Consider the following 113,853-nt stretch of genomic DNA (forward strand, 5'->3'; position numbering starts at 1 on the left):
CTGAATAGAGGCCGTGCGCAACACTTCCCGCTGCCAATCGGTGCCGCGTCCGAAGGCGGCAATCTGGGCGGGCGTATAGCGCGGCGGCTGCCCGTATGAAGCCATTTCCTCGTTGGCCAGGCTCGCGTATTCCTCAGCATTAAGCAAGTCGTACCGAAACCGAGCCTGCTGCACGCCGGCATATCCGGTGTACGAAACGCGGGGTTTACCGGCCTGCCCGGTGCGAGTCGTAATCCGAATCACCCCGTTCTGGCCCTGAGCGCCGTACTCGGCCGTTTCGTAGGCGCCTTTTACTACCTCTACCGTGGCAATATCCTGCCCCAGCAGGCTGAGACTAGGGTTCAGCTCATAGGAACTAATCAGAATATTCTGGCTGCCATTATGTAGCACTGTATGATGTTGCCACACCGGTACGCCATCCACCACGTACAGCGGCTGCACATTGCGCCCCATACTAGCCACACCCCGGATACGAACCGCCACCTGCGTCCCCGGCGCCCCCGAATACAGTGTGGCCTGCACACCTGCTACTTGGCGGAGTTGCTCTTGCAGAGAAGGGTAGGAAAGCAGCTCTGTACGCTGTACGGGTACCCCGACCGTACTACATAATAAGCGCCCACTTAGCAGAGAAACAATATCAGAGTTAATGGGCTGTAAACTGTCTACAGAAGGCATCTCAACTCCCACTCGGCGCACGGCCAATGTATCGGGCTGCTGTGCTAGGGCAGGGATAGAAAGCGGTAGAAATAAAGCGAGGGGTAGGAGTTGGGGCATAAAGGATAGATAGGGAGGAAATCAGTCCCGAAGATAGAGGCAGGTGGGCGGGTTATTCCATAATGTGAGGCTAGTAATTTTCCTTTCCGCCAAACCCGTACTTTTGGCCCCACCCACTACCCATCTCGCTTTCCACTATGCACTTCGACCGCAAGGACTACTCCAACGAAACGCTTCTACACTTGTACCACGGCTTGCTGAAGCCGCGCATGATTGAAGAAAAAATGCTGATTCTGCTGCGCCAAGGCAAAGTAAGCAAGTGGTTTTCGGGTATTGGGCAAGAAGCCATTTCGGTGGGCAGCACCTTGGCCCTGGAGCCCGACGAGTACATTTTGCCCCTGCACCGCAACCTGGGCGTTTTCACGGGCCGCAATATCCCCCTGGACCGCCTCTTTGCGCAGTGGCAAGGCAAAACCACTGGGTTCACGAAGGGCCGCGACCGGTCGTTCCACTTTGGCACCAACGAGCACCACATTGTGGGCATGATCTCGCACCTCGGGCCCCAGTTGGCCGTTGCTGGTGGCATTGCCCTCGCGGATAAGCTCGACGACAAGCCGAAAGTAACCATCACGTACAGCGGCGACGGCGGCGCATCTGAAGGTGACTTCCACGAGGCCCTGAATGTGGCTGCCGTGTGGGAGCTGCCCGTCATCTTCATCATCGAAAACAACGGCTACGGCCTGAGCACGCCCAGCAACGAGCAGTTCCGGTTTCGCTACTTTGTAGATAAGGGCCCGGCCTATGGCATGGAAGCTGTGCAGGTAGATGGCAACAACGTGCTGGAAGTGTATGATACTGTGCGCCGCCTAGCCGAAGATTTGCGCCAGAACCCGCGCCCCGTACTGCTGGAGGCTCTCACGTTCCGGATGCGCGGCCACGAGGAAGCAAGCGGCACCAAGTACGTGCCCCAGGAGCTGTTTGAAGAGTGGGCGAAGAAGGACCCAGTTGAAAACTACGAGAAGTGGCTGCTGCAGGAAGGAATTCTGGATGAAGAGGCCCGCATGCGCTACCGCGAAACCATCAAGCGGGAAATTGAGGAAGGCCTGCGTATTGCCGATGCTACCCCCATGCCCACGGCCGATGCCCGGCAGGAACTGGCCGACATGTACCAGCCCTTTGAAGCTCCCAACCAAGCCCCGCCCGCCGATGCTGCCACCACCGACCGGCGCTACGTCGATGCCATTTCCGATGGTCTGCGCCAGAGCATGGAGCGCTACCCCGAGCTAGTGCTCATGGGCCAGGATATTGCCGATTACGGTGGGGTGTTCAAGATTACGGATGGCTTCGTAAAGCAGTTTGGCAAGGGCCGGGTGCGCAACACGCCGCTCTGCGAGTCGGCTATTGTGGGCGCTAGCCTGGGCCTGAGCATCAAAGGCAAAAAAGCCATGGTGGAGATGCAGTTCGCTGATTTCGTGACCTGTGGCTTCAACCAGATTGTGAATAACCTAGCCAAAAGCCATTACCGCTGGGGCCAGAACGCCGATGTAGTAGTGCGCATGCCCACCGGCGCCGGTACTGCCGCCGGGCCGTTCCACTCCCAAAGCAACGAAGCCTGGTTTACTCACACACCCGGCCTGAAAGTAGTGTTCCCGAGCAACCCCATTGATGCCAAAGGCCTGCTGTGCGCTGCCATTGAGGATCCTAACCCGGTGATGTTCTTTGAGCACAAATTGCTCTACCGCAGCATCTCAGCTCCGGTGCCCGATGCCTACTATACCACGCCCATCGGCAAAGCAGCCTTGGTGCGCCAAGGCAATGAGATGAGCATTATTACTTACGGCGCCGGCGTGCATTGGGCCACGGCTCTGGCCGACGAAATCGGGCTTTCCGCGGATATCCTTGACCTGCGCACCTTGCTGCCCTGGGATGAGGAAGCCGTACGCCGCACGGTGGAGAAAAACGGCCGCGTGATCATTCTGCACGAAGACACGCTGCTAGGTGGCTTGGGCGGTGAACTTGCCGCCTGGATTGCGGAGCATTGCTTCCAGCACCTCGATGCGCCCGTGCACCGCGTGGCTTCTCTGGATACGGCCGTGCCCTTTGCGCCTCCGCTGGAAAAGGTCTTCCTGCCCCAGCAGCGCCTGCGCGAAACCGTAGCAAAACTGCGCAATTACTAGCCTCGCCTGAGCAAGTGAGGTAGGAGCTGCCGAATTCCGTATTTTGCAGCTTCTGTCTCTTTGGCAAAAGCTGATTACTCTGAAAATGAAGGTTTTTACTGCAGCCAGCCGGCGCTTTTCTTTACTTGTACTGGCGGCTCTGCTCTTGCTTACGGCTCCGGCCTGCCACAGCTACCGTATTCCTAACCCGAAAGGCCCCCCGCAGCCTAAGGTAAAGAAGGCCCGGAACCCCGATAACCAAGCCGCTGACGGCCGGGCTCTGGAGGTGGAAAAGGAGGCCGTAAAAACCGAGAAAAATAGCTACGACAAGCAAGGGCTTCTGAAAAAGCCCAAATACGAGCGCCGCAAGCTGAAGCGGAAGGTAGGACAACGCAAATTCCTGGGAATTGTCCTGCCTTTTTAGCGGTAATTTAAGCTGCGAACACCCGGTAACACGTACACTGTCTGGTTAGTACGTTGCTTCTACAACTCTCATTCCCTACGCATACTTCTCCCCTCCGATGCGCTACTTACTACTTGGTACGTTCGTGCTGGCTGCCTTCGTAAGCACCGAAGCCCATGCTCAGCTAGAGTCTACTAGTCCGGCTCAACAACGCGCCGCCAAGCGCCGGGCTCTGCGCGAATCAGCGCAGTACAAGGCCGAGTACAAAGAGTCGCATCTGAATGTGACGAAGCAGGAGCTTACCCCGCTGGCCGGTGGCCGGCAGGCCGCCGTGAAACCTACGGCTGAGCGAGCTAGTTATAAGTTTGACCGCACCGGTCTTCCGCGTGTGAGCGAACCATCGCGCATTAGTTTTCGTCTTCGGAAGAAGAAAGACGTTAGTCTCGAAAAGTAATTCACTTGACCTTCCCCTATGACTCCTTGGCAACCATTAACCCAATCAGAGCAGCTTACTGACATCGTACGCGAATCGTTCGAGCAGCCAGTGCTTATTTTCAAGCACAGCACTACCTGCTCCATCAGTGCCGCTGCGAAAAGCAAAATCGAGCGCCAGTGGGACGATGCCAGCCTGAGCGGCACCAAGGTCTACTACCTCGATTTGCTGCGCTTCCGGCCGATTTCTAATGAAATTGCTGAGAAGTTTGGCATCCGGCATGAGTCGCCTCAGCTGTTGCTTATCCAGAACGGAGAGTGCAACTACGACGCCTCGCACATGAGCATCCGGCTGAATGAAATTAAAGAAGTAATTGGCTAAAACAGGTTCAGGCGCCAAGCGGGGATAGTAAATGCTACTACCCCCGCTTGGCGCCTGAACCTGTTTTAGGTGTCTTTCTACTCGTATAGGAACTGAACCTGCTGTTTTATTTCAGGGTTCAGGCTTAAGGCTACTGGGCAGGTGCGGGCCGCGTTTTCCAGAATGCTCCGCTCTTTTTCTGTTAAGGTAGCCGGCAGCCGGAACGTAACGTCAATCTGGCCGATGCGCCGGGGCTCAGCCACCATATGCTTGGTGGTGTCCCAGCTTACGCCGGTCAGGTCAAGGCCTTGGCGCTCTGCCACGATGCCCATAATGGTCATCATGCAGGACCCAAGCGATGCACTTACCAGGTCAGTGGGGGAAAACGCTTCGCCCCGACCATGGTTATCTACGGGAGCATCGGTGAGGATAGTATTGCCGGACGCTACATGGGTAGCTTCGGTGCGCAGATGGCCGGCGTAGCGGGCGGTGGCTGTGCTCATTGAAAAGTTAAATTAGGCAGTTGTATGCGGGTAAATTTACGTACTTTCGATAGGGTTAGCCGTGATTCGCGACCTAGTCCTGACTTTTCTTTTCGCCCTTTCCATTCCCGTCCTGTGCGTACCTCACGTGTCATTGGCAACGGCCTGCTGCTGGCTTTTCTGGGCGCTGCTCCGGCGGCGTGGGCCCAGCAAACCCAGGCTACTTCATCCAGCAACGAGGAGCCCTCTTACCGGAAGGAGCTAACCTACGGGGTGAACTTTAATACCAGAGGTGGTCTGATTGGGGGCGCTTCGGTGCGCTCCACTAGGGTTCTGAACCAGGACTGGGCCCGATTTTGGGGCATTGAGGTCGTAGAAATCAAACACCCGAAAGAACAGAAGTTCGGCACCCGCTTTGGTGGGTCTTTCGTGTATGGCAAAAGCAATTATTTGTTTGCCGTTCGCCCTTCGGTGGGCTTGCAGCGCGTAATTTTCCGCAAAGCGCCGGAGTCAGGGGTGCAGGTAAATGCCATACTGGGCGCGGGCCCTACCATTGGCCTGCTAATGCCCTACTATATCAGCTACGAGTATGGCAGCGGCCAACCCGGACCAGGCGGCTCTCCTAGTGATGTGCGCAATGAGCAGTACGACCCCGCGGTGCATCGGGCCCAAGACTTAATTCTGGATCGGGCTCCGCTTTTTTCGGGGGCTAGCGAGACCAAACCCATCCTGGGAGCACATTTGCGCGGGGCCCTTGGCTTTGAGTACGGCCGCTACCGCGACGCCGTAGCGGGAGTGGAAGTGGGCTTCGTGCTCGAGGCATATGCCAAAGACCCGGTCATCATCAGGGTGGACCAGATACCCGACAAAGATTTGAACGACCAGTTTATGCCCTCAGTGTACCTGACGCTGTACCTGGGTAGTCGTAATTAAATAATACAAAAAACGGCCCCTGCAGCGTTGCTGCTGGGGCCGTGCGCTTTTGGTGCGTGTGCTACGAAACCACTAGGGGGGCGGAATTGTCTTAGAAGCTGACTACCCGCAACCTATTCCCCCTTACCTTTGCAACATGGACGAACTGTTGCTGACCCTGCCCATCATTCAGCCCGTGGCGGCTGCCCCAGCGGCACCTGCCAAAGCGCGTAAGCCCGACTGGCTGCGCGTGAAGCTGCCCGTGGGCCCTGCCTACGCCAACGTCCGCCGCTTGGTGGATGAACATAAACTGCATACCATCTGTGAAAGCGGAAATTGCCCGAATATGGGTGAGTGCTGGGGTGCCGGCACCGCTACCTTCATGATTCTGGGGAACGTGTGCACCCGTTCCTGCTCGTTTTGTGCCGTGGCTACCGGCCGCCCCACCGAGTATGACCTCGACGAGCCCCGCCGGGTGGCTGAAGCCATCCAGCTGATGGGCGTCAAGCACGCCGTGCTTACCTCTGTAAACCGCGACGAGTTGAAAGACCGGGGCGCCAGTGTGTGGTACGAAACCGTGGTGCAAACCAAGCAGCTCAGCCCTACTACCACCATCGAAACCCTAATTCCGGATGTGAAAGCAAACTGGGACGCCTTGGCAACCATGATTGCTGGCGGCCAAGAGGTGGTTTCGCACAACATGGAAACGGTGGGCAGCCTCTACCGCCTCGTGCGCCCGCAAGCCAAGTACGACCGAAGCCTGGAGCAAATCCGCCGCACCAAGGAAGCCGGCAAACGCACGAAGTCGGGCATTATGCTGGGCCTTGGCGAAAAGCAGGACGAGATGTACAAGGCCATGGACGACTTGGTCGAGAATGGCCTCGATATCCTGACGCTAGGTCAGTATTTGCAGCCAACTAAGCGCCACGTAGAGGTTGCGGAATTCATTCACCCCGATCTGTTTGCGCATTACAAGGAAGAAGGACTAAAGCGCGGCCTAAAGTACGTGGAAAGTGGCCCCTTGGTCCGCTCCAGCTACCACGCAGAGCGCCACGTGAACGTGCCCATTTAGCAGACTCTACATACGATAGTAAAGTCACTAACAACAAGGCCTAGCCCTCATACCGGGGCTAGGCCTTGTTGTTGGGTAAAGCCAAAAAAGCCTGCTCCAGGGAGCAGGCTTTTGGGTTTGGCTATCAGAGAGGACCTAGCGACGCGCCTGCTGATCCTGAGGCGGGAAGGTGCCTAAGATGCTTGTCACGATGCGCTGCACTTCCTGTTCGGAAATCGTCTGCTGATCTACTTGAGCCTGGCCTTGGCCGCGCCAGGCCAGCTCTTTGCGGTTAGCATCCACGAAATCGAGGATAACGGTACCGGCTTTGTAATCAGTGATGGGCTGCTGGCCAAAGCCTCCCCGGCCATACCAGCCGCCATAGTACCCATAAGGGTAGCCGTACGGGCCATAGTAGCCGGTGTTGCTGCGCTGCTTGTCTTCCACGCGGGCGCTGTAAGCCACGTACACATCGGGATTTTTTTCTACCCGCGACAGGCCTTTCTGGGCAAGCTGCTGCTCTACGGCCGTGCGGATGCGCTTATCCAGAAACGACTCGTAGCCTTTGGCCGGGCCGCCTTCGGTATCAGTGGGCTGCTGCGGATACCAGGCCCAGGTTTTGTAAGCGCGGAAGTTTACGGAATGATCGAAGTCGGAGGTAACCCCCACGCGCGACGTGCTGGCACAGCCACTAGCACCCAGCAAAAGCGTAAGCCCGAGCACCGACAGCGTCAGGGGGCGGGCCAGAAATTTGGGAATGCGGTTCATATATGAGAAAGTAGCAGTAAAAATGAAAGCCGAGATGGAGCAGGCATGGCCCGTTTCCACTTCTGGTCTGCACTCTAAACAGTTGCAGCAGGGTGGGCGTTCCCGGTAAAATGCTCTGCTAGCATAATATTTCCCTAAAGAATATATCTGGGAAAATTCCTTTTCGTCTTAAAATGTCTCTATCTTTTGCAGCGCTAATTCCTTCTCGCATTGCTACATGAAAAAACTTTTACTTTGCCTCAGCAGCCTCACGTTACTAGCTTCCTGCAGTGCGTCCAAAGATGAAGCCCGCAGTAACCGGACTAACACTACTCCGGTGGCCCATAACACCGTGGTGGAGTGTGTGCTCTACGATGGGATGACCAAACAATCACAACAGCTTACCACCGTTACCTCAGGCAATGAGGTGCAGGTATTAGATACGGTAGATGCGTATTTCGTGAAAGTGCGGGTAACCGCCGATGGCAAGACCCATAACGGCTACATGTATCGTAACTGCTTCGGTAAGTAAGCTGAAGCTTGCTTATCATCGAGTGGTTTACTAGCTCTCATTCTTGCTTAAACACAAAAAAGCCCTGGCTGCGAGCAGCCAGGGCTTTTTTATGGTTGGTCCCTTCTGATACCCTAGTACGAAGGACCTTTGTCGGTTTCTACCAACTTCTCTTCGGCGTCCGCATATTGCTCGAGCGGGGTGCAGGAGCAAATCAGGTTACGGTCGCCGTACGCAGAGTCGATACGGGATACGGCCGGCCAGAACTTGTACGCGCGGGCCCACTCGGTTGGGTACACGGCTTCCTCGCGGGTGTAGGGGCGGGTCCATTCGTGCGTGAGCACGGTAGCAGCCGTGTGGGGCGCGTGCTTCAGCACGTTCTCCTTGGCATCGGCCCGGCCCTCTTCCACTGCCGCAATTTCCTTCCGGATGCTGATCATGGCCTCAATGAAGCGGTCCAACTCTTCCTTGCTCTCCGACTCCGTAGGCTCTACCATCAGCGTGCCCGCCACTGGGAACGATACGGTAGGTGCGTGGAAGCCGTAGTCCATCAGGCGCTTGGCAATGTCTTCTACCTCAATGCCCGCCTTTTTAAACTGCCGGCAGTCTAAAATCATTTCGTGGGCACAGCGGCCATTAGCGCCCGTGTATAGCACCGGGTAGTGCTCCTCCAAACGGGCCTTGATGTAGTTGGCGTTTAGGATAGCTATGCGGGTCGCCTCTGTCAGTCCTTCACCGCCCATCATGTTGATGTAGGCATAAGAAATGGGCAGAATGCTGGCGGAGCCCCACGGAGCCGAGGTAACAGCACCGGCGGTGCGGCCATTGGCATCTACCAGCACGTGGCCGGAGAGGTAAGGAGCCAGGTCAGCTACTACCCCAATGGGGCCTACGCCGGGTCCGCCACCGCCATGCGGAATGCAGAACGTTTTGTGCAGGTTCAGGTGGCATACATCGGCGCCAATGGTAGCCGGCGAGGTGAGGCCTACCTGCGCGTTCATGTTCGCGCCATCCATGTACACCCGACCACCGTGCTCGTGAATTGTCTGGCAGATATCAATGATAGTTTCCTCGTACACGCCGTGCGTGCTCGGGTAGGTCACCATCAGGCAGCTCAGCTTATCGGCATACTGCGCGGCTTTGGCTTTCAGATCGGCTACGTCGATGTTGCCTTCCTCGGTGCTCTTTACCACGACTACCTGCATACCGGCCATAACAGCGGAAGCGGGGTTGGTGCCGTGGGCCGAGGCCGGAATAAGGGCCACGTTGCGGTGCTGGTCGCCGCGGGCATCATGGTAGCCTTTGATGGCCAGCAGGCCCGCATACTCGCCCTGAGCACCAGAGTTGGGCTGTAGGCTTACGGCATCAAAGCCGGTTACCTCACACAACCACTTCTCCAGGTCCTGGAAGATTTGGGTGTAGCCAGCGGCCTGCTCGCGCGGAGCGAAGGGGTGCAGGCCTCCAATTTCAGGCCACGTCACCGGAATCATCTCGGCGGTAGCGTTCAGCTTCATGGTGCACGAGCCCAACGAAATCATGGAGTGAGCCAAGCTCAGGTCCTTATTTTCGAGCTGCTTCATGTAGCGCAGCATCTCGTGCTCTGAGTGGTGCGAATTGAAGATGGGGTGCGTGAGGTACTCGCTGGTCCGGATCAGGCTTGCGGGCCAGTTTACGGATACTTCAGCGGGCAGCGCTACTACCTTGGCTTCTTTGCCCAGCACTTTGCTGAACACCGACACGATGTCCTGTACATCCTCGATTTCGGTGTTCTGGTTTAGCGAGATGCCTACCTGATTTTCGCCAAAATAGCGGAAGTTAATACCCGCAGCCTCCGCTTCCTGCCGGATGGCATTTTGCAACTCAGCGCTTTCCAGCTGAATAGCCAGCGTATCGAAATAGAACTCGTTGGTTTGCTCTAGGCCCAAGCTCGTGAGAGTTCCGGCCAATGTTTGGGCTAGGGCGTGCACGTTGGATGCAAACTGGCGGATGCGCTGCGGTCCGTGGTACACGGCATACATGCCCGCCAACACCGACAGCAACACCTGCGCCGTGCAGATATTGGAAGTGGCTTTTTCGCGGCGGATGTGCTGCTCGCGGGTTTGCAGGGCCATGCGGTAGGCTTTGTTGCCAGCCGCGTCAATGCTCTGGCCAATGATACGGCCCGGAATTACGCGCTTGAACGCATCTTTGGTAGCTAGGAAGCCCGCGTGCGGTCCGCCGTAGCCCATTGGTACCCCAAAGCGCTGGGAGTTACCTACCACGGCATCGGCACCCATTTCGCCGGGAGGCGTGAGCAGCGTCAGGGACAGCAAATCAGCCGCCACGGTCACGAACAGGTTGTTGTCGTGGGCTTTCGAAATGAAGTCGGTGTAGTCGTACACGGCGCCGTCGGCGGCAGGATATTGCAGAATAGCGCCGAATAGGGTCTCATCTGCTAGATCTACCGTGCGGTGGTCGCCTACTACCAGTTCAATGCCGAGAGGTGTGGCGCGGGTGCGAAGTACGTCAATGGTTTGGGGCAGCACCTGCTCCGAAACGAAGTAGCGGGTAGCATTCTTCTTCTTGGAGAGCGAGTGGAACATGTGCAGCGTTTCGGCGGCGGCAGTTCCTTCATCAAGTAGGCTGGCGTTGGCAATTTCTAGGCCCGTGAGGTCAATTATCATGGTCTGATAATTAATCAACGCTTCGAGGCGGCCCTGGGCAATTTCGGCCTGGTAGGGCGTATAGGCAGTGTACCAGCCTGGGTTTTCCAGAATGTTGCGCTGGATTACGGCGGGCAGCTGGGTATCATGATAGCCCAGGCCGATGTAGTTTTTAAATAGCTTATTCTGGCCGGCAATCTTCTTGAATTTCGCCAAAAAAGCCCGCTCCGTGAGGGCTGCGGGCAGGTTCAGCGGCTTCTTCAGGCGAATAGCGGCCGGCACAGTTTCGTCGATGAGCTGGTCAATCGACTCCACACCAATGGTGCGCAGCATCTCGGCCACAGCAGCATCGTCGGGCCCATTGTGGCGGTCCACGAACACATCGGCGGGCTTGGTTTTCAGCAACATAAAAGAAGGGGTGAGGGTGGCAACGGATTAGGCCCTAGGCGGAGCCCTTACAAAGGTAGCGTGAAATGGCTTCACGCTTAAGCCCCAAAACCGGCAAAAGTTTTGGCTTGTTCCAACTTGCGCTACCGATATGGGTAGCAGGGCTTTCCAGCTTAAATATTTTGCCCAGATTTGGGGCAGATTCCCACCCACCACTACCGCATATGCCACTCATCACAATTGGCCTGATCCGCGAAGGAAAAACCCCGCCTGACAAGCGCGTACCGCTCACACCCAAAAAGTGCACCGAAGCCGAAGCGCGTTTCCCGGGCTTGAAGATTGTGGTGCAGGAAAGCCCGATCCGCTGCTTTTCTGACCAGGAATACCGCGGCCTGGCTATTGAGGTGCGGCCTGAGGTAGCCGATTGCGACATCCTGATGGGCGTGAAGGAAGTGCCCGTTGCCCAGCTCATACCGAATAAAACCTACTTGTTTTTCTCGCACACCGTGAAAAAGCAGCCGGCTAACCGGGAGCTGCTGCGCCAGGTGCTGGCCAAGAATATCACCCTCATCGACTACGAACTGCTCACGGACCGCGACGGCGGGGAGCGGATTGTAGCCTTTGGGCGCTGGGCCGGCATAGTAGGCGCCTACAATGGCCTGCTGACCTACGGGCGCAAACACGGCCTGTATGAGCTGAAGCCGGCCTACCAATGCCTGGATATGGAAGACATGCAGGAAGAGTTTTTCAAGGTAAAGAAGTTGCCGCCCATTAAGATGGTAGTAACAGGATCCGGAAGGGTAGCACAGGGCGCCGTGGAAGTGCTCGACCGTATGGGCATCCGGCGGGTGAGCGTGTACGATTATCTCTACCACGACTTTAACGAGCCAGTGTACACCCAGCTGCGCAGCTCCGACTACAACCGTCGCCGCGACGGGCGCGTGTGGGATACCACCGACTTTCACCGCAACCCACAGGAGTACGAATCAACGTTCCAGAACTTTCTGCCAGTTACGAACTTGCTGATTGCCTGCGCGTACTGGCATCCGGCCGCGCCTAAGCTGTTCACGGAAGAAGACACCTGCCGGGCGCACTTCCGCATTGATACTATTGCCGATGTGACCTGTGACGTAGATGGCTCCATCCCGACGACCAAGCGCAGTAGCAGCATCCAGGAGCCCGCTTTTGACTATAACTGCCAGACCGGACAGCTGGAACCGGCCTATTCGCGGCCAGGCAACATCACGGTGATGGCCGTGGATAACCTGCCCTGCGAGCTGCCCCGCAACGCCAGCCGCGACTTTGGCCGCCAGCTCATCGATAACGTATTACCCCACCTCATGCACGAAGGCGGCCCCGATGATATAATTGAGCGCGCTACCATAGCCCGCAACGGCCAACTCACGCCTCGCTACCAGTATCTGGCTGATTACGTTGCGTAACGGCTAGCTACTTTACTAGGTGCCGTTTTCTCCAAAACCGACAAGGCCGTTCCTGAAAGCAGGAACGGCCTTGTCGGTTTTGGAGAGGCTAGTGATTTTACTAGGTGGTTTCTAGTCGTAAACCTTCTGGAAACAAAGCTACTCAGATGCGCAGCACGGGATAGCGCGCCTGTACCAGCATATATACCCCGTAGGCCATCAGGCCCAGGGCTACAATGCCCAGCACAGCGGGACCCATGGTAGCTAGCAAATCGAAGGCGTCGTCAGTGGTGCCAACCTGGCGGGCACTCGATTGGCGACCGGCTTGCACAAAGAAGTAGCCAATAATGGCCATCACAATCCCGCGGGCCGTGTAGCCTACCTGGCCGGTGCGATACACAATGTTTTGCTGGTTGGCGGGCAGGTCGCTGGCGTTTACGTGTTTCTGAAATTTGCCCGAGTACGCCCGGTAAATCTGGTAGATGCCGCTGCCAATAATAATCAGGCCCACGAGGATGATAATCCACTCGCCGCCGGGCCAGCCCAGCACTTTAGCCGTGAGGGTTTGCTGACCGTTTGAGCTGCTGTTGGCCGAGCCGTTCATGGCCAGCTGCGCCGCGTACCAAGCCAGGCTGGCATACAGCAAGCCGCTGCCAATGTAGCCCAGGCGGCGCCCAATGCCTTTAGCGCCCGAGCCTTTGCTTTCGGTGTCCATGAAGGCTTGCGTGAAGCGCCAGATGATGTAGCCAAGTAAACCGAACGCAATCAGGCCTAGCAAAACCGAGCCGCCGGGCAGCTCCTGCAGCGTTTGTACGGCCTGCTTTTTGTCGGCTGTTTGGCCACCTTGCTGGCCCGTAGCCGCTAGTAGTGCCAAAATACCAACCAGCAAATACACAACGCCCTTTGCCGCAAAGCCAAAGCGGGCCAGCGCCCTGATACCCGACGAGGGGGAGGAAGGAACGGCCGATAAAACGGTGTTAGAAACAGACATGATGCACAGGGTTAAGTAAGGAACTACTCCCCATACGATGAATGCCTTATGCAGGGTTGAGTTGGCGGGAAGGAGAGCGCGCCAACAGGCCGGGCGGCTGGTACACGCAGGCACCCGCCCGCAGCAGCGCAGCATTCTGCGGCAAATTGAGCGTTACCAACGGCTTACCCAGTGCCGGCTCACTTTGCAGCAGCCGCTCTAAGTTGCCGCCCGGGCTCACATAAGGAATAAAAAACCGGTCGGCCAGGTCCGCAATCAGCAGGTTGCGGATTTCGGCGGTTTCTGGCGTGATGCTGTGCACCTCCGGCTCAAAAGGTGACAGAAACAACAGTCGCCCCAGCCGGATGTCGCGCTCATATTCCATCAGCAACGATGGCTGCATACCCCGGGCCAGAGCATACACAATGGGCTGCTGAAAATCGCGGCGCAGAAACCGGAAAACAGACTGCTCTAGCCGCGAATGAAACCCAGAAAGCACACAATAGCCCAACTGCCGTTGTTCCATAGCCCACAAGTACGTGATGCGCTCAATGCTGGGCGGGTACTCACGGGAACAGAAAAAAGCAGTTTTAGGCAGCCGTAGTAAGGCTGTATTCCCCACCGCACGCAATTCCTCAACCGGGGTTTTCATACATGTTGCTGATGACTAAAGTTATAAAAAATATTGAATGGTGTATATGTTGTTAGCTACTAGCTTGTTATAAACGCAACAAAGCCCGACACTAATTAGTGTCGGGCTTTGCTTATTTGTACAGCTACTTAAAACGTGCGCTGAAACCAGTGCTTAATGTCATCAATTGTTTCGCCAGTTTTATGCTGCAAACGGCCAAACCATTCATCCTGCGTGCCTTCCTGATAGTCCAGGTCGTCGTCGGTGAGGTTGCCCCACTTCTGTTTAGCCTTTCCTTTTACTTCATTCCAGTTGCCGCGGGCCCGCAGTTCGGTAGCATCATCGATGCCGTTATTATTAGCGTCCATAAGGGTGTCAGATTAGAGTGGAAATGGTAGGCTGTGTACGGCTGTGCTTACAGAGGAGTTGCGTGGCCCACTTGCCCACCGTTTGCCATACCAGGTTTGCGCCTATACTATACCTAGTAAATAAGGTCAAGATGCTGTAGTATAAGGTGTTAATAAGTAAAATGTATTGTTGAACAATAGGAAAAACTATGGCCCACATTCAGTATCATTGACACATATTTTCAGCTACTTATGAGAATGGATGATTTAAGAACTACGCTAGCTACTTTTTCACCCGATGACCGGAAAGAATTCCGGCAGTTTATTCAGCGCCAGCGCCGTAAGCAGAAAGGGCGGATGGACTTGAATCTCTGCGACTTGCTGCTACAGCCGAAGGAATACAACACCGAGGAATTATTACGAAAGCTTTATCCGGAAGAGGCCAATGCCGTGGCGTATTATGCCCTGCGCAAGCGCCTTATGCGCCACCTCACCGATTACTTGTTGCTGCGCCAACGCCAGCAAGACCCCACGGCCGCTTCCTCAGTGCGGGGGCTGCTCACGCTGGCGCAGTATCTGTTTGATGCTGGTGTGCCGCGGCTGGCCTGGAGCACGTTGCGCAAAGCTGAAAAGCTGGCGTGCCAGAACGAACAGTATGAACTACTTAATACGGTTTACAACCTCCAGATTGCACAGGCCAACAGCAAGTACGGCGATGACTTGGCCGACATCATTCGGCGCCGGAACCTGAATAAGAAGTATGCCGATGAGGAAGAGCGGGCCAACATTGCCGACAGCCTAATTCGGCAGCGCCTGCGCGAAGCCCGCGTAAAAGGCCGGGCCGGCGAGTCGTTTGATGTGATTCTGCAGGATGTGCTGCGCGAGTATGACTTGCAGGAAGCCTTTGCCCGGCGCCCGGCTCTGCTCCACCGCCTCATGTCCATTGCCCGGGCCGCCATGCTCGTGCGCCGCGACTACCTCTCGTTCACGCCCTTTGTGATGCGCTGCTACCACCTCATGGAGAAGCGCCACGGCTTCCTGCCGGCCCACCGTGAGGCCCAAACGGGGCTGCTGTACATGATTGCGCATGCCCTATACCGCACTCGGCGCTTCCGCGAGTCGGTGGAGTACTTGGAGCGGCTCCGGGCAGTGTTGGATGCCGGCCCACGGTTGCACGCCGCCACGCTGCTACCGCGCTATACGTTTCTGCTAGCCGCCAACTACGCCTTTTTGCGCCGTAACCCGGAAAGCATTCGGCTGCTGGAAGACATTCTGCGCACGTCCCTGTCTCCGCGCGACCAACTCACGGCCCGGTTGGGCCTAGGCTTCCACTACTTCGCCGAAGGGCAGTTCCAAAAAACCAACCAAACCCTCATGGCCATTGGCCGCTCCGACCACTGGTGCGAGCAGGAAATGGGGGTAGAGTGGGTGCTGAACCGGAATATGGGCGAGATGCTCACGCAGCTGGAACTCGGCAACCCCGACTTGGCCTTCAATCGCCTGCGGGCCATTGAGCGGCTGATTAAGGAACGCTTCGGGGCTGATGGGGGTGGGTACTCGGCGGTACTGTACTACCTGCAACTCGTCCGCGACATCACCGAGAACCCAGCCATTGTAGGTACCACCGCTTTTGCTGCTAGGGCTGCCCGCATCCCGGCCTTTGTGCCTTTAGAGAAGGAAGATTTGCAGGCACTGAGCTTCTACAGTTGGCTTCAGGCGCGCATTAAGGGCCGGCCCTACTACGAGGTGCTGCTGGAACTGGCCGGTGCTACGGAACCCATTTTAGTTGCTTAAACACTAGCCCCTGCTTGGCCCTAAAGTGCCCGAGAAGACCACAAAAAAGCCCGCGCTAGCAGTAGCGCGGGCTTTTTTATATGCAGGCAGTATATCCTTAGTTATTCTGAGCAGCGTTGATTTCTGCTCTGGCGTCGCCGGCTGCTTCCTTGGTTTCGGCTTTCACCTCGTTGGCTGCCTCTTTGGTTTCGGCGGCCGTTTTATCAGCAGCATTTTCTACGGCCTGGCCCGCGTTATCAACGGCATTTTCGGTGGTATTAGCGGCGTTGGTAGCCTCGGCAGCGGCAGCATCACCTGCATTTTCGGCAGCAGCCTCCGTGTTATCGGCGGCAGCCTCTGCATTCTGCTGGCCTTCTTGAGTGCAGGAGGTAGCAGCAAATGAAATAGCAACGGCAGCAAGCAGGGTTTTGAACAGCGTTTTCATGGAGCAGATATATGGTTGAAGGATTGAGAGAAGCACAACAGCTGGCGTTGTACCTAGCTTAATATCAACTGCCTCGGAAAGTAACCCACTAGCCCGTAGCAAGAGCCGAAGCCTGCCTGCCAGGCCTTGGCTAACTCTCAGCTGCTACCTTCGTAGTAGGGCCAAACCGTAGCGTTAGTGGCCGGTTTTTACTGCTTTCAGATGATGGTTCGGGTTTGCCTTTTTGGGGTTTTGCTGCTGAGTGCGGCGGTTAAGGTGCAAGCGCAGGCCAACGATGGGTTTCAGCGCCGTGACGGTAGCATGTATACGGTGCGCAACGGAGAGGCGCGCCCCCTTACCCGCGACGTACGCCTGCCTAATGGGCGCCTCATCACCCGCGACGGATTTGTGGTAAGCCGTGACGGCCAGCGCACCGAGCTTAAGGATGGACAAGGCTGCTCGTTGCTCGGCGAACCCGTGGCCATCAGCAAACAGGCCGATGGCCGCTTGCTACTAGGTGCCCATTCTTCTGTAACCCCCGCCGGTGCTGCTCAGAATGCGTGGGGGCAGCGGTGGAAAGGCCGCGGCAAAGGCAAGGGGCACGGAAAAAACAAGTGGAAACGCAAGCACGACGATTAAGCGGCAATGGCTCCGCCTAGTGTGTTCACGCGGCTAGGCTGCTTTGTAAGCCCAACCCCTTACTCAGTAATTTCCTGCCCATCACGGCCGATGTAAAAGCGGCGGCCTTGCTGCACTACCTGAGCACGGCCTTGCGCATCAAAGTCGGTGGCGCTAGTATAGCGGCTGAAAGGAGCAATTCCTTCGGTGGTATCGGCTAGGTACTCGGGGCGGATAAAGGTGAAATACCCATCGGTTTTCACCCGGGCCAGTTCCTGATCGAAGGAGTAGGCTTCCTGAAATACAACGGGTGCAGCGGCGGACTCCTCGGGGCCCGTGATGTAGTGCCAGCCCCGGTAGTCGAGTACTGCCGCGTAGCCCTCGGCAAAGTCGCGGGCAGCATAATAGAAGGCCCCAAATTCTTCGCCTTTTTCATCCAGAAAGGTATACAGCCGACCTACGCGGGCCCTGGCATAGGGGCCACTGAACGGAAATAGGGCATCGTAGGCAGGCGCGATAACTTCTTCGCCTTCATCATCCAGAAACCCGAAAACTCCATCCCGCTCCGCCACGGCGCGGTGCTCCCGAAACTCCCCGATACTGGTGTAACGGGCCTCGGCTAGGGTATCGCCATCAGAGGCGAGCAGGCCGTACTGGCCGTTTTGCTGAAAAGCAAGGGGCACGTCATGGCTACCGCATCTGCTAACCCCAACCACGGCTAAAACGGCTACTACCCCGGCCCCAGCTAAGTAAGTAGCATTGCGCGGCTGGCTCCGGATTCGGCTCGCGAATGACCCTAGGCGGGCACCCGCATGCCGCAAGGCTGGGCGCAACCGTTCTAGGCCCGCCAGCAACTGTTGGCGGGCCTCTGCCGGCCGGCCAAACTGCACCTGTTTTGCAGATGCCGGTGCGGATGTTTTTTCAGTGGCTGGTGTGCTGGCTGGCGAAGTACCGCTGGTAGCCGACGGGGTAGTAACGGCCGGCGGAATGGCGGTGCTACCCAGCGCAGGTATGGGTGGGGCGGAGGAAAGGCGCTGAATCAGGTTTTCCAGCTGCTGAATTTTGCTGCCTAGCTCCTGGTTCCGGTTGGCCAGCTCCGCGCGGTACGCCTGAATGGAGTTTTCCAGCGCCATCTTCTCCTGTTTTTCGGCCGCGAGCTGGGCTTGCAGATGGGGCGCATCGGGCGCTACCGGAGCCGCGGCGAGTTGCTGCTGCAGGTTGGCTATGCGCTGCTCTCGCTCCGTTTCGCGCGCCTGCATGGCCCGGAGTTGCTGGCTGATATCGGCCTGCAAGCTGGTGCGCAAGTGCTCTAACTCCTGCTTTTCCTGACTGCGGGCTTCCAGATCTACTTCGTAACCGCTGGTGCGCCTGTCAACCTCATCTATATCTTCGGCACCCAACCACCGCCATAGCTTGCCGGCCTTTTGCCGCAAGGCTGCCCCGGCATCCGGGTTCGTTCGGGTAGTTTCCTCTGAGGCAGAGGGTAGGGGCGGCAAGTCGGCTAACGGCAGGTTTAGGCTGTGAGCCAAGTGGTGGTAGTCGGCCGCCGTAAGGTCGATTTCAGGGGTAGCAAGTTGGGTAAGGCGACGGGTGAAGCGGGTTGGGTCGGGGAGTAAATGAAAGGTAGCGGCAGCTGGTACCGCGGCCATCTGGGCCTCCACGGAGGCGCTGAACCGTACCGGCGCGCTGAACAGCGTCAGGCCAGTAATAAACTGAAGGTTAGCGGCTTCGGGTGGTAGATGCGGCGCAAGCCAGGCGGCCAGTGCCGTGCGCTGCTGTTCGAAGCGAGCGTAGGGGTTAAGGGCGTTGTCGGGCAGCTCCAGTGGGGCGCCATCCAGCAGCCACGTGCCGGTACGCAACTCCGGAATGTGCAGCTCGCCACCGCCGGGCAGCAGTTGTAGCAGCGTAATGCTGCGTGGCCGCAATACTACTGCATCCACTGGTTGAATTGCCGGGTCGGTTGAGGGCGATATGTTGCCTAGCAGCAGTGTATCCGGCGCCCCGGTTTCGGCCCGCAGCGCAGCCGTTACGGCTTCAAATTGCTGCTGACGGGTACGTGAGGAAAAAGGAGCAGCTAAGTAGGTATGCAACATAAACACGCGGCAGGGCCGCAACTTTTCGGCCAGAAGTAAGCGCCGGGGTTGTACGAGGGTTATCGGCCGGAGGTAGGCCAACTTTTCCGCGCCGGGGCAAGTATAGCCTGATACCTCTCCTGCTCATTTCTTGTTTTTACACTCATGGATTCCACTGCTTCCACCCCCCAGACCCCGGCTATCCCCACTGTGCAGCTCGACGTAACCGACCAGCAGAACACAGCATTGCTCGAAGATACCCTGAACTTGCTGAACGGCGGTGCCCCCGAGAAAATCGGGGACCAAGGCCTAACGGAAATTGACCGCTGGGTTGAAGTGCTGCGGGCCTCGGAGCGGCCTGGCCTAGCCAAAATTATTCAGGAGCTGGCTACGCTGCGCGAGCAGCTTTCCGCCTCCGATACCCAGCCCCACGACATGGCTGAAACACTAGCTACCCTGGGCGCCGAAACCTCCAAAGTGGCCGACGAAACCTCCGATGGCTATAGCGCTCCGCTGGCACAATTAGGCAAACTGCTCATAAAGCTCGGCTCCACCCTCTCGCGCAAAGAGTAAGCAAGCTGCTAGGTCCGGCTCACGCACAAAGCCCCGGCTGCAAGCAGTCGGGGCTTTCTGATGGGGTAGCAACTCGTCGGATGCCAGGGGTGTGTAATTCAGCTTGCTGTTGAATAGTGAAGTGCCGCTGTAGCACAAGTTCGGACGCTTTCTGCACCTAGTGGCCGCAGATGTAGCCGTTGCCCGTACTTTTGCGCTTTCATTTCTGTCAGCTATGTCCGAGTTTCAGCCCCTAGACAACCTAACGTTGTATGATCCTTTTGAAGGCATGCGCTTTAGTATGCGCCACTGCTTTCTGTGCGGTACGCCCACTACCCCGCCCCAGGATACCATACCGGTATTTGCCGAGTGGCTGATGACGCGCTACCAGCTGCACGAACGGCAGATTAAACTGCTGGACCTGAGTATTGTAGCCTATCAAGACCTCCGGATTGCCTGCTGCCCAACCTGCCGAACGCAACACGTAGAGCCGCTGGAGGCACGCGTGGAAGCAGCAGCTGCGCAAGGCATAGCGGGCTTCCGGGAGCTAGATGAGCAGACCCTGTTTTTGTGGCTGGGTAAGATGTTTTACGGCATCCTGATGACGGAATTGCTGAATGAGCTAGACCCGCTAGCTAAGCCCCAGTATCCGCTGGCCGAAAATGCTCAGTTTCTGCGGCGTTTTCAAGCCTTTTTCCAGCCGTTGCAAGCGTTACGCGTACCCATGGAGTACGATGAGTTTACGCCCGGTTCCGTATTCATTCTGGAAACCGACCCGCAGGAAGACCCGCTGCCTTTCTGGTACGATGACGACCTGAGCACGCTCGCATTCAGCATTAAGCTCGATGAAACCGTGCTGGTAGCCTGCCTGGTAGATAATGGTATCATTCAGCAGGCCATGCGCCGCGTGTATCACGATGCCACCCGGCCATTACACCCAGTGCAAGTAGCTGAGTTTAAGGCCCGCGTGTACTATGCGGCGTATCTGCTGAACGTAATCCCCGACTATTACCCCCGGGCAGTGCAGCCAGGAGATACAGAGGTGGTGATGGATACGCTCATCGACGACGTAACCAACTCCATCTTTAATCCGTGGGAAAACAGCGCGTATGCCCAGTCGTTGCTGGAAATGTGGAAACAATGGCAGATTCCATTGGAAGAAATCATGCGTAATCCTGAGGAGCCACTGTCGTTTTTGTATGATGCTGACGGGCAGCCACAGGTACTAGCTCATTATCCGCCGCAATCCTAGCAGCCAGATAGAGAGAAGGTTACGCTAAGTTTAACTGGCTTGCCAAGTAGGCTCCGGCCCGAGCTTGCTAAGCCGGATATTAGGCCAACGGCCTTCTAAGCCTTTTTTGCATTCACGCTCGTTCACCAGCACATCCACGCAGTGGCGGTGGCGGCGGTTCATGGTGTCGTGAATAATATAGACGCCGTCGAGGTCGTCGGAAATACCGTGTACGCGCACTTTTTCGCCGTACTTGAAGGGTCCGCCCCACTTGTCAAGTAGGTCGCGGGAAACGGCAAGCCAGCGGGTTTTGCTGGAATGGCGCTTTGGAATGATGGAGCCGTCGGCGGTTTCCATCGGGTTGTCATCCGTCTGACCCACTTCGGGCCAGTAAGTAGTTGCCGTCACGCGGTACGACAAAGTCAGGGGCGCCTTTTTTAGGGGCATCACCGGTATGGCTACGCCAACCGGACGGGGGCTTAGGCTCGCCACGGTAGAGGGCAGGGCCAGAGCAGAAGCAGAAAGGGTACGGGGAGGGAAGAGGAACGTCAGTAGGAATAGCGCAATGGACATGGCTTAGGGGTTCGTGAACTCTCGCAATCTGGTCCGGAGAGGATGGACAGCCGGCCCGACTCGGCTATGGGAAGAGCGCCATCTGCGTTAGCACAGAAAAAACGCCCCAGTGAGTATAGTAAGCGGCGTTTAGGCCGAAAACAGACAAGTTTAAGGATAAAAGTGGAGCTAAATATAGATAATTATTATAATTAGTTGTACTTACAAAATGATGTGCTTTTGAAGGGGTCAAAGGTACACACTTTTTTTTAAATGGATTTTCGACCTGTGCTAATGAAATTAGTATTTACGCATAGCTAAAACCTGATATAGTCCGGCCCCTTACGCGGGCTACTAGCAGAAGGTTATACTAGGTATAGGAACCTCCCGGGAGAGAGTTCGTATGGAACTAACGAGCTCAGCCTTCTTACTTGAGCGGCCTCACACTTTCTCTTTCCTACTTCTCTATTCATGCTATATTCTGCTGTTTCAGGCTACCAAGCCACCGGACGTAGGCTGGGGTTGCTAGCCATTTCATTGCTAGCCGCGTGCTCCTCACCTGCTCCTTCCACTGATGGAGCCACCTCCACTGCCACCGACTCCACCGCTACTACCCCAGTGGCACCTGCCAACTCACCCTTACAGGTGGTAGCTCAGTTCCGGGAGCCGCAAATGGTGGGAGTAGCCGTGCTGCCTGATGGTCGCGTGTTTGCGGATTTTCCGCGCTGGGACAATAACCCAGTAGCGCCAGTAGCAGAAGTTGGGGCCGACGGTTCGGTTAAGCCTTACCCTGATGCCAACTGGTGTGCCTGGAACGAAACGGTTAAGAACGAGCCCCAGAAACACTGGATCTGCCCCCAGAGTGTACATGCCGACAAAACCGGCATGCTGTGGGTGCTTGACCCCGCCTCTCCGGGTATTAAAGGCACAGTACCCGGTGGGCCCAAGCTGGTCAAGATTGACCCCAAGACCAACCAGGTTGTGCAGAACATCAGCATCCCCGAAAACGTTGCCTCCCGCAAATCTTACCTCAACGATGTGCGCATCGATACCCAGAATAACTATGCCTACATCACTGAATCGGGGGTAGGAAGCTTAGTGGTGGTCGATTTAAAATCTGGCAAGTCGCGGAAGCTGTTGGCTACGCACCCATCCATGATGGGCGATACGACTCTCAACATCAAGGCAGATGGCAAGGAACTGATTGATGCTAGTGGAAAGCGGGCCCGCTTTAATGCGGATGGCATTGCCCTGAGCCAGGACATGCAGTACCTCTACTGGAAACCCCTAACGAGTTACACGCTATTCCGAATTAAAACGGAAGCCCTGCGTAACCCGGCTTTATCAGATGCCCAGCTGGCTCAACAGATTGAAGACCTAGGCAAAGTACCTGCCTCCGATGGAATGGAAATCGATGCAAAAAACAATCTGTACCTGACGGCATTCGAAGACCACTCCATCAAGCGCCGTACTCCCGATGGCAAGATAGAAACTGTGGTGCAGGATCCTCGCCTCGAATGGCCCGATACGTTTGCGTTTTCCGGCGATGGTAAAACTCTTTATGTTACCACCTCAGCCATTCACAAAACCCCTACTTGGAACAAAGGAGTAGGCAAGCAAGACCAGCCTTACTACATTTTCAAGATGGCTACCCCTCAGTAGAGGGTAACTATTCAGGAAGGCCGCTTCTGGTAGCAGAGGCGGCTTTTCTTTTTATTTGATAGATTGAAAGTTGTTAGATCTAACGCTACACCTAAAGAAATTATATACTTGATTTATAGGTTTATTTGAACATGCGAATATCAGTTTCTGCTTTCTAATTCTGCTATTTACCTTTACCCCCGAACCATCAGCTCCCACCGCATGGATGCTTACTCCTACATCGCCAATGCCCACGGCGAATATATTGATCAACTGTACCAGTCCTATAAAGCCGATGCGCAATCGGTTGACGTAAGCTGGCAGAAATTCTTTGAGGGCTTCGACTTTGCTCAGCAGTACTCCGAAAACGGTGGTGCGCAGGCTGATGGCGAAGGCGTGCTTACTACCTCGGCTAGCACCAACAACGCCGGAAGCATTCGGGCTGTTGACGCAGTTTCGGCCGATAAGGAAACGCAGGTACGTAACCTGATTCATGCCTACCGCAGCCGTGGTCACTTAGTAGCCCGCACTAACCCGGTGCGGGAGCGCAAAGACCGCAAGGCCCGTCTTAGCTTGTCTGATTTCGGCCTGAGTGAGGCTGACCTCGATACTACTTTTAAAAACGGCGAAGTAATTGGGCTGGGCACCAACGCCAAGCTCCGCGACATTGTGGCCGCGCTGGATAAAATATACACCCGCAGCATTGGCTTCGAGTATATGTACATCCGCGACCCACAGGTACTCGACTGGTTCCGCGAGAAAGTTGAAAAGGACTCGCTGAGCTTTAACCCTGGCGTGGAATACAAGAAACGCATCCTGAGCAAGCTCAACGAAGCCGTTGTATTCGAGAACTTCCTGCACACCAAATTTTTGGGTCAGAAGCGCTTCTCGCTGGAAGGCGGCGAAACTACTATTCCTGCCCTCGACGCCATCATTCGGAAAGGTGCTGAGTTGGGCGTGGAGGAAGTGATGATTGGCATGGCCCACCGCGGCCGCCTGAACGTGCTAGCCAACATCATGGGCAAAACCTACGAGCAGATCTTCTCGGAATTCGAGGGCACTGCCGTACCGGACCTGACCATGGGCGACGGCGACGTGAAGTACCACATGGGCTACAGCAGCCAGGTAGATGCCGGCAGCCGCAGCGTAAACCTGAAACTGGCCCCCAACCCTAGCCACCTGGAAGCGGTGAACCCGGTAGTAGAGGGCTTTGTGCGCGCCAAGCTCGACCATGGCTACAACAATGACTACAATAAGGTGTTGCCCATCCTGATTCATGGCGATGCTGCCGTAGCGGGTCAGGGCATTGGCTACGAGGTAACGCAGATGTCGCAGCTGGAAGGCTACAAGACGGGCGGTACCATCCACTTTGTTATCAACAACCAGGTAGGCTTCACGACGGACTTTGAAGACGCCCGCTCGTCTATCTACAGCACTGACCTAGCGAAGATTATCGATGCGCCGGTGCTGCACGTAAACGGCGACGACCCCGAAGCCGTGGTATTTGCGGTGCAGCTGGCCACCGAGTACCGCCAGCAGTTCCAGGCCGATATCTTTATTGATATGGTGTGCTACCGCCGCCACGGTCACAACGAGTCGGATGAACCGAAGTTCACGCAGCCTACGCTTTACAACCTCATCAGCAAGCACCAGAACCCCCGCGAAGTATACAACGCCATGCTGGTGCAGCGCGGCGATGTAGACGCGCAACTGGCAGCTCAGATGGACAAGGAATTCCGCGACACCTTGCAGGCCCGGCTGGACCTAGTAAAGCAGAAGCCGCTTCCTTATAACTACCAAGCCCTCGAAAACGAGTGGCGCAGCCTGCGCCGCAGCAAGCCTGAGGACTTTGAGCAGTCGCCGGAAACGGGTATCAGCGAGGAGCTGGTGCAGAAAGTTGGCAAAGCTCTCACGACGCTACCCGAAGGTTTCCGCCCCCTGAAGCAGATTGAAAAGCTGATGGAGGAACGCAAGAAGATGTTCTTCGAGTCGCGGACTCTGAACTGGGCGGCGGGTGAGCTGCTCGCCTATGGCTCGTTGCTGGCTGAAAACCACATTGTGCGCCTAAGCGGCCAGGATGTGCAGCGCGGCACGTTCTCACACCGCCACGCCGTACTGCACGACGCCGAAACGTCGGCACCGTACAACTCGCTGAATTACATCGGCGAAGGCCAGGAACAGTTGCGCATCTACAACTCGCTGCTAAGTGAGTACGGTGTGCTAGGCTTCGAATTCGGCTATGCCATGGCCAACCCCACGGCGCTGGTTATCTGGGAAGGGCAGTTCGGCGACTTCGCCAACGGCGCTCAGACCATGATTGACCAGTTCATTGTGTCGTCGGAGAGCAAGTGGCAGCGCATGAACGGCCTCGTGATGCTGTTGCCTCACGGTTACGAAGGCCAGGGCCCCGAGCATTCCAATGCGCGCCCCGAGCGGTTCCTGCAGCTAGCCGCTGAGAACAACATCATCGTGGCCAACATGACCACGCCGGCCAACTTTTTCCATGCCCTGCGCCGCCAGCTGACCTGGGAGTTCCGTAAGCCGTTGGTGGTGATGTCGCCCAAATCGATGCTGCGCCACCCGCTGTGCGTATCGCCGGTAGAAGAGTTTACCTCCGGTACCTTCCGCGAAGTACTCGGCGACGTGTACGCCGAAGACAAAAAGGTGAAGCGCGTGCTTTTGTGCTCGGGCAAAGTGTACTTTGATTTGCTGGAAGAGCAGCAGAAGTCGGGCCGCAGGGACGTGGCGATTGTGCGTCTGGAGCAGCTGCACCCCTTCCCCAAGAAGCAACTGGATGTGGAACTGGCCAAGTATCCAAAGGCAAAAGTGTACTGGGTACAAGAGGAGCCCGAGAACATGGGCTACTGGAACTACCTGCTGCGCTTTATGCGCCGCGAGCTAGAAGATGTGATTTCGCGCAAGCCTTCGGCGTCGCCGGCTACCGGCTACAACAAGGTGCACGTGAAAGAGCAGAAAGACCTAGTAGCCCGCGCCTTCGATAAGCCCATGGAGGCTGTGGCCGACAACAACATTGAAGCCACTGCCGAAATTGCTAAGAAGCAGGACTAAGCACAGCGCCCGACTGCTTCCGTACCGTACGGGTACTAGGCACTCGGGTGCTGCAAAGTCCCTCCCAATAAGTCGTTCAGGAGTGTAAGCTGCTTAGCTTGCGCTACAACCCCACCGAAACCCTTCAATTCTCCCACCTATGGGTCTGGAAATTAAAATCCCCGCCGTTGGCGAGTCTATCACCGAAGTTACCATTGCCAAATGGCTGAAAGCCGATGGCGACACCGTAAAGCGCGACGAAATCATTGCCGAGCTAGAGTCGGATAAGGCTACGTTTGAGCTGCCCGCCGAAGCCGATGGTGTGCTGAAAATCCGGGTAGCCGAGGGCGAAACCATTGGCATCGGGACTACCATTGCTGACATCAGCGGTGATGGCGTAGCTAGTGCGCCGGCGGCTTCGGCCCCTGCGGCAGCTCCGGCTGCTAGCACTTCGGCAGCTACCAGCGCCGATCCAGTAACCCAGGGCGAGCAAAACCCACAAGCCAGCAACCAAAGCGGTTATGGTGGGTCGCAGGCCGGCTCGGCTGATACGCCAACGGCTACCGCTCCGGCAGCTGCTCCAGCTAGCAATGGTGGCGGTGGTGCCACAGTGGAGATGAAGATTCCGGCAGTAGGGGAGTCCATTACGGAAGTAACCGTAGCCAAGTGGCTGAAAGAAGACGGCGCCCAAGTACAGCGCGACGAAATTATTGCCGAGCTGGAATCGGATAAGGCTACGTTTGAGCTGCCTGCTGAAGGTAGCGGCACCTTGCGCCACGCCGCCAAGGAAGGTGAAACCATTGGTATCGGGGCAACCATTGCCCGCATTGAGGGGGGTAGCGGCGCTACAGCTCCGACTTCGGCTCCGGCCGCTGCTCCGGCAGCTAGCCAGGCTGCTTCAGCGGCGGCTCCCATATCTTCCAGCGCTACAAGCTACGCTGCCGGCACGCCTTCGCCCGCGGCTGGTAAAATCCTCGGTGAAAAAGGTATCAACCCTGCCGATGTACAAGGCTCGGGCCGAGATGGTCGCATCACCAAGGAAGACGCCCAGAACGCTCAAGCTCGTCCGGCTGCTCCTGCTCCGGCCGCTACCCCTGCTGCTCCTGCTAAGGCTCCGGCGGCAGTTCAGGCCGCTCCGGCAGCTAGTGGTAACCGCAACGTACGCCGCGAGCGGATGAGCAACCTGCGCAAAACCGTAGCCCGTCGTTTGGTATCGGTGAAGAACGAGACGGCCATGCTCACCACCTTCAATGAGGTGAACATGCAGCCCATCATGGACCTGCGCAACAAATTCAAAGACAAGTTCAAGGAGAAGCACAGCGTGGGCCTCGGCTTCATGTCGTTCTTCACCAAGGCCGTGTGCGTGGCCCTGAAAGAGTGGCCGGCCGTGAATGCCCAGATTGATGGCACCGACATCCTGTACAACGACTTCTGCGACATCAGCATTGCGGTATCAGCCCCAAAAGGGCTGGTAGTGCCCGTAATCCGGAACGCCGAAGAGCTGTCGTTTGATGGCATTGAGAAGGAAATCGTGCGCCTCGCTACTCTGGCCCGCGACAATAAACTCACTATTGAGCAAATGACCGGCGGTACGTTCACCATTACCAACGGTGGTGTGTTCGGCTCTATGATGAGCACCCCCATCATCAACGCACCGCAATCGGCCATTTTGGGTATGCACAACATCGTGCAGCGCCCGATTGCCGAGAACGGGCAGGTAGTGATTCGCCCAATGATGTACCTGGCCCTCAGCTACGACCACCGCATTATCGACGGCCGCGAGTCGGTGTCGTTCCTAGTGCGCGTGAAAGAGCTCCTCGAAGACCCAACGCGTCTGCTTCTAGGTGTGTAACCAACTGTGAGTCTAGAATATAAAAAGCCGCGTCTCTGCTCTGAGGCGTGGCTTTTTCTTTAGAACTGGGTACATCAGTTTGTACAGCTTCCTCGGCAGTAAGCACAAAAAAGCCCCATGGAATAAACCATGGGGCTTTTTTCGGGTGGGTGGATGGGGTGAGGAAGGGGCGGGTATTGGGGGTGGGAATTAAAAAACGAGAGGTTAGGCACCCCGCGACACAGAGGCCATACTAGCCACTTTGGTCTTGGCTTCTTCCGCCTTGGTGCCAGCAAATTTTTCGTCAACGGTGCGTTTCAGCAACGAAACCCAGCGCTGAAACAGGGGGCCTTGCGCGGGCATGGCCGAATGCAACGGTACCATCTCGCCCTCTTTGTAGCGGGTGGTGCCTAGCAGGGCCGTGCTCCAGTAATCGTAAAGCGAGGTGAGGTGGCGGGGCCAGTGTACGCGCGCTACGGCGCTGCACAGCGGAGCCAGCAGCTCATCTTCGTTTGCTTTGCTGAACGCGGTATCCACCAGCGTCTTGATGTCACCTTCGGTGCGCAGATCAGGAAGAGTCGGAGTTATAGCCATACTGAAGAGGGGTAGGACGAGTGGATACGTAGCGAATTTACGCAGGTTGCAGAATATTCGCCAGTTATGAAGAAATATTTTCGCATATTCTTATGCGGTCTTCCTAATTGTGGCCCAATAGTATCTAAAATAATTTATAATTATCTCTTTGTGAAAAACTTATAGGATGTGCAGCGGGTCGCGGGCCTGCCTGATTCGGTACTCAAAAACGGTGGCAATATTGCCCGCCTTATGAATGGCTTCATCAGCAACGGGGCCACTGAAATGCGCATCTACATTCTCCACAAACAGAGTCAGCCAGCGCCGGAAATGCTGGCTATCTACTGGCAAAGCCAGATGTTTGGGAAACGGACGGCCCCGGTAGCGGCCTGTGCCAAGCAGCAGTCCACTCCAGAAATCGTACATGGTAGCCAGGTGGCGCGGCCAGTGGCCCTGCACCACTGCTTCGAAAATGGGGCCTAGCAACTCGTCTTGCTGTACCCGGCTGTAAAAGGAATCTACCAAAAGGCGGATGTCGGCCTCCGTGGAAATATCGGGCAGAGAAATAGCAGAATCAGCCATAGCCAAAGAAGAAATACGGTGAAGGAGAAGCGGCAGCAAAAATACTGGGTGAAGAGGTTTAGGCCGTTTGGCTACCTAGTACTAGCAGGCGTACTACCAACCAGTAGTAGGTTTGGCCTCTTAGGTACCCTAGTAGATAACAGAGTTACGATCAGAAACATGCCCCAAGCAAAACGCTCCGACTTACGTGAGCCGGAGCGTTCTGCTTTTCTACTTTATACGCGTCAGGCGGAGTTGGTCGAGCATGGCCTGGTTCACCTCCCCGTTCATATTTTCATTAGCCAGGTCAAAAGTGAGAGAGAGCGTAGCGGTGCCCTTTTGTAGCGTAACCAATATGGGGTTGGAGTAGCCCCAATCCGACCACTCCTCTACACCGCGCTGGGGCAGTACCGCGGTGCCTATGGGCGTGTTGTTGTAGCGCAACGCCCGGAAGGCGCACTTGTTACTGGTATTGATGGGGCCATTGCCGTTGGCGTAGCGGAAATCAACCGCATACAAGCCGGTAGCGGGCACCGGCACGCGCACCGTGAGGGTGCGGTTCTGCGTCGTGCTAATTTCCACAAAGCCCTTACCCAGGTAACCTTTGTACGGCTTAGTTGATTTGGCTGCGGCCGTTTCCAGCTCTACTACCGTGCGCAGCTTATCAGCCCCTACGGCCAGCGGCTCACTAGCAAAACTCTCGAAGCCGGCGGCATCCACGGCTACCACCTGGTACTCGGTATACATGCCAGGGCGAGCGGGAGCGGCAACGCTGGTTTCGGTGGTGCGGGCCGCAAACTGGCCGTTGCGTAGCACCTGGTAGGCTGTGGCTCCTTCCACGGGCGCCCAGGTGAGCTGGCCGTTGGCATAACGTACGGCGGGCGTGGGCAGGGCCACGTGATGGTCTACTTTATTTTGGGTAGAGGCGGCGGGAGCTTCGTTGGCCAGCTCGATTTGGATGGTATGCGAGCCGGTGAGGGTTGCGGGTATGGTCGCATCGGGCAGGGGCTGGCCGTCCATCGTGATGCTGCGAATGGTGCGCCCAAAGCCCGTCATCTCCACATGCAGCACGGCACTGCGGTATTTGAAACCGGTGAGCTTGCGTGTGCCCTGCAAAGCCTGCGGCACGAAGGGACGGAACGTGAGTTGGTCGGCCTGGAAGTCCATGCCAAACAAGCCTTTGTACACTAGCCCCAACGAGCCGGAAAGACTCCAAAGCATCACGCTGCTGTTTACCTGGGTGCCCGCAAAGTCGCCGTTGCTAGCCACAAAGTTCTCCTTGTTGGTCAGAAACAGCGCGGCGGGCCGAGCCACGGCCATCAGGCTTTCTAGGAAGGCGGTTTCGTTGCCCACTTTGGCGGCGGCTAAGCCCCAGTAGCTCTGCACGAAGGGCCACACGGCGTTATTGTGGTACGGCGGGATGCCCGAAATCTGGGGATAAATGCACGGAACACCGAAGGGCATCACGGGGGTACTGGTTACTACCCGGGTGGCCCGCGGCGCATCGGCTACCTCAAACAGCACCGTCAGGGCTTCGCCCAAGGCTTCGGCTTTCGGCGACAGGCTCAGGGCATTGCGCCCGTACAGGAACTGGCCATAATAGCCTTTTTCTTCCTGCCAAAGATGCTCATTGATGCCTGCTTTGATGCGGGCGGCGGCAGTCCGATGCTGAGCTGCTACGGCAGATTCTCCTAGCTTATCGGCCATCAGGGCCAGTACGTGGTTGGCCTGAAAGTGCGCCGCATTAGTGCCCAGGTTCTCGCTCTGGAAGATATCCACGGGCTGCATCCACTTCGGGTAAGTTTGCTCGCGCCAGTCCAGAAACGACGACTCGCCGCGCACTAGGCCTGTTGTGGCATCATAGGCGTTTTGCTGGTCGTCGTCAACGGTCTTTTTGATGATGGGGTACACCTTGCGCAGCCACGCCTCATCGCCGGTAGCTTTGTAAATTTCCCAGGCGGCCGTGGCCCAGATAACACGGTCGGTAGAGACGGGGTAGGCGCCGCCCGTGCCAGTGTCCTGAATGATGCGGCCATCGGGCGTGACTTTGCGCAACAAGCTGGTTTTGGCTACCTCGGGCTGCAGCAGTGCCTGCGAGAGAATAATGCTGTAGCTAATGTCGCGCGTCCAGACGCCGGCCCACTCCTGGCCCGTGCGGAAGGTGCCGTCGGGCTCCACGGCGCGCTTAGCCTCTTCCAGCGCTAGATTGTACAGGGCGTCCAGCAGCGGGTAGTCAGACGTCATCTGCGGGAAGCCCGACACATCGAGGCTCTGCTTCCAGCTGCTGGCAGTGGTTTTGGCATCGGAGTGCGAGTTCAGCACCAGCGTTGCCTCATAGATGCCGTTGCCGTCGGGGTCCTTCAGCTCGAGCTGGGGCTTATTGATCAGATTATCAAAGTCCCAACTCAGCGGCGCAGTGTTGCCGGCCACAAATACGTGTTTAAAGTCATCCTTGTACAGCTTCTGCCCATTATAGAGCTGGTAGAAGCCCTGCTGCTGGAAAGCCGCCAGCACCGGGCGCATATCCAACCGAATTTTAAGCGGCGTGTTGGGTGCCAGGTAGGTGTTGGCCGAAACCGGCCGTTTATCCACGTACTGCTGCCCGAAGACAATAACCGGCGTTTCGAGTGCTCCACCATTGGCTTGGGGTACGGCCATAAACACGTGGTCTTGGCCGGGCTGCATTTCGTTGTCTTTGCCGTTGAGGCTGAACTTGAAGCTTACCTGCGGGCTCTGAAACTCGTTGGCCGGGCTGTGGTAGTTGGAGGTCAGCTCTGTGCGCGTGAGGGCGCGGGCCACATTTCGGCCCTGCACCAACGAGTCGCGGAATACGGTGTAGGCCGCCGACTGCCACACGGGCGTAGCCGCGAGGTTTGGCGCGGCTGCAGGGGTAGTAGAAGTAGAGGCTTTTTGCATCTGGCAGGAACCAAGCAGGCCGAGCGTGAGCAGACTGGCCGAAAGAAAGGGGTTGCGCATAAGGGAAAGGTGCCGAACCCGACTAGGGCTCTCCGGAAAGATAACGATGCTACGGGGTTCTGGCGGCCTTGGTATAGTTCGGGCGGTTTGGGCCGGCGCGGGGGCTAGTAAACCGGCCGGTGCTGTATGGCTACGCGCCGTCGGGAGCTTCGGTGGTAGACTTCTTGCGTCCGCCCAGCACCACCAGCGCCACGGCCGTTACAATAAGGGCCGCACCACCTAGCATGCCTGCGTTCAAACTTTCGCCGGCAAAAGCCCAGCCCAGCAGCACTGCCACCACCGGATTAACGAAGGCATACGTACCCGCCAGCGCCGGCTCCACGGCTCGCAGCAGCCAGATGTACGCCGTGAAGGCCACAATGCTCCCGAACGTAACCAGGTACACATAGGCTATCCACGATTTCGTGGTGACTTGGGCCAGCTCGAACCCATCAGACTCGCCTTTCAACAGGCCCACCACCAGCATCACAAGGCCGCCGCACAGCATCTGCATGCCACCAGAAAGGAACGGCGACGGGGCCGGCTGATGACGCTTGGAGTACAATGAGCCTACCGCCCATACCATAGCCGCCGTCAGAACCATTCCTACGCCTAGCCCCTCGTGGCCGGGCAACGCCACGTGGCTGGCGCCCGGCGTGCGGGCCAGCAGGTACACGCCCACTAGCCCCGAAACCAGGCCCAAGGTTACCCACAGCGTGGGGCGCTGCGCCACCCCGCTCCACCAGCCCAGTATGGCTAGAAACATAGGCACCGTGGCCACCAGCAGCGCCGCTAGCCCCGTCGGGATGTACTGCTCGCCCAGGGTTACGCCGCCGTTGCCGAACCCCAGCAAACAGGTGCCAATAAAGAGTGCCGTGCCCCAGCCCCGCCAGGTGGGGGCCGGCTCGCCGCGCAGCCGCATCACGCCATACAGCAGCGCGCCGGCTAAGGCATAGCGGGTGCCGGCCATCAGCAAGGGCGGAATAGAATCAATAGCGAAGCGGATGCCCAGGTACGTGGAGCCCCAGATAATATACACTGCCGCAAAGGCAAGCAATAAAGAAACGCGGGTAGGGGAGGAAGCCGGAGTTGACATGAATGGAAGCGCAAATGAGGCCACAAACCTACGCCGCTTGGGCAAGTAATCTGGCCTTTCTTCCCGGAATGTGAGTAGGTGCCGCTCAAACAGTGCTCTGTACCTGAGCCGTAAACGCCGCTGCTGAGCAGGGTTGAGCCAGATTACTAGCCTAGTGCGCTCTGCATAGCGGTGGGGCCCGCTCACGCAGTAGCAAAAGCCCTAGCCCTGCGCGCATCGACAAGCAGCGCTTTGATGGTAATTCCGTTCTTTGCTTTGTACTCTATTCTCCTCTCCGTGCGTCCATCTGTTTCATTTCTTCTGGCCGGCCTGCTAAGCTGCTCGCTTGGGGCCTCGGCCCAGTTGCTGCAGCCCAAGCCCGCCTTCACCCGGGCTGACTCACTGCGCGGCGCCCTCACCCCGTTGCGCACCTGCTACGACGTCAACTACTATCACCTCGATGTAAAGCTGGACGTAGCCAAAAAAGCCATCAGCGGCTCCAACGAATTTCGGTTTACGGCTACGCAGGATTTCAGCAAGCTGCAGTTTGATTTATTTGCCAACCTGAAGGTGGACAAGGTAGAGTACTTGGGAAAACCGGTGCCCTTCACGCGGGAAGCCAATGCCGTGTTTGTAGCGTTTCCGGAAGCCATCCGGAAAGGCAGCCAGTCCGCGTTTACGGTGTTTTACTCGGGTCAGCCCACTGAGGCCAAGAACGCACCCTGGGACGGCGGCCTGGTGTTCACGCAAGATGGCAAGGGCAAACCCTGGGTGGCCACGGCTTGCCAGGGCGTGGGGGCTAGTATCTGGTGGCCCACCAAAGACCATCAGTCCGATGAGCCCGACTCTATGCTCATCAGCGTAACGGTGCCCAAAGGCCTCAAGGATGTCTCGAACGGGCGCCTGCGCAACACCACCAAGCTCAAAGGCGGCGCCACCCGCTTCGATTGGTTTGTGAGCAACCCCATCAACAACTACGACGTGGCCCTGAATGTGGGCGACTACACCCATTTCTCCGACGAATATGCCGGCGAAAAAGGCAAGCTAACCTTAGATTACTGGGTGCTGCCCGAAAACCTGGCCAAAGCCAAAACGCAGTTTGCGGCCAACGTGAAGCCTATGCTGAAAAGCATGGAATCGTGGTTTGGACCGTACCCGTTCTATGAAGATGGCTACAAGCTGGTGGAAACGCCGCATCTGGGCATGGAGCACCAAAGCGCCGTGGCCTACGGCAACAAGTACCTGAACGGCTACCTCGGCAAAGACCGCTCGGCCACGGGCTGGGGCCTGAAGTGGGACTTCATCATTATTCACGAAAGCGGACACGAATGGTTCGGCAACAATATCACCAGCAAGGATATTGCCGATATGTGGATCCACGAAAGCTTCACGTGCTACTCCGAGGCCTTGTTCGTGGAAAGCCAGTTCGGCAAACAGGCCGGGCAGCAGTACATCCACGGACAGCGCCGCAACATCCAGAACGACGGCCCTATTATCGGCCCCTACGAGGTAAACCGCGAAGGCTCCTCCGACATGTATGACAAGGGCAGCAACATGCTCAACCTCATCCGGACGGCCTACGTGCCCGACGATGCCAAGTGGCGCGAACTGCTACGCGGCCTCTCGCACACCTTCTACCACCAAACCGTGACCACCGAGCAAATACTAGGGTACTTCAACCAGCAAACCGGCCAGAACCTCGCGCCCATCTTCGACCAATACCTGCGCCATGCTGGCCTGCCTACCCTGGAGGTACGCTTCACGGAAACCGGTGCTCAGGCCCGCTGGATTGCCGAGGTGCACGAGTTTAACCTGCCCATTCGGGTGCGCACCAAAGGCGGCGAATACCGCACCCTGCCGCTTACTACCTCTCTTCAGCCCCTCAACCTGCCTGGCCTTACCAAAGAGAACCTGGAAATCGATACGGAGAACTACTACATCGGGGTGTTGGTGGAATAGGGGCACCCTCCGTACGTTTACACCAAGTCTCACCCTCTCCCCTCCCATGATTCGCTTACTAGTCCTGCTTATGCTGGGTCTTTCGGCCCAGGTTGTCCACGCCGGCTCCGGCTTCGCCGACCTCAAAGCCGGCCCGCACACCGTTGGCTTCCGTGTGGTGCAGCAATACGATTACGCGCGGGCCTATAAGGGCCGTACCGATGCTGTAACCGGAAAACCAACCACCGGCGAGCTGGCGCGCCCCATGCAAACGCTGGTGTGGTATCCGGCCCAGAAAGGAGGCGCACCCATCCGGTACGCCGATTACCTGCGCACGGAGGCCACTGACGATAACTTTAACCGAACCGATGCGGAAGCTGCAGCCTTCCTGGCTGACAAGCTGCAGTGGGCCGCCGCCCAGGTAGGCCCGAAGCAAGCACAACAGCTCTTCGATCAGCGCATGTGGGCCGTGCAGAATGCCCCGGCCGCTGCTGGCAAGTTTCCGGTGGTGATTTATGCTGCTGGCGGCGGTGGCACGGCCCACGAAGCCGCCGATCTGTGCGAGTACCTCGCCAGCCACGGCTACGTAGTGCTGGCCAGCCGCAGCCTGGGCACGCGCACCAAGGACATGAACTACGACGCAGAAGGGCTTGATACGCAGGCGCGTGATATCCAGTTCCTGCTGTCATACGCCCACACCCTGCCCCAGGCCGACATGGCCCATGTGGCCGCGGCCGGCTGGAGCTGGGGGGGCCTGGCTAATGCGCTGGCGGCCACGCAAGACTCGCGCATTGCCGCAATAGTCAGCTTTGATGGCACCAAAGCCCAAGAGGACGCTAAGCCCGTGTCCCGCGTGCGCCTGACCGTACCGTGGCTCTACGTGCAGCGCCGCTCCGAATCGGTGCGCGAACTCAGCGCCAAAGGGATGGGAACCACGGGAATTCTGCTGAACGAAGCAAAGTACGCGGACCTCTACCACGTGGTCATGAACCCGATGGAGCACATAGACTTTTCCACCATCGGTCTGCGTGTAGCTGGGCCGGAGCACTTTACCGAGTATTCCCGCGCTGAGGTAGAAGCTGCCTACCACTGGACTTGCCGCTACACTCTGGAGTTCCTCAATGCCAACCTGAAAGGCGCCGCAACCGGCCGCCAGTTTCTGAGCCGCACGCCCACGCAGAATGGTGTGCCGGCCCATATGGCCCGCCTCTACCATCTGCCCGTCCGCTCCGGCCCCATGCCTACGCAGGCTGGCTTCGCGGCTGCCTTGGCTCAGGAAGGCTTCGGTAAAGCCCTGGAAGTCTACCGCCGGATGCAGCAACAGGAGCCCACGTTTGCGTTGTCAGAAGGCACGCTGAACACCTGGGGCTACCAGCTTCTGCGCGAGGCGCGCAACCCATCTGCTGCCCGGGCCATCTTCGCCCTGGGCACGGAGCTTTATCCCAACGACGCCAACCTCTTCGATAGCCTCGCTGAAGCCGACGAAAACGATCATGACACACCCGCGGCCATCCGGCACTACCGCCGCTCCCTGGAGATTAACCCCGGCAACACCAACGCCCAAAAGCGGCTAAAGGCCCTAGGTGCTGCTAACTGACGCCCCAACACCGCGCCTTGAAGCAAATGAACAGCCCTGCTGCGCTGGCCGAACCGAAGGTCGTCGTAGACACGCCTCTCGCTTGGCCGAGGCTGCAGGAGTAAGTTGCCCTAGTAGATAGCACGTCATGCTGAGCGCCGCCGAAGCATCTCTACCTCTGGCTAACTCCTGTAATGAGGATAAAGCGGTAGAGATGCTTCGGCGGCGCTCAGCATGACAGTTACTGTGGCAGAGTCAGCCAATCGAGAGGCTTGTCTACGACGACCTTCGGTTCGGCAAGCGCAGCAGAACGGTCTGCTGTAAACACTAGGTCGGTTAATTACTGCAACCGTCGCCAAGCGAAATGCTTCAGCCCCGAGCGTGAGGCGCCCCAAGCGCAACAGGGCGTTCTTTTACGTTGCTGCTTGTTCGCCTCACAATTTCACGCTTCACAACTTCGCCGTCCGTACCTTCGTGCCCGTTGATTTCCACCGAATTCACTCGCTGAATATGAACCAATACGACGTTACCGTCATCGGCTCCGGGCCAGGCGGTTATGTGGCGGCTATCCGCTGCGCCCAGCTAGGCCTCAAAACTGCCCTGATTGAGAAGTACAACACCCTCGGCGGCACTTGCCTCAACGTGGGCTGCATCCCCAGCAAAGCTCTCCTCGACTCGACGGAGCACTTCCACAATGCTGGCCACACCTTCAAGGAGCATGGCATTGAGCTGAGCGATCTGCAGATCAACATGAACCAGCTCATCGACCGGAAAAACGGGGTGGTGAAGGCCAATACCGACGGCATCCAGTTCCTGATGAAGAAGAACAAAATCGACGTCATCAAGGGCGTGGGTTCGTTCGTAGATAAAAACCACATCAAGATTGCGCCCACCGCGGGCGGCGAGGAGCAGCAGATTGAGACCAAGAACGTCATCATTGCTACCGGCTCTAAGCCCACCGTGCTGCCTTTCATCAAGCAGGACAAGCAGCGCATCATCACGAGCACTGAGGCCCTGAACATCCGGGAAGTGCCCAAGCACATGATTGTGATTGGTGGCGGCGTAATCGGGCTGGAAATGGCTTCCGTGTACGCTCGCCTCGGCGCGAAAGTATCGGTGGTGGAGTTCATGGACTCGCTCATCCCGACTATGGACCGTGCCCTCGGCAAAGAGCTGAAGCGCATCCTGGGCAAAATCGGGATTGAGTTCTTCATGAGCCACAAAGTAACCGGCGCTACCCGCGAGGGCGACGCCGTGACCGTAACCGCTACCAACCCGAAAGGCGAGGAAGTAAAGTTTGAAGGCGACTACTGCCTGGTTGCTGTAGGCCGCTCGCCCTACACGGCGGGCCTGAACCTGGAAGCTGCCGGCATCGAAATGGAAGAGCGTGGCCGCATTAAGGTTGATGAGCACCTGCAAACCAACGTGCCCGGCATCTACGCCATCGGCGACGTTATTCGCGGGGCAATGCTGGCCCACAAGGCCGAGGAAGAAGGCGTGTACGTGGCCGAAACCATTGTAGGCCAGAAGCCGCACATCAACTACCTGCTCATCCCGGGGGTAGTGTACACCTGGCCGGAAGTGGCCGGTGTGGGCTACACCGAAGAGCAGCTAAAGGAGCAGGGCAAGGCCTACAAAACCGGCAACTTCCCCTTCCGTGCCTCGGGCCGCGCCCGCGCCTCCATGGACCTCGACGGATTCGTGAAAGTACTGGCCGACAAGGAAACGGATGAAATCCTGGGTGTGCACATGATCGGCCCCCGCATCGCCGACCTGATTGCTGAAGCCGTAACGGCCATGGAGTTCCGCGCCTCCGCCGAGGACGTAGCCCGCATGAGCCACGCCCACCCCACCTACGCCGAAGCCATGAAGGAAGCCTGCCTCGCCGCCACCGAGAACCGCGCGATTCACATGTAATTCCGCGCTTGTATTAGCAATAAAAAACGGCTGGGGCTCTATGAGTCCCAGCCGTTTTTTATTGCTAATTATAGATCTATATCATCATCCTCATCGTCTGCTTCAAGCCTTGTTCCAGTACTTGGATTTATTTTTCTTCCGATTAAATTTTCAACTTCTTTTTTAAAAACTTCTTTCCTTGTACTAAAAAATCTATCAATATCGTTTTGTAGTAATGCCTCTATGCATTCAGAGTTAATGAAATTAGAATCAAGAATCTCATTTAGTTCTTCTGGAAATTTATTTATAATATTATTAAAATAATTTGCTGGTCTCTGGTTAAACAAAGGTGCTGCCTCTTTTTTATTCAGAATGCAAATGTTTATACATATGTTTAGGTTGTATTCCGGAAATAGCTGAGGAGGTATAATGTGATGAAATTCATGTCTGTTAACAACAGATAAAATTTCGGATAAATCAACCTGAATGCCAGTTGTCAAGCTTCTTGGATTTTTGCTGGCTAATAACAAAGCGAATGTTTTGCTATTAGCTATATTCAACTTGAAGTCATCGTATAAGAGCCTGTCTAAAATCACTTCTCTCTCAATAGGTATATATTTTAATGTGCCTTTAGCAAATGATCTAATGTTGTCTAAGTCCCGCGCATTTTGGCCGGTATTTGATGTTCCGAAGTGTCTTGAGAAGGCAGATGTCCAAAACCATTTAACTATTTCTTCTTCTTGATAGAGTGAAGGTTTTTGTTGAATATTAAAAAACTCCACCAAAAAAGTCAATTGTAACCCGTAAGGCAAATAAGAATATGTGGGTAAAGGTAGTTTGCTCTTGAGGAATTTTATGGATTTAGAGTAAGCCTCTGCACAACGTTTAGATGCATTTTCAAGTTCATTTGAAGATTTTAATCTAAGTTTGTCTATATCTTCTCTATTAATTCCTAATCCAGCACAGGAAGATATATTTCTTAATATATGGTTGTCAGGGATGTCATAATAATCGAGCGCTTCACATGTGTTTTTTACTGTGTTAATTGCATCATTCAAGTCAAAGCCGCCCTTCCATGTTGCTGCTCTCATTAAATCGACAATGGTTAATTTTCTTCCCGTGCTGTTTATCCTTTCAAAAATTGGTGCAACTTCGTGTATAGTAATATCGCCAATTCTAACTACAGCAATTTTATAATCCTTTATAGATCTTAAGAGATTCTCGGCATTTTTATAAAATTTATCGCGCTTTGGATGTGCTTCAAATGATTTGCATTGATTAATAAAATCGCTTGTGTTAAGTAGCTTATTTAATGGAAAGTATTCGATTCTAAGTTCGTCTTTAGGATGAATAAATTCTTCCTTATCGAGGTCAAAAGCCACATTCCAAATGCTATTAATATCTGTTCCGCTCCAATAGAGCGCACCGCAGAGGCTTGATAGTCTCTGCTGGCCGTCCAGTATATAGTTAGTTGGATAATAGACTTCATCATTTGAAATTTCTAAGTCTCCAATTGCTCTTTCACTCGCTAGTTTCTCAGAAGTATACCAAAGTAATATACTGCCCACAGGATACCCATTATAAATGCTATCCATAAGCCTAAGGACTTCTTTTCTCTTCCAAACGAAAGGACGTTGAAACTTGGGCAAACGTATATCTCCGTTCTTGACACCAGTAACTAGTTCCTCAATTCTTTGTATGTCTGGTCTTGGGTCTCTATAGTTCATGATCTGTTTTTTAATGCTTCTGGTTCAGTTGAAATTTTATTATTATTAAAAATGGTCATATGCGCTTTGTCTAGCAGTAATCTATCATTCATGTTTTGTAGCACATCATACTTATCTATCAAATATTTGAAATTGGGATATCCTAAGTTTGGTGTTTCTGAAAAATACTGAGTTGGCGTAAGCGAGTTATAAAATATCAACACTAATTCGTCAGTAGACAGTTGTGCTCTAACGATGTTGCAATAAAATTGCTTTTCTTTCTCCTCTATTAAAGTGGTGGTGTGTACATACTTATATATATGATACAAATTTCTGAAGTAGTGTCCTAAGTTATATTGTACTTTATGATAAAAATTTTCATATTCTTTCCTTATGATAATTTCTTTGTCAGTTATTGGTTCACTTATAAAATGTTCGATTTGTGCATTGTCTAATGCTTGTAAATTCTTTATTTCTTCTTTATCTAGTTTTTGAAAAAAACTATGGCTGAGAGTTCTATTGCTTTTGAAAACTGATATTTCAGAAGCGTCTAGTTTGATTAGTGCTGAATATTTAAAGTATCCGTAGTCGCTTTTGTATTTCAAGTCTTTAATAGCTCCAATGAAAAATTCTCTATTTTCATAAGTATTTCCGTCTACGGCTGTAATTTTAAGTTTGTCAACGATGTCGATGTGTAACTGCAATAATTGAAAAAAAGTATTTTCAAAACGCTGTTTTTTTAGTGTTTCGTTTTGTTGGATAAATTCTTCCCTAGTTTCTTGCAATTCTTCTCTCTGGAGTGAAAGTTCTCTCTTTTGAAGAAGTATAGTGAAAATTATGCCCGCGAAGGCGAGGCCAGAAAAGAGTGCATTAATAGCGCCAAACTTGTCTCCGAAAACGCCTTGAACAACAGCGTTGCTTACAGAGGGGGTGTCAGATAAAATGTATTTGTCGATCAATATCCACGAGAAATACCATATTGCTACTATTGCTATGAAAAGTAATGCGCCTGCTATAATGTCTTTTCTGTGATTTTCTGGCTCTATCTTTCGTGAACTGTTCATTTATATAAAATTTTAATTTTGATTTGTGTTTATAGTGAGTGTGTGCAAGTTATCGTAGTTGCGTGATTTTTTTGTCTCGGATTAAGTGATGTTATTTAGCTATTTTTTGCTTGTGAAATGGTTATGCATTTATGCTGTATTTTTATTAAATTTACTTACATGTAGCCGTTAATCTTACGTTTTCTGCACCAATTTAAACCCATCTTTGGTCACTTGGTATTGCTGGCCCTGGATGGTGATGATTTCGCCTTCCAGCAGCTTACTTAGGTCTTCGATGTCGCCCTCGATGGTGTGCAGGGAGAAGCCGTGCTTGCGGGCCAGGGCGAGGTAGCGCGGGTTGATGTAGTCGCGGACGCCGCAGAGGATGATGCGGACGTGGGCCGTGGTGTTTTTGAGGAGCTTGGCGTCGCGGGGGAAGGTGTAGTTGTCGGCAATCAGGATGAGGTCCGTGGGGGCGGAGTCGGGGCCAGTGAGCTGCTGGGCGTAGAGCAGAGCTTCGGCGTCGTTTTCGGGTGCGTCGCCGCCCCCGCCGGCCTTCATGGTTTCAATGAGCTTGTTCTTGATGGCCTCGTAGCTGCTGGTGGTTACGTGAAAGAGTCCGCCGGTTTTGCCCACGCGCTTGTCTTTGTCGGGCTGGTCGTTGCCATCGTTGAAGAACACGAAGGTTTTCTCGTCTTCGAGGGCGCTGAGCTGCAGCCAGGCCAGCAGGTCGTAGGTGTAGGGGAACATGCTGCCGGTGGCGTCGGTTACTACTACTTCCTTACTCCACTCGGGGTGGCGCTGCATCACGCGGGTTACCACGTTGGCATCGGGCGGCAGAGGCAGCTCTACGGCGGCGGTATCGGAAGCGGCCAGCAGCTCGCCGGCTTTCGTGATGCGGGCTTCGCAGTAGTCGTTTTTGTGTTGCTTGTTCTTGTGTTTCAGGAACACCCGGTAGAGCCGGGCCGCCGAATCGGGGAGGGCAAAGGTGGTAAAGCCCATGTCCGCTTCGCCCAGCAGCTGCAAAGGCCCAATAGGCAGCCGGATTGCGCCTTTGGCACTAAACGGGAACATCTTGCCCGCCACTGGGAAACCAGAGTGGAACGCCACGCTTTTCCGGATGGCATCTTCCAGCTCCGTGGTGCACAGGGGCCTAGCAGTAGGCAGAACCTTTACCGTCTGGATGTTGCCATCGGCGGCTACCGTCAGCTCGAACTTCACTATCTGGGCGTCGCGCTGGGGACAGTGGTAGAGGCGTCGCAGGCTGCGGGCCATCTGGCGGTTGCTGAAGCGGCTGGCGGGCAGGTTGCAGGCCACCTTTTTGCCGGGGGATTTCTTAGCGGCTTTGGGGCGCTTCTTTTCCAGGATGCGCAGCTTACGCGTGAGGCTGTCGAGGTCGGCGCGGCTGGTAGCGGCGGTGGCATGCCGGGCCACATACACCACAAACCCGTGGAAAAATGGCTGGCACTCAGTGGGGCTGTTGCAGCCGGTTTGCTCCACCAGCGTCCAGGTCACGGACTCATCTTGCAGCAGGCCCGGTACGCCCGCCGCTAGGTTGCGGATGCGGCTGAGGTTGAGCTGGCGCTGATTGAAGGTGGGGTTCAGGCGGAAGGCCGTGTACACTAAGTCAACCCGCACGATGTGGCGGTCCGTCAGGCGCAGGGCTTTAAGGTCGGCACCCGAGAAGGTGGAGGGCAGGTGCAGGGCCTCTAGGTCCGGCAGCGGTTGGTACCGCGCGGTGCGGTAGGCGTTGAGCTGGTCGTAGAAGGTGGTAAGCTCTGCTTCGGGCAGCGGAGTTTGGGCGTGAGCGGTACGGGTGGTCAGCAGTAGAATAAGTCCACAGAGAAAAGCCCGGAAGGATACAGAAGACATTGAATAGGATAGCAAAGGCACAAGGGAGTGCAAAGTAGGGGTTTGCCGGGAGGCGGCCTAGCGTGGGTAGCGTTGAACAAGCACTAGTTCGCCTACTGCCACTGAGAGGGGGCTAGGCGTGGCGGATAGGGATAGAACAAGTTTAGAGCCGGATGCTGAAGGATGTGCAATGCGTGTCAATCACCCTAACCCTTGCTCAGCTGAGGAGAGGAACTAGCTTGTAAGAGTTGCTTTGCAGATAGTCTGTAGCATAAGCTACCCTGTGCCAGGCAGGCTAGGCGTGTTTCGCCAGGAGCCCCAGGCGTATTCTAACTGGCAAGGCTATACTGAGGGCATGTTTGATACCATTGGCCGCTCCACAGTTGCTATAAATGCCTTTCTCCACTACCCCTTGCTACCCCTCTGGGGCAAGCAAAATGGCAGCAGCTGAAAGAGGGCAGCTACCGGCGCTTTCAGGCGTTGGAGGTAGCGGCTAGGCCTCACTTACGGGGTAAGCCGGGGCAGTGCACTAATTAGCTCGGGCAGAAAGGACGCCAGGGTAGGGTAGCGGGTGCGGTTGGCTTCGTAGAGCTGTAACTGCTGCTCGAAAAACGGCAGGTACATCCAGTCTCGGTACTCCGTGCGGAGTTGGGCACTGACTTCGGGCCGGCCCAGGGCTAGTGCCAGGCGCACTTCGCCTGCTCGTACTAGGTGCTCGTTAAAGGAGGTTTCCCAGTCGCTGTACTGCCCCATGCCAGGAATAGGCCGGAACAACGCCTTATGAGCCTCAATGGTACGGGCCAGGTCAGGCTGGGCCGTGAGGGGGTTGATGAAGGTGTGGCCAAACTCGTGCACCGACAGGTTGCGCACCGCTTCGGCATTATCGAAGCCAGCGGCACGGGTGCGCCCCCGCTGGAGCACCTGCTCCTGAAAGGGAGCAGCAATTTGGTAGGATACCGGCCCGGCGGCGGTGGACACCTGCCAGGCCATGCCCCATTGGGCTTTAAAAAACGGGTTGATGATGATGTGGTAGCCGGCATTGCGCGCGCCGTAGTACCGCTCCATGGTGGGGATAAAGTTGGCAGCGGGCAGGTTGCGGCGTACTTCCGCCAAGGCCAGGTTATAGGTGCTCCGGTGGGTGCGCTGGAACCGGGCAAACTGGGCCTCGCGGTAAAACTTGCCAAGCACCTGCATGTACTCATCGGCCAGGCGGGCGGCCGAGTCGGGGTGCGGATGAATGGCTTCGAGCAAAGGAGGCGAAACGGCCGTGTGGCGTACCGGCTTCGGAAAGCCTGAATAGAAGAGCGGCAGCAGATAGACGCCGGTGCCTAGCTTATCGGTGAGCTGGCGAGTGCGCACTACGGCCATATGCTGGCGAAACGGCGCGAAGTAGGTGTAGCTCACCCGCATTAGGCGCGTGGTGCGGAACAGCTGTGGGTTGGCCGCCGAATCTGGCAGGAACTCCGGCGAAATCTGCACCATCAGCGCGTTAACCAGCTCCACGCCCAGGTTGGTTTCTACCTGAATGGGCTGGGTTTGCCCATATAGCCGCATCGGCAAACTTACCCCAAACACCACCCACAGTAAACAGATACGCACTAGCAAGGCCATAAAAATCAAGATAATGTAACTCCGGCAAGCTCAACCGGAGTCTCTAAAGTAGTGTTCAGGCCGTGTTATTTCAACTCGCGTACAGCGGCGCATGTATGGGGGCTAGTAGTAGTCTTACCCTACGAGACCAGCTAACAGCTGTGCTACATCATTCCAGCACGCCCGTCTGCTACCCCCTGCGTAAGCCTAAACCCCTGCGTCAGGGTGCGTGCCGATGCAGGAAGCCTTGGTTACCAAGTACCTGCCGGAAGTGCGCCGTAGGATATCTTTTTGTAACTAGCCCTGCCTTGCACTAGCCTCTACCTCAGCTCAAATCCTATGTCGCGCACTGCTGCCTATGCGCAAACCCAGCCCGCCAGCCGCGCCGAGTGGCGGCAGTGGCTGACTACGCACCACACCAGCAGCCCTGGGGTGTGGCTGGTGTATTTCAAAAAAGCCAGCGGCCAACCCAGCGTAACCTATGCCGAGGCAGTGGAAGAAGCGCTCTGCTTTGGTTGGATTGACTCGCACCCGCGGAAGCTCGACGCCGACCGGACGCAGCTGCTCTTCACGCCCCGCAAACCCAAAAGCGGCTGGAGCAAAGTGAACAAAGAGCGGCTGGAGCGCCTGGCGCAAGCCGCCCAGCTGATGCCCGCCGGGCTGGCTGCCATTGCAAGGGCCAAGCAAAACGGCGCCTGGGAAAGCCTCGATGCTGCTGAAGCCGGCACCATACCCACCGACTTGGCGGCGGCCTTTGCTGCTGATACCACGGCTGCTCGGTACTTTGCGGCATTCTCGCCTTCGGCGCGCAAAATGATTCTGACCTGGGTGCTAGGGGCCAAACAGCCCGAAACCCGGGCCCGACGCATAAGCGAAACCGTGCGGCTTGCGGCCCTGAATAAGCGCGCCAACTTCGACCGGGAGTAGCAAGCCAAGCCTGGCAGTACTAGCATGGAGCCGCTGTGCTGTTGCCTTGGCTCAACGTTTGGCCAGGGCATAGGTGCTGGTTACTTCTTGAGCACGTCTTTCAACTCTTTCAGGCGAAAGGCACTGTCAGAGGAGAGAAATTCGCGCATCATGGCGGCGTGGCCTGAGCCAACCAGCACCATGACTTTATCGTCGGTGGGGGCCACGGTTTTCTGCAGGATGGAGTACATATAGAGGTTGCGGCGGTACCACTCCGAAACTAGGAAAGCCCCGTTGAAATTGGTAGTGGTGCCGGCTCGGTTAATCTTATCGAGGTAGAAGCCCTTGTTGAAATCGAGGTTGGCTTTGGTGTTTTCGTCGAGCAGAAGCTGGGTCAGGGAATAGGTAGCCAGCTTCTTGTTCATGTTGTCCTCGTAGGTTTTTATGTGAGCCTGCACTTGCTGCATCAGGGCGTTTTGGTGGGCGCTTTGCATGGCCAGCATCACGCTGTCGTAGGGGAACTGGGTTTTCTTGTAATCGAGGGCGTACACGCTGGCCAGACCAGCTTTCTTGGCCGCTCGGAACGCCAGCTGAATGATTTCGTTGCGGGCATAGAAGCCATTGGCGTGCTTCGGAAAGTTAGCTTTCACGTAGCCAGTATAGTCGGAGCCCAGATAGGCTTTGTACAGCTCGTCCAGGCCCTTTTGGTCGTCGGCGGGCCACTCCACAAACACCTTGTCGGGCTGAAAGGCAGCTATGCGGCCGCTGATGATTTCCAGCTCCGTTTGCACCTTCGGCGAGAGTACATCCAGCGTATTAATTTTGGATATATCGAGGCCCGGATTATCAAAGTGAAAAGTCCCGATAAGCAGCAAATCGGCCGGTTTGGTTTGGGCGAAGCCGGTTGCGGCAAACACCATAGCGAGCAGCAGAGATATAACTGATTTCATAAGCCGAATAACAGGAGATAGAAGGTATGGCAGAAAGGTACACCGGCGGGAACGGATTTCTGCGGACCCGGCTCCGTTGGCGCGAACCGGAGCGTAGTCATGCAGTTGAGCCAGCGAAACGGGCTTTGCTGAAGCGCTACAGTAGCCTGACTATTATGTTCTTACGGAAACCTTCGGGTTCTACTCTGCGAATACCCTAGTAGGCAAGCAAGCTGAAGTTCAGGTACCACAGGTGGGCGTCGGGCTTCCGCCGCCCTTACTCTATACTTCTATGGGCAAGCACAAAAAGAAAAAGCACGCAAAACAGGTGGCAGCTGCCGTACCGGACGATGTGCTGGATGCGGCGGTGCTCTCGATCAAGAAGTTTCGGAAGGTTACCAATGAAATTGCCAAGCTAAGCACGGGGCAGAAGCTGGTAGGTGGCTTGGTGTTGGCAGCGGCCGGCCTTATCTACCTAGATCAGCGCAAAGGGAAGCCAGACGCTACCCCCCACCACGCACCCAAAGCCGATTGGGCCAGGCTTCCGGAAGCCAACACTACCTTCGCTACGGAGGAGGTTGTTGCCGCTGCCCCCCGGCCTACTACCTCCCCGAAAAGCCACAAGAGCACCAAAACTGGTAAGGGGCACAGCAGTGCCACGAAAAAAACAGCTGACGACATCGATGACTTTGGTTAACCAATACCCCACAGTTGCTATTACTAGGCCACGCTAAGCCGCAAACCTCACGTGGGGGGCGGGCTCTTTTTGGCTCAAACGAATTTCTCTTCTTACATAGAATGCATCATGAAAAAGAATAAAAACAAGAACAAGAAAGCCGGCAAGACAAGCTTGTTTGGAGGGGCCGCCAAGTCGCTTAAAAAGCTGGGCAAAGGCACCGGCCTCAACCGCCTGACCACCACGCAAAAGGTGCTGGGCGGCGCCGCCTTGCTGGCGGCTGGCCTCAGCTACTTGGGTAAGCGCCGCATCAGCACGCCCGCCACACCACCGGCCCCTGATGCCACTGCTGCCGAACAAAACCTCAGCTCATTGGATGGCGGCTCCATTTAGCACAAATCGCCTTCCAGTATTCAGTATCACTTTCTACCCAGATCAAAAACGCAACAGCGCCTAGCAGCGCACCTGAATAGCAGCGGAGGCGGAAGCATTCATGGTTTCGGCCTTCGCTGATTTGCCGACCTAGTGGAGTAAAGAAAAAGGTTCTGAGCTGCTTTCTGAGGCTTGGAGCCTTTTTTATCGGTAAGCCATGAAGCATCATCTGACAAGAGGTATTGCCACAAGCTGTGCCCTGGTATGGCCGGTGCTGGCTCTGGCCGGCCAGCGCGAAGATAAGTACGCGTTTCTAGCGGCGGGTGGCGCCGGTGGCATCCTGATTGGGCTGGGGCTGTATACCCTGAGTATGATTTTGTCGGCGGCCTACATCAGAAGCCGCCGCCACATCATAGGCCTGTTTGTCCTGTACACGCTGGTGTTTATCTACCTGGAAGGCTGGTCGTTTCGGCTCTTGATTCTCTCCCTAGGATTCCTGCAAACTCCAACCGCCGCGCCGGGCACGCTGGTACTGACCATGCCGGTAAAGTTGACGCTGGCAGTAGTGGCCGTTGGGGCTATTATGGTGTTTCAGGTGGCGCTCCGGATGTGGCAAAAACGACACGGGCAGTAACCGGTTGGGCCGCGGGCACAGGCTAGAGTCAGCTACCCGGTTTCGGGCCTCCGGTAACAGAAAGCGCCCGGCGCTGTTGAGTAGAGCCCGCCCGGTTTTGCCTGCCCGGCGCTACTTGGGCAGGCTAGGTAGTGGGTTGCGCTTCGCGTAGCTTGCTGCCGCCAAGGCATTGCACGTACCCAGTATGCTTTCTGAACCTACTTACCTGGCTGCCCGCGTGGTGGCCCCCATGATTGAAGCTCACTTTGCTAGGCACCGCGCCGGCGCTAACCCTACGGATGTAGCCCAGCTGGCGCCCCCGCCGCCCGCGCAGTGGGTTGAGGCCATTATTGATGTAGCCTTCTGGGCCAGCCTGCGGCGCGAAGAAGGCCACCCGCCCAAAATTTCATTGGCCCTGTTGCAGCCCGCACAGGCGGGCCAGCCGGTAGTGTTCGGGCAGCGCCGCCTCACGCCGTATAACCTGCTGAAGCTAGCTCCGGCCGTAGAGCAGCCCGGTATTCATTTGGGCGTGTGGTACGATGCCGAAGGGCTGTATGTCTGGGGCACGGCCACCGAAATTCCGCCCCTGAGCTTTGTGCTGGAAGTAGTGGAGCCGGGCCTGCTAGTGGTAAAGCACCGCCGCACCGATGGCTTCGGTAAGTTTGTGAACGTGGCCATCCTGCGCGGCGACCAGCTCCAGCTCGTAGACGCCGAAAACATTGCCGTAGATGATTGCCCGGCCCTGCAAAAGTTTCTGCCCGGCCACGATCAGAACACAAGCGCCAATGAAACCGACAACGTACTGGTGGAGCTGGCGGCGGTTATGCGGGCCCACGGCCGGGGCGGGCTGGTACTGGTAGTACCCTCGGCTTCTACGCTGTGGCAAGAGTCCATTGTGCAGCCCATGACGTATCCGGTAACGCCGGCGTACATGGGCATTGCGGAGGTGCAGCAAGGCCAATCAAAGCGGAAGTGGCTGGAGGAAATTCAGCGCAACATTGGCATTGTGGGTGGCTTCACGGCCGTCGATGGGGCCACCATCATCACCCGCGACTACCACCTGCTGGCCTTCGGAGCCAAAGTAGCGCGCGCCAAGTGGAGCCAGCCCGTCGACAAAATGGTGCTCACAGAACCTGTTATTGACAGCCCGGCGCGCTACCTACACCCAGCCCAGAACGGCGGCACCCGCCACTTGGCCGCCGCTCAGTTTGTGTTTGATCAGCGCGATTCCCTGGCTCTGGTAGCTTCGCAGGATGGCTTTTTCACCGTCTTTGCCTGGTCGGTGGCACTGCAAATGGTACATGCCCACCGCATTGATGTGCTGCTGCTCTAACGCTTCTGGGAGTGCTAGTAACGCAGAGCGGCTGCAACTCCTGGGGAGCTGCAGCCGCTTGAAGGCCTAGTGCCTCTGGTACTTTATACTGGGGTATCCAGCTTTACTCCGAAAGCACTAGGGCCTTTAGGACCCATTTCTACTTCGAAGCTTACTTTATCGTTTTCTTTAATCTGATTCACTAGCCCATTAGCATGCACAAAGATGCTTTCCTGAGTTACTGAGTCCTTGATAAAGCCGTATCCTTTCGAGTCGTTGAAGAACGTAACCACGCCCTTCCGGATGGGGTCAGTTGGCTCCATGTCCTCCTGCTTCAGCGCGCCAATCCGGATATCTTCCGTCTTGATTTCTTTCTTCTTCTTCGGATCCGGCGGAGAAGCGGAAATGTTGCCGTTCTCATCTACGTACGCCAGCATATCGTCGAGGCTCTGCCCTTTCTTGGCATTGGCCTGACGCTCTTCTTTCTTCTCTTCTTTATCCTGACGTTTCTTTAGGCGCTTTTTTTCGTTTTCCCTCTTGCCGAAGGTGGCTTGTGATCTACCCATGTGTTGTATTAGTCAGTTATGTCGCTCCGAAAAGCGAGGTCGGCGATGTTAAGACAGGTGGTTAATTTTAGACGAAATCGGATAGGCTAAGGTTCATAATTACAATAGAATATATAGTAATATCAGTAAAGCTGGTATCAGGCAGATTTGCACGAATAACTACCCGTTGCTACCAGGGTAGCCCAACCAGCAAACAGGGAGGGAGCCGGGCCGGGCAAAGTTGCCGGCGGGGGGCTGCGGCATAATAGTAGCGTAAAGTTACTTCTTATTCTCACAGCAATAGCACAGAGTATATGCACTAGGTGCTATACCTGCTCAAATACCTGCCAGGCAGCCGTAAAACCAGAAAATTGCGCTTCGCGAAAAGCCAAACATATGCTGGCCGACTCGCTGTAGCCACCAGCCGCTGGTGTAGGCACAAAAGGCCCACCCAACTTGGGTGGACCTTTTGTGCCTACACCGGGCCTAGGGTTTATTTCGAAAGGCTGATTCGGCTGGTTTTGGTTTTGCCGTTAGTAGTTACGCGGTAGTAGTAGGTACCAGAAGGCAACGAGGCACCTTTAAACACCACTGACTTGCTTTCGCCGGCCTGCACCATGCCATCAAACAGGGAGGCTACCTGCACGCCCATGGAGTTGTACACACTCACGGAAACACGCCCGCTTTTGGGAGCCGAGAAGTTAATAGTAGCATCAGAGCCCGTGGGGTTAGGATAGGCCTCTGACTCGATGCTGCGCTGCTCCGGTGCCCCTAATAGCTGCGAGCTTTTAGTGGTAGGAGCCGCATCTGCCGTATTGTAGTTCTCGCAATCCGTGGCAGCAGACACGCACCCATCTACCGTCGTGACAATGATGCTGAATCCAGATCCGGCAGCTAAGCCTCCGAAATCTAGGTTGCCCCCAGTTCCCGTTTTTTCAGTGGATACAGAGCCATTGGTGAGCGTGTAGGTAGCATCAAGAATTGACCCAACCACGCGCACTGTAGCGGTAGCAGATCCGCACAAGCTAGGCTCTATTACTTGCACCGCAGGGCGGCCGGGCTTGGTTTTTTCTTCCACTGCTATGCTAGCGTAGCTTTCGCAGGTTTCGGCGCTTACTGCTTTCACGTAGTACGTAAACCCTACAGGAGCCTTTGTTGCATCCGGCACCAAAGTAGTACGGGCAGCATTGGTATAGAAGTAAAGCGTACCGGTATACTCAGTAACCCCCTCGTTCAGATCAACCGTAAAGCCTGCGCATGCCGAGAGTGGCTTGGTAGTAAGTTTTGGCAAAGCATTCTTAGTGACTACAATCGTGGCATAGCTTTCACAGGCATCAGCACTTACCGCTTTCACGTAGTACGTAGCGCCCAAAGCCGCTTGTGTCGGATCCGTCACCAGGGTTGTGCGGGCGGCATCAGTGTAGAAAGAAAGCGTGCCCGTGTAGGAGGTAACTCCAGAGTTCAGGTTTACCGTGGAGCCTTCACACGCTGCTAAAGGTTTGGTGGTCAGGGTAGGCAGTGGATTGATGGTAAGACTCCGACTGGCCGTAGCAGAAGCGCAAGCTGCATTGGAACTGGTAGTAGTAAGCGTGACGGTTACTGGGCCGTTTCCGGTTACGCTTACGGTGGCAGTAGCAGTGCCGTTAACGTTATACTGTTGGTTGGAGAGCTCGCCGCCTGCTGATACACTCCACAGCGGGGTGCCGTTAGAATAGGTACCGCTTACGGCGAAGGTAGTAGGCCCGGAAGCCGCTTTACAGGCTGGGCTTACCTCCGCTACAGTAGCTGTTGCGGCAGGCGTTAAGGAGAATTTCAGGATATCAAAATCCTTCAGCTCAGAAGTGTACGAAGGAGAAGAGCGGGTTTTGACGGTGATAGTGGCCGCCGGGGTGCACTGGTTTAGAGTGGAAAGGCCTTCAATGTCCGTGATGTTAATGCCTCCTTCTACCATTTGTAGCGCCCCTGTTACATTGGTGTAGGCACCATCACCGGTAAATGATTTGTTGGGCGCTACCGGCCCGACATTCGCTGTATTGGTCGTGATGAACGCCCCTAGCGTAGAAACAGACTTTTCTGCCGACCAAGTGCCATTGGCCAACCACGTCCGAACCCCAATGATGGGCCGGTTACCCCCGCCCGTGTAGTTTACTACCAGTAAAAAGTCATTTACCGTGCGTCCGTTTACCAGGCCCTGGCCTACCAAGTTTGAGCCTATTACTTTGGCCCCTGCTTGGTTATACTCAAAATCCAGGTAGCTGGCGCCGTTTACTGACCGGGTTTCTGCCGCGAAGAACAACCACAACTTCCCCCCTACCTCCCGCGAATGCAGGAAGGTATTAGTGATGTCGTTTTTCTGTGGACCACCGCTACCAGTGCCTATTGTGTATGGCGATTGGTTACTGCCAATGGCATCACCGTTTTTGTTAGAGCTCCCAGCAAACACAGACTGCTCGGCAATAGGAGAGAGGTTGCCCCAGTTTCCATCAACCTGCCAAAGGCTGCGTCCATTAGCCGTTACGCCGGGTATGGATATTCCGCCTGATTGAAGCAAAACTGCATTTCCAGTTGTCCCTTTCGACCAGTCGTCGCCCAGCGTTGTGATGGAAGGAGAGTAGTTGGCATTACTCCAGAAACCAGGGATAAAACCGGATTTGAAATCCGCATCAACTTCAAACCCGGCTTGGGTGCCGCCTTTACCCGGGTCCTGGGCTATGGCAGGGCTCATGGCAAGCCCCAAACCTACAAGCAGAGCGCCAAAAAAGCGTCCAAGTCGGGCGGAACGTGTAGTTTGTAAGGTGTTGCTAGAGTAGCCTGTTGAAGCACTCCGGCGTGGTGTGAGAAAAGTAGAGGGCATGATTGCTTTGTTCAGATGTGTGCTGAAAAAGTATCGTAGCGGTGAGGCTGCTAGGCAGCATACCAAGGTGCAGCGCACGTAGGCCCTTGGTGCGAGAGGAGAGTGGTAGTGCTAGGGCACAGGTTGCCCTGAACCGGTTTAGGGCGGAGTTGATGTTGTTCAGACGGAATGAATGGCCGGGCTCATGTGCACGGTTACCGGACTAGCGTTGGCCAGTAGCAGCAAGCAAAATTCTCCGATTACCTGAGGCAGGCGGTTGCCCAGTTAGCTGGGCGGCAAAAACGTAGTGTCTGCTTCTTCCTTGCACATGCCATTACCACATAAAATGTACACACTGGCGTCATCTGACAGGCGGCTTTGGCTTCAGGCCACTTTGGAGGCTAGCCAACGGGCCATATACCGGTATATGGCCTGCTGCTTTTCAATGGGCCGGCGCCTAGGTGCCTGCCTTTCGATAGTTGAATGTAGATATATAAAAACACAGATAAAATAATTTCAATAATAACTTAAACAATTCTAATGAAAGATTGCGTTGGATGAAGTTATGTAACATTATTGATATTGCTCTTAGTATGCGGACCCCTTACAACACATACTATTACCATGGTTCTCAGCTTTTATGTGCAGTACGAGTGGTTTAAAAGACGCAAATCACTCTAAGTAGGAAAGCTTGAGCATAAATTATAAATCGGAGTAATATGTAATTATTATAATATATAACTAGGCCACATGAAGGTGAAGAGTCAGTTGAGCCTAGGGTTTTAGTAGACGAGCTTGCCTTTGGTGCAGGTAGAAAGTTTTTTGGAATTACTGTTGACTCAAAACGGGAAAGGTATACTGGCTTATAGCGGGGCTAACGTGTCCGGCTATGCCTTGTCTGCAATGTTGATAGGTAGTAAAAACTCTATTCCGGTGCTGTGTTGGGCAATAGGTCGTCTACTTCGCGTACCTCGCCAGCTTGCAAATCTCCGAGCCAGATTGAGCCCACGCGTACGCGTACCAGTCGCAAAGTGGGAAATCCAGCGGCGGCCGTCATCTTCCGGACCTGCCGGTATTTGCCTTCCGTGACGGTAATGGATACCCAGCTGGTAGGTCCATGGCGGTCATCGCGAATTTTGCGGGTCCTAGGGGGCAAGTCGGGCGCAACCTCTAAGCGGCGTACGCGGCAGGGCAGCGTCTGGTACCGCTCATTATGCACCCCAATTTCAACCCCCAGGCTAAGCTGCGCCACGGCTTCCTCGGTAATGAGGCCGTCTACCTGTGCATAATATTCCTTCTCTACGGTTTTGCGGCGCACCTGCTCACTTATCCGGCCATCGGTGGTTAGCAACAACAGTCCTTCGCTGTGCTCATCAAGCCTACCGATTGCCATGGTGCCTTCCGGAAAGTTGTGCAGCTCGCCCAAAAACCGCTTTTTGCGTTTTTCTAGGGGGGCTTCACTGGTAAACTGGCTGAGGTAGCCGAAAGGCTTATGCAGCATGAAGTGGCTGTGGGCCATGGCAAGTAAAAACTAACAGTAGGTAATGCAGCGAAAAGTAACAGCTGCAAAGCTACGTAATGTGCGGGCGTCGAGGGCGGTAGCAGGTTCCCAGCCCCACTAAATGAAATAGTAGCACCATCGTGAAGTGGCAACGCAAATACATTAGGTTGTGCACTCTTGAGGGGGTAGCGAATCTTGCCTGGAATAATGGCGGATTTGCTGCGCGATGCCGAACTCGCGAATAGCCTAATTGTGTACAGGTAAAATTCTATAGGTCAATACTATATACAATGAATCGCTGCGTTAAATACGTATTTTTAACTACTTAGCACCCATTTAGCATAAGGGCAAATCCAGATAGCTTAGCACAGCCGTAGCTCAGGTTAGTAACATTTTTTCTAACATAAATTCTACAGGTATGTCTGAGCTTTTAGACGAGAAATCCGCTGTTGAAAAGGCAGGGGAAGGGCTACGTATGCCGCTGCAGCGTCGGTCGTTTTTGCGCTTCACGGGGGCCGGTGTGGTGCTTACTGGGTTGGTGCTGGCTGGTTGCAGCGATAGTACCCTAGATGATGAACTGGCGGCGGCAGCTAGCAGCGACAGCAAAGACGACAATAACCGCGTGGTGAACGTGGGAAGTGGCGACTTTGGCGTGCTCAATTTTGCCTATGCCCTAGAGCAGTTAGAGGCTGCATTTTACGCCCAGGTATTGTTGGGGCGTTATTACGCCAGTGCCTCAGCCGCCGAGCGGTCGGCATTTAAGGATATCGAGGCGCATGAGCGTATCCACCGCAACTTCTTGCAGGCGGGCATTGCGGCCAACGGTGGCACGCCAATCAAAGATCTGGAGCCTGATTTCTCCTCCATCGATTTTGGGAGCCGCACGAGCGTGCTGGGGGCAGCCAAGGCGTTCGAAGACCTAGGGGTAGCGGCCTATAATGGGGCCGGGCCGCTCATTAGCAACCCGGTGTTTCTGGGGTTGGCGGGCAAAATCGTGTCCGTAGAAGCGCGCCACGCCGCCCTGATTCGAGACCTGATCCAGTACGGCTCGTTTGTGGGACCCGATGTAGTAGACGCCAGCACTGGCTTAGAAAAGTCGATGCGCCCGGCACAGGTAGCTGCCATGGCCAACAAGTACCTCAAGCCCGGCTCTAAAATCAACGTCAGCAAGCTGCCCCGCTCGTAAGCGCCGCTGGCTATTCCTTCTGTATCGTCAATACCTCTACCATGAATATTCTCAACCTGCTTGCTGAAATTGAACGCGTAGACCCCGAGGTTTACGAGCGGCTCGACCAACGCCGCCACATGTTTCGTCATTTTGCGGGCTTCGGCAAAAAGCTGGCAGTGGCGGCCGTGCCCTTGGCACTAGGGTCGTTGTTTCAGAAAGCCTACGCGCAATCTGGCAGCCTAAATGAGCAGATCAAGTATGTGCTGAACTTTGCCCTAGGCCTCGAATACCTGGAGTACTACTACTACCAAATGGGCCTAGATGCCTCCGGGTTGCTAAGCGGGCAACAGCGCACTTCTGTTATGACCATCCGCACCGACGAGCGCCACCACGTGGATTTCCTGAAAGCCGTGCTTGGTACCGCCGCCATTCCCGATCCGGGCGCTAGTGCCTTTGATTTTACGGGCAGCAAAGGCGGCAAGAGAGCCCCGCTGTTTGCGGACGTGTTTACGAATGCCAGCACCTTCCTGGCTGTAGCGCAGGCACTGGAAGATACCGGGGTACGGGCTTACAAAGGCGGCGCGCCGCTGCTGATTAGCAACAACACCATCTTGGAAGCGGCGCTTAACATTCACTCGGTGGAGGCACGCCATGCGGCGCACATTCGCACCATACGCCGTGGCGGACCACAGGCGGTGCCGGGCTCGCTCAACACCAACCCCAAAAGTTGGATTTCCGGTAACGACAATGGCGGGCCCGCACCGAGTGCTACGGCTCCCGTGTATGGCGCTGGTAACCCGGCTGGTGCGTATCCGGGCGAAGAAAATGTAAGCCAAGCCGGCGTGAACCTAGTAGCTGCATTCGGGGTAACCACGGGCGAAGCCTCAGAGGCCTTCGATGAGCCGCTGGACCCCAATACTGTTCTCACTATTGCCTCTAACTTTATAAAGTAGCCATGAAGCGTACTGCACTTGCAGGAGGGTAGTAACGCGTTGGGGTGGCTTTTGGGCCGCCCCAACGTGTTGCAAAGTCCCCTGAAATACTAGGTGTGTTTCTTGCCTCAACCTGCTGCTTAGGCACTTGTGTTGGGTGTAGTGCCCGGAGTTCAGGTAGTTTTATATAAGTACCACCCATTACCGAGCGGCTTAAGCATGATGACGTGGTCGGGCGTCATGGCGGGAACGGCTGCGATATTGGGTTGGTAGAGCAGGCCCACGGCGTTATCAACCATGCCACCAATAACAAACTCCAGGCAGCTGGTGCACCCCAGGTTGCGCTGGGTCACGCGGCTGATATAGAGCGGGCGCAGTACGGCCTGCAGTTCAGTATCTTTACTTAGGTCTGGTTCAGGGCTGGCAGCTGTGCCAGAGAAGTAGCCGCGGGTTTTGATAAGCTGCACGGCCCGCTCAAAGCTTGATTTGTTGCGTTCAAAATGCCGAATAATATCCGCATCGGGGCCAATCCAGAGCTGAATGTTGCCAAGCATAAACTGGTGGTCGGCGTCGGGATGCTTCTGGTTATAGCGGGCTACTTCAGCGGGCGGCATATCGGATAGGAGCTGCAGCATGGGCGCGCCAAACTGCGTCATGGCCAAGCTGCGCACGGCTTCCAGCTTCCAGGTGGTTGGGCTGGTGGTTGAGTCGCGCCGAAAGTGCAGGTACACATCATTGCGGCTCACGGAGTCGCGCAGCTCTACGCTTACTACAGCCGTGCGCTGGTTTTGCTGCAGCAGCTGGCAGTTGCGCTGTAGGGTGGTCGGAATCTGCTGGCCCAGGCTTTGGCGCTTGGCCTGGCCGGCTGCCTCACAGCAGAGGTAGTCGCGCATATCGGCCCAGCCGCCGGGAGCCACAAACTGCTCCGCAATCTGGAGGGGCTCCAGGGGTGGCGCGGCGGCCCAACCCAGTAACGGCAGCCACCAAACAAGCACTACAAGCAAATACTTCATTACCCAAGCAAGGCTAGCCGCTGCACCCACCCGGATGCGGTACGTAACCTCTAAGATAACCAGAAAGCTAGGTGAGAAGGTTGCGGCACCCCAAAGATTATCAGTGGAAAGCACGTAGCACTTATCAGGCTGCTGCTTGGGTAGTGGGGTTGGGGGTGCAGGCGACCCTAGTCAGGAGTGAAGCCTTTTGAAAAACGAGGCTTTACTTCTTGAAATAGGCTAGTAGCTCGGCTTTGTAGGAGTTGCCGATGGGGATAAGAGTACCATCGAGCAACTGCACCGTATCAGGCTGGAGGAGCTTGATGTGTGTGGCCGCTACAATAAAGGAGCGGTGCACGCGCAAGTAGCTGGGGCCTAGTATTTCCACCATTTCCTTCATGGTTTGATGTAGCAGGTAAGTTTTGCTGGCCGTCATTAGCTTCACATAATCCTTGCAGCCTTCTACATACATAATGTCGCGGTGTGGCACCTTTAGTAGGCCTTGGCGTTCCTTCACCAACAGGTATTTCTCCGTGATTTCGTCGGTGGGGGGCGCGGGTTGCAGCGCGGGCAAGCGGGCAATGGCTTTCATAAATCGCTCGTAGGAAAACGGCTTAAGCAGATAATCCAACACATCGAGCTCGTAGCCCTCGTAGGCGTACTCGCGGTAAGCCGTCGTCAGGACAGTTTTGGGCGGATTGCGCAGGTTTTTCAGGAAGTCGAGGCCGGTCATTAAGGGCATTTCGATGTCCAGGAAAAGCAAATCAACGGGTTGCTGCGCGAGGTGCTCATAGGCTTCCATGGCGTTGCGGCACTTTCCCGTGAGCGTAAGGCCCGGCGTCTGGCCAATAAACTGGGTGAGCACTTGGTGGGCCAGCGGCTCATCATCCACAATCAGGCACCGGACGGGCGCGGAGGTAGTCGTCATATACAAGGAAGGATAGCAGGGAGACGCCATAAGGTAGTAGCTGGGGTGTACTAGGTCGCACGCGACATTAAACCTGCAGCGTCAGCTCGGCCCGGTAGAGGCCCTCGTGCTCAGTGAGGTGCAGTTCGTGGGTGCCGGGGTAATAGAGGTGGAGGCGCTGCCGAATATTCACGAGGCCGATGCCCCCGCTGCGTTTGGTAGAGGCAGCCGGCGCTTCGGGCAGCATATCGTTTTCAATCAGGAAGTGCAGGCGCCCGGGCTGGCTGCTCAGGGTAGCACGCACGCTGGCATTGTCGGAGTAGTGGTGGCGGCCGTGCTTAAAGCTGTTCTCTACGAGTGGCAAGAGCAGCAGCGGCGGCACCTTCAGGCCCGTAGGCAGGCTAGTGGCCGTCAGCTGAATATGAGCGCCGGGGTATTTGCGCTGTTCCATCTCGAAGTAGTTTTCCAGAAACGCTACCTCCTCGGGCAAGGCAATGTACTCTTTGCCACTATCATAGAGCACGTAGCGCATCAGCTCCGAGAGCAGCAAAATAAAGCGCGGCGTTTCGGGCGAGCCCGCCAGGCTCAGGCCATAAATACTGTTGAGTGTGTTGAACAAGAAGTGCGGTTGTAGCTGGCTTTTAAGCTGCTCCAGTTGGAGGGCCAAGTGGTCTTTCTCGAGGTGGCGCCGACGGTACTCATTTTCAAAGGCCAGCCGCACAAAAGCCACGCAACTGAAGGCCAGCAAGTCAGTGAACAGCAAGCTGATGTAGGTATTGCGCAGGGCAAATACTTGGGCCGCCGCCTCCTGAAAGCCACGCTGGTAAAAGTCTTGCAGCAAAGGCGGGCTGGCCACCCACTGAAACAGCCAGTTGGCCACGGCCGCGTTCAGCTTAATGCCCCACCACAAATACACAACCGACGCCAGCCCCAGTAGCGCGTAGCGCCGGCGGCGTAGCAGCACAGGCACTAGCCAACGGTAGTACGGGATGATATAGAGGGTAGCGGCCAGCGCAAAAACGATAAGCTGCGGATACGGAAAATTGGCGCGGCCGGTGGGTTGCGGCAGCACGGTACCCATTACCACCGCGTATTTGTACATGCCCACATACAAACCCCAAATCAGGATTTCGAACAGGAGAGGAAAACGGCTGGGCCGGTCGGCAGCGTCGTGTTGCATGAGGGCAAGTTGGCTGATTTTCCGGCGGCGTGGTGCCGGCTAGCCCCGCTATTTCGACCAAGCCGGGTGTTTTTTCGACTAAAAATGGGAGCCCTAGGTTTGGTCGGATGGTAGGTAGGCTTGGTCTAAAAAAGCTTCATTACGGCTTCAGGAGGGCATTCCTTTGTGTCGTTGCTAGTCGCTGAACGGCTGGCACATCTCTGATACTCACTACCCTTCCGCCATATGAAAACCCTGTTCCGCTCCCTGCTTGCTGCGGCCCTGATGACCACTGCTACGCTAGCTACCCAGGCGCAGCCCAGCACCCCCGCCGCCGATACGGCCCGCATCACCCTCGACGCCAGCATCATCAACCCTGTGAGCACCCAGAGCTTCGAGGCCTTCCGGACGGCTGTGCAGCCACTGGTAAAGCAGATGGCCGGCAAGCAGGTAGTGGCCATGGGCGAGGGCACGCACGGCACCTCGGAGTTCTACAAGCTGCGGTTCTGGCTTACCCGCATCCTGATGGAAGAATATGGCTTCGACCGCCTGGGCCTGGAAAATACCTACGGCGACACCTACCTGCTCAACCAAGCCATGCAGCAACCCAAAGTCGATCTGAAGCCCCTGATGCAGAAGCACATGCTGAGCATGTGGCAAAACCAGGAAATGGCTGAGCTGCTCACCTGGATGCAGGGCCACAACCGCACCCATCGGCGCAATAAGGTGGAGCTAACGGGTATTGATGCCATGTTCAGCAACGCCGACGCCCAGCTGCTTCAGCAGGGGCTGGCCAAAACGAAGCGCCCCGAACTACAAACCCTCACCGCGCAACTAGTCAAGAATTCTGCCTACATGGATAACATGTGGTACCACGCTGAGGACACGAGCTACCACCTCAACCGCAAAGAGTGGTTGGCCAACGGCATGGCCGGCTACGAGGCCGCCGACCAGCTGGAAAAAGCCCTTCCGGGCCTCCGGCTGCCTCGCAAACAGCGCGAAGTCCTGGCCGGCGCCGCCAAAAACGCCCGCATGCGCTTTGATCTGTTTTATCAAGCTAAAGTATATAAGCGCAACTCCTCCCGCGACAGTGTATTTGCCGAAATGACCAAGTTCTTGGTGGGGAAAAAGCAGCATAAAGTGATTATCTGGGCGCACAATGCCCACGTAGCCCGCACGGTGGCTGCCCCTGGCGACAACAACGGCGGTGGCACCGGCAGCTTCCTGGACCGCATGTTTCCCGGGCAGTATTTCGTGCTGGCTACCGGTACCACTTCCGGCACTTTCTCGGCTACCACGCAGCGCTTTATTTCTCCTGCCAGCGTGATGACCAGCTACCCCCTCGAAATGGCTAAAGCCGGCTCTTGGGAAGCCTCGTTAGGACAAGTGAGCAGCCCGGTCTATTATTTCAACACCAACCAGTTGGGGGCCAAAGACCTCAAGCGGCCACACCGGTTGGTAGGCCAAACCGTGGGTAGCGAAGATTTCTACAACGACACCCAGCTCAGCGCCGCCTATGACGCTATGCTGTTCGTGCGCCAGAGCACGGCCGCTACCCCACTGCGGTAAGCCAACCCTTTATTCCGGTGTTACATTCCTGTGGCGTATCCGTTCGTGTACTATAAAAAGCGGCAGCAGCTCCCAGAGCTACTGCCGCTTGTGCGTGGTAGCGGGGCTAGTGCGGGTTTGTTATTAATCTGCTATATGCTCGTCGCGCATGATTTCCATGGCATCAACTATGCTGAAGCCAGCCTCATCGAAGGCTAAAAACTTGCCATTGCCGATACCACGCAAGCCCATTTCCTCGTGGTGTCCGAATCGAGTTACTTTTTTGGCTTTATTCCACCAGAAGAAGCGGGCTGGTTCCTCATAGGAGGAATGAAAGATGATATTACCGCGGCTGGTAGTTACGGCGTGGGCGCCGGCAACATCAGCTGGAGTGGTATGATGAATCACGCGGAAATCGGTAAGGCGTACTTCTATCAAATGGAAGTCAGTGTACGCATAGGCCAGAATGGTGTCCTTGCCTTGTTTTGTCATGCAGTAGCAGTCCAGAATAAAGTAGGGCTGACTGGAATTGTACCCAAAAACCTGCTGGCCCGAAAAGTCAAATACCGCTAAACCGTCCCTACTAGGCGTTTTACTTCCAATACCTTCATCGAAGTACGAAATAACAATCTGGCCCTGCTGAATCAGGATATCCGCAATGGCGTCTCCGGCATTAAAGGTCAGAAGCTTGCGTCCCGCACGGTCGAATATGTGAGCATTATCGGTGGTTCGCAACCGGCCCTCAACAATCAGAAAGAGCTCGGCATTCAGCTCCCGGATACGCGGGTTCCGGAACTGCTCGTGTAGCTGAATCCGCTCGTCGTTGATCTGAACTTCGGACGTGCTGAGCAAGGCAATGTAATTGCCATATTCATCGGCATCTAGGCTTATAATCTGCGCTTTGCCACAGTTGAGGGGGTAGTGAGTAGTCAAGATAGGAAACCAGAAAAAGGCGGAAAGTGCTAGCCTGATTTAAGCTAGCACTTTCCGCTTGTGAAGTACCTAGTAAACGTACTGGCTTATCTCGTCACGCGGGGCTTGCCTTTGTAATGAATGTCGCTGGCGCCAGAGGTTCTAGATGACAGCTCCTCCGTAACGGCCACGTAGGCATCGGAGGAGCCGCTGGCCTGCACGCTGGCAGTGCGGCTTTGCAGGTTATAGGCTTGGTAGTCGCTGCTGCCGCTGAGCTGCACCTGTTGGCGCTCTACTTGCCCGGTCAGGCGCAGGTCGCTGGCGCCGGAGGCGGTGGCGCTGAGGTTTTTGGCCTTGATAACCAAGGTTACATCGGAGGCGCCGCTGGCCCTGATGGTAAACTCGTCGGCGGTGAAGGGGGTGGTGCTTTTCACGTCCGAAGCGCCGCTGGCTTCTACTCCTTTCAGCGTGGGGCACGTGATGTACACCGTTACTTTCTTGTTATTGAGCAGCTGGCTTAGCGTGTTCGTATTGGACCGGTAGAGTTGCAGCGTACCGTCTTTTACTTCTGTTTTGATGTACTCCAGCACGTCCGGATCAGCATCAACCTTCACGGAAGTAGTAGCGCCCTGCGTGAGCACCACATCAATGGCACCGCTGGTTCTAACTGTTTGAAACAAGCCTACCGAGCGGGTCTGCTGCGCGAGGCTGGCGCCGAGGGTAGCCATGCTAAGCACGGCCGTAGCGGCTAACGATTTGAGTAGGGCAGACTTCATGGAGCAGTTGAGTTACAAATGAAAGGAAGGCTAGTACTCATCAGATGAAGCCACTAGCCCATCGGTTGCCTGAGCTTCTGCTTTTTATCAACCGCTTCCTCCGCCCGCGGCTTTCGCTCAGTCTAGGGACCCGCTATTCTGCCTGTTTGGCGTTGGTACTGCGCGTGGCTTTAGAAAGGCGGGCACAACCTCGCCGTAACCTGCGCCGTAACAGCGGCCAGTATAGCCTGCGGGCTATGCTCTTCTCCCACCTATTGCTATTCCTGATGAATAAGACCTTGCTTTTCCTTTCCTGCGCGGCCAGCCTCGCCGTGGTTTCCTGTAATCAGGATAAACAAGCGGCCGTGGATGCTGCTACTACTCCTTCTGCCGATACGGCCGTAGTAGTCCGCGACGGCACCATGGACACGGATGCAGATGCCACTGCTACGGCTGATACCGCTGCGTACCGCACCGAAGCCGACCGCCTAGCCGACCGCATTGCACAGGACCTGCGCCTGACCGATACCGTAGTGGTAACCCGCGTAGAGAAAACCTACTACACGCGTGGCCGTCAGCTCCGCGACGTGGAAACGCGTTACGCCACTGATACCACCGGCCGTTATGCCGCCCAGCGCGCCATCAACGACAACACCGACCGCGAAGTCCGGACCTACATCACGGACCCAAACCAGTACCGCACGTACGAAACCAACCGCAACAGCTACTACTCAGGCACTCCGTATAGCAACGCCACCATCACAACCACAACGACGGAACGGGAAGCAGCTCCAGCGCGTCGGCAGGGCCCCTCAGTGGTGAAGTATGATAAGAAAGCCAACGGCGAAACGAAGATTGTGTACTCGAATGGCAAAACCGTGAAAGTAGACAAAGACGGCGACCGGAAAGTGGAGTACCCCAGCGGCACCAAAGTAAAGCGTGACGCCGACGACGGTACCACCAAAATCAAGCGCTAGCCCTGCCCAAACCCCCAAACAAAAGCCCGTGTACTGACCAGTATACGGGCTTTTATTTGGGGGTTTGGGGAGTTGACAGGCCTAGTGCGTCACGCCATAGTGCCGCAGCTCCTCATCAATGCGGCGGTTCCAGCGCTCCTGCGCCACCGTATTCAGACCGCCCTGGGTTTCGGTGTCATACTGTTCCTGAATGTGGTTCATTTCCGTGAACGACTTCAGGTACTGTAGTTGCAGAATGCTGTTGTAGTCTTCTACGGTGAGGCTATCGGGCGAGGCCTTGCGGCGAAACCGTTCGGCCACCAGCCGCACCAAGTCAAAATGCCGCTGCTCGTGGTTCAGGTGGTAGTCGGTGCGCTGGCCGGCATCTACCCACGAAGAGCTCCGCACCACAAACACCTTCAGTATCAGGTCCAGCTCTATCACTCCATTCACTACCCTAGGCCGGCCTTGGTAAGCAAAGCTCGGAAATACTGAAGCGGCAAAACGCCCGCGCGGCCGCGGCTGCCCCGTAAAATCAGACCATACCAGCGGCCGGGCGGGGTCATAAAACACGGTGTCTGGTTCCGTTCGTGTGGTTTCGTACCGAAACACCGGGTGCACGGCTGTTGCCAGCCGAACATCGTGCGTGGCGGCGCGCGTAAGCCACGTATTGAAGTAGGTAAAGCTCGTCACCAAGGCCTGGCGCAGTACGGGCTCCACCACCGTGCGGTCGGCGAGGGGCCGCAGGTAGCGGGCGCCGCCACGGTACTCGGTCAGGGTGATGATGCGGCCCTCGGAGTTTGTCCAGTCGAAGGCTAAATGCAGCGTAACCTGGCCCGCCGCCTGCCCGCCACCTCCCGGCGTTTCCTGAACCCGGCACTCCAGCACACGCAACACCACGTTATACCGAGCCGCTTGGGCCGGCAGCATGCGCGTTGCAAACTGGCGCAATGCGGTGGCAGTGCCTCCCTGCAGCTCCACCGGACGGGGCTTGCTGCCAACCACAGATGGGGCGGGCAGCAGCCACGCTACGGCCGGGTGGCCCGGGCGCTCATCGCGCACCGCTTTTACAGTAAATAAGGCGGTTTTGAAAGCAGAAGGAGCCGGTTGCAGCACCAGCGGTTTTTCGGGGGAAGCTTGCCGGGCCGCGGTCAGCAGCACCAGGAGCAGTACTAGCCCGGTTATTCCCCCAAACCCCTTCCAACGCAACAACACAGTCATATCAGTATAGCAGACATTCATCTGCCAGACACGAGCCATGCGGCGCTTGTTCCCTAGGTCCTGAAGGGGGCCCAAGTGCTGAAACCCAGGGGCTGGTTACCGCACCAGAATTCCAGCACTTCAGCCGCAGTTCGGGCCTAGTTACTTGCCCATGCGCTGGCGACGATATTCAGTGGGGCTTTGGCCGGTGTATTTGCGGAAGGTTTTGTTGAAGTGCGAGAGGTTATTGAACCCACACGAGTAGCACACTTCTGTTACGGCCAGGTCGTCATCGAGCAGGAGGCGGCAGGCCTGGCCCACGCGGTATTCCTGCAGGAAATCGGTGAGCGTATGGCGCGTCATCTTCTTGAAGTAGCGGCAGAACGCTGGCACTGAGAGGTGGGCTACATCAGCCACTTCCTGCACCGAGAGGGTAGTGCGCTGGTAATTTTGCTCCACAAACTGATACACGCGGCTTAGGCGCTGCTGCTCCTTGCCGCTCAGCCCTTGCCCACCGTTGCCGGCATGCAGCGGAATACAATCTTCGGCGGGAGCCTGAGCCAAATCTTGCAGCACCTGCAGCAGTAGCAGCAGGCGCATAAAGGGCGGCGCATTCAGCAGTTGGCGCAAGGCGGGCCCCACGGTAGCGCGCGTATTGCCGCCAAACGAAAGACCCTCGTGCGAGCGTGCCAGCAGCTGCCGGATAGAAGCCATTTCCGACTTCTCCCAGAAATCAGGACCAAGGAAATCGCCGCGCAGCTGCACCACAATTTCCTCGAAGGGTGTGCCCGCCGGATGGCCGTAACTAAACGTCAGGTGCGGCAAGTCGGGACCTATAAGAGCCAGCTCACCTTCCTCAAACCGAGAGATGTGCTGCCCTATATGGCGTCGGCCGTGGCCTTTCGGAATGTAAACCAGCTCGTACTCCGGATGATAGTGCCAAAGCAACTCTGCTTTGCCTACCTCAGTATAATGGAGCAAAGTAAATGAGCTGTCGACGGTGGGGTGGATGGGCTCAAATTGTAGCTTCACAGTTCAATAATGCCAGAATGGCTAGGTGGGAACGTGAAGTTAACAGTTTTGGTCAATATGACACCGTAATTGGCGAACAAGGCAGTAGCCGCATAGGCTATTTTAATCCGAAATTGCAATATCAAATCGAGCTACCCGAATGAAGACATTCCATACCTGCCTATTAACGCTGGCCATGTTGCTGCTTTTGGTAGTAGGTTCTCGTTTTGCGCAGGCCGCGCAACCGGTAGCTGCCTCGCCTCAATCAGTAAAACTACGCACTGAGCGCCTAACGGGCTACCTCACGCAAGCTTTGCAGCTTAACCGCCAGCAGCAGCGTGCCGTAGCAAAAAGCACCCGGAAATATCTGCAGCAGCTCAGCGCGTTGCCGGCCTCAGCCAACCGGGCGGCCATGGTGGCTACCAACTCCGACGAGCGGCTCCTGCCGGTTTCCTCGGTGGTAGCAATTGAAAAGGAATATTCGCTGGCCCTGGGGCGCATCCTGACGCCTGGCCAGTATAACGCATACAGCTGGCTGCATATGCATCAGCCAGAAGAAGGCAGCCACTAGGCTGTTTTTAGTACAGACATCCAGCGGCTTTGGGTGGGAATTTTAGCCGCTGGCCGTTTCCCGGGCTGCCTTTGGTGTCCGGTAAACGCAAAAGAGGTTGAGGCTGTGGGAGCTTCAGCCTCTTTTTTTTGTTTCTGTACGTATGAAAGGGCCGCTTGGCCCGTTGCCATAGCTCGGCTTCCGACCTTTTTCCCCTATACTTAGGGTTCCAATTGTCCTCTATGCGCCTTTATTTGCTTGCTTGCTTGCTGTTGTTCTCCTTCGGGGCCAAGGCACAGCAGCCTGATACTTCCCGCTCAGCCCGCCAGATTACCCTTTCCAACGTCGACGTAGCTCCCGCGGCCGTTGATATTTCTGGGTGGCTGCTGCTGGACAAGGATATTCAGACGGAGCTCGAAGGGGCCGTGCAGAACATCTATAACTTCAAGCACGACCGTGCCGAGCGGCAGTTCCGAAGCCTGCGCCGCCGCTACCCGCAGCACCCCATGCCGTACTTCCTGCTAGGTCTTACTACCTGGTGGAAGCTGATGCCTTCTAACATTACCGAGGAGCGCTACGACAAAACGTTTCTGGCCTACATGGACACGGCCATTACCAAGGGTGAAGCCCTCTATGCCCGCGACAATAAGAATTATGAGGCCTGCTTTTTCTTGTCGGCGGCCTACGGGTTTTCGGCGCGCCTGCACTCCGAGCGGCACAACTGGCGCAAGGCTACCTTCTCCAGCAAAAATTCCCTGGCCTACCTCGAAAAAAGTAAGGAAGCCAACGGCCTCAGCCCCGAGTTCCTGTTCGGCCAAGCCCTGATTAACTACTACGCGCCCTGGATTTCCGATAACTACCCCTTGCTGCGGCCGGTGCTGCTGTTCTTCCCGAAAGGCAACAAAAACCTGGGGCTAGCTCAGTTGCGCAGCGTTTCGGCCAATGGCTTCTATACCGCTCCGGAGGCCAAGGTGTTCTTGATGAAAATCCTGCAAAACCAGGAGAATAAGCCCGAGGAAGCGTTGCCACTAGCCCGCGTTATGGCCACAACCTACCCCGATAACGGCTACTTCCAGCGCTTTTATGCCCTAATGAGCTACCAGATTGGCGACCTGAACGAGTGCGAGCGGGTAAGCCGGGACATTCTGGACAAGCTGAACCGGGGCCTGCCGGGCTACGAGGCTATTAGCGGGCGCTACGCTACGTTCTTCCTCGGAAGCCTTATGCAAAACCAGTACAAAGATCTGAAAAGGGCCAAAGAGTACTACCAGCGCTGCGTGGTATTTGCCGAAAGCACCAACGATACCAAGCAAGGCTTTTACCTCTATGCTCTGCTGAACATTGCCCGCATCGCCGACAAGGAAAAGGACATTGCTACCGCCGTGCGTAACTACAAAGAGGTGCAGAAAAAAGCCGAGCGCAAATCAGAAGCCCACAACGAGGCCACTGCGTACCTCAAGAAGCAGAAGCAGCGCAAGTAACGGTTCAGCCGCTCAGCAGGGCTAGGGTTATTCGTTGAGGGCCGTTTGGGGCTGGCGCCGACTTTCTTGGCGTAGTAGTGTGTGGGTGTGCACCAGCAGCTCGGGGTTGCCCCACTGGCCGTGGCCTGGTATAACGATTCGGGCTTTGGGGTAGCGGGTGGCCAGGGTGCGCAACGTAGCGGGCCATTGTTTCAGGTTTGCATCCTCGAGCGGGCCCAAATTGGTGGCCGCTTGTTCCCGAATCAGTTCACCGCCAAACAAAACCTTTTGCTTGGGCAGCCAGGCCACCATATTATCAGCGGAGTGCCCGGCCCCGGGGAAAAACAGCTCCACGCGGGTGCGGCCCGCTCGAATGAGCGTATAGCGTTTAAGTGCCGGGGCGGGAGCTACTTGCTGCGGATGCTTGGCTAGGTAACGTTGCGCCGTAAGCGGGGTGCTATATACTTTAATTCGGTGCGCTTGCAGCACCGCCAGGCCACCCGTTCGGTCATCGTGGGCGTGGGTGATGACGGCCAGCCGAACCCGCTCATGCAGGCTATCAGTTACCCAGCGCAGTAGCTGTTCCGTTTGTTCTGGGTCCCAGGCGGTATCAATCAGCACTACGCCCTGCGCGGTGCGTACCACTAGGCCATTAGAAGCAGTAAGGCCCGCCTTACCGGGGTAGCGCCCGTACGAGGTGTGCACAAACACATTAGGAGCCACGGGGCGCACCCGAATACGGGAAGGCGTTTCCAGAGCCGGCGGGGCGGTGGCTTGCGTGGAAGAAGGCAGTGAGAAACTCAGCGTGAGCGTGCAGGCAACAGGGGCGAAAAAGCGGGTAAGCGAGAAAGGTAACGGCACAGAAAGCGTAAAAAATTGGAAAGCCAAGATTTGCTAACGCCGCTCTGTACAATAAAAGTGCCTTATCTGTAGCAACTACCTAGGCGTGCGCCCCAGGATCTGCTGCACATGCTGCTCCAGGTGCATCACGTAATCCTCTATCAGCCAGCCCAGCGTAACGCTATAGCCGTTATCGAACTCGCAGGGATGGTGCAGGGCTGCTGCGGGTAATTGTAGAATGATGCGGATCAGCTGCCGGTTGTAGCAGGTCCAGAGGCTCAGCAAATCGGTGGCCGGCGTGTGCTGGTAATTGGCCAGGCGCACCCATTCATCCTGGTCGTACGGGATGATGACCAGCGGCTCGGGCCGGGTGCTGGCCAGAATAAAGCGCCGATGGTTGTTGGCTGCCGAGTCTATTAAGTGCCCCAGAATCTGTTTGCGCGACCATTTGCCGGGGGCGTGCTGCATTTCCAGCTCCACTTCTGAAAAAGCTGGCAGGCGCGCATTGAGTAGTTCCAGCAGCTCCTGAAGACGATGACAGACCTGTTGCATAACAAACGGATATAAAATAGGCTAGCCGGGCGGTTTGTTGCGGCGAGCACCCTAGGCAAACATTTCCACAAAGATGTGGGTATGTCGTTGGAACTCTGGCGGGCTCCGCGTAATTAATCTGCGTTTCTTTATCAGCCGCTACTTCCCTTTGCCATGTCTACACCAACCGTTTTACCCTCGTCGGGCGCCACTGCAGTAGCCCAGGAGCCCTCCTCAGTTGCCAAGCTGTTTGCTAGCCAGCTGGCCCGCTCCGAAGCCTTGCGCCGCGAGCCGGTAGAAAGCCGGGCCCGCCGTTTGCGCGCCTTGGCTGCTTGGGTAACTGAAAACCGCGCTGCCATTGAGCAGGCCCTGTTCGCCGATTTCCGGAAGCCGGTTGCGGAAACCGACGTAACCGAAATCTGGCCTACGCAAACCGAGATAAAGCATACGCTGCGCCATCTGAAGCAGTGGACCCAGCCCCGCCGGGTGGGTACGCCCATGTCGCTGGTAGGTACGCGCGGCTGGGTGCAGCATGAGCCCAAAGGGGTGTGCCTGATTATCGCGCCCTGGAATTATCCGTTTTATTTGGCTCTTGATCCGCTGGTATCGGCGCTGGCGGCCGGCAACTGCTGCATTATCAAGCCCTCTGAAATGACGCCCACGGTAGCGGCCCTGCTCAGCCGTATGTGCCGCGAGCTGTTCGACCCCGCCGAGGTAACGGTGGTGGAAGGCGACAAAGACGTGGCCACGGCGCTGCTGGCGCTGCCGTTTCATCATATTTTCTTCACGGGCAGTCCGCAGGTGGGCAAAGTAGTGATGCGCGCTGCCGCCGAGCACCTGACCAGCGTGACTTTGGAGCTGGGCGGTAAAAGTCCGGCCGTGATTGATGAAACCGCCAACCTGCGCGATGCCGCCGAGAAAATTGTGTGGGGCAAGGGCATTAATGCTGGCCAAACCTGCGTGGCCCCTGACTATTTGCTGGTGCACGAAGCCATCCGCGACGAGCTGGTAGCCGAAATAAAAGGCGTAGTGCAGCGCTTCTATAACCCTGAAGGCGAGGGCGTAGCTGCATCCTCTTCCTTTGCCCGCATTGTCAACGACCACCATTTCGGCCGGGTAGCATCGATGCTGGAAGAAGCCCGGGCGGCTGGCGCAACGGTGGCGCTGGGCGGCCAGACGGATGCCGCGCACCGCTTCATAGAGCCCACGGTGCTGCTGAACTTACCCGCCGATAGCCGCCTGATGCAGGAAGAAATATTCGGGCCGTTGCTGCCCGTGCGTACGTTCCGCAACCTAGCGGAAGCAGTGGATGAGGTGAATTCCCGACCTAGGCCGCTGGCTTTGTACGTATTCAGCCAAAGCGCCGAAAACCAGCGCTACCTGCTCCAGAACATGCCGGCCGGTGGCGCCTGCGTCAACGAAACTATTCTGCACTTGGCCCACCCAGAGCTGCCCTTTGGCGGGTTTGGCAACAGCGGCCTGGGCCGGGCGCACGGTTATGCGGGTTTTCAGGCCTTCAGCAACGAGAAATCAGTACTAAAGCAGCGCGTGGGCCATACCGGCCTGAAACCCATTTATCCGCCGTATTCGCCGCAGGTAAAGAAGCTCATCAACTGGCTGGTGAAGTGGCTGTAAGCTAGGAGCTAGCAGGAGGAATGAGGAAGGGTACTAGGTTCAGCATATCGTCAAACCGATGCTATGCTGCAGTGGCCGGTTTGTGCCCGTAAAACTTGTATGCAAGCCGAGTAGTTCTGCCAAAAAATGCCGAACTTTTAGGGCGCCGGTGTTTCCCACGTAGCCGGCGGTTTCACTTCCTGCCCGGTTATGCTCTTCTCTGCTGCTCAACACGCCACCCTGCGCGCCCTTGCCGATACCTTTATCCCGTCACTAGCCCCGCCCGAGGCTTCAACCGATACCGCGTATTGGAATCGGGCTGGCTCCGAAGGAGTAGATCTGGAGAAGATTGGGCTGGTGCTGGAAGCGCAGCCGGCCGCCGCCCGCCAAGAGTTTCTGCAGTTGCTCAAGCTGCTGGATGCTCCTATGCTGGGCCTCACGTGGTTTGGGCCGCTTCGGCCGTTTGCGCGCCTAGCCCCTGAGCAGCGTGAAAAGCTGCTGCAAAGCTGGGCCGCCAGCAACGTGCCCCAGCTGCGGAAAGGCTTTCATGCCCTGCGCAAGCTGTTTGTGTTTCTGTACTACGGCGGCTCCACGCCCGAGCAGGGCAACTTTGTGTGGGAGCATATCGGCTACCCCGGCCCGCAGGTGGTCGATGAGTCGGTGGTAACGGAAAAGCCCATCCGGCTGCTGACTCCGGCTCAGGACGTGCATTACGACTGCGACGTGCTGGTAATTGGCAGCGGCGCCGGTGGGGGAGTGGTGGCGGGGGAGTTGGCTGCGGCTGGGCAGGCAGTGCTGGTGCTGGAGAAAGGCCCTTACTTCCACGGCCCTGATTTCTGCCAGCGCGAAGTAGAGATGCTGGGCGCGCTCTATGATGGCCGCGGGGCGCTTTCAACCCAAGATGGTGGCATTGCGCTGCTGGCTGGCTCCTGCCTGGGCGGCGGCACCACCGTAAACTGGGCTGGGGCTTTCCAGACACCTGACTATGTGCTGGAAGAGTGGGCCCGCGAGCATGAAGTGCCTCATTTTACCTCAATGGAGTTTAAGCGCAGCCTAGCGGCGGTTAGTGAGGTACTAGGGGTCAATACCGACTATACCCGCCATAACGGCCAGAACCAAGCTCTCTGGGACGGCTCCCGAAAACTAGGGCAGGACGTAAAGCTGATTCCGCGCAACGAAAAAGGGCTCACCGACTCGGAGCAGCACTACTGCGGCCTCGGCTACAGCGGTTTCGGCGACCGGCACGGCATCAAGCAGGGTACCCTGAATACGTACCTGCAAACCGCCTTCGACCACGGCGCCCGCATGCTGTGCAACACCCACGTAAGTCGTGTAACCACGGCCCAAGGCCGGGCTACCGGCGCCGAAGCGGTGTACACCGCCCCCGATGGCCGCCCGATACGGGTAACGGTGCGGGCCCGGCGGGTAGTAGTAGCCGGTGGCTCCATCCAGACGCCGGCATTGCTGCTAAGGAGTGGTTTGCGCCATTCCCATATTGGGCAACACCTGCATTTGCACCCCACTGTAGCGGTTTCAGGGCTGTATGCGCAGGCCATTAATCCGTGGCACGGGCCCATGATGTCGGTGGTGAATGATGCCTTTACCCGCATGGAAGGCTCTAACTTTGGTGTGAAGCTGGAAACGCCGCCCGCCCACCCCGGCCTGATGTCCATGGTACTGCCCTGGCGCTCCGGCCGCCAGCACAAAGAGCTAATGCAGCAGGCCGCGCACCTCGGCTCCTTTATTGTGCTCACCCGCGACCGGGATGGTGGCCGTGTAACCATCGACCCCCACGGTGCTCCCCTTATTGATTATACCCTGAGTGCTTTCGACCGCAACCACCTGCTGCAAGGCGTGCGGGCGGCTGCCGAAATTCATGTGGCCGCCGGCGCCCACACAGTGCTGCTACCCCATGGTACGCTGCCAACCCTAAAAGCCCAGGACGGCAAGCTGCTGAACCCGGAAGTGCTAGATGGGCTGCCGCATCTGGGCTGGAAGCCCAATCAATTTGGGCTCTACAGCGCCCATCAAATGAGTACCTGTCGCATGGGTGGCACCGCCGCCACGCACCCAACTAGCCCTTCCGGCGAACTGTACGAGGTAAAAAACCTGTTTGTGGCCGATGCGTCGGCGTTTCCGGCGTGCAGCGGCGTAAACCCTATGCTCACTATTATGGCCTTGGCGCACTATATGGCGCAGGAGCTAAAAGCCAGTCTACCAGCCGAAGCAGCGGCGGGCCGAGTAGCCGTAGCCGGATAATTCGCGGGGAAACATAGCCGTTGGTGCATTTTTCGCGTAGGTGAACCACACCCCTATTTTTCCCTTCTATGTACGCTCCCCGCTTTACCCTTTCCCTGCTGTTGGCGGCTAGCTTGCTGGCGGGTTGTGCCCGCCGCGACAAGGCTAAAAACTCTACCGCCAAAGCCGAGCCGGTTGCTGCTCCGGCTCCCGTAGTAGCGCCCACCGCCGCCCGCGACCTAACCGATGTGCTCACGGAAGAGCTCAACCTAGAAAACGACCAGCGGCGCAAAGTGCGCGCCGTGTTTACTAGCACCGTAGAGCAGGCCAACGCCGCTCAGCAACGCTTGGGCGCCAACCGTCCAGCCTTACTAGCCGAATTGAAGCGCATCAACTTGGCCTCTGACCAGGAACTGCAAACCATTCTTACACCGGCCCAGTACAAGCAGCTCAAAGCCAAACAGCGCCAGGTGCAAGCCCAGATGCAGGCCCGCAAAGCCCAGTAACCTGACCAAAGTTGCTAGGTGCTTTCGGCGCTTCAACCTCTTAAACGTCAGTCGAAGTCAGCGAAAAGCCGCAGGCCTGCTCAGCGCAGGGTTGCGGCTTTTTGCTGACCTAGTGTTAGTGGCTCAACCTCATGCGAGGTGGGTGCGTTTGTCAGAAGCTTCCTGACCTCTAATTCCCCTCACGTATGCGCCGCCAACCCTACACCCTCCGATTTAATCCTAAAAACAGCTTAAACGCGGCTGGCAAGCACGTCCGCGACGGGCTATCGACGGTGCTGCGTACCGGCGACAACCTGTGGGTGAGTTGCGACGAGCGCACGACCATTGAGCGCCTGCGCCTTACGGGCCCGCATGAGTTTGCCCAGCACTGCTCTTATAAGGTGACCGACTTTCTGGATTTGCCGTCGGAGAGCACCGAGGAAATTGATATTGAAGGCATGGGGGAGGGCGAGCATTACCTCTGGCTGGTAGGCTCACATAGCCTCAAGCGCAAAAAGCCCGACGCCGATAGCAAAGACGTAGACAAGGAAATTGCCCGGCTAACAGAAGTGAAGGAAGAGCCCAACCGCTACCTGCTGGCCCGCATTCCGTTGCTGCTCAACCCCAAAACTGGCGACTTCGAGCTGCATAAAACGGCCCCGCACCCCACTGATCCTACGCGCATGTTGCACGCCGCCCAGCTCCGCGGCACCGATGACTCTAACGATCTGCTCGATATCTTGGCCGATGATCCGCACCTAAAGCCGTTTCTGTCGATTCCGGGCAAAGACAACGGGTTTGATATTGAGGGCTTGGCCGCCGCGCCCGATGGCCGCTTGTTTGTAGGGCTGCGCGGCCCAGTGCTACGTGGCTGGGCCATGGTGCTTGAACTGCTTCCCCGCGAAGATAAGCACGGCCGCTTGCGCTTGGATAAGCTGGATGGCGCCACGGAGGTGTACTACAAAAAGCACTTCCTGGCCTTGGGTGGCATGGGCGTACGGGAGTTGCGCCAGCGGGGCTCCGACTTGCTGCTCTTAGCCGGCCCTACCATGGACCTCGACGGTACCATTGCCGTATACTGCTGGCCCGACGCCCTGCGCCTGCCCCAGGACAGCCTCATCGGGCCCGATAAGCTGCAGCGCCTCTTTGATGTGCCCCACGGCAGCGGCCCCACCTCCGGCCAAGACAAAGCCGAAGGCATGGCCCTACTAGATGAGCACCATGTGCTGCTGGTATTTGATAGCCCAACCGATGCCCGCAAAGCCGCGCCCCACGAGGTAACTGCCGACAGCGTCCGCCTTCCGGGCTAAGGTGCCGCGCTGGCTAAACCGCCGGGCCGTAACATTAGGGCCGGCCGGTGGTTTGGGTTCTTCTCCTTACTATTTACCTTTGTTATGGCTTCTTCTTTGGTTCAGGTTCCCGAAACCACGCACCGCATCCGGTTTCAGGACTGTGATATGCTCGGGCACCTCAACAATGCCCGCTACCTCGATTATTTCCTGAATGCCCGCGAAGAGCACACCATTCAGCACTACGACCTGAACCTGGGCAAGCTGGCCCGCAACTCTAACTCAGGTTGGGTGATTACCAAGCACCATATTGCCTATTTGCGTCCCGCCAACCACGCCGAGGTAGTTCGTATCCGCACCCAGCTTATCCACTTCGATAACTCGAACCTGGTAGTGGAAATGCAGATGCTGAGCGAAGACGGACAGCGGCTGAAAGCAGTGCTATGGTCAGAAATGGCCTTTGTGAAAGTGCCCGGCGGCACCCGCACCGAGCACCCCGATGAGCTGATGGACATGCTGGAAGAGCTAGACGTAGACGACATCAGCTACGACCCCGACGGCTTTGATGAGCGGGTCCGCTACCTGCGCAAACAGCTCAAGCGCGAACGAAACGAGCAGGACTAGTCCTGCTAAGTGCGCAAACCGGCTGGTACTTGGCCGGCTGACTATCTAAATCGGTTTACCTACCCCAACTGCCTAGGGCACTAGGGCCAGCAAGGCGGCCGCGTGCGTGTGGTATACGAGGTAGAACCCCACGTCGAACAGGAGTAAAAAGCCGCCTTGCAGCCACAACGAGCGGCCGAAGCCCGCCAGGCGCTCAGGCCTTTTGGCATCCTCCGTGTCGGCGCGGGCCTGAAGCCAGCTGCCTACGCAGAGGTAGGCCACATCCAGCCCGGCATTGAAGAGCAAAATCTTCTCGAAAGTAAACTGGGCTGCTAGGCTCTCCGCGAGGGTAAGGCCTGCCACCTGCTGCGGATGCGCCTGCAAAATGCCCCACACGGCCAGCAAGGCATTCACCACATTCCAGCCCACATTCATGAGGTGGAAATGGTGGGCTTGTGTGCGGGTATCGGTGCGGGCCACGTAGTAGCCGCTAATCACGAGGTTGAGCAGCGCCCACGTGCCGAGCACGGCCATGCCACGTTCGGCCAAGAGTTCCCGGGCGTGGTTCAGGACGGGTAGAGCCGTGGCCGCAGCAACACCAGAATCAAGCATCATAAGACAACATACAGTAGTAGAAACCCAGCTAGCAGACACAAAAAAAGGAAGCCTCCTAGGAGGCTTCCTTTTTTGAACCGTAGCGTGAAGAATTAGTTGGAAATACCAATGCCCACATACACCTGAAACGCACCATTCTTGATGTTGGTCAGAGTTTTGTTGCCGGTGGTGGCCAGGTTTTGATCCTGAATGATATCGGCAAAGCCAGCGGTGTAGCGGCCGCCTACGCGGGCCGGTCCTACGCGGGCTTCTACCCCAGCCGCCAAGCCATAGTCGAGGCTGTTGTAGCTGTAGCCGTAGAGGTTGTTGTCGTCGGCAATTTTACGCTCCCGGTCACCTTCTTTCACCTTCGTGAGCAAGGAAACCTGCGGGCCCACGTGCACGCTTACGTTATCAAGGAAGTTGTACACCAGCAGTACCGGCAGTTGCAGGTAGTCGAGGCGGGTAGTGTAGGTATTCTGGGTGGGGTTAGCGGGGCTGCTGCTCTCAAAACCCTGGCGGCTATACAGCAGCTCGGGCTGAATCGAGAAAGCATCATTGAAGCCAAACTGCGAGTAGATACCAGCGTGGAAGGTGTTAAAGGTGCCTTCGTTGCCGTAGTTTTTCTTGTCGTCGCCGCGGAAATGAGCCGCCGTGAAGCCGCCTTTAATCCCGAATCCGTTGTTGCGCGAATCGCTGCCCGTGCTGGCTGCGTAGTCAGTGGAGGAGCGCAGGCCGCTTACACGGGGAGCTTCAGTAGGAGTTTGGGCTAGGGCAGTGGCACTCAGCGCGCAGCCGGCCAGCAGGAGGGTAATATGTTTCATACGAGAGCGGAAGAGGTAGGTCAGAAGAAAGAGCTGTTTGCACTTAAGCTTGAACAGCATCAGTAAGCCGCTATACTTACGGCGGCCCAGAAGGTTACAGCAGGACCACAGGTGAAGCAGAAATTTTATACCCGCCAGGCGATAAATCCTGCTAGCTAAGTTTTATCTTTGGCCCTTTACGGCCGCCGCCAGATGGTTTTGTCCGGGGTGTTAGCTCAGTTGGTTCAGAGCACTACCTCGACAAGGTAGGGGTCACTGGTTCGAGCCCAGTACGCCTCACTTACAAAACCGCCCGAATCCGAAGATAACCGCTTGCAAAGGCGGTTATTTTTGTGAGGTGCCAACTGGTTCCTGAGCTGTTTTGGCGGCTGCTGCGTAGGTTCGCTTGACTATGCTTTCAATTGCCTGGGCGCCCTTGTACGCCCACCCGCTGCCCGCCAACCACCGCTTCCCCATGCTCAAGTACGAGCTGTTGCCCGAGCAACTGCTCCGCGAAGGCATTGTACCGGAAAGTGCCTTTTTCCAGCCCGTACCGCCACCCGAAGTGGACATCGTCCGGGTACATGCTCCTGAGTACTACCAGCGCCTGTGCGCCGGCCAGCTTACCCGCCACGAGGAGCGCGCCACGGGGTTTCCGTGGAGTGAGGAGCTAGTACTGCGCGAAACTACCATTCTGGGTGGCACCCTAGAGTGCGCCCGTCGGGCCCTTCAGCACGGAGTAGCCCTGAATATTGCCGGCGGCACCCACCATGCGTTCCGGAGCCGGGGCGAAGGGTTTTGCTTGCTCAACGACCAGGCGGCGGCGGCGGCGTACCTGCTAGCCCAGCCGGAGCTAGGGGTGCAGCGGGTGCTTGTCGTGGATCTGGATGTGCACCAGGGCAATGGCACTGCCTCTATTTTCGAGGCGGAGCCGCGCGTGTTTACCTTCAGCATGCACGGGGCCCGCAACTACCCCCACCGCAAAGAGCAATCGGACCTCGACCTGCCCCTGCCCGACGGCGCCGACGACGCTACGTACCTGGGCCTGCTCCGCGACACGCTGCCGCGCCTGCTGGAAGAGCACCAACCCGACTTCGTGTTCTACCTCAGCGGCGTGGATGTGCTGGCCACCGATAAGCTGGGCCATCTCGGGCTCACGCGGGAAGGCTGCCGCCAGCGCGACCAGTTTGTGCTCGAAACCTGCCACCGCCACCAACTGCCGGTAGTAGTGTGCATGGGCGGGGGCTACTCTCCGCGCATTGCTGATATTGTAGATGCCCACGTCAACACCTTCCGCATCGCCGCCGATTTATGGAGCTAACTAAAGAATGAACAGTTTGAGGCACTTTAGGGCCTAGGTCTCCTGAGCTCACAAACTGTTACTTCAGCCTATCACTTATCACTACCTGCCACCGAAAGGCCCAGCGCCAGCGCAGCGTGTAGTGCGGCACACCGGCAGTAGCCAACAGATGTTGCCAGTCGGAGCGGGTAAAGGCGCGGGCTACGGAAAGGGGCGCATCATGCTGCACTAGGCGCGAGCCACCTAGCAAGCGCGTGAGCCACCGGATGCTGTAGTAGGCCAGCGGGTGTCGGTGCAGGTCGTTGATGATGACGGCCACGTGCGCCTGCTGGCTCCAATGGTGCAACATCCTAGTTAACTGCTCATCCGGGAAATGGTGGCAGAACAGGCTGGCGGTCAGGATGTCAAACGGCTGCTGCTGAAATGCCGGCGAGAAAATATCTGCTTGCTGAAAGCTGATTTCAGGATACTCACTGCTACGGCTGGCAGCATACTCCAGCATAAATGGGTTGGCATCAATACCGATAAGCTCCACGGCCACCCCCTGGCGGCGGGCCCAGCGGGCAATCTGGCGCAAGGTGTCACCGCCGCCGCTCCCTAAGTCAGCAAGCCGAAGCGGACGGGTTGTTGGGAATCGGGGGCGCAGCTGCTCCAGCGCATGCAATATGGGCGCATAGCCTCCCAGCCAGGTATTGATGGTTTCCAGCTCATCGAGGTTCTGGCGCAGCTCTTCCGAAGCCAGCGTCAGGTCATCCATTAGCTCTTCCTCCGTAGCTCGTACGCGAAAATCAGGCATGGGTAAGGGTGCACGGCATCAATGAGCGCCTATTGGGGCAAACGCACTGCGCTAACATCAGAATTACAGAGCCTCCGTGAAGTTTGCCGCATCTTGCGGTTGCCGCGTGGTGCGCTCCAAGGCATTTTTCTGCGGAATGGCTTTCTGTTTTTTGCCATCCCAGAGCACCGTGAGCAGCATAGCTTCTAGGGTAAGGCCGGGGCCAAAGGCAAAGCTCAGCACGGGGGCACTGGCATCAGCAGCAGACAGAGAAGCCAGCAGGTCGCGCAGCACAAACAGCACTGTGGCCGACGACATATTGCCGTATTCGCGCAGTACTTGGTACGCAAAGCGGTTATCGTGGGCGGTGAGCCCTAGGGCCTGCTCAATGGCTTCCAGAATTTTGCGCCCGCCCGGGTGAATGGCAAAGGCTTGAATGTCTTGTAGCGCTACGGGAAGTTCGGCCAGCAAATCCTGGGTGAGCCGCCCAATGCCCTGCTGAATCATGCGCGGCACATACGAGGAGAGCGTCATCTCAAACCCAAAGTTGTTGATGTGCCAAGCCATGTCTGCCTGTCCGTCGGGCTCCAGGCCGCAGTGGAAAGCCGTAAGCTCCAGGCAGGCACCGGTAGGGCGGGGGTGCCCCTGCACCAGCACAGCAGCTGCGCCATCGCCAAACAGGGCATTGGAAACCAAGTGGTCATCGGCTTGGCTTTTCTGGAAATGCAGGGTGCACAGCTCGGTGCACACAATCAGGACGCGCGCCTCAGCATCGGCCCGACAAAAAGCTGAGGCCAGTTTGAGTGCGTTTACGGCCGCGTAGCAGCCCATAAAGTTTACGCACGTGCGCTGCACATGGCCCGGCAGCCCGAGCGCGGCTACCAACTCAATATCCAGCCCAGGAGCGTACATGCCCGTGCAGCTCACCGTAATCAGGTGCGTGACGGAGCCAATTTTTACGTCGGGTAGTTGCTGCAAGCAATCGTGCACGGCCTGCACCGAAAGGGGCAGGGCGTGGCGGCGGTACTCGGCCATGCGCTGGCCCACTGACGGGAACGGTTCCAGGCCCGGCGTATTCGGGAAAAACTCGAATTCGCCATTGGCGCGGGCATAATCCGGAAGCACCGTAAAGCGCTGCCCAATGCCCGACACGCGGTAGAGGGCGCGGAGCTTGCGCGTGCCGGCCTCATCCAGCTCTAAGGCACTGGCCATGAAGTCGGCAATCTGAAGCTGCGGAATACGGTGGGGCGGGTTGGCTGTGCCAATGGCACACAGATAACTACTCATCAGCGCAGTTTACGCATAAAAGCAAGGTAGAAGGTTGTAATATTTCGTTGTTTGCTTGATTGTATTCGATTTAACAACCGGCGGGTTGGTTTCCGGTTCAGAGCCCAACGGAGGCTAGTAGGCCAAGTAGCTCGGGCGCAAAAAGTTAGAAAACGGCCCCATGCGTTTGGCGCATAAGGGCCTGCACTCCGCCCGGCCACAGCCGCAGGCCGTTCACCACGGCTTCGCTGAGCACCGGTTGTCCAAACAGGCGCTGTACTGCCCGCCCTACCCGCAGCCGGGCTCCAAAGTGCTGGTGCCAGTCGTGGTGGTAGGCGGTTTCGAGCGCGGGGCGGGCTAGTTGGCCATGCAGAAAGGCATCAATGCGCTGTGAAGCCAAGTGGGCGCCGTGCATGGCCATGGCCATGCCGTTGCCGCACAGCGGCGTAATCAGGCCGGCTGCATCGCCGCACAGTAGCACGTGGTCTTCCACGCAGGTTTTGGGCGCGAAGGATATTTCGTTGATAACCTCGGGTTGCGGATACAGCACTTCGGCGTGCTCCAGAATGTGGCGCAGGTGCGGGTTACGGGCCAGCACGTGCTCCTCTAGCTGCGGAATGGTGCCGTGGGCCTTCAAGTTGCGGCGCGTGGTGAGGTAGCAAAAGCAGTACTTGTCGTCTTCAATGGCCGAAATGCCCGCGTACCCATCAGAGAAGTTGTGCAGCGCAATCAGGTGGCGCGGCATGCTGGGGTAGCGCAAGTGATATTTCACGCCCAGGTAAGGCGAGCGTTGGGTGAAAAAAGCTCGCTGCAACTGGCGGTCGAGGGAGCTGCGCTTGCCATACGCCCCTAGTACTACCCGCGCCGTAAGCTGGCGGCCATCGGCCAGCGTTACGTGGTGCTGATCAGCGGCCGCGTCAAACGCGACGGCGGTGGCGGTGGTCTGCTGCAGCACGGTAACACCCGCCGCTACGGCGGCCTCCAGCAGAAAGGCATCGAGCAGGTAGCGACTGACGCCAAAGCCGCCCAGATCCAAAGGGGCCGACAGCACGCGGCCGGCCGGCGAGCTAATGTGCAGCTCCGAAATAGCGGCTGGCGCCAACGGAGCCGGATCAACCCCGAGGCGGCGCAGGTAGGGGAGGGCCTCGTTGGAAATATACTCGCCGCACACCCGATGAAATGGGTACTGCCGCCGCTCCAGCAGCGTCACGCTGTGGCCGCGCTGGCGTAGGTCTAGGGCCGCGCATAATCCACCCAGTCCGCCTCCAATAATGACAACGTCCAACTTATTTCATCGGATAAAAGCGTGAGAAAGAAGATAAAAGAGAGTCTTTTATCGAAGATGAGTTATATTCTGGCAACCTAAATAAAAAGCCTTGTTACTTTTGTTAACCTAAACCAATCCGCGTCGTTATTGTCTATTCTGTAACGACCTTCATGCTACTCCCCCACCGCTTTGTATGATGAAACTCCTACGCGTGTTGTTTTTGTGTGTTCCACTTGCTTTGGGACTGAGCGGCACTGTGCTGCCAGCCGAAGCGCAGCCCGGCAGTAAGCCTGCCGCCCCCACTCGCTTGACTACCAGCGAAGACAAAGCTTTGCTGGTGTATCCTAACCCGAGCACCGGTATTGTGCACATTGCCATCAATGGGTTTGAAGGCCGCAAGCTGGAGCTGCGCGTGCTCAACGTCATCGGGACGGTGATGTACCGCGAAACCCTGACCGAACTCAACGACCGGTACACCCGCACCCTCGATCTGAGCAAGTTTGCCAACGGCCTGTACTACGTGAAGCTGGAAGCCGACAATGCCAGCGAAATGCGCAAGCTGGTCATTCGCTAGGGCAACGCCTAGGCTCAACCTGATTTCCCTGATTTAAAAGAGCAGTGCTGTGGCTGCTCTTTTTTTGTGAGGCTACAGCCCCAATTACCCATAAAAAAGCACCTCTACCGTAGGTAGAGGTGCTTTACTATGAGAAGGCAGTATGCCCGAAAACTAGCGGCGGTTTTGAGCGCGCACCGGAATCGGCTTTAGCATTGCTTTCAGGTTGTTTACCGTGTCGAAACCGAGCAGGGCAGTAGCCAGCGCAATTCCGAGGAAAATCAGCAGCGTCATACAAAATAGGATTAAGAGAAAAGAAAACCTCGCACCCAGGAAAAGCCATGAAGCTCGGGCTGCCTGCGAAGTTGATACAAGTATAACCCCTAAGTGGGGTAGGTAGTTGCAGTATAATTATGTCCTTTTCAATAGTTTGTCTACTACATGTGCTGCATCGGCCGCAGCGCCACCCATAAGCGCCGAGCGGCGGCTGTGCAACCAAGGTAACCCCAGAAACGCTAGCCCCGGAACCGGGCTCAACCCCCGCTGGTGCCGAGGGTGCCCATCGGGGGTGAGGGCGCCGGGCACGTGCAGCCAGCCGTAGTCGGGCGCAAAGCCGGTTGCCCACACCACGGCCCCTAGGGGCGGTGTAGTTGCCTGCCGCCCTTTGATTTCAGCTTGGGAAGTAGCCGCCACGGCCCGGCCAATAAACTGAACGCTAGGCAGGCGCCGCAGCTTGTGCAAATCGGCGCTTACCACGGGCTCGGGCTGGCTGCGCATGTAGCGTCCCAGCCAAGTGTCGTGGCCGGCTTCCAGTATGCGGGTGGTCAGGAGCAGCGCCCACATGGCCGTGTTGTTAGGCATGGCCGGCGTTTTCTCATCGTAGGCCGCAAAAACCTGCCGGCCTGTAGCGGCTACATCAGCGGCAATCTGCAGGGCTGAGTTGCCGCTGCCTACCACGGCTACCGGCCCCGCAGCCGGCAGCTGACTGGGCCGCTGATACTGGCTGCTGTGCAGCTGCAGCACGCCGACGGGCAACTGGTAACTGAACTCTGGAATATGCGGCGCCGAATACGGGCCGGTACACACCACAACGTGGCGGCAGCTAAACTGACGGCCCGCCTCCGTCAGCACTAGGTAGCCATCGGCGGCAGGCTGCACCCTGATAACGCGCTGCCCGGTGCGTATGGGCAGCTGAAAATGAGCGGCATAGTCGTGCAGGTAAGCCGCCGCTTCCGCCTTGGTGGGGTAGCGGCGCGGGTTGCCTGGCCACGGCAAACCCGGCAGGTTACTAGCCCAAGCCGGCGAGAAAAGCCGCAACGAGTCATAGCGGGAGGCCCACACGTGGCCAACGGTGGGGCGCTCATCCAGCACAACAAACGGTACGCCGTGCTGCTGCAGGTAGTAGCCCGCTGCCAGCCCGGCTTGCCCGGCTCCTATAACCACAGTATCGAGTATTTCGGGAGAAGCCAGCTGGGGTTCAGTGTTCATGCTGCATACTACAACCGCGGCGCGGCTTTTCGGTTGGCGGCTACGCGGGGGCTAGTCCGGAAATTCCTGCTGCAGCTGCCGGATGGCCAGGTCCACAGTCTGCCGAACCACCTGCACCTGCTGCTCCAACTGGTTCCAGCTGGCGGTTTCGGGAGCGTAGGCGGCGGTTTCGATGGCGCGTAGTACGTCGCGCAGGGCCTCAATGTGCAGGCCATCCACGGAGCTTTTCAAATGGTGGGCCGCCGCGCCCAGCTGGGCCAAGTTGCGCTCCTGCAGGTGCTGCTCTAGCTCGGCCAGTGTGGGCGGAGTAGTGCTGATGAACAGGTGCGCCAGCCGCCGGATAAAGGCTTCGTCGTTGTTGGAGAATTTGCGCAAACTGCTCAAATCATACACGGCGGTATCCGCCGGCTCCGGGGAGGTTTCTGGCTGGTTAAGGGGTAGTGATTTTGGTGGTTCTGGAGAAAGGGTTTGCGTAGTTGCTGGGGGTAGCAACTCCTGCAGGAGGTGGAAAAGGGCTTCTTGGCGGAACGGCTTAGACAGGTAGGCATTGAGGCCGGCGGCCTGGTAGCGCTCCGCTTCCCCCTGCATGGCGTGGGCCGTGAGAGCCACTACCGGCGTGGCGGCCCGCGCCGGCTCCGGGTGCTCGCGGAGAAGGCGCGTGGCGGCCACCCCATCCATGCCGGGCATCTGAATGTCCATCAGCACTACATCATAGGCATGTTGCTGAAACAGTGCTACGGCCTCCGGGCCCGACGACGCGGTATCCACTACCATGCCCCACCCGCGCAACATGGCCTGCATCAGAAACTGATTGACGCGGTTGTCTTCCGTGAGCAGCACCCGGCGCCCACTGAGTGCCTGGTAGTTGGGGGCTGTCAGTTCTGGCGCCGGCGCCGGTGCCGCGGCCGAGCCAAATTGCAGGGTAAAGCGGAAGGTGCTGCCCTGGTGCAGGCGGCTTTCGGCGGTCAGCTCCCCGCCGAGCAGCTCTACTAGGCCCCGCGAAATGCTAAGCCCCAGGCCCGAGCCGCCGTACTCGCGGGCGGTGCTGGCCGAAGCCTGCGTGAAGGGCTCAAACAGCTGCTGCAACTGCCCATTGGAAATGCCAATGCCCGTATCCTCCACCGAAAACTGGTAGCGCGGTGCTTCGGTGGCCTGGCTTACCCAGCGGCAGGTGAGCAGCACTTCGCCAGTTTGCGTGAATTTGATGGCGTTGCTGAGCAGGTTCAGCAGCACCTGCCGCAGCCGGTATGGGTCGCCGAGTACCCAGATAGAGCCACCGTCTGAGGGAAGCTCCAGCCGCAGCCGGATGCCTTTTTCATCGGCCTTGGCTTGCAGAGCTTGGCCGCTGGCTTTCACCACTTCCTGCAGCTCAAATGGTACTGCCTCCACCCGCACGCGCCCGGCCCCAAGCTGGGCCATATCCAGAATATCGTTGATGACTACCAGCAGGTTTTCGGCCGAGTAGCGGATATGATGCAGGTATTGGTGCTGCTGCTCCGTCAGGGAAGTTTTGGCCAACAGCTCCGCCAGGCCCATAATGCCGTTCATCGGCGTCCGGATTTCGTGGCTCATGTTGGTCAGGAAGGTCTGGCGGGCCTGGGCGTTTTGCTCAGCTACCTCCTTGGCGCGCTGCAAGGCCAGCTCCGTCTGTTTCAGGGCAGTTATGTCGTTATCAACCCCTAGTACCTGCACGGTGCCGTCGGCCAGTACAAACGGGCGCTTCAGGATCTGGAACCAGCGCTGGTTGCCCCGGGCATCTGTAAAGGTATCTTCCAGGTCCATATCCTGTTGGGTGCTTAGGATCTGGTCGTCGAGGGCGCGGTGGCGGATAAGGTCCGGAAAGCGTTGCTGCAGCTCCCTGGCCGAGGTTTGTAGCAGGGCTTCGTTGGTGAGACAGTACAGCGCAGCCGTGGCCTGGTTGGCCAGCACATAATTGCCTCGGGCATCCTTGAGGTAAATCAAGTTGGGCACGGTATCAATCACCTGGCGAAACAGGCGGTTTTGCTCGGCCAAGCGGCGGGTGGCCGAGCGGCGCTGCTCATCAGCGGTTTTCCAGCGCGTGATATCCTCGCCGGAGCCTACCACTTGGGTTACGCGGCCCTGCGCATCGCGGGCAAAGGGGGTATTGCTGCTGCGCAGCCAGCGCAATGTGCCGTCGCGGTGGTAAAGGCTGTACTCCAGATGCAGAATTTGGCCATCGGCTAGGCCGGCTACGTCCTCAAAGTGCTTGCGCAGCCGGATGGCTTCGGGAGCGGGCATTATTTTCTCCAGCATTCGGTCGCCCATTTCCTGCAACTCCTGGTCGGTGTAGCCCAGCACTGTTTCAATAAACTGATTGCAGTACACGTTCGCTTCCTTCTCTATATCATAGATATAAATCAGGTTGGGCGTGGTTTCCGTAATGCGCTCCACAAACAGGCGGCTCTGGCGCAGCTCTTCCTCCGTCAGGCGCCGCTCCGTCACATCAGCCGCCGATACCACCATCTGCCACACCCGGCCGTTGGGCTGGCGGGTAAAACAGGTGCTCTTCAAACTCAGCCACCGCCACGAGCCATCCCGATGCTGCACCCGGTACTCGGAGCTCATCACTTCGCCATCCTGCATCACCAGCCGCTGGGGGCTTTTGGTAAGCGCCAGCAGGCGGTCATCGGGGTGGAGCAGGCGCTGGCCTAGCTCTGAGCCCATGGCCAGCACTTCCTCGGGAGCATAGCCCAGCAGCACCTCACTTTGCCGGTTACAATACTGAATGGTGTTGGTAAGCAGGTCGTAGATAAACACGATGGTGGGCACCGTGTCATTGATGCGGGCCGTGAACAGCTGGCTGCGCATGAGTTCGGCCTCGGCGCGGCGGCGGGCCGTGATATTGGTCAGGTACAGGTTGGCGCCTTCTTCCTCTGAGAGCGGGGCAATGGTCCAGAGGTAGAACTCACCGGCCAGCTGCTTGTCCACGGTTCGGGGCTCGCCGGAGGCTAGGGCCCGAGCAATTTCCCGCTGTATCAGCTGCCGGCAGTCGGCTTCGGTGGGCTGGTACAAGGCTTCCAGCACCGGCGCTGCGGCCGGGTTGGCATATTGGGACTCTGCGGCGCGGTTAAACCGGATAATGGGCTGGGGGCTTTGCTCCGCGAGGCGCGAAAGCTCCTGCACGCGCTCCTGCGCCTGCTGGCGCTCCGTTACATCCTCATAGCTCCAGATGTGCAGGCGCGTAGTGCCCTGCTGCACCACCGGCAGGTAATCCTGCTGCAGAATCATGCCGTTGCGCAGTCGCAGCAGCATGCCGCTCACGCGCTCCTGCTCGGCAATCAGGCGGGCATTCTGCTGTTCAGCGGCGGTGTGCTGGTGTAGCTTCGTGCGGCTTTCCTGCAACAGCAGTTCGGAGCGCTGACCCAGGTAGTACGCCGGCGGGTTTGCTAGGCCAAATAAGTCGCACAACCGCTGATTCAGCAGCGTTACCACATGGTCCTGGTCTTCGGCCAGGATGGCGGTGGTCATGGTATCGAGCAGGGCGGCAGCTTGCGCTGAGGCAGCTTGGGTTCGGCTTTTCAGCTCGGCCAGCTCCTGCTGCGCTTGCTGCCAAGCCATGCGCGTGTGCCGAAGCTGGCGCTCCAGATGACGGGTGCTGATAGAACTCATAGTATGGTCCGGTGCCAGGTCAGCGGATGCGGACCTCGTTGTTCTGTACCATACGGTAAATGGTAGACTTACCGATTTGTAGCTTGGCCGCTACCTGCAGAATATTGCCCTCGTGCATATCCAAGTAGCGCTGCACAATGGCCGCCGTTTGGAGGCGCAACGATTCATTAGCCAGCTCACCTCCCGCCTCGGACGCCATGGCCTGAGGGTGGCGTAGTGGCAGGTCGTGGGGCTGTATTTCGTCGTTTTCAGCCAATACGGCGGCTAGCTCCATCACGGCTTTCAACTCCCGCACATTGCCCGGGAAGGCGTAGTGCAGCAGCTTGTGCTCAGCCGCCGCCGAAAGCCGGCAGGCTGCCATGTTGTTTTGGGTACAGAAGTCCTGCAGAAACGTGTTAGCCAGCAGCAGAATATCCTGGCCGCGCTCGCGCAACGGCGGTAGCTGAATTGGGAGGCCCAGTAGCCGGTAGTACAAATCCTCGCGGAAACGGCCCTCTTGCACTTCCTGAGCTAGGTCGCGGTGGGTGGCTACCATCAGGCGGGCATCAAACGGAATGCGGGTGTTACTGCCCACACGCGTTACTTCCCGCTCTTGCAGCACGCGCAGCAGCTTGGCCTGCAGGCTGATATCGAGCTCAGCTACCTCATCCAGAAACAGGGTGCCCCGGTGCGCCTCCTCAAAGCGGCCGATGCGGCGGGCAATGGCGCCCGTAAAGGCGCCTTTCTCGTGCCCAAACAGCTCACTTTCTATCAGCTCGCGCGGAACTGCGGCCACGTTCACGGCCACAAATGCTCCGTTGCGCCGCTCTGAGCGGAAGTGAATAGCCTTGGCTACCAGTTCTTTGCCGGTGCCGGTTTCGCCGCTAATGGACACGGTGATGTTGGTGCGGGCCGCCTTTTCAATAAGGGTAAAGAGCTGCTTGATTTGCGGACTCTCGCCCAGGATGGCGCGCTTAGGGTCGTATTTCTGCCCGATTTGCTCGCGCAGGCGCGTGTTTTCCTGCCGCAGCTCTATCTGCTTGCGGATGTTGCCCACGGTGTTCCAGAGGCGGTCGGCGGTTTCCTCGTCTTTTACTAGGTAGTCGTAGGCGCCTTGGCGCAGCAAGCCGATGGCTGTGCGCACATCTTCCTGACCCGAAATGACAATGACGGCTACCTCCGGCAGGCGCTCTTTAATCTGGCGCAGCACCTGGTCGCCCTGGCCATCGGGCAAAGAGTAGTCCAGCGTGATGATATCGGGTTTGTCGGAAAGGTTATCAAGGCAGGCCTGCGCGGTTGTAAAGCGGCGGATGGTGTAATCGGGATTCTGGGCCAGCTTGTATTCCAGAAGCTCACCATACCACGCATTATCCTCGACAATAAAAATGCAAACAGGTAATAAAACGCTCATGGAAAAGTAGAAGAGGGATGCAGCAAGAATGATTCGTTCCAATCATAATTCCGGATACGGAGATACGGTTCATTGGAATATTCAATTCTTGGAAAGTAAGTTTTCAGAGGCCGTGAGGCAGAGGAATAGGGCGATACTGCGAGTATAAGCGGGAAATCCGGCTATACCAAACTTTCTCGTTTTAGGATTGGGAATCTCGGAATGGAACAATATATAGTTCTTATGATACTAATAAGTTGCTGATACTCAATAGTAAGTATTTATGGCAGCACAATGGCGACGGAATTGATAGGGTTGAGTTAGCTCATAACTATTTGTGAGTGACAGCTAACTATCTGCGCTATGAGGCTCTTTTACAGATTTTTACCTTCTTGCCTATTTGCATTTGCCGTGCTGCTCAGTTTGGGCCTGCAAACCGGTTGGGCCGCCAGTGCGCCCATCTACTCCAACACCGGCCCCAACGGAAGCCGTACCATCCGGACCTGCACCACTACCGAAGTGCCCATCACGGGCATTGAAATAACCACCTGCTTTGGGCGCGTCGACAGCTTGGAGCGCGTAAGCGACACCAACTTCAACTCGGGCGCAATAATGAATGTGCCCACTTCGCTAGTAAGCAGTTCGTTGCGTTTGCGCGTCGATTTGGCGTCAATGGCGCCGGCCAACTACCGGGCAGGCTTTGCGGTAGAGCGCATTGGTGGGGTGCTAAATTCGCTGCCCCTAAGCACTGCCAACGTGCTGATAGTGCGCACCTACTTGAAAAATGGCACTACCTCGGTGCTTCAGGAAGAAAAAGCCGTGGATGCCACGCTAGTCAAGGAATTACTAGGTAGTCAGAGTGGCAAAACCCGGATTGAGTTTCTGGCCACCAAACCCTTCGACCAACTGGAGCTGGAAGCGGCGTCATTGCTAAGCCTAAACTACAACCTAAAGGTTTACTACGGCTATGCCATTGATGCCAATGTAGTGGAAACGGCCCTGGGCTACGTATCGAGGTTTGCGGCGCCCACGTCCAGCAGCTACAGCACCAGCGTTAGCACCGATGGCCTGACGGTGTGCGTAAATTCAAACGTGAGCAACCCGCTCAACGCCGTTGACCAGAGCCTAACCAATTACGCCACCCTAGGCTCTCTGTTGGATGTAAGCTGCCCCACCACGTTTCAGACGCAGCTGGAAGGTGCGGCCCCGGCCGGCTACCACGCCGGGTTTGTGCTCGGCAGCAACACCGTGCTCGATGCCCGGGTGCTGGATGAGTTGAAGGTGACTACCTACCTAGGCGGTGTGGCGCAGGAGTCTGGCTCTGGTGCCGCCCTGCTCGACCTGAACGTGCTGCCCAACCAGCAGTACAACGTGAACTTTGCCACTACCAAGCCCTTTGATAGAGTTGAAATTCAGCGCACCAGCCTGGCGAGTGTAACCGACGACCTGCGCCTGTATTACGGATTTGGAGTAGAGCCGCGCGTATTTGAAGATCAGGCACCGCTGCTTTCGGAGTTTGTTGATCCGGCCGGTAACTTTCAGGTCAACAACAGCCTGGCTTGTATTGGCTGCTCCGTCACGAACCCCGGCAATGCCGCCGACCAGGACGTGACCACCAACTACGCCACCATCAAAACGGCGCTAGCGTTGGGCGGCACCACCCGCCTGAAGCTCCGCCTCGATGGGGCCGGCCGGGCCGGCAATGTGGCGGGCGCCGTGCTAGGCCTTGCTTCCGGCTTACTTGATGTGAATCTGCTCTCTAACATCAGAATCAACACTTACTCAGGCGGAACCGGTACGGGTTCTGCTGGTACCGATGGCAGCGTGCTGGTAGAAAGTGCTTCTGGTAGCTCATTTCTAAAGCTGGAGCTGCTCGCCGATGGCCGTCAGGAGGTTTCCTTCCTAACCACCCGCGACTTCGACTGGGTTGAAATTGAAATTGACAACGGCGTAGCTCTGCTCAACAATACGCAGGTGTACTACGGCTTTGCCGAAGACCGGCCCGTAGGCTTCCCAACCACCATCAATCGGCCTGCTCCGCTGCCTGTTCAGTTGGTTGCCTTCACGGCCCGAACTAGCGGTACGAGTGTGGTGCTACACTGGCAGACCGCAGCGGAGCTCAACAGCAGTCACTTCCTGGTGGAGCGCGCCATCGGTACCAAGTCTGAGTTCAAGGCAATAGGGCGCCTAGTAGCGGCTGGCAACTCCACCGGGGCCCGGCACTACACCCTGCGCGACGCAGATGCCTCCGCTGTACGCTCGGCAGTACTGTACTACCGGTTGCGACAGGTGGACCTAGACGGAAAAGAGACTTTCTCGGAGGTAGTCGTGGTGCAGCCTGCTCCGCAGGGCCCGGCCCTAACGGTGTTCCCGAGCCCTGCTTCCGCTACCGAGGTAGTCCGGGCCGAATGGCAGGGCCTGCCCGCCGGAGCTTATCAGTTGATGCTTTACAACATGCAGGGGCGCTTGGTAAGCCAGCAAACAGTTAGCGGCAGTGACGCCGCACTAGCTACCTCGGCGCTGCCAACTGGCTTGTACCAGGTAGTGCTCGTGAATAATGCGGGGCAGCAAGTGGCGGCGCAGCGCCTGCTGGTGCAAGGCCGCTAGGTAGTAGTTACCCTTTATCCACCTATCCTTATCTCACTTATTTTTCTTGAATTGGAAGCCCCGTTGTTGCAGGCAGCGGGGCTTTCCTGCGTTCAGGACATGCTGGTTTGTTGCGCCGGCAATTGTGTAAAATCTTGTTGATTGCACTTATGCCCGAAATGATAATAGTATGTTAACCTCCGCTTAGGCGCTACGCTCCACCTTTGCCTACGCAATGCTCTCATTCTTCCACAACCAAAAACCTTTCTAAATGCTGCGTACCCCTATTCGCTTGCTGAGCCTCGCTCTGCTGGCCAGCTTAGCCGTGTCCTGCGCCAAGGACGAAGTAGTGCCCACCGCCGGTCCGGCTCCCGTTGTGCTGCAGGCCGATGCCACAGCCACCCGCGACAATAACCTGGCGCTGGGCAACCCCAGCGGTGCCGTAGCCGATCCGTATTACTACTGGAATTACCTTGTTACCAAGTCGCAGTTCTCCATGTCGTATCACCGCGACCGGGGCACGCCGAACTGGGTAAGCTGGCACCTGAGCAGCGCATGGTTGGGCAGCACGCCACGCCAGGATAATTTTGCGCCCGATAACACCCTGCCTTCTGGCTGGTACCGCGTTTCCAGCACCAGCTACACCGGCTCGGGCTTCGACAGAGGTCATAACTGCCCCTCCGCCGACCGGACGGCCTCTATTGCCGACAACTCGGCCACGTTCCTGATGAGCAACATGATTCCGCAGGCCCCCAACAACAACCAGCGGACCTGGGCTAACCTGGAAAACTATTGCCGCACGTTGGTTAGTGCTGGTAATGAGCTGTACATCATCATGGGCAGCTACGGCAAAGGCGGAACGGGCTCGGCGGGGTACGCAACCACCCTCGATGCCGGCCGCGTTACCGTACCGGCCCGCGTGTGGAAAGTGATTGTGGTGCTGCCAAACGGTACCGGCGACGCGGCCCGTGTCACGACCAGTACGCGGGTTATTGCCATTGACACTCCCAACGATAACGCCCTTAATACTTCCTGGAGCGCTTACCGCACCACCGTCGATGCCATTGAATCGGCAACGGGCTACAACCTGCTTTCAGCCGTGTCCTCGGCGGTGCAAACTACCGTTGAGGCCCGCGTAGATAACGGCCCCACCAGCTAACTCACTAGGTCTTCCGTAAGAGCAAACCCCGACTGCGTGTAGTCGGGGTTTTCTTTTGCCTCACTGTAAGCGGGTTAACCCACCTAAAAGTGGCAATTTCTGTTAATCTAGCAGAAGCGGCTGTTCATCTTTAAATTTATGTTATTAGTCTAAGGTGGCGCCTTTCCTTGAGGGCGTCGTTGTAAGTTTGTACTGAGTGAAGTGAGGGTGAATAGAGGAGTGATTTGAATGAAAAGCCGCGCTGCAACGCGGCTTTTCTCTTTTCCGGCCAGTGTAGGTGCAGGATGAAATAGGAGCCGTCTGTAGTGTCGCGTTGACCAGGATATTACTGCTTAGTAAACAAGTGATTATAATGTAGCGGTTTGCGCTCTGGTACTGCCTAGTGAGTTGCTAGGCTGGTGCCGGCTACTCAACTGCTCAGGTAGAGAAACACTAGGGTAAATTTGGGTGGCAAGTGCCTCTTATATCAGCAAAGCCTCTGCTCGAAACACAACGTTTCGGGCAGAGGCTTTGCTGATATAAGAGGCTAGTAGAAAGGCCTAGTTTTCGCCGCCGGCCACACCCACCTGTCCTTCGGCCGGGGTGCTGTTCATATATGAACGAAACGACATGGCGGCTTCACTGGCCAGAGAAGTGGCCTGAGCCGTAATACGCCGGTCGTTGCGGGTTTTGTCGTTGCTCTTTTCTTCCTGAAGCTGGGCCCGGTACTGATCAAAGGGTACAGTCTGGGAGGGCTGCTTGGTATCCGGAATAACCCGGAACGAGCCGATGCTGTATTCGTAGCCAGTTCCGGTAGCTCGGAAGGAGAAATCGAATAGCACCGGCAACTCCTGCTCCTTGCCTTTGGTGTCTACTTGCTTCACTTTACCCGTGCCCGTTACCCGAACAGTTCCGGCGCTTTCATCCACCTTCATCCCCGACTTCGGGCCGTAAGAAAAACGGTTCTGTGCCCAGTCTAGTGCACGGCGGTAAAGAGTAATGTTATCTAGGTTTTCGGCGGGTACCCGTTCGCTGTATCCAACAGGGGCCGGTGCATCAGTCTGGGCTTGCACCTCCGGTGTCAGCGTCATCATCCCGAGTACAAGTAAGCTAAGTAGTACTTTTTTCATAGCAAAGAGAGAAGAAGTTTAGAAAAACATGCAAAAAGCCCCTGTAGAACAAAGATAACAGTTACTTGCGGCTTATTATAAAGGAACTAGTATTATAAATATGTTAAGACACTGGTTGGCGCAGGTAGCTCATAATTTGGTATAGATTACCCGAAATAGACTACGAAAAGATGATTTTTACTGGTCCGTGGCGGCTAGTATACACTATAATAGTGGCTGGAAGTTCACTGTTTGTATATTTCTAATATTGAGACATCGATTCTCAGAATGATATATGCGGCAAGAACGACTTGCTCTAGCACGTGTGTAATAAGCTTTGATGAATACTAGGATACATAATACTGTTGAAACAACCTGAATAGCAGACAGATAATAAAAGTGTTTTCTAGGTGTGTGCTAAATTCAAACCGATATTGGGTAATTTTCAGATAACAAATAATTAACATAAATGTCCTTGCTAGTGAAAATAAGAGTAGTACTTTTGCACCGTGCTTCAGCTAAATCAACCCAATCTGATGAAGCGCGGGACCGAGCGAAACGCCGTCCTGCGAGATGACCGAAAGGTTGTTTCTCCCGTTGACTCTTTCGGTTTTATTGGTTTTGCCGCTTTCACCGTTTCGGTTTTCGAAGCGGTTTTTTTATGCCCTGTCGGCTCGGCAAGCCTTGCGAAAACCAGCACTTCCACCCGCTTTTCTCACCCCCTACTGGTAGCCACCTCATGAACGACAATACCACCCTCGCCCAGCAGATGGTAGTCGCCGCTCCCGCCGCCACCCGCAACGTGAACCTGCCCTCGGGTGCCGGCGTAGGCACGGCCCATGTAGCCCCGTTCATCTCCAGTCAGAAAGACATCCGCGACTGCGTAATCTAGTCTGGCTCCTTCGCAAGCGCCCGGTTCTATAGCCGGGCGCTTTGCTTTGGTAAGGATAGTGATCAGACGCTAGATCATAAAAACTAGCAAACCCGACGACAATCCCGTTTCCCACCTGAAGGCGGCAGCGGGGCGGGGTGGATCAAGGAAGCGGGGTGATAGAAATCAGGGGGGATTCTGACGCAAGTCGGTCCGCGAATTGGCCACCCCGTTTTTTCGGGCGCAAAAGGAATAAATGTTAACTACTTTAGGCCCAGGCTAAGGGTAGTGTTTTCGTCTGATTTAGTGGTAGCCTGCTCCGGCTTGGGAGTGCGGCGGCCAGCGAAATCATAGCTTTTTAAACTATATGCAACTCGGCAAACTCACGCTCCAGAACCCCGTGTGCCTCGCGGCCGCCCCCTGGCAGCTGGATGGAACAGGCTACGAGCGACTGGGGGCGATTTTCACCCGCACCGTGACCATGGAGCCAAAGCCCGGGCTCTACGAAGAAGGCATTTGGCAGGTCGCTGACCAAACCTTGCTGAACGCCACCAATATGCGCACTGAAAGCGCCGAAATTCTGGTGCAGGAGTACTTGCCCAACCTGCGTCGGTACGGCGTGCCAGTGTTCGTGAGCATCACGGCGCCCGGCATTCCGGGCTTCCGCAAAATTGCGCGCTTCCTGGCCCGCGAAGCTGGCGACCTAATTGCCGGCGTAGAGGTATACATCGCCCAGCCAGATACTGGCAAAGGCGAAGAACTAAACGCCAAATTCGTACGCGAAGCCACCCAAGCCGTGCGCAACGAGCTAGGCCCTGAGGCCGCCGTAATCGTGAAGCTGCCACCGTGGCCAGAGCACATTCGTGGCTTGGCCCTTGGGGCGCAAGCTGGCGGCGCCGATGCGTTGGCGGCTACCAATCTACTGAAAGCTTTGCACCTGCCCGATGATGCTACGGCCGCACCAGTGGCAGGCGGCCTGTCGGGTGAGGCCTTGCGGCCAGTGGCCTTGCGCTGTGTATGGGAACTCGCTCACGATGAGCGTATTACGTTGCCCACCTTCGGGACGGGCGGCGTGTTTACGGCCGCTCATGTCAGTGATTATCTGCGCTGCGGTGCCGTTGCTGTGCAGGTAGCCAGCGGCGAATGGCTGGAGCCCGGTTTGGCGGCTCGGCTAGCAGCTGAGTGCGGACACCTGGTGCCAGAGCCTTCGCAGGCCCGGCCTTAGTTGTAGGTTGCCTGCCAATTAGTTAGAACCCAGTTTCTCCCACCGCGAGCTGCCCGGTTCGCGCCACTTCCCACCTAATGGAAAAGCTACTTCACCGCGTACAGGCGGCTAATTCCCTACTCTGTGTAGGCCTCGACCCTGTAGGCGATGATGCGCAGGTTGCGCGTCGCCTAGCCCAGGTCATTGACCAAACCAGCGAGTACGCTGCTGCTTTCAAGCCCAACCTAGCCTTTTTCCTGAGCCGGGAAGACGGCGTGAAGCTGCTGCGCGAAACCGTGCAGCGCATTCCCGAAAGCATCCCGGTTATTCTGGACGGCAAGTTCGGCGACATTGCCAACACTGCCGACCACTATGCCCGCTTTGCCTACGACATCGTTGGGGCCGACGGCGTAACCGTGAACCCGTATATGGGCGACGACGCTATTGTTCCCTTTGCCCTACCCGGCAAGCTAGTGTTCGTGCTGGCTAAAACCAGCAATAAGCCTACCCATTCTCTGCAAGATGTAGCCCTCACCCGGGGCGGCTCCCTGTCAGATTGCGCCGCTACCATAGCCCGCAAGCTCGATGAGCAGCATGGCGGGGGTATAGGCCTAGTAGTAGGTGCCACCAACGCCGAAGCTGTTGCCCGCATGCGTCGCCTCTCGCCCGAGCAGTGGTTCCTGGTGCCCGGCGTAGGTGCCCAAGGCGGCGACTTGCAAGCCACGTTGAAAGCTGGCCTGCGCGCTGATGGCTCCGGTCTTCTTATTAATACGTCGCGCGCGTTGTGGCAAGCAGATGATGCCGGTGCCGCAGCTCGGGAGCTGGTAGCACAGATCAACCAGTTTCGCCCAGTAGTAGCCTAGGCCGAACGTATCTGTAAAGTGCCAATGTCCATCAACCGTGAGTCTGTACAAGGAACGTTTGAGGTTATTGACAGCTTCGCTATTCCACAACGTAAAGAGTTCTATCTGATAGGGCTAGTTAAAGAGGCGTTGATACAAGCAGGATGGTATGCTCATATTTCCTTGAATGGGTTTACAACGTTAACCATCAGAATAGAGCGGATAGAATACGTCCTGATGAAGGCACGAGAAGAGTATAAGATGCTAGTTATTAAGGCCGAAGAAGAAGATAGTATGGATGTGCTGCTGGGCCTTAATATTGGGTTAGAATCAGTAATCATTTCAACAGAAGGCTCCGAATAAAACATACATGTCCTCCACCCAAACCACCCTCACCTCCGAAACGCTAGAGCAGCAACTGCTGCAGGAAGACGCGCTCCTGCGTGGTCACTTCCGTCTTTCTTCCGGCTTGCATTCTGATACCTACGTGCAGTGCGCCCGGTTCCTGCGCCGGCCCGACCTAGCAGCCCCAGCGGCAGCAGAGCTGGCCCGGCAGATTCAGGAAGCTGGCCTGCAGCCCGATGTGGTGGTAGGCCCGGCTATGGGTGGCGTAGTGATTGGGTATGAACTGGCTCGACAGTTGGGTGTGCCCGGCATTTTTACGGAGCGGGATGATACCGGGCAAATGACCTTGCGGCGGGGCTTTACCATTGAGCCAGGTCAAAAAATTGTTATTGCCGAAGACGTCGTGACTACCGGCAAGAGCACCAATGAAGTAGCGCGGCTGTTAGAGGGGCTGGGCGCAAAAGTTTTGGCCGTGGCAAGTTTAATTGACCGCACGGGTGGGAAAGCTGAGCTAACTTTTCCGAACTTTGCCCTGCTGCCGGTAACGGCGGCCACCTACGCACCCGATGATTGCCCGCTTTGCCGGGCAGGTATTCCGGTGGTGAAACCCGGCAGTCGGCCGGAAAAAGCGTTTTCTTAAACCTACTTCGCTGCAACCGGTAGCTAAGCAAGGCATTTTCGGCGTACCCTGCGCGGGTATGCTTCCTCACGTGGGCACCTTCGCCTAAGCGTGGGAAACCCGAAAAATAGATAACCAACCTCCTTTTGGACTCTACCCAAAGAACCATACAGCTTCTGCTTAAGCCCGGCCAACATGATGGCGAGGGTCAACGTGTAGCCGAAGCTGCCCAACGCCACCTAGGCCTCTCTACTGGCCGGGTGCAAAGCACCGCCCTCTACACGGTGCGCTACCCCGTGAGCGACGAGCAACTGCGCGACTTCGCCACCCACTGCCTCCAGGACCCAGTGCTGCACGACGTGGCCCTCGACGAGTTCCGCCACGGCTCCGAATACAAAAGCTACATCCTGGTGGCCAAGTTGCCCGGCGTGACGGATGACGAAGGCATATCGGCCCAGAACGCCCTCGGCGACTTCCTGAACCAGCCGCTCGACACCCATACCCAGCACATCTTCAGCAAACGGCTCTACTTCCTGGAGCACGAGCTGCCCGAGAGTAGTCTGCGCCGCCTGGCCGAAGACCTGCTCGGCAACAAAATGATTAACCGCTTCGAGGTCGGCCCCATAGCCCAGATTCGCGACTACACGCCGCGGCCGGGTGGTGGGGCCGAATCTATTACGGATACGGTGCCGCTGGTAGGCCTCTCCGATGAGGAACTGGTTAAGCTGTCGAAAGACAACCTCTACGCCCTGAACCTGGAGGAAATGCGCGCCGTGCGCGACCATTATACCAGCATTGCTGAGGAGCGCCAAGCCGCTGGCCTGCCCCAGGACCCTACGGACTGCGAGCTGGAAATCATTGCCCAGACGTGGTCGGAGCACTGCAAGCACAAGGAGTTTAGCGCCGTTATTAAGTACCGGGATGCGGACACGGGCGAGAAGTTTGAAGTAGACTCCTTGTTCAAGACTTACATCAAAGACGCTACCTCCGAGGTAGACCGCCAACTCCGCGCCAACGGCAACGACTGGCTGATTAAGGTGTTCAGCGACAACGCCGGCGCCGTGCGCATCAACCCGGAGTCGTTGTTTGTGTGGAAGGTCGAAACCCACAATTCACCTTCGGCCATCGACCCCTACGGCGGAGCTATTACCGGCATTTTGGGCAACAACCGCGACCCGCTGGCCACTGGCATCGGGGGCGCGCGGCTGCTGTTCAACACCAATGTGCTGTGCTTTGGCAACCCTGAGTTTTCGGGCACGCTGCTGAGTAATCAGCTGCACCCGCGCCGCATTTTCGAAGGTGTGCGCAAGGGCATTGAAGATGGCGGCAACAAGTCGGGCGTTCCGACGGTGAACGGCGCTATTGTGTTCGATGACCGGTATGCTGGTAAGCCGCTGGTATACTGCGGCACCGGCGCCGTGATGCCCATGCAGCTAGCTGGACTCGACTCGTGGGAGAAAAACATTGACGCCCAGGACCGCATCGTCATGGCCGGTGGCCGGGTGGGCAAAGACGGTATCCACGGCGCTACGTTCTCCAGCATTGAGCTGGACGAAACCTCGCCCGCTACGGCCGTACAAATCGGGTCACCAATTACCCAGAAGCTAGCCATGGACTTCCTGATCCTGGCGACTCGCCGCGGCCTGATTAAGTGCAGCACCGACAACGGTGCGGGTGGCTTGTCTTCCAGCATAGGTGAGCTAGCTACTATCAGCGGCGGTGCTGTTGTGGAACTGGAGAAAGTGCCCCTGAAGTACCCTGGCCTACGACCTTGGGAAATCTTCGTGTCGGAGTCGCAGGAGCGTTTCTCGCTGGCTGTGGAGCCCGCGAAGATGGCCGAACTGATGGCCCTAGGCCAGGAGATGGAAGTGGAGCTGACCGATATTGGCTACTTCACCTCCGATGGCAGCCTCGACGTGCGCTTCGACGGTGAGTCGGTGGCGCGCATCGATATGGAGTTCCTGCACAATGGCGTGCCGCGCAAAGTGCTGGAAGCCGAGTGGACCAAGCCTACCGCCCAGGAGCCCGCACTACCCGCTAACCTCGACTATACTAACGTGCTGAGCCGCCTGCTGGGCAGCCTTAACATTTGCTCCCGCGAATCGGTAATTCGGCAGTACGACCATGAGGTGAAAGGTAGAACCATCATCAAGCCGCTGATGGGCGCTACTGGTCAGGCTCCGCAGGATGCCGCCGTGGTGCGTTTCAACTTCGAGAGCTGGGAGGGCGTGGCCGTGAGCAACGGTATCTTGCCCCGCTTTGGAGACATAGATGCCTATGATATGTCGGCCGGCGCGTTTGACGAGGCCGTGCGCCAGATTGTAGCGGTAGGAGGGAAGCTGCCCAACCTTAGCTACGGCGACGGTAACTTCTGGTCGGTGAACGACAACTTCTGCGTACCCGACTCGGTGTATGACCCCGCCACCAACCCTGACGGCAAGCACAAACTAGCCAAACTGGTGCGCATGTGTCAGGCCCTGCGCGACGCCACAGCGGCCTACTGCATCCCGCTCACCTCGGGCAAGGACTCGATGAAGAACGACTTCAAGGCCGATGGCGTGAAGATTTCGGTTCCTCCCACGGTCCTGTATTCTATGACCGCCAAAATTGAGGACGTCCGCCGCACCATCACCTCCGACTTTAAGCAAGCCGATGACGTGGTGTACCTGCTGGGCGAAACCTACGATGAACTGGGCGGCTCGGAGTTCTACCAACTCTTCGATGAGCTAGGCGCCAACGTACCCAAGGTTCGGTTCGAAGAAGCCAAAGCCCTTTACACGCTGATGGGCCAGGCTAACGAGAAAGGTCTTATCCAATCTTGCCACGACCTATCGGATGGTGGCCTAGCGGTTGCCTTGGCGGAAGCCACGTTTGGTCATGGGTTTGGGGCTAATGTGGAGCTGCCCGCTACTGGCCTAGGCCTATCGGCGCAGCTGTTCTCGGAGTCGCACTCACGCTTCGTGGCCACGGTAGCTCCGGAAGATGTGGTGGCTTTTGAGCAGCACTTCGGTGCCCGCGCTACCCGTCTTGGCGTGGTAACGCAGGACAGCCAGCTCACGGTGCGCCACAACGGGCAAACCGTTATTTCGGCCAGCACGGCGGCCCTGCGCCACGAGTGGACGAATGGCCCAGTAAACAGAATTATCGGCTTCGGCCAGCACGAAGCGGCTCAGATATCATGAACGAGAAACCATTATTTCCGGATCTGAATTCGCCGCCCATGCCGCAGCGCGACGAGACGGGGCCAGCGCAAACCAACGCCGACGGTTCCGTGACAGTGCTCGGCTATAAGAGCATTGACGGCGGCCACGAAAGCACCGAGCCCCTAGGCCACTCAGCCGAAGGAACCGCTGTCCAGCAGCCGGTGCGCGCCCTCATCCTGACGGGCTTCGGCATCAACTGCGAAGAGGAGTTTGCCGCCGCCTACAAGCTAGCCGGCGCTGAGCCAACCATCGTGCACCTCAACCAAGTGTTGCACGGCCACGTCAGCATCCACGACTACGACATCCTGAACTTCCCCGGCGGCTTTAGCTTCGGCGACGACCTAGGCTCGGGAGTGGTGCTGGCCAACAAGCTGCGCTACCGCAAAAACGCCGAGGGTCGTACCCTGCTTGACGACATCAAGGAGTTTATTGCCAACGGCAAGTTCGTGATGGGCATCTGCAATGGCTTCCAGGTACTAGTGAAGCTAGGCCTATTGCCTAACCTGAGCGGCAACGTGACGCCGGAAGTGACCCTGACGCACAACGCCTCGGGCCGCTACGAAGACCGGTGGGTGCGTTTGAAGGTTAATCCTAAGTCGAACTCGCCCTTCCTAAAAGGCATCGACTCGATGGAAGTGCCCGTGCGCCACGGCGAAGGCCGCCTGATTATCAAAGGCGAAGAAACGCTAGCTCAAATCGAAGCCCGTGCCCTGAACTGCCTGGCCTACACTGACTTCGACGGCTCGCCGACGGATGTGTACCCGCACAATCCCAACGGCGCCGACCTGAACTGCGCCGGCCTGACCGATACCACCGGCCAAGTATTCGGGCTGATGCCGCACCCTGAGGCGTTCCTGTCGCTCTACAACCACCCCGACTGGGCCCGGCGCAAACGCCAGAACCCGAATCTGAGTGAGGAAGGAGACGGCCTACGCCTGTTCCGCAACATTGTGGAGCACGTGCAAAGCCAGCGCCAAACCGCTACCACACCCCAGGAAGCCAGCCAGTTTTCCTCCTAGACACCTCCGCATTTCGCTGCCCTAGTGCCGGCTGCTAACTCGTTGTATGAACACCCTCAACCACTTCGATACCCCCCAGCTCGAACTTCTGCACCGCGGCAAAGTTCGTGACTCGTACCGTGCTCCTTCCGGTGAGCGGCTCATCGTGGTAACTGACCGTCTCTCGGCGTTTGACTCGGTGCTGGAAACGCCCGTGGCTCACAAAGGTGCGGTGCTGAATGGGCTGGCTGCTTTCTGGTTCGACAAAACCAAGCACATCATCCCGAACCACGTGATTTCGTTGCTCGACCCGAACGTGACGCTCGCCAAGGAAGCCGAGCCTATTCGGGTGGAGATGGTGGTGCGGAACTACCTCACGGGCTCTATGTGGCGCGGCTACCAGCAGGGCCAGCGTACCTTCTCAGGCGTGACGGTGCCGGACGGCTTGACCAAGCACCAGCAGTTCCCCGAGCCCATCGTGACGCCAACCACTAAAGAGGAGTCGGACCGCGAGATTACGCCAGAGAACCTGGTGTCGGAAGGCTGGGTGACGGCGGAGCTGTACGAGAAGATGCGGGTGAAGTCGTTGGAGCTGTTCAACTTTGCTTCGAAATGGATGGCCGAGCGCGGCATTATCCTGGTAGACACCAAGTACGAGTTTGGATTGCTGGATGGGGAGCTGATTCTGATTGACGAAATCCACACGCCCGACTCGTCGCGGTTCTGGAGCGCCGCGGACTACGCTAAGAACCCCGAGACGGCCGAGCAGATGGACAAGGAGTACGTGCGCCAGTGGCTGATTGCCAACAAGAAGGACGGCCAGTATCCCCGCGCCCTCACCCCCGAAGTATCCGCCGAAGCCACCCGCCGCTACCTCGATATCTACGAGCGCATCACGGGTGCCCCACTGCCCACCGGGAATGAAACCACTAGTGACGTACAGGCTCGCCTTGTGGGCAACCTGGTGCGTGCCGGCATCATGAAAGAAGCCATCTGAAATGGAATCCTCGCAGGTAAAAAAGCTAGTAACCGATTATATCGAAGCGTACAACCGCTTTGATGTGACCGGTATGCTAGCGCCGCTGCACGAGGATATGGTGTTCCGCAACATTTCTGGTGGTGAAGTCAACTTGACTACTACTGGTAAGGAAAGCTTCCGTCAACAGGCCGAGCAAGCCAAGCAGTACTTCTTGCAACGGGAGCAGCGCATCACCGATTGGCAAGTAGCCGACAACCGCGTGGAAGTATTGATTGACTACACCGGCGTAGCGGCCGTCGAGTTTCCCAATGGCCTCAAACCTGGCGACACGCTGCACCTGCAAGGCAAATCCGTTTTTCAGTTTGCGGATGGGTTGATACTTTCCATCGACGATATAAGCTAAGCCTGCGCTAACCTCCAATGACTACCGCTACTACCACAGTGCTCGAAGTGTCCTCGCCCCAAGAGGTGGAAGTGCAGCCGTTGCTCGACGCTTTGTTGGAGCAGCTGAGCCGTGAGGTGCAGCAACCCAACGCACCGTTGCGCTTACTGTAATGATGGAATATATTCAGAGCCTTTGGGGCGATTCACTTGATAATCCGACGCATCAGGATGTACTTGACTTCATTGAGAAAATCAAGTTGTCTGATAAGGAGCACGGGGCCTTTTGGGTTGCTTTAGCTGATGAGAGCAACTTGGAGGTGCATCAAAATCTGGAAGTGATTCTGACTGATGCGGAAGGTGAAGAGAAAAGAAGCTACGCCAGAAACTGGGAGGAAGTGCAAGAATACTTTCGCCTTTTCGCCGAAGGCCGACGTGATTTTATAGACTGAATAAACATGAGTATCAGCAATAAACCCATAGTACTCCTCGGCGGCGGGGCCCGTGAACACGCCATGGCGTGGAAACTGACCCGCGACGGTGCCACCGTGCACGTGCTACCCGGCAACGCCGGCATCCCGAACAGCCACCCCGAAATCAGCGCCACCGACTTTCCGGCCATCCAAGGCTTCTGCGAAGCTAATGGTGTAAAGCTGATTGTAGTTGGACCAGAGGCACCACTCGCAGCGGGCGTAGTAGATCATTTCGCTGGCTCCGATATCCGGGTGTTTGGTCCAGGCCGGGCCGGGGCGATGCTAGAAAGCTCCAAGGTATGGTCGAAGGACTTTATGCGGCGGCACGGGGTAGCCACGGCCATGTCGTGGAAATACCGGAGTGATAAGCTGGACGAGGCTCGCGCCAAAGCTACGGAGCTCGATGGGCAGGTAGTAGTGAAGTTTGATGGTCTGGCGGCTGGCAAAGGTGTGTACGTGTGCTCCTCTATTGAGGAAGCCCAGGCCGCGCTAGACGATTTGCAGCAGCAACACACGGGCTGGTTCAGCTTCCTGCTGGAAGAAAAACTGACTGGCCCCGAAATTAGCATCATCGGCGTGACGGATGGTAACCGCGTGCGGCTGCTGGCACCCTCCCAGGACCACAAGCAACTATTGGCCGGCGACAAAGGCCCTAACACGGGCGGCATGGGCGCTTACTGCCCCGTTCCGTTCTGCGACGATAATATCCTGGCTGCTATCCGCACCAGCATTGTCGATCCTACCTTACTAGGCCTACAAAATGAGCAGTTCGACTTTAAAGGCTTCCTGTACTTCGGTATCATGCTCACGCCCCAGGGCCCGAAGCTGCTGGAATACAACGTGCGCCTCGGCGACCCCGAAGCCGAAGTATTACTGCCGGCACTAGAAAGCAGCCTGCTGGAACTCATTGAAGCTACGCTAGATGGCCGGCTACAGCAAACGGTGGTACGGCAGCGCCGCGGGTATTATGTGGGCGTGGTCCTGGCTTCTGGTGGCTATCCGGCTGCTGATTTCCCGACGGGTTTCCCGATTACTGGCCTAGACCAGCTGCACCCCAGCATTCTGGCCTTCCACGGCGCTACTCGCCGTCAAGACGACGGCCAGTTGGTGACCAACGGTGGCCGGGTAATGGTGCTCGTAGGCCACGGTGATGAGCTGGAAGATGCTGTAAATCATGTGTATCGGGAGGTAGAAAGAGTTAAATTCAAGGATGTATACATCCGTACCGATATCGGCCAGCGGCCGGAACCTAGCCTTGCAGGAAACTGGTAAACATAGCACCCGTAAGCAGCGCCTGGCAATCTTATTGTCGGGACGGGGCTCCAACATGGTGGCCCTGGTACACGCTGTGCAGTTCGGCGTGTTGCATGAGCTAGCCGAAGTAGCCGTAGTCTTCAGCAACAAGCCCGATGCACCTGGCCTAGAAACGGCTGCCACGCTGGGGTGCCCCACTGCCAGCCTCAGCAGCGAGGGCCGCAAGCGCGCCGAGTACGATGCGGAGGTAGTGGACGTGCTGAACCGCTACCAGCCCGACTACGTGGTACTGGCCGGCTACATGCGCATTCTGTCGCCCACATTTGTGCGGGCATTTCCGGGGCGCATCATCAACATTCATCCGGCCGATACGCACCAGCACCAGGGCCTGCACGCCTACGAGTGGGCCTTTGAAAATCAGCTGCTTGAAACCAAAATCACGGTACATGTGGTTGATGAGGGCCTGGACACTGGGCCTATCCTGGCGCAGCATTCCGTGGACTTGCGCGGGGCTGATACCCTAGCGGAAGTAGAGCGCCGTGGCTTAGCCGTTGAGCACTTTTTGTACGCCGATACGCTGGCCCGATTCATTCGGGGCGAGCTACCACACCACAATCCTGAAACAGTGGCCGCGGCTGCTGTTTCAACCTCCACCCCCGATCCTCTGCTGCCTGTTTCCGCTGGTTCCTCTCCGCAAGGAGATGAGGCTGTGGGCTAGGCCACTTATTCGCCTCAACCCGCTGGTGCTGCCAAGCTGCGGCGGGGTTACTTCACCACCCCTGTAGTGGGTTTTACGCTCACTACTGCCTTCTCGATATTTCCCATGTGCGGAATTGTAGGTTTTTACGGCCCCGATGACGTCGCCCACGACATCGTATTTGGTCTGACGGCGCTCCAGCACCGCGGCCAGGACGCGGCCGGTATAGCCACCTTCGACGATAACTTTCACCTCTGCAAAGGCAACGGCCTGATTTCCGATGTGTTCCGGAAAAAGCAGCTCAAGAAGCTGAAGGGCAACATCGGTATCGGCCATGCCCGCTACACTACGCAGGGCTCCAACGATGCGGAGTTGGCGCAGCCGTTTACCACCAGCTACCCCTTCGGGCTGTCTATGGTGCACAATGGCAACGTCATCAACTTCCGCTCGGCTGCCAAGCGCCTGCACGAGAAGTACCACGTGCTGCCCAAAACCAGCAACGACCTGGAGCTCATCATGTACACCTTCGCCTCGGAGCTGCGCCTGAAGAACCTCGATGCCCTTTCAGTGGTTGATATTTTCGATGCGGTAGAAACGACGCAGGAACTGGTGAAAGGGGCCTACGCAACCATCACCGTTATTGCCGGTCATGGCCTATTAGCTTTCAACGACCCACTGGGCATTCGGCCCTTGGTACTAGGCCGCCGCGATACGGAAAAGGGTCCCATCTACGCCTTTGCCTCCGAAAGCACTTGCTTTGATTATCTGGGTTTTGAGTTCATCAAGAACGTAGGCCCTGGCCAGGCGGTGTTTATCGATAAGGACTTCAAGGTACACTACAAGAATCCGTACAACCTCCCGAAGGCCTTCTGTGTGTTCGAGCACATCTACTTCGCTCGCGAAGACTCTACTATCCATGGCCGCTTGGTGGCTCGGGAACGAGTGCGGTTGGGTAAGATGCTGGCCCGGAAAGTTATCGAGTCGGGCATTCAGCCGGATATGGTGATTGATGTGCCCTCTTCGGGCTACTTCTCGGCCTCTGGCCTAGCGGAAGCCATTGGCGTGCCCTACCGTCGCGCTATGGTGAAGAACAACCACATGGGCCGCTCCTTCATCGTGAGCAGCCAAGCCGGCCGCGAGGATATCGTGAAGAAGAAGCTCAACCCCATTCGGGAGTTTGTGGAAGGCAAGAAGATTGCCGTGGTCGATGACAGTATCGTGCGGGGCACCACCTCACGACGCATTGTGCGCATTCTGCGCGAGGCTGGTGCGGCCGAGGTGTACTTCATTAGCAGTGCGCCGCCCATCATTGCCCCCTGCATCTATGGCATTGATATGGCCATGAGCACGGAGCTGATTGCCGCTAACTATACCGAGGACGAAATCTGTCAGTACATCGGGGCCGATAAAGTAATCTATCAGTCGATTGAAGACCTGCAGGAGCTATTCTCGGAAGATAAAGGCCACGGCGGCAGTTGCTTCGCCTGCTTCACCGGCAAGTACCCCACCGGCGACGTAACCAAATACCTGCGTCACATTCAGGAGGAGCGCCAGAGCCACCGCCACGACAAGAAAAATGACGCTAACGCGTTGCCTTCCGTGAGTGCCAAAGCTCCCGAGCCAACCGAACATTAATTCAAGATGATGACAGCATTAGGACTAAGCTAAAAACTAGTTCCTCGCCTCAATGAGGAGAGGTTAGGGGTAGTTGACCTATCGTCAGGCACCCATTAGTCTTTAGGTCTAAAACTCGTTCTGCTGTCTATCAACCACCCCTAGCCCCTCCTCATCTGAAGAGGGGAACTAGCCTTCTAGTTTGCTTAATCCTAGCGTTTCATATGTCCTCTGACCTCAAAGCTACTGCCGGCTACTCCATCGAGGAAGGCAATGCCGCCTCCAAAAATGCTTACCACTGGGCCCAGAAAACCTTCTCTACCCGTGCGGGTAAGCCTGGCGAGCCGGCGCAGGACCTGGCGGGCGGCTTCTCCAACGAAATCCGCTTTGGCGCGGAGCGGCTGGGCATTGGCTCCGATGGTATCGGTACCAAGATTGAGGTGGCAGAGCGTACGGACCGTTACGATACGTTAGGATATGACCTAATTGCCATGGTAGCCGACGATCTAGTTGTGGCGGGTTTCATCCCTACCAATCTGTCGAATATCATCGACGTGAACACCCTCAACTACGAGGTGGTAGATGAGCTGATGCACGGCCTGCATGATGCGGCGCAGTTCAGTCAGATAGCCGTAACAGGTGGCGAAATTGCTGAGCTAGGTAACCGCATCGGTGGCTACCCCGGTGCCCGCATGAACTTCAACTGGTGCTCCACGGCCGTGGGCGTGTTGCACCCGAGTCTTGAGCGCCCCCTAAGTGGTGCCAACGTGCACGCCGGACAGGCAGTGGTAGCGCTCCGGTCCCCATCGTTCCGCTCCAACGGCTACTCCCTGGCCCGTCGCGCCCTCACCAAAGCCTTCGGTGAAGCCTGGCACACGGCTCCGTACACCGGGCCTGATGCCGCCGAAATGGGCCAGACCTGGGGCGAGGTGATGCTTGCGCCTTCGCTCATTTTCGCGCCCGGTGTGACGGCGGTGCTGGATGCTGGCCTGCTGTTGCATGCAGCGGCGCACATTACCGGCGGCGGTATTGCCGATAACTTCAAGCGCGTACTCAAAAACGGCGTGGGCGCCGAACTGACCAACTTGTTCGAGCCTCTGCCTGCTATGCAGCAGCTGGCTGAACTGGCCGGTATTACACCCACAGAAGCCTACCTCTATTGGAACATGGGCAACGGCATGCTTCTCGTTACAGACGAAGCCCAGGCTGAAGCCGTGGCCGAAACCCTTCGCAGCTACGGCTACCAAGCCCAAGTAGCCGGCCGCATCACGCAGGAAACTGATGTAGTATTGCGCGTAGGTGCGGGCGAGTTGCGCTACGAGGCATAATTCGTAACCAATCACGCTTATAAAACATGAAGCGGTAGGTACTGTACCCACCGCTTCATGTTTTATAAGGGTTTGAAAGTCATAACTATTTCTACCGTGAAGTCCTCCGGGGTATCGTAACGCTCTCTGATTTTAAGAGTTGAAGCATCTAACGCAAGGACCTCGTATGTGTGCAGGTTTCTATCGATAGTAATCGACAACGTTTTTGCATCTGGAGTTAGCGTCCAGCTGCCTGATCTTGATTGCGGAGTAGATGAGCTGAATTTGGTGCCACCTTCATCCACAATAAAGCTTTGGTTGGAAATAAATTGCCAAGAGTCATCCTTAGTCCAGTCAGAGATGCTGTTATACCCTTCCTCAGGTACTTGATCAGGAGAAAATTCAGCTACTGTTGAGACCTTCAGCCTTGTTGTGTAAGAGGTCAGTTGCCATTTAGTAGCTAGCAGAAATTCGTTTTTGGTAGCAACATGTTTCGGCGTTATGCTATCTTTTTTGGTGCAAAAAGTAGTAAAGAGAAGCAGACCCGATGAAAGGACAATAGTTAGCAGTTTCATGAATAAAGAGAATAGTAGGTGAAAAAGTGCATAGCAAATAGGGATACAATCAACCAGTGAAGACTGTCGATGACAGGCGCTATCTGCTTCTACACGCATGACCAGGCCGCAAAAGCATAGGTTGCTTCTACTACCAACTTCTTTTAAAACAAGTTATAACGGTGGGCATTGAAGGCGATGCTGAACTTATAAGGAATCGGTTTACGGTAACCTGGACTCCACGAGCAGATATAAAAACAAAAGCCGAACTGTTCATACAGCTCGGCTTTTGTTTTTATAGAGGTATTGTAAACTAGGCTGGTTCGATATCAAACCCAGCTTGGGCCACAGATTTCATAATCAGCTCGGGAATGGGGTTCTCGCATTCTACAGTGAGAATCTTATCGGAGCTGTTTGTGTCTACGCTCCATTTGCTCACGCTGGCTTCGGCGTCGAGGAAAGGGGTTACGGCGCGCACACAGTTGGCGCAGTTGATGCTGGTTTTGAATTTAAGGGTTGACATAGGAGTAACAGTTAGAGCTGCAGTGGCCTAGAGAAGCGGTCCGCGGCGGGTGAGTTGCTAGTACAACGAATACAACGCAAAATTAGCTGCCGCAATAGGCCTAGCCCGTACAGGCTTTGGCTAGAGTAGTGCAGAGTTTTGCCGTATTTAGTCGCCCAACTCGCAGTACACCGAAAATGGATAAGAACGAATTCTGGCAGTTAATAGACGCCGCCAAAAAAGCTTCAAATGGCGACCAGACTCTTCAGGAGAAGGCACTGATCAACAGCCTTGCAACGTATGAGCCGGAGCATATTATTGATTTTGAGTGTATCCTACGGGAGTATCTGATTGAGGCCGACGACTTCGGCATTATGGCTGCTCAAAAAATACTTGACGGTTACGTTTCGGATGATACCTACCTGTACTTCCGGTGTTGGCTCATAGGTCAAGGAGAGAGCGTTTTCAGGGCGGCGCTTGACAAACCCGATACGCTGGCAATGGTGCTGGACGCCGGGTATCAGGATTTTGAAGAACTGCTATACGTAGCAACTACTGCCTTTCAAAAACGCACTGGCAAAGAAGAGGAAGACGATACCTTTCCCAGGGAAATAGCGTCGGCCCGAGGATTAAATTATGATTTTGGCTCTGTTACCAAAGGCGAAGACTGGACCGAAAGTCAGTTGCCGAAGATGCTGCCTAAGCTTTGGAAGAAATTTGGTGCCTTATGATTAATGGTAACTATGCATTGTAGAATATAGCGCAGTTAACTATAAGTAATCTATAGATTCGTCTTTGTAACCTACTCAGGGTAGAGTAAATTATTCCACAATTACTCGCCAGTCGATAGCTTCAAGTTCCTTCAAGGAAAGCGAAATCGTAGTGTAACGATGTGTTTGATTGAGGCTATCCATGCTGTGGTATCGACGCACAGAGTCCGTTGCATAGATGAAAAGATTGAGTTGCTTGTTTTTGCTGCGGTTTACTTCTCTGACCCATTCATCCATGCTACCAGGTATGGTTTGCTCAGCCTCAGTTCCTGGTGTAATGCTACGGCTCAGACATACTTCTGACCTATTAAGGCTTGGATAGTCAGGAATAGTATCGTGCGCCATCTCTACGCAAATAGCGGTCTTAGTTTTGTTTACTAGCACCAAGCGAGAGTCGTAATAATCACAACTCATTAGTAGAAGGGCTAGTGAACATAGTGGGTGGAGGCGCATTGGAGGACAAGTAAGCCTAATCGTACATAAACGCTTAGTACCTTATTCATAAGTAAGCTGTACAAAGGTTACGCCAGCCGTAGTGGGCGTTTCTCCAGAATCAGGTTGGTGCGGAAGGTGTTCAGGCTTTCCTCGAGGCCTACGGGGTAGGTGTGGGGGTTGAGGAAGCGGCGGATGCTGGGGTCGAGGCTGAGGACTTCGCGGTGGGCACGCTGGCGGCTTTCTTCCAGGGTGGGCAACGCATGCACCAGCTTGCCGCGGCGGAAGATGGGCTCCAGTAGCTCACGGTACGCCGCATCGGGGCGCACGGGGCGGCGGCGGGTATAGTCGCTGGGGTCAATGATGGTCAGGTGGTCGGGGAGGGGCTCGGCGGTGTTGTAGAGCATGTCGGCGCGGGGCTGGCCTTTCTCGGTTTCGTAGCGGCGCACCTGCAGGATACCGGGGATGCTGGTTTTGGCCAGCTGCTCCGAGAGCTTAATGGTGAAATCCCAGCCCGAATCGTCGGGTTTGCGCAGGGCAGCCATCTTGTACACTCCCCCAAGGGCGGGCTGGTCGTAGGCTGTAACTAGCTGCGTGCCGATGCCCCAGGTATCTATTTTGGCGCCTTGCTGCTTGAGGCTGGTAATAAGGTTTTCCTCTAGGTCGTTGCTGGCCACGATGCGCACGTTCTCAAAACCGGCTTCATTGAGCAACGCGCGGGCTTCACGGCTAAGGTAGGCTAGGTCGCCGGAGTCGAGGCGGATGCCGCCTAGCTCGTGGCCGTTGGCTCGCATCTGGCGGGCTACTCGGATGGCGTGGCGCACACCCTCTAGCGTGTCGTAGGTGTCAACCAGGAATACTGAGTCATCGGGGAAAGCCTTGGCGTAGGCAGTAAAAGCCGTTTCCTCGTCCTCGAAAGCCATAACCCAGCTGTGAGCGTGCGTGCCCTTCACCGGAATGTTGAAGCGTTGCCCGGCCAGCACGTTGGAGGTAGCATCAACCCCGCCCAAATACGCGGCCCGACTAGCTGATAAGCCCCCATCGAAGCCCTGGGCGCGGCGCAAGCCAAATTCCAGCACTGTATCGGAGCCAGCGGCTTCCCGAATGCGGGAGGCTTTGGTAGCTACTAGGGTCTGGAAGTTAACCAGCGTAAGTAAGGCGGTTTCCACGAGCTGGGCTTGCAGTAGTGGGCCTTGCACCCGAATCAGGGGCTCGTTGGCAAACACTACAGTGCCTTCCGCAATGGCATCCACGTCGCAGGTGAACTCCAGGTCGCGGAGATAATCGAGAAACTCTTGGGGGAACATTTTCTCACCCTTCACGCTCTTCAGGCTACCGAGATAGGCTAGGTCGTCGTCTGAAAAGCGTAGGTTCTCGAGCCAGTCGGCGGCGTAGGCTAGTCCGGCGCACACGGCGTAGCCCCCATCAAACGGTGGGCGGCGGAAGTAAAGGTGAAACACGGCCTCTCGGTCCTGCATGCCCTGCTGCCAGTAGCCGTAGGCCATGGTAACCTGGTAGAGGTCGGTGAGGAGACTGAGTGAAGGAGCGTAGAGGCCGGAAAGCGGAGCAGGGTTCATACACAAGGAGCGTGATACAAGACGCTCGAAGGTACGGCAAGACGGCCGATGGCGGACAACTTACCGCTGTCCGCCATCGAGTACGAGAGGCTTACCGGCTCTGCATTTTGCTCTGTTTAGGCTACTGGCGGTTTACGCCTGAAGGAGGGGTAGCAGCGCTGGCGCGTGCTAGGGTTGGTTTCCTGCCGAAGTAGGCGAGCCATGTGGGGCGTGCCTATTCGGGCTGGGCCACTAGTGAAGAAGGTAACTGATGATGCCGGACCACACTGTGTTGGGTGCGGCAGTACTGTTCCGCATCGAGGAGGGTGGGTACCACCGGCGGGCAAAGGGCAGTAGGCAGCTTGGCCATAAGCTGGCGGGCAGAGTCGCCGAGGTGGCAGAGCACCAGCTGCACCTGCTGCTTGCGCAGCCGGCGGTAGTAGCGGGCCAGTAGCCGGAGCGTAGCAAACGACAGATTTCGGGTGTGGCTGCAGTCAACCCAAATGTTGGGTTTGCCACTCCGGCTAGCCCGGCGCAGGGCATACGAAAGCTGATCTTTGGTTGCCGGCTCGTTGTCGTCGGCCAGAATAAGCAGATAGCTCTCGGGGAGGATTTCGCGATACACTTCCATAAGGCGGGTGGGAAAGGGTGGGGCAAGGGGTGCGGGCAAAGCAGTGGCCAGCCGCACGCAACGGAGGGAGCGGAGACAAGAGATATACGCTTGTAAAATAAAAAAGGTGCGCAGGTAAGTTGTTGATTTATAGAGAGGTATTTGCTAAGGTGGCTAGGTCGCTACAGGCTCTGAACCGGTGCTCTAAGGATAGCATGCAGCTGTTAGGTAAAGCCTGCGACCACCCGGATACCGTGCTTCCTGTTGCCCGAATTGGACAGCCGTCCTGCTCAGGTGCCTGGGACTGGGCAGGAACAGCAGAAGACATGGTTTCTAGACCTCAGTGGTTGGGGCATAAAGTCAGCCTAGGCAAAAACCAGGTAGGAACGGCCGGAAACTCCAGTCATCTACGGTCATATTCCGTAGTATTGTCAGGCCGCGCTGTTGCGGCGTTTCACTGCTGAGCTTTCGTAAAAGCATATGATTCGTGTATTGCTAGCCGACGATCATGCCATTCTGCGGGATGGTATTCGTGCTATTCTTTCCCGGGAGCCCGACATGGAGGTAGTAGGCGAGGCGGGCAACGGACAGCAGCTGCTGGATATGCTGGCCACTACTCCTACAGATGTGGTATTGATGGATATCAATATGCCGGTGTTGGATGGCTTCGCGACCATGCCATTGATAAAAGCACAGTTTCCGGAGGTGCGGGTATTGGTCTTGTCGATGCTCGACCACGAAAAATACCTGTATCGCATGTTTCAGTTGGGCGTGCTGGGCTACGTGCTCAAGAACGCCGACAGCTCGGAAATCACCTACGGCATCCGGACGGTGGCTTCGGGCCGTCAGTTTCTGTGCACCGAAATAGGTTTGGGTTTGCTGTACCGGACGGAACACCGCGCCGATGTGCTCCCGGAAACCAGTTCAATTCAGAATCTTAAAAGCCAACGTTTGCCCGGAACGGTTGAGCTTTCGATGCGGGAGATGGAAGTGTTGAAGCTAATTGCCGAAGGCCTCACGAACGCTGAAATTGCCGATCAGCTGTTTGCCAGCAAGCGCACCATTGAAACGCACCGCCAGAACATCATCGAGAAAACCAACGCCAAAAACACGGCCGCTCTTATCCGCTACGCCATGAGCCACGGCCTGATTGACTAACGCAAAAACCTGAGTGCCAGTGAAACAGGGGTTGCGTGTTTGGCCGGCCCTAGGCCCGCCGCCGCATCAAACCCTTGTTTCACCCGCACCCAGGTT

At 56.6% G+C, this 113,853-nt stretch carries 100 protein-coding genes and 1 tRNA gene (1 of these 101 running past the window's edge); 56 read left to right on the forward strand and 45 right to left on the reverse strand.

Features of this window, described 5'->3' with window-relative positions; all coding sequences use genetic code 11:
• Nucleotides 1-774 carry the beginning of a TonB-dependent receptor plug domain-containing protein gene (locus tag ACYVGU_RS15165; RefSeq protein WP_460622750.1) on the reverse strand. It extends 1,893 nt beyond the left edge of the window, so only the first 774 of its 2,667 coding nucleotides appear in the window; its start codon is at nucleotides 772-774; its stop codon lies beyond the left edge, outside the window.
• Nucleotides 775-911: 137 nt separating this feature from the next.
• Here ACYVGU_RS15165 and ACYVGU_RS15170 point away from each other — a divergent pair, with 137 nt between their 5' ends.
• The 4 genes from ACYVGU_RS15170 (at nucleotide 912) to ytxJ (ending at nucleotide 4,087) form a co-directional block, all read left to right on the forward strand.
• Nucleotides 912-2,891: an alpha-ketoacid dehydrogenase subunit alpha/beta gene (locus ACYVGU_RS15170; protein ID WP_460622751.1), complete on the forward strand. Its 1,980-nt coding sequence runs from the start codon at nucleotides 912-914 to the stop codon at nucleotides 2,889-2,891.
• Nucleotides 2,892-2,976: 85 nt separating this feature from the next.
• The gene (locus tag ACYVGU_RS15175; protein WP_460613471.1) at nucleotides 2,977-3,294 is read left to right on the forward strand and encodes a hypothetical protein; all 318 of its coding nucleotides are present in this window, start codon (nucleotides 2,977-2,979) and stop codon (nucleotides 3,292-3,294) included.
• Nucleotides 3,295-3,391: 97 nt separating this feature from the next.
• Entirely contained in the window at nucleotides 3,392-3,727 is a 336-nt protein-coding gene (locus tag ACYVGU_RS15180; RefSeq protein WP_460622752.1) for a hypothetical protein, read from the forward strand.
• Between the two features lie 18 nt (nucleotides 3,728-3,745).
• A complete protein-coding gene (gene ytxJ, locus ACYVGU_RS15185; protein ID WP_460613473.1) occupies nucleotides 3,746-4,087 on the forward strand; it encodes a thioredoxin family protein in 342 nt (113 codons plus the stop codon).
• 77 nt (nucleotides 4,088-4,164) lie between these two features.
• Here the strand turns inward: ytxJ and ACYVGU_RS15190 are convergent, their stop codons facing one another.
• Complete coding sequence (locus ACYVGU_RS15190) at nucleotides 4,165-4,569, reverse strand: OsmC family protein (RefSeq protein ID WP_460613474.1); 405 nt, start codon at nucleotides 4,567-4,569, stop codon at nucleotides 4,165-4,167.
• A gap of 114 nt (nucleotides 4,570-4,683) precedes the next feature.
• Between ACYVGU_RS15190 and ACYVGU_RS15195 the strand changes: the two genes are divergently transcribed.
• The gene (locus ACYVGU_RS15195) at nucleotides 4,684-5,481 is read left to right on the forward strand and encodes a hypothetical protein (protein ID WP_460613476.1); all 798 of its coding nucleotides are present in this window, start codon (nucleotides 4,684-4,686) and stop codon (nucleotides 5,479-5,481) included.
• A 148-nt stretch (nucleotides 5,482-5,629) separates the two neighbouring features.
• The gene (gene lipA, locus ACYVGU_RS15200; protein WP_460614306.1) at nucleotides 5,630-6,532 is read left to right on the forward strand and encodes a lipoyl synthase; all 903 of its coding nucleotides are present in this window, start codon (nucleotides 5,630-5,632) and stop codon (nucleotides 6,530-6,532) included.
• 135 nt (nucleotides 6,533-6,667) lie between these two features.
• Here lipA and ACYVGU_RS15205 read toward each other — a convergent pair whose 3' ends face one another.
• Nucleotides 6,668-7,279, reverse strand: a complete 612-nt coding sequence (locus ACYVGU_RS15205; protein ID WP_460622753.1) for a DUF4136 domain-containing protein — start codon at nucleotides 7,277-7,279, stop codon at nucleotides 6,668-6,670.
• 217 nt (nucleotides 7,280-7,496) lie between these two features.
• On the opposite strand from ACYVGU_RS15205, the gene ACYVGU_RS15210 reads away from it, so the two are divergent.
• Nucleotides 7,497-7,790, forward strand: coding sequence for an SH3 domain-containing protein (locus ACYVGU_RS15210; protein WP_460613479.1), 294 nt, complete (start codon nucleotides 7,497-7,499; stop codon nucleotides 7,788-7,790).
• Nucleotides 7,791-7,903: 113 nt separating this feature from the next.
• Here the strand turns inward: ACYVGU_RS15210 and gcvP are convergent, their stop codons facing one another.
• Complete coding sequence (gene gcvP, locus ACYVGU_RS15215; protein ID WP_460622754.1) at nucleotides 7,904-10,819, reverse strand: aminomethyl-transferring glycine dehydrogenase; 2,916 nt, start codon at nucleotides 10,817-10,819, stop codon at nucleotides 7,904-7,906.
• Nucleotides 10,820-11,022: 203 nt separating this feature from the next.
• On the opposite strand from gcvP, the gene ACYVGU_RS15220 reads away from it, so the two are divergent.
• Nucleotides 11,023-12,240 carry an NAD(P)-dependent oxidoreductase gene (locus tag ACYVGU_RS15220; protein ID WP_460622755.1) on the forward strand — a complete coding sequence of 406 codons (1,218 nt, stop codon included), beginning with the start codon at nucleotides 11,023-11,025 and terminating at the stop codon, nucleotides 12,238-12,240.
• Between the two features lie 142 nt (nucleotides 12,241-12,382).
• On the opposite strand, the gene ACYVGU_RS15225 is transcribed toward ACYVGU_RS15220, so the two are convergent.
• The 3 genes from ACYVGU_RS15225 to ACYVGU_RS15235 all read right to left on the reverse strand — a co-directional run bounded on the left by ACYVGU_RS15225 (nucleotide 12,383) and on the right by ACYVGU_RS15235 (nucleotide 14,188).
• On the reverse strand, nucleotides 12,383-13,210 hold the full coding sequence (locus ACYVGU_RS15225; RefSeq protein WP_460613484.1) for a DUF1206 domain-containing protein: 828 nt from the start codon (nucleotides 13,208-13,210) through the stop codon (nucleotides 12,383-12,385).
• A 46-nt stretch (nucleotides 13,211-13,256) separates the two neighbouring features.
• The gene (locus tag ACYVGU_RS15230) at nucleotides 13,257-13,841 is read right to left on the reverse strand and encodes a hypothetical protein (protein ID WP_460613485.1); all 585 of its coding nucleotides are present in this window, start codon (nucleotides 13,839-13,841) and stop codon (nucleotides 13,257-13,259) included.
• 128 nt (nucleotides 13,842-13,969) lie between these two features.
• On the reverse strand, nucleotides 13,970-14,188 hold the full coding sequence (locus ACYVGU_RS15235; RefSeq protein WP_460613486.1) for a CsbD family protein: 219 nt from the start codon (nucleotides 14,186-14,188) through the stop codon (nucleotides 13,970-13,972).
• A gap of 237 nt (nucleotides 14,189-14,425) precedes the next feature.
• Between ACYVGU_RS15235 and ACYVGU_RS15240 the strand changes: the two genes are divergently transcribed.
• On the forward strand, nucleotides 14,426-15,961 hold the full coding sequence (locus ACYVGU_RS15240; protein ID WP_460622756.1) for a hypothetical protein: 1,536 nt from the start codon (nucleotides 14,426-14,428) through the stop codon (nucleotides 15,959-15,961).
• Between the two features lie 97 nt (nucleotides 15,962-16,058).
• Here ACYVGU_RS15240 and ACYVGU_RS15245 read toward each other — a convergent pair whose 3' ends face one another.
• Nucleotides 16,059-16,385: a hypothetical protein gene (locus ACYVGU_RS15245; RefSeq protein ID WP_460622757.1), complete on the reverse strand. Its 327-nt coding sequence runs from the start codon at nucleotides 16,383-16,385 to the stop codon at nucleotides 16,059-16,061.
• 201 nt (nucleotides 16,386-16,586) lie between these two features.
• On the opposite strand from ACYVGU_RS15245, the gene ACYVGU_RS15250 reads away from it, so the two are divergent.
• Nucleotides 16,587-17,003 (forward strand): DUF6799 domain-containing protein, encoded by a 417-nt coding sequence (locus ACYVGU_RS15250; protein ID WP_460622758.1) that lies wholly within the window; start codon nucleotides 16,587-16,589, stop codon nucleotides 17,001-17,003.
• A 59-nt stretch (nucleotides 17,004-17,062) separates the two neighbouring features.
• Here the strand turns inward: ACYVGU_RS15250 and ACYVGU_RS15255 are convergent, their stop codons facing one another.
• Nucleotides 17,063-19,075 (reverse strand): WG repeat-containing protein, encoded by a 2,013-nt coding sequence (locus ACYVGU_RS15255; RefSeq protein ID WP_460622759.1) that lies wholly within the window; start codon nucleotides 19,073-19,075, stop codon nucleotides 17,063-17,065.
• A gap of 144 nt (nucleotides 19,076-19,219) precedes the next feature.
• Between ACYVGU_RS15255 and ACYVGU_RS15260 the strand changes: the two genes are divergently transcribed.
• Together ACYVGU_RS15260 and ACYVGU_RS15265 are read left to right on the forward strand one after the other, a co-directional pair.
• Nucleotides 19,220-19,627 carry a hypothetical protein gene (locus ACYVGU_RS15260; RefSeq protein WP_460622760.1) on the forward strand — a complete coding sequence of 136 codons (408 nt, stop codon included), beginning with the start codon at nucleotides 19,220-19,222 and terminating at the stop codon, nucleotides 19,625-19,627.
• Nucleotides 19,628-19,841: 214 nt separating this feature from the next.
• Entirely contained in the window at nucleotides 19,842-20,858 is a 1,017-nt protein-coding gene (locus ACYVGU_RS15265; protein WP_460622761.1) for a hypothetical protein, read from the forward strand.
• A gap of 30 nt (nucleotides 20,859-20,888) precedes the next feature.
• Here the strand turns inward: ACYVGU_RS15265 and ACYVGU_RS15270 are convergent, their stop codons facing one another.
• Complete coding sequence (locus tag ACYVGU_RS15270; RefSeq protein ID WP_460613498.1) at nucleotides 20,889-21,410, reverse strand: RlpA-like double-psi beta-barrel domain-containing protein; 522 nt, start codon at nucleotides 21,408-21,410, stop codon at nucleotides 20,889-20,891.
• 450 nt (nucleotides 21,411-21,860) lie between these two features.
• On the opposite strand from ACYVGU_RS15270, the gene ACYVGU_RS15275 reads away from it, so the two are divergent.
• The 3 genes from ACYVGU_RS15275 to odhB all read left to right on the forward strand — a co-directional run bounded on the left by ACYVGU_RS15275 (nucleotide 21,861) and on the right by odhB (nucleotide 27,930).
• Nucleotides 21,861-23,051 carry an SMP-30/gluconolactonase/LRE family protein gene (locus ACYVGU_RS15275; RefSeq protein ID WP_460622762.1) on the forward strand — a complete coding sequence of 397 codons (1,191 nt, stop codon included), beginning with the start codon at nucleotides 21,861-21,863 and terminating at the stop codon, nucleotides 23,049-23,051.
• A gap of 201 nt (nucleotides 23,052-23,252) precedes the next feature.
• A complete protein-coding gene (locus tag ACYVGU_RS15280; RefSeq protein ID WP_460613501.1) occupies nucleotides 23,253-26,099 on the forward strand; it encodes a 2-oxoglutarate dehydrogenase family protein in 2,847 nt (948 codons plus the stop codon).
• A gap of 139 nt (nucleotides 26,100-26,238) precedes the next feature.
• Entirely contained in the window at nucleotides 26,239-27,930 is a 1,692-nt protein-coding gene (odhB, locus tag ACYVGU_RS15285) for a 2-oxoglutarate dehydrogenase complex dihydrolipoyllysine-residue succinyltransferase (RefSeq protein WP_460622763.1), read from the forward strand.
• 204 nt (nucleotides 27,931-28,134) lie between these two features.
• On the opposite strand, the gene ACYVGU_RS15290 is transcribed toward odhB, so the two are convergent.
• From ACYVGU_RS15290 to yedA, 4 genes are all read right to left on the reverse strand, one after another.
• Nucleotides 28,135-28,503, reverse strand: coding sequence for a group III truncated hemoglobin (locus tag ACYVGU_RS15290; RefSeq protein WP_460613504.1), 369 nt, complete (start codon nucleotides 28,501-28,503; stop codon nucleotides 28,135-28,137).
• Nucleotides 28,504-28,662: 159 nt separating this feature from the next.
• Nucleotides 28,663-29,064: a group III truncated hemoglobin gene (locus ACYVGU_RS15295; RefSeq protein ID WP_460613506.1), complete on the reverse strand. Its 402-nt coding sequence runs from the start codon at nucleotides 29,062-29,064 to the stop codon at nucleotides 28,663-28,665.
• A gap of 210 nt (nucleotides 29,065-29,274) precedes the next feature.
• On the reverse strand, nucleotides 29,275-32,019 hold the full coding sequence (locus ACYVGU_RS15300; RefSeq protein ID WP_460622764.1) for an alpha-L-rhamnosidase-related protein: 2,745 nt from the start codon (nucleotides 32,017-32,019) through the stop codon (nucleotides 29,275-29,277).
• Nucleotides 32,020-32,149: 130 nt separating this feature from the next.
• Nucleotides 32,150-33,094 (reverse strand): drug/metabolite exporter YedA, encoded by a 945-nt coding sequence (gene yedA, locus ACYVGU_RS15305; RefSeq protein WP_460622765.1) that lies wholly within the window; start codon nucleotides 33,092-33,094, stop codon nucleotides 32,150-32,152.
• A 276-nt stretch (nucleotides 33,095-33,370) separates the two neighbouring features.
• Here yedA and ACYVGU_RS15310 point away from each other — a divergent pair, with 276 nt between their 5' ends.
• The 3 genes from ACYVGU_RS15310 to lpdA all read left to right on the forward strand — a co-directional run bounded on the left by ACYVGU_RS15310 (nucleotide 33,371) and on the right by lpdA (nucleotide 38,504).
• Complete coding sequence (locus ACYVGU_RS15310) at nucleotides 33,371-35,032, forward strand: M1 family metallopeptidase (RefSeq protein ID WP_460622766.1); 1,662 nt, start codon at nucleotides 33,371-33,373, stop codon at nucleotides 35,030-35,032.
• Between the two features lie 46 nt (nucleotides 35,033-35,078).
• Nucleotides 35,079-36,608 carry a dienelactone hydrolase family protein gene (locus ACYVGU_RS15315; protein WP_460622767.1) on the forward strand — a complete coding sequence of 510 codons (1,530 nt, stop codon included), beginning with the start codon at nucleotides 35,079-35,081 and terminating at the stop codon, nucleotides 36,606-36,608.
• 489 nt (nucleotides 36,609-37,097) lie between these two features.
• Complete coding sequence (gene lpdA, locus ACYVGU_RS15320) at nucleotides 37,098-38,504, forward strand: dihydrolipoyl dehydrogenase family protein (protein ID WP_460622768.1); 1,407 nt, start codon at nucleotides 37,098-37,100, stop codon at nucleotides 38,502-38,504.
• A gap of 68 nt (nucleotides 38,505-38,572) precedes the next feature.
• Here the strand turns inward: lpdA and ACYVGU_RS15325 are convergent, their stop codons facing one another.
• From ACYVGU_RS15325 to ACYVGU_RS15340, 4 genes are all read right to left on the reverse strand, one after another.
• Nucleotides 38,573-40,210, reverse strand: coding sequence for a GmrSD restriction endonuclease domain-containing protein (locus tag ACYVGU_RS15325; protein WP_460622769.1), 1,638 nt, complete (start codon nucleotides 40,208-40,210; stop codon nucleotides 38,573-38,575).
• Nucleotides 40,207-41,253 (reverse strand): putative phage abortive infection protein, encoded by a 1,047-nt coding sequence (locus tag ACYVGU_RS15330; protein ID WP_460622770.1) that lies wholly within the window; start codon nucleotides 41,251-41,253, stop codon nucleotides 40,207-40,209. The genes ACYVGU_RS15325 and ACYVGU_RS15330 overlap by 4 nt, the downstream gene beginning before the upstream one ends.
• A gap of 174 nt (nucleotides 41,254-41,427) precedes the next feature.
• Nucleotides 41,428-43,104: a vWA domain-containing protein gene (locus tag ACYVGU_RS15335; protein WP_460622771.1), complete on the reverse strand. Its 1,677-nt coding sequence runs from the start codon at nucleotides 43,102-43,104 to the stop codon at nucleotides 41,428-41,430.
• A gap of 483 nt (nucleotides 43,105-43,587) precedes the next feature.
• Nucleotides 43,588-44,694: a DUF4932 domain-containing protein gene (locus ACYVGU_RS15340; protein WP_460622772.1), complete on the reverse strand. Its 1,107-nt coding sequence runs from the start codon at nucleotides 44,692-44,694 to the stop codon at nucleotides 43,588-43,590.
• 318 nt (nucleotides 44,695-45,012) lie between these two features.
• Here ACYVGU_RS15340 and ACYVGU_RS15345 point away from each other — a divergent pair, with 318 nt between their 5' ends.
• Complete coding sequence (locus ACYVGU_RS15345) at nucleotides 45,013-45,600, forward strand: YdeI/OmpD-associated family protein (protein WP_460622773.1); 588 nt, start codon at nucleotides 45,013-45,015, stop codon at nucleotides 45,598-45,600.
• A gap of 80 nt (nucleotides 45,601-45,680) precedes the next feature.
• Here ACYVGU_RS15345 and ACYVGU_RS15350 read toward each other — a convergent pair whose 3' ends face one another.
• Nucleotides 45,681-46,529 carry a DUF5694 domain-containing protein gene (locus ACYVGU_RS15350; RefSeq protein ID WP_460622774.1) on the reverse strand — a complete coding sequence of 283 codons (849 nt, stop codon included), beginning with the start codon at nucleotides 46,527-46,529 and terminating at the stop codon, nucleotides 45,681-45,683.
• Between the two features lie 271 nt (nucleotides 46,530-46,800).
• Here ACYVGU_RS15350 and ACYVGU_RS15355 point away from each other — a divergent pair, with 271 nt between their 5' ends.
• From ACYVGU_RS15355 to ACYVGU_RS15370, 4 genes are all read left to right on the forward strand, one after another.
• The gene (locus ACYVGU_RS15355; protein ID WP_460622775.1) at nucleotides 46,801-47,205 is read left to right on the forward strand and encodes a hypothetical protein; all 405 of its coding nucleotides are present in this window, start codon (nucleotides 46,801-46,803) and stop codon (nucleotides 47,203-47,205) included.
• A gap of 108 nt (nucleotides 47,206-47,313) precedes the next feature.
• Nucleotides 47,314-47,577 carry a hypothetical protein gene (locus ACYVGU_RS15360; protein WP_460622776.1) on the forward strand — a complete coding sequence of 88 codons (264 nt, stop codon included), beginning with the start codon at nucleotides 47,314-47,316 and terminating at the stop codon, nucleotides 47,575-47,577.
• Nucleotides 47,578-47,773: 196 nt separating this feature from the next.
• Nucleotides 47,774-48,190 carry a hypothetical protein gene (locus tag ACYVGU_RS15365; RefSeq protein WP_460622777.1) on the forward strand — a complete coding sequence of 139 codons (417 nt, stop codon included), beginning with the start codon at nucleotides 47,774-47,776 and terminating at the stop codon, nucleotides 48,188-48,190.
• A 184-nt stretch (nucleotides 48,191-48,374) separates the two neighbouring features.
• On the forward strand, nucleotides 48,375-49,502 hold the full coding sequence (locus ACYVGU_RS15370; RefSeq protein WP_460613527.1) for a putative sensor domain DACNV-containing protein: 1,128 nt from the start codon (nucleotides 48,375-48,377) through the stop codon (nucleotides 49,500-49,502).
• A gap of 83 nt (nucleotides 49,503-49,585) precedes the next feature.
• Here the strand turns inward: ACYVGU_RS15370 and ACYVGU_RS15375 are convergent, their stop codons facing one another.
• The 3 genes from ACYVGU_RS15375 to ACYVGU_RS15385 all read right to left on the reverse strand — a co-directional run bounded on the left by ACYVGU_RS15375 (nucleotide 49,586) and on the right by ACYVGU_RS15385 (nucleotide 54,378).
• A complete protein-coding gene (locus ACYVGU_RS15375) occupies nucleotides 49,586-50,047 on the reverse strand; it encodes a cold-shock protein (protein WP_460613529.1) in 462 nt (153 codons plus the stop codon).
• Nucleotides 50,048-50,519: 472 nt separating this feature from the next.
• Entirely contained in the window at nucleotides 50,520-52,751 is a 2,232-nt protein-coding gene (locus ACYVGU_RS15380) for a T9SS type A sorting domain-containing protein (protein ID WP_460622778.1), read from the reverse strand.
• A 1,033-nt stretch (nucleotides 52,752-53,784) separates the two neighbouring features.
• A complete protein-coding gene (locus ACYVGU_RS15385; RefSeq protein ID WP_460622779.1) occupies nucleotides 53,785-54,378 on the reverse strand; it encodes a pseudouridine synthase family protein in 594 nt (197 codons plus the stop codon).
• Between the two features lie 400 nt (nucleotides 54,379-54,778).
• On the opposite strand from ACYVGU_RS15385, the gene ACYVGU_RS15390 reads away from it, so the two are divergent.
• Entirely contained in the window at nucleotides 54,779-55,546 is a 768-nt protein-coding gene (locus tag ACYVGU_RS15390) for a ferritin-like domain-containing protein (RefSeq protein WP_460622780.1), read from the forward strand.
• 41 nt (nucleotides 55,547-55,587) lie between these two features.
• Entirely contained in the window at nucleotides 55,588-56,481 is an 894-nt protein-coding gene (locus ACYVGU_RS15395) for a ferritin-like domain-containing protein (protein WP_460622781.1), read from the forward strand.
• A 152-nt stretch (nucleotides 56,482-56,633) separates the two neighbouring features.
• On the opposite strand, the gene ACYVGU_RS15400 is transcribed toward ACYVGU_RS15395, so the two are convergent.
• The 3 genes from ACYVGU_RS15400 to ACYVGU_RS15410 form a co-directional block, all read right to left on the reverse strand.
• Nucleotides 56,634-57,473 carry a hypothetical protein gene (locus tag ACYVGU_RS15400; protein ID WP_460622782.1) on the reverse strand — a complete coding sequence of 280 codons (840 nt, stop codon included), beginning with the start codon at nucleotides 57,471-57,473 and terminating at the stop codon, nucleotides 56,634-56,636.
• Between the two features lie 202 nt (nucleotides 57,474-57,675).
• Entirely contained in the window at nucleotides 57,676-58,380 is a 705-nt protein-coding gene (locus ACYVGU_RS15405) for a LytR/AlgR family response regulator transcription factor (protein ID WP_460622783.1), read from the reverse strand.
• A 67-nt stretch (nucleotides 58,381-58,447) separates the two neighbouring features.
• Nucleotides 58,448-59,539, reverse strand: a complete 1,092-nt coding sequence (locus ACYVGU_RS15410) for a sensor histidine kinase (protein WP_460622784.1) — start codon at nucleotides 59,537-59,539, stop codon at nucleotides 58,448-58,450.
• Nucleotides 59,540-59,764: 225 nt separating this feature from the next.
• On the opposite strand from ACYVGU_RS15410, the gene ACYVGU_RS15415 reads away from it, so the two are divergent.
• Nucleotides 59,765-61,087, forward strand: coding sequence for an erythromycin esterase family protein (locus tag ACYVGU_RS15415; RefSeq protein ID WP_460622785.1), 1,323 nt, complete (start codon nucleotides 59,765-59,767; stop codon nucleotides 61,085-61,087).
• Between the two features lie 123 nt (nucleotides 61,088-61,210).
• Here ACYVGU_RS15415 and ACYVGU_RS15420 read toward each other — a convergent pair whose 3' ends face one another.
• Entirely contained in the window at nucleotides 61,211-61,999 is a 789-nt protein-coding gene (locus ACYVGU_RS15420; protein WP_460622786.1) for a hypothetical protein, read from the reverse strand.
• Nucleotides 62,000-62,085: 86 nt separating this feature from the next.
• On the reverse strand, nucleotides 62,086-62,754 hold the full coding sequence (locus ACYVGU_RS15425; protein WP_460622787.1) for a head GIN domain-containing protein: 669 nt from the start codon (nucleotides 62,752-62,754) through the stop codon (nucleotides 62,086-62,088).
• A 236-nt stretch (nucleotides 62,755-62,990) separates the two neighbouring features.
• Between ACYVGU_RS15425 and ACYVGU_RS15430 the strand changes: the two genes are divergently transcribed.
• Nucleotides 62,991-63,710 carry a T-complex 10 C-terminal domain-containing protein gene (locus ACYVGU_RS15430; RefSeq protein ID WP_460613544.1) on the forward strand — a complete coding sequence of 240 codons (720 nt, stop codon included), beginning with the start codon at nucleotides 62,991-62,993 and terminating at the stop codon, nucleotides 63,708-63,710.
• Nucleotides 63,711-63,791: 81 nt separating this feature from the next.
• On the opposite strand, the gene ACYVGU_RS15435 is transcribed toward ACYVGU_RS15430, so the two are convergent.
• Nucleotides 63,792-64,910 carry a hypothetical protein gene (locus ACYVGU_RS15435; protein ID WP_460622788.1) on the reverse strand — a complete coding sequence of 373 codons (1,119 nt, stop codon included), beginning with the start codon at nucleotides 64,908-64,910 and terminating at the stop codon, nucleotides 63,792-63,794.
• Nucleotides 64,911-65,051: 141 nt separating this feature from the next.
• Nucleotides 65,052-65,921 (reverse strand): helix-turn-helix domain-containing protein, encoded by an 870-nt coding sequence (locus tag ACYVGU_RS15440; RefSeq protein ID WP_460613547.1) that lies wholly within the window; start codon nucleotides 65,919-65,921, stop codon nucleotides 65,052-65,054.
• 139 nt (nucleotides 65,922-66,060) lie between these two features.
• Here ACYVGU_RS15440 and ACYVGU_RS15445 point away from each other — a divergent pair, with 139 nt between their 5' ends.
• Together ACYVGU_RS15445 and ACYVGU_RS15450 are read left to right on the forward strand one after the other, a co-directional pair.
• The gene (locus tag ACYVGU_RS15445; RefSeq protein ID WP_460622789.1) at nucleotides 66,061-66,471 is read left to right on the forward strand and encodes a hypothetical protein; all 411 of its coding nucleotides are present in this window, start codon (nucleotides 66,061-66,063) and stop codon (nucleotides 66,469-66,471) included.
• Between the two features lie 245 nt (nucleotides 66,472-66,716).
• Nucleotides 66,717-67,931 (forward strand): tol-pal system protein YbgF, encoded by a 1,215-nt coding sequence (locus tag ACYVGU_RS15450; protein WP_460613551.1) that lies wholly within the window; start codon nucleotides 66,717-66,719, stop codon nucleotides 67,929-67,931.
• Between the two features lie 27 nt (nucleotides 67,932-67,958).
• Here ACYVGU_RS15450 and bla read toward each other — a convergent pair whose 3' ends face one another.
• Nucleotides 67,959-68,771 carry a subclass B1 metallo-beta-lactamase gene (gene bla / locus ACYVGU_RS15455; protein WP_460622790.1) on the reverse strand — a complete coding sequence of 271 codons (813 nt, stop codon included), beginning with the start codon at nucleotides 68,769-68,771 and terminating at the stop codon, nucleotides 67,959-67,961.
• 75 nt (nucleotides 68,772-68,846) lie between these two features.
• The gene (locus ACYVGU_RS15460) at nucleotides 68,847-69,302 is read right to left on the reverse strand and encodes a DinB family protein (RefSeq protein WP_460613553.1); all 456 of its coding nucleotides are present in this window, start codon (nucleotides 69,300-69,302) and stop codon (nucleotides 68,847-68,849) included.
• A gap of 153 nt (nucleotides 69,303-69,455) precedes the next feature.
• Between ACYVGU_RS15460 and ACYVGU_RS15465 the strand changes: the two genes are divergently transcribed.
• From ACYVGU_RS15465 to ACYVGU_RS15485, 5 genes are all read left to right on the forward strand, one after another.
• Nucleotides 69,456-70,916: an aldehyde dehydrogenase family protein gene (locus tag ACYVGU_RS15465; protein WP_460622791.1), complete on the forward strand. Its 1,461-nt coding sequence runs from the start codon at nucleotides 69,456-69,458 to the stop codon at nucleotides 70,914-70,916.
• 189 nt (nucleotides 70,917-71,105) lie between these two features.
• On the forward strand, nucleotides 71,106-73,154 hold the full coding sequence (locus tag ACYVGU_RS15470) for a GMC family oxidoreductase N-terminal domain-containing protein (RefSeq protein WP_460622792.1): 2,049 nt from the start codon (nucleotides 71,106-71,108) through the stop codon (nucleotides 73,152-73,154).
• A 68-nt stretch (nucleotides 73,155-73,222) separates the two neighbouring features.
• The gene (locus tag ACYVGU_RS15475; protein WP_460613557.1) at nucleotides 73,223-73,639 is read left to right on the forward strand and encodes a hypothetical protein; all 417 of its coding nucleotides are present in this window, start codon (nucleotides 73,223-73,225) and stop codon (nucleotides 73,637-73,639) included.
• 185 nt (nucleotides 73,640-73,824) lie between these two features.
• Entirely contained in the window at nucleotides 73,825-74,928 is a 1,104-nt protein-coding gene (locus ACYVGU_RS15480; RefSeq protein WP_460622793.1) for a DUF3616 domain-containing protein, read from the forward strand.
• Between the two features lie 84 nt (nucleotides 74,929-75,012).
• Nucleotides 75,013-75,531, forward strand: coding sequence for an acyl-CoA thioesterase (locus tag ACYVGU_RS15485; protein ID WP_460622794.1), 519 nt, complete (start codon nucleotides 75,013-75,015; stop codon nucleotides 75,529-75,531).
• 72 nt (nucleotides 75,532-75,603) lie between these two features.
• Here the strand turns inward: ACYVGU_RS15485 and ACYVGU_RS15490 are convergent, their stop codons facing one another.
• On the reverse strand, nucleotides 75,604-76,125 hold the full coding sequence (locus ACYVGU_RS15490; protein WP_460622795.1) for a DUF6992 family protein: 522 nt from the start codon (nucleotides 76,123-76,125) through the stop codon (nucleotides 75,604-75,606).
• A 92-nt stretch (nucleotides 76,126-76,217) separates the two neighbouring features.
• The gene (locus ACYVGU_RS15495) at nucleotides 76,218-76,928 is read right to left on the reverse strand and encodes a porin family protein (RefSeq protein WP_460622796.1); all 711 of its coding nucleotides are present in this window, start codon (nucleotides 76,926-76,928) and stop codon (nucleotides 76,218-76,220) included.
• A 204-nt stretch (nucleotides 76,929-77,132) separates the two neighbouring features.
• Between ACYVGU_RS15495 and ACYVGU_RS15500 the strand changes: the two genes are divergently transcribed.
• Both ACYVGU_RS15500 and ACYVGU_RS15505 read left to right on the forward strand, forming a co-directional pair.
• Nucleotides 77,133-77,207, forward strand: a tRNA-Val gene (locus tag ACYVGU_RS15500).
• Between the two features lie 112 nt (nucleotides 77,208-77,319).
• Nucleotides 77,320-78,228 (forward strand): histone deacetylase family protein, encoded by a 909-nt coding sequence (locus tag ACYVGU_RS15505; protein ID WP_460622797.1) that lies wholly within the window; start codon nucleotides 77,320-77,322, stop codon nucleotides 78,226-78,228.
• Nucleotides 78,229-78,286: 58 nt separating this feature from the next.
• On the opposite strand, the gene ACYVGU_RS15510 is transcribed toward ACYVGU_RS15505, so the two are convergent.
• The 3 genes from ACYVGU_RS15510 to ACYVGU_RS15520 all read right to left on the reverse strand — a co-directional run bounded on the left by ACYVGU_RS15510 (nucleotide 78,287) and on the right by ACYVGU_RS15520 (nucleotide 81,533).
• A complete protein-coding gene (locus ACYVGU_RS15510; protein WP_460622798.1) occupies nucleotides 78,287-79,003 on the reverse strand; it encodes a class I SAM-dependent methyltransferase in 717 nt (238 codons plus the stop codon).
• Between the two features lie 63 nt (nucleotides 79,004-79,066).
• Complete coding sequence (locus ACYVGU_RS15515) at nucleotides 79,067-80,269, reverse strand: type III polyketide synthase (protein WP_460622799.1); 1,203 nt, start codon at nucleotides 80,267-80,269, stop codon at nucleotides 79,067-79,069.
• A 145-nt stretch (nucleotides 80,270-80,414) separates the two neighbouring features.
• A complete protein-coding gene (locus tag ACYVGU_RS15520) occupies nucleotides 80,415-81,533 on the reverse strand; it encodes an NAD(P)/FAD-dependent oxidoreductase (protein ID WP_460622800.1) in 1,119 nt (372 codons plus the stop codon).
• 175 nt (nucleotides 81,534-81,708) lie between these two features.
• Between ACYVGU_RS15520 and ACYVGU_RS15525 the strand changes: the two genes are divergently transcribed.
• Nucleotides 81,709-82,089, forward strand: coding sequence for a T9SS type A sorting domain-containing protein (locus ACYVGU_RS15525; RefSeq protein WP_460613567.1), 381 nt, complete (start codon nucleotides 81,709-81,711; stop codon nucleotides 82,087-82,089).
• A 390-nt stretch (nucleotides 82,090-82,479) separates the two neighbouring features.
• On the opposite strand, the gene ACYVGU_RS15530 is transcribed toward ACYVGU_RS15525, so the two are convergent.
• From ACYVGU_RS15530 to ACYVGU_RS15540, 3 genes are read right to left on the reverse strand one after another with little or no spacing between them, the layout of a single operon-like run.
• Nucleotides 82,480-83,556, reverse strand: a complete 1,077-nt coding sequence (locus ACYVGU_RS15530; RefSeq protein WP_460622801.1) for a flavin-containing monooxygenase — start codon at nucleotides 83,554-83,556, stop codon at nucleotides 82,480-82,482.
• Nucleotides 83,557-83,607: 51 nt separating this feature from the next.
• Nucleotides 83,608-87,186, reverse strand: a complete 3,579-nt coding sequence (locus ACYVGU_RS15535; protein ID WP_460622802.1) for a PAS domain S-box protein — start codon at nucleotides 87,184-87,186, stop codon at nucleotides 83,608-83,610.
• A 19-nt stretch (nucleotides 87,187-87,205) separates the two neighbouring features.
• Complete coding sequence (locus ACYVGU_RS15540) at nucleotides 87,206-88,576, reverse strand: sigma-54-dependent transcriptional regulator (RefSeq protein WP_460622803.1); 1,371 nt, start codon at nucleotides 88,574-88,576, stop codon at nucleotides 87,206-87,208.
• 390 nt (nucleotides 88,577-88,966) lie between these two features.
• Between ACYVGU_RS15540 and ACYVGU_RS15545 the strand changes: the two genes are divergently transcribed.
• Together ACYVGU_RS15545 and ACYVGU_RS15550 are read left to right on the forward strand one after the other, a co-directional pair.
• Entirely contained in the window at nucleotides 88,967-91,162 is a 2,196-nt protein-coding gene (locus ACYVGU_RS15545; protein ID WP_460622804.1) for a T9SS type A sorting domain-containing protein, read from the forward strand.
• 250 nt (nucleotides 91,163-91,412) lie between these two features.
• A complete protein-coding gene (locus ACYVGU_RS15550; RefSeq protein ID WP_460613572.1) occupies nucleotides 91,413-92,300 on the forward strand; it encodes a DNA/RNA non-specific endonuclease in 888 nt (295 codons plus the stop codon).
• A gap of 539 nt (nucleotides 92,301-92,839) precedes the next feature.
• On the opposite strand, the gene ACYVGU_RS15555 is transcribed toward ACYVGU_RS15550, so the two are convergent.
• Complete coding sequence (locus ACYVGU_RS15555) at nucleotides 92,840-93,409, reverse strand: DUF4468 domain-containing protein (RefSeq protein WP_460613573.1); 570 nt, start codon at nucleotides 93,407-93,409, stop codon at nucleotides 92,840-92,842.
• 718 nt (nucleotides 93,410-94,127) lie between these two features.
• Here ACYVGU_RS15555 and ACYVGU_RS15560 point away from each other — a divergent pair.
• From ACYVGU_RS15560 to ACYVGU_RS15630, 15 genes are all read left to right on the forward strand, one after another.
• Nucleotides 94,128-94,280, forward strand: a complete 153-nt coding sequence (locus ACYVGU_RS15560; protein ID WP_460613574.1) for a hypothetical protein — start codon at nucleotides 94,128-94,130, stop codon at nucleotides 94,278-94,280.
• Between the two features lie 346 nt (nucleotides 94,281-94,626).
• Nucleotides 94,627-95,484 (forward strand): dihydroorotate dehydrogenase, encoded by an 858-nt coding sequence (locus tag ACYVGU_RS15565; RefSeq protein WP_460622805.1) that lies wholly within the window; start codon nucleotides 94,627-94,629, stop codon nucleotides 95,482-95,484.
• Nucleotides 95,485-95,561: 77 nt separating this feature from the next.
• Nucleotides 95,562-96,326 (forward strand): beta/alpha barrel domain-containing protein, encoded by a 765-nt coding sequence (pyrF, locus tag ACYVGU_RS15570; RefSeq protein WP_460613576.1) that lies wholly within the window; start codon nucleotides 95,562-95,564, stop codon nucleotides 96,324-96,326.
• A gap of 24 nt (nucleotides 96,327-96,350) precedes the next feature.
• Nucleotides 96,351-96,668 (forward strand): hypothetical protein, encoded by a 318-nt coding sequence (locus ACYVGU_RS15575; protein WP_460622806.1) that lies wholly within the window; start codon nucleotides 96,351-96,353, stop codon nucleotides 96,666-96,668.
• Nucleotides 96,669-96,675: 7 nt separating this feature from the next.
• Nucleotides 96,676-97,290, forward strand: coding sequence for a type I phosphoribosyltransferase (gene pyrE / locus ACYVGU_RS15580; protein ID WP_460622807.1), 615 nt, complete (start codon nucleotides 96,676-96,678; stop codon nucleotides 97,288-97,290).
• 125 nt (nucleotides 97,291-97,415) lie between these two features.
• Entirely contained in the window at nucleotides 97,416-100,451 is a 3,036-nt protein-coding gene (locus ACYVGU_RS15585) for a phosphoribosylformylglycinamidine synthase subunit PurL (RefSeq protein WP_460622808.1), read from the forward strand.
• The gene (locus ACYVGU_RS15590) at nucleotides 100,448-101,491 is read left to right on the forward strand and encodes a phosphoribosylformylglycinamidine synthase subunit PurQ (RefSeq protein WP_460622809.1); all 1,044 of its coding nucleotides are present in this window, start codon (nucleotides 100,448-100,450) and stop codon (nucleotides 101,489-101,491) included. Before ACYVGU_RS15585 ends, ACYVGU_RS15590 begins: the two co-directional genes overlap by 4 nt.
• 46 nt (nucleotides 101,492-101,537) lie before the next feature.
• Nucleotides 101,538-102,467 (forward strand): phosphoribosylaminoimidazolesuccinocarboxamide synthase, encoded by a 930-nt coding sequence (locus tag ACYVGU_RS15595; RefSeq protein ID WP_460622810.1) that lies wholly within the window; start codon nucleotides 101,538-101,540, stop codon nucleotides 102,465-102,467.
• Nucleotide 102,468: 1 nt separating this feature from the next.
• A complete protein-coding gene (locus ACYVGU_RS15600; protein WP_460622811.1) occupies nucleotides 102,469-102,852 on the forward strand; it encodes a nuclear transport factor 2 family protein in 384 nt (127 codons plus the stop codon).
• Nucleotides 102,853-102,869: 17 nt separating this feature from the next.
• Nucleotides 102,870-103,004 carry a hypothetical protein gene (locus tag ACYVGU_RS15605; RefSeq protein WP_460622812.1) on the forward strand — a complete coding sequence of 45 codons (135 nt, stop codon included), beginning with the start codon at nucleotides 102,870-102,872 and terminating at the stop codon, nucleotides 103,002-103,004.
• Nucleotides 103,004-103,282: a hypothetical protein gene (locus ACYVGU_RS15610; RefSeq protein WP_460622813.1), complete on the forward strand. Its 279-nt coding sequence runs from the start codon at nucleotides 103,004-103,006 to the stop codon at nucleotides 103,280-103,282. Before ACYVGU_RS15605 ends, ACYVGU_RS15610 begins: the two co-directional genes overlap by 1 nt.
• Nucleotides 103,283-103,288: 6 nt before the next feature.
• Nucleotides 103,289-104,575, forward strand: coding sequence for a phosphoribosylamine--glycine ligase (gene purD, locus ACYVGU_RS15615; RefSeq protein ID WP_460622814.1), 1,287 nt, complete (start codon nucleotides 103,289-103,291; stop codon nucleotides 104,573-104,575).
• Nucleotides 104,514-105,275, forward strand: coding sequence for a phosphoribosylglycinamide formyltransferase (gene purN, locus ACYVGU_RS15620; RefSeq protein ID WP_460622815.1), 762 nt, complete (start codon nucleotides 104,514-104,516; stop codon nucleotides 105,273-105,275). Before purD ends, purN begins: the two co-directional genes overlap by 62 nt.
• 105 nt (nucleotides 105,276-105,380) lie before the next feature.
• Nucleotides 105,381-106,889: an amidophosphoribosyltransferase gene (gene purF / locus ACYVGU_RS15625; RefSeq protein ID WP_460613586.1), complete on the forward strand. Its 1,509-nt coding sequence runs from the start codon at nucleotides 105,381-105,383 to the stop codon at nucleotides 106,887-106,889.
• Between the two features lie 203 nt (nucleotides 106,890-107,092).
• Entirely contained in the window at nucleotides 107,093-108,196 is a 1,104-nt protein-coding gene (locus ACYVGU_RS15630; RefSeq protein WP_460622816.1) for a phosphoribosylformylglycinamidine cyclo-ligase, read from the forward strand.
• A 62-nt stretch (nucleotides 108,197-108,258) separates the two neighbouring features.
• Here the strand turns inward: ACYVGU_RS15630 and ACYVGU_RS15635 are convergent, their stop codons facing one another.
• A complete protein-coding gene (locus ACYVGU_RS15635; protein ID WP_460622817.1) occupies nucleotides 108,259-108,750 on the reverse strand; it encodes a hypothetical protein in 492 nt (163 codons plus the stop codon).
• A gap of 292 nt (nucleotides 108,751-109,042) precedes the next feature.
• Nucleotides 109,043-109,252, reverse strand: a complete 210-nt coding sequence (locus tag ACYVGU_RS15640) for a heavy-metal-associated domain-containing protein (protein WP_460622818.1) — start codon at nucleotides 109,250-109,252, stop codon at nucleotides 109,043-109,045.
• A gap of 176 nt (nucleotides 109,253-109,428) precedes the next feature.
• Here ACYVGU_RS15640 and ACYVGU_RS15645 point away from each other — a divergent pair, with 176 nt between their 5' ends.
• Entirely contained in the window at nucleotides 109,429-109,962 is a 534-nt protein-coding gene (locus tag ACYVGU_RS15645) for a DUF4240 domain-containing protein (protein WP_460622819.1), read from the forward strand.
• A gap of 90 nt (nucleotides 109,963-110,052) precedes the next feature.
• Here the strand turns inward: ACYVGU_RS15645 and ACYVGU_RS15650 are convergent, their stop codons facing one another.
• The 3 genes from ACYVGU_RS15650 to ACYVGU_RS15660 form a co-directional block, all read right to left on the reverse strand.
• On the reverse strand, nucleotides 110,053-110,346 hold the full coding sequence (locus ACYVGU_RS15650; RefSeq protein ID WP_460622820.1) for a hypothetical protein: 294 nt from the start codon (nucleotides 110,344-110,346) through the stop codon (nucleotides 110,053-110,055).
• A 176-nt stretch (nucleotides 110,347-110,522) separates the two neighbouring features.
• Nucleotides 110,523-112,010, reverse strand: coding sequence for a nicotinate phosphoribosyltransferase (locus ACYVGU_RS15655; protein ID WP_460622821.1), 1,488 nt, complete (start codon nucleotides 112,008-112,010; stop codon nucleotides 110,523-110,525).
• Between the two features lie 214 nt (nucleotides 112,011-112,224).
• The gene (locus tag ACYVGU_RS15660) at nucleotides 112,225-112,620 is read right to left on the reverse strand and encodes an STAS domain-containing protein (protein WP_460613593.1); all 396 of its coding nucleotides are present in this window, start codon (nucleotides 112,618-112,620) and stop codon (nucleotides 112,225-112,227) included.
• A 459-nt stretch (nucleotides 112,621-113,079) separates the two neighbouring features.
• On the opposite strand from ACYVGU_RS15660, the gene ACYVGU_RS15665 reads away from it, so the two are divergent.
• The gene (locus ACYVGU_RS15665) at nucleotides 113,080-113,757 is read left to right on the forward strand and encodes a response regulator transcription factor (protein WP_460613594.1); all 678 of its coding nucleotides are present in this window, start codon (nucleotides 113,080-113,082) and stop codon (nucleotides 113,755-113,757) included.
• Nucleotides 113,758-113,853 lie beyond the last annotated feature (96 nt).

It is taken from the genome of Hymenobacter tenuis (assembly GCF_054780495.1).

Coding starts and splice junctions, on each gene's coding strand:
- ACYVGU_RS15170 (WP_460622751.1), top strand. CDS start 912: ATGCACTTCGACCGCAAGGACTACTCCAACGAAACGCTTCTACACTTG.
- ACYVGU_RS15175 (WP_460613471.1), top strand. CDS start 2,977: ATGAAGGTTTTTACTGCAGCCAGCCGGCGCTTTTCTTTACTTGTACTG.
- ACYVGU_RS15180 (WP_460622752.1), top strand. CDS start 3,392: ATGCGCTACTTACTACTTGGTACGTTCGTGCTGGCTGCCTTCGTAAGC.
- ytxJ (WP_460613473.1), top strand. CDS start 3,746: ATGACTCCTTGGCAACCATTAACCCAATCAGAGCAGCTTACTGACATC.
- ACYVGU_RS15190 (WP_460613474.1), bottom strand. CDS start 4,569: ATGAGCACAGCCACCGCCCGCTACGCCGGCCATCTGCGCACCGAAGCT.
- ACYVGU_RS15205 (WP_460622753.1), bottom strand. CDS start 7,279: ATGAACCGCATTCCCAAATTTCTGGCCCGCCCCCTGACGCTGTCGGTG.
- ACYVGU_RS15210 (WP_460613479.1), top strand. CDS start 7,497: ATGAAAAAACTTTTACTTTGCCTCAGCAGCCTCACGTTACTAGCTTCC.
- gcvP (WP_460622754.1), bottom strand. CDS start 10,819: ATGTTGCTGAAAACCAAGCCCGCCGATGTGTTCGTGGACCGCCACAAT.
- ACYVGU_RS15220 (WP_460622755.1), top strand. CDS start 11,023: ATGCCACTCATCACAATTGGCCTGATCCGCGAAGGAAAAACCCCGCCT.
- ACYVGU_RS15225 (WP_460613484.1), bottom strand. CDS start 13,210: ATGTCTGTTTCTAACACCGTTTTATCGGCCGTTCCTTCCTCCCCCTCG.
- ACYVGU_RS15230 (WP_460613485.1), bottom strand. CDS start 13,841: ATGAAAACCCCGGTTGAGGAATTGCGTGCGGTGGGGAATACAGCCTTA.
- ACYVGU_RS15235 (WP_460613486.1), bottom strand. CDS start 14,188: ATGGACGCTAATAATAACGGCATCGATGATGCTACCGAACTGCGGGCC.
- ACYVGU_RS15240 (WP_460622756.1), top strand. CDS start 14,426: ATGGATGATTTAAGAACTACGCTAGCTACTTTTTCACCCGATGACCGG.
- ACYVGU_RS15245 (WP_460622757.1), bottom strand. CDS start 16,385: ATGAAAACGCTGTTCAAAACCCTGCTTGCTGCCGTTGCTATTTCATTT.
- ACYVGU_RS15250 (WP_460622758.1), top strand. CDS start 16,587: ATGATGGTTCGGGTTTGCCTTTTTGGGGTTTTGCTGCTGAGTGCGGCG.
- ACYVGU_RS15255 (WP_460622759.1), bottom strand. CDS start 19,075: ATGTTGCATACCTACTTAGCTGCTCCTTTTTCCTCACGTACCCGTCAG.
- ACYVGU_RS15260 (WP_460622760.1), top strand. CDS start 19,220: ATGGATTCCACTGCTTCCACCCCCCAGACCCCGGCTATCCCCACTGTG.
- ACYVGU_RS15265 (WP_460622761.1), top strand. CDS start 19,842: ATGTCCGAGTTTCAGCCCCTAGACAACCTAACGTTGTATGATCCTTTT.
- ACYVGU_RS15270 (WP_460613498.1), bottom strand. CDS start 21,410: ATGTCCATTGCGCTATTCCTACTGACGTTCCTCTTCCCTCCCCGTACC.
- ACYVGU_RS15275 (WP_460622762.1), top strand. CDS start 21,861: ATGCTATATTCTGCTGTTTCAGGCTACCAAGCCACCGGACGTAGGCTG.
- ACYVGU_RS15280 (WP_460613501.1), top strand. CDS start 23,253: ATGGATGCTTACTCCTACATCGCCAATGCCCACGGCGAATATATTGAT.
- odhB (WP_460622763.1), top strand. CDS start 26,239: ATGGGTCTGGAAATTAAAATCCCCGCCGTTGGCGAGTCTATCACCGAA.
- ACYVGU_RS15290 (WP_460613504.1), bottom strand. CDS start 28,503: ATGGCTATAACTCCGACTCTTCCTGATCTGCGCACCGAAGGTGACATC.
- ACYVGU_RS15295 (WP_460613506.1), bottom strand. CDS start 29,064: ATGGCTGATTCTGCTATTTCTCTGCCCGATATTTCCACGGAGGCCGAC.
- ACYVGU_RS15300 (WP_460622764.1), bottom strand. CDS start 32,019: ATGCGCAACCCCTTTCTTTCGGCCAGTCTGCTCACGCTCGGCCTGCTT.
- yedA (WP_460622765.1), bottom strand. CDS start 33,094: ATGTCAACTCCGGCTTCCTCCCCTACCCGCGTTTCTTTATTGCTTGCC.
- ACYVGU_RS15315 (WP_460622767.1), top strand. CDS start 35,079: ATGATTCGCTTACTAGTCCTGCTTATGCTGGGTCTTTCGGCCCAGGTT.
- lpdA (WP_460622768.1), top strand. CDS start 37,098: ATGAACCAATACGACGTTACCGTCATCGGCTCCGGGCCAGGCGGTTAT.
- ACYVGU_RS15325 (WP_460622769.1), bottom strand. CDS start 40,210: ATGAACTATAGAGACCCAAGACCAGACATACAAAGAATTGAGGAACTA.
- ACYVGU_RS15330 (WP_460622770.1), bottom strand. CDS start 41,253: ATGAACAGTTCACGAAAGATAGAGCCAGAAAATCACAGAAAAGACATT.
- ACYVGU_RS15335 (WP_460622771.1), bottom strand. CDS start 43,104: ATGTCTTCTGTATCCTTCCGGGCTTTTCTCTGTGGACTTATTCTACTG.
- ACYVGU_RS15340 (WP_460622772.1), bottom strand. CDS start 44,694: ATGGCCTTGCTAGTGCGTATCTGTTTACTGTGGGTGGTGTTTGGGGTA.
- ACYVGU_RS15345 (WP_460622773.1), top strand. CDS start 45,013: ATGTCGCGCACTGCTGCCTATGCGCAAACCCAGCCCGCCAGCCGCGCC.
- ACYVGU_RS15350 (WP_460622774.1), bottom strand. CDS start 46,529: ATGAAATCAGTTATATCTCTGCTGCTCGCTATGGTGTTTGCCGCAACC.
- ACYVGU_RS15355 (WP_460622775.1), top strand. CDS start 46,801: ATGGGCAAGCACAAAAAGAAAAAGCACGCAAAACAGGTGGCAGCTGCC.
- ACYVGU_RS15360 (WP_460622776.1), top strand. CDS start 47,314: ATGAAAAAGAATAAAAACAAGAACAAGAAAGCCGGCAAGACAAGCTTG.
- ACYVGU_RS15365 (WP_460622777.1), top strand. CDS start 47,774: ATGAAGCATCATCTGACAAGAGGTATTGCCACAAGCTGTGCCCTGGTA.
- ACYVGU_RS15370 (WP_460613527.1), top strand. CDS start 48,375: ATGCTTTCTGAACCTACTTACCTGGCTGCCCGCGTGGTGGCCCCCATG.
- ACYVGU_RS15375 (WP_460613529.1), bottom strand. CDS start 50,047: ATGGGTAGATCACAAGCCACCTTCGGCAAGAGGGAAAACGAAAAAAAG.
- ACYVGU_RS15380 (WP_460622778.1), bottom strand. CDS start 52,751: ATGAGCCCTGCCATAGCCCAGGACCCGGGTAAAGGCGGCACCCAAGCC.
- ACYVGU_RS15385 (WP_460622779.1), bottom strand. CDS start 54,378: ATGGCCCACAGCCACTTCATGCTGCATAAGCCTTTCGGCTACCTCAGC.
- ACYVGU_RS15390 (WP_460622780.1), top strand. CDS start 54,779: ATGTCTGAGCTTTTAGACGAGAAATCCGCTGTTGAAAAGGCAGGGGAA.
- ACYVGU_RS15395 (WP_460622781.1), top strand. CDS start 55,588: ATGAATATTCTCAACCTGCTTGCTGAAATTGAACGCGTAGACCCCGAG.
- ACYVGU_RS15400 (WP_460622782.1), bottom strand. CDS start 57,473: ATGAAGTATTTGCTTGTAGTGCTTGTTTGGTGGCTGCCGTTACTGGGT.
- ACYVGU_RS15405 (WP_460622783.1), bottom strand. CDS start 58,380: ATGACGACTACCTCCGCGCCCGTCCGGTGCCTGATTGTGGATGATGAG.
- ACYVGU_RS15410 (WP_460622784.1), bottom strand. CDS start 59,539: ATGCAACACGACGCTGCCGACCGGCCCAGCCGTTTTCCTCTCCTGTTC.
- ACYVGU_RS15415 (WP_460622785.1), top strand. CDS start 59,765: ATGAAAACCCTGTTCCGCTCCCTGCTTGCTGCGGCCCTGATGACCACT.
- ACYVGU_RS15425 (WP_460622787.1), bottom strand. CDS start 62,754: ATGAAGTCTGCCCTACTCAAATCGTTAGCCGCTACGGCCGTGCTTAGC.
- ACYVGU_RS15430 (WP_460613544.1), top strand. CDS start 62,991: ATGCTCTTCTCCCACCTATTGCTATTCCTGATGAATAAGACCTTGCTT.
- ACYVGU_RS15435 (WP_460622788.1), bottom strand. CDS start 64,910: ATGACTGTGTTGTTGCGTTGGAAGGGGTTTGGGGGAATAACCGGGCTA.
- ACYVGU_RS15445 (WP_460622789.1), top strand. CDS start 66,061: ATGAAGACATTCCATACCTGCCTATTAACGCTGGCCATGTTGCTGCTT.
- ACYVGU_RS15460 (WP_460613553.1), bottom strand. CDS start 69,302: ATGCAACAGGTCTGTCATCGTCTTCAGGAGCTGCTGGAACTACTCAAT.
- ACYVGU_RS15465 (WP_460622791.1), top strand. CDS start 69,456: ATGTCTACACCAACCGTTTTACCCTCGTCGGGCGCCACTGCAGTAGCC.
- ACYVGU_RS15470 (WP_460622792.1), top strand. CDS start 71,106: ATGCTCTTCTCTGCTGCTCAACACGCCACCCTGCGCGCCCTTGCCGAT.
- ACYVGU_RS15475 (WP_460613557.1), top strand. CDS start 73,223: ATGTACGCTCCCCGCTTTACCCTTTCCCTGCTGTTGGCGGCTAGCTTG.
- ACYVGU_RS15480 (WP_460622793.1), top strand. CDS start 73,825: ATGCGCCGCCAACCCTACACCCTCCGATTTAATCCTAAAAACAGCTTA.
- ACYVGU_RS15485 (WP_460622794.1), top strand. CDS start 75,013: ATGGCTTCTTCTTTGGTTCAGGTTCCCGAAACCACGCACCGCATCCGG.
- ACYVGU_RS15490 (WP_460622795.1), bottom strand. CDS start 76,125: ATGATGCTTGATTCTGGTGTTGCTGCGGCCACGGCTCTACCCGTCCTG.
- ACYVGU_RS15495 (WP_460622796.1), bottom strand. CDS start 76,928: ATGAAACATATTACCCTCCTGCTGGCCGGCTGCGCGCTGAGTGCCACT.
- ACYVGU_RS15505 (WP_460622797.1), top strand. CDS start 77,320: ATGCTTTCAATTGCCTGGGCGCCCTTGTACGCCCACCCGCTGCCCGCC.
- ACYVGU_RS15510 (WP_460622798.1), bottom strand. CDS start 79,003: ATGCCTGATTTTCGCGTACGAGCTACGGAGGAAGAGCTAATGGATGAC.
- ACYVGU_RS15515 (WP_460622799.1), bottom strand. CDS start 80,269: ATGAGTAGTTATCTGTGTGCCATTGGCACAGCCAACCCGCCCCACCGT.
- ACYVGU_RS15525 (WP_460613567.1), top strand. CDS start 81,709: ATGATGAAACTCCTACGCGTGTTGTTTTTGTGTGTTCCACTTGCTTTG.
- ACYVGU_RS15530 (WP_460622801.1), bottom strand. CDS start 83,556: ATGAACACTGAACCCCAGCTGGCTTCTCCCGAAATACTCGATACTGTG.
- ACYVGU_RS15535 (WP_460622802.1), bottom strand. CDS start 87,186: ATGAGTTCTATCAGCACCCGTCATCTGGAGCGCCAGCTTCGGCACACG.
- ACYVGU_RS15540 (WP_460622803.1), bottom strand. CDS start 88,576: ATGAGCGTTTTATTACCTGTTTGCATTTTTATTGTCGAGGATAATGCG.
- ACYVGU_RS15550 (WP_460613572.1), top strand. CDS start 91,413: ATGCTGCGTACCCCTATTCGCTTGCTGAGCCTCGCTCTGCTGGCCAGC.
- ACYVGU_RS15555 (WP_460613573.1), bottom strand. CDS start 93,409: ATGAAAAAAGTACTACTTAGCTTACTTGTACTCGGGATGATGACGCTG.
- ACYVGU_RS15560 (WP_460613574.1), top strand. CDS start 94,128: ATGAACGACAATACCACCCTCGCCCAGCAGATGGTAGTCGCCGCTCCC.
- ACYVGU_RS15565 (WP_460622805.1), top strand. CDS start 94,627: ATGCAACTCGGCAAACTCACGCTCCAGAACCCCGTGTGCCTCGCGGCC.
- pyrF (WP_460613576.1), top strand. CDS start 95,562: ATGGAAAAGCTACTTCACCGCGTACAGGCGGCTAATTCCCTACTCTGT.
- ACYVGU_RS15575 (WP_460622806.1), top strand. CDS start 96,351: ATGTCCATCAACCGTGAGTCTGTACAAGGAACGTTTGAGGTTATTGAC.
- pyrE (WP_460622807.1), top strand. CDS start 96,676: ATGTCCTCCACCCAAACCACCCTCACCTCCGAAACGCTAGAGCAGCAA.
- ACYVGU_RS15590 (WP_460622809.1), top strand. CDS start 100,448: ATGAACGAGAAACCATTATTTCCGGATCTGAATTCGCCGCCCATGCCG.
- ACYVGU_RS15595 (WP_460622810.1), top strand. CDS start 101,538: ATGAACACCCTCAACCACTTCGATACCCCCCAGCTCGAACTTCTGCAC.
- ACYVGU_RS15600 (WP_460622811.1), top strand. CDS start 102,469: ATGGAATCCTCGCAGGTAAAAAAGCTAGTAACCGATTATATCGAAGCG.
- ACYVGU_RS15605 (WP_460622812.1), top strand. CDS start 102,870: ATGACTACCGCTACTACCACAGTGCTCGAAGTGTCCTCGCCCCAAGAG.
- ACYVGU_RS15610 (WP_460622813.1), top strand. CDS start 103,004: ATGATGGAATATATTCAGAGCCTTTGGGGCGATTCACTTGATAATCCG.
- purD (WP_460622814.1), top strand. CDS start 103,289: ATGAGTATCAGCAATAAACCCATAGTACTCCTCGGCGGCGGGGCCCGT.
- purN (WP_460622815.1), top strand. CDS start 104,514: ATGTATACATCCGTACCGATATCGGCCAGCGGCCGGAACCTAGCCTTG.
- purF (WP_460613586.1), top strand. CDS start 105,381: ATGTGCGGAATTGTAGGTTTTTACGGCCCCGATGACGTCGCCCACGAC.
- ACYVGU_RS15630 (WP_460622816.1), top strand. CDS start 107,093: ATGTCCTCTGACCTCAAAGCTACTGCCGGCTACTCCATCGAGGAAGGC.
- ACYVGU_RS15635 (WP_460622817.1), bottom strand. CDS start 108,750: ATGAAACTGCTAACTATTGTCCTTTCATCGGGTCTGCTTCTCTTTACT.
- ACYVGU_RS15640 (WP_460622818.1), bottom strand. CDS start 109,252: ATGTCAACCCTTAAATTCAAAACCAGCATCAACTGCGCCAACTGTGTG.
- ACYVGU_RS15645 (WP_460622819.1), top strand. CDS start 109,429: ATGGATAAGAACGAATTCTGGCAGTTAATAGACGCCGCCAAAAAAGCT.
- ACYVGU_RS15650 (WP_460622820.1), bottom strand. CDS start 110,346: ATGGCGCACGATACTATTCCTGACTATCCAAGCCTTAATAGGTCAGAA.
- ACYVGU_RS15655 (WP_460622821.1), bottom strand. CDS start 112,010: ATGAACCCTGCTCCGCTTTCCGGCCTCTACGCTCCTTCACTCAGTCTC.
- ACYVGU_RS15660 (WP_460613593.1), bottom strand. CDS start 112,620: ATGGAAGTGTATCGCGAAATCCTCCCCGAGAGCTATCTGCTTATTCTG.
- ACYVGU_RS15665 (WP_460613594.1), top strand. CDS start 113,080: ATGATTCGTGTATTGCTAGCCGACGATCATGCCATTCTGCGGGATGGT.